Below are 115,343 nucleotides of genomic sequence, written 5' to 3'. Positions count from 1 at the left end.
AACAGTACTCATTTAGTTTTGAGGAATTAAAAGTGAAAAGGTACAGCCTTTTTTGGGATTGCATTTTATGTTTATTTTCCAGTGGTGGAGGTCGCATACTTTCTTGGCATAGTACAAACCCAATCCAAAACCGTTGACTTCATTGCTTTTTTGACTCGGAATTCTATAAAATTTATCAAACACAAAGGGAATGTTTTTGGAATCAATTCCAATACCGTTATCGATAAAATCGAATTGTAGATACTTTCCAACTTTTGCAATAGCGATACAAATTTCGGGTTTGTTTTCGCTATATTTTATCGCATTATCGAGCAGGTTGTACACCAAATTGGTAAAGTGAAATTCGTCCGCTTCAATGGTTACGGTTGCTAAATCGGTTTTAATTTCGATTTGGGTTTCAGGATGTTTTAGGGTACTGTTTTCAATTACAGCTTCTAAAATCGGCAAAACATTCAGCGTTTTTTTATTCAATATTAACGGAGCATTATCCGATTTTGCAACGCTTAGAATTTTCTCGATATGCTGATTCAGCTTGTTGCTTTGGTCAATAATAATGTGCGTGTATTTTTCCAGTTTTTCATCTTGCAGAATTGGATTTTGTTTGATGAGGTAATTGGAAGCAATTAATATGGAGGACAAAGGCGTTTTGAATTCGTGGGTCATATTATTGATGAAATCACGTTGCAAGTCGGAGTATTTCTTTTGCTGTAAAAGCGTGAAAATGGAATAGACATAAACCAGTAAAATGACAATTAAAGCAATCGAAAGCACAAACCAAAACCGTAAGGAACTGAACAAATAACTCGTTTCATTTGGAAACCGAATAGCAAAATAATAGACCAAATTTTTGTGTTTGGGGAAATGTACAGAATGTTTGGTTTGTTTCTTTTCGGATAGCGAAATGTAGTTGCCATAGACCATTTCATCGCTTTGGCAATTGTACATGGCATACTCAAAATCGGTGGTGATGTTCATTTTCTTGAACTCGGATACGAGATAAAACTCTAAAATTTCGGGTTCAAAATCGTTATCGATATTGACAATATAATAATCATTGGAGATTTTCCGCACTGGATTTTTCCCAGGAAGTTCTTGATTGGTTCCTTGATACAATTTTTTGGCAACTTCCAGTAAGGCGACATGTGCTCTTTGACTGAATTTTTTTTCTTCAATACTAAAAGCTTCTTTCGTCCAAAGCAATTGCGCTACTAGGATTCCTATAATGGCGATTAACCCGATTAGGATGCTGCTATTGAGTTTGGTCAGTTTCATTATGTAATATTAATCAAAATTTGCTTGACTTTTCTGCATTAACAACTCGTTAACAAAGATTGAATACCGCTTAACAAAGGGGTTTGATTTTCTACTCTACTTTTGGATTATTAAAAAATGTAACCCATAAAACAAAATAATATGAAAATGATTAAAATTTCAATGTTGGCATTAACTCTAGGATTAATGTCATTTTCGGCCATCGAACCTGTAAAAGCAATAGTTTCAAAAGTAGCTATTGCAGCTTCTTCAATTGTATGGAAAAGTGAAAGCATAGATGTGGGTTCCATTCCTCAAAACACTCCAAAACCAATTGTTTTTGAATTCAAAAACACTGGAAAAACAGCTGTAATCGTTACCAATGTTCAAGGTTCTTGCGGATGTACAGCAACAGATTATACCAAAACGCCAATTGCTCCAGGAAAATCAGGAACCGTTACAGCTACCTACAATGCGGCTAATCCAGGTGGATTTACAAAAACAGTATCGGTAACTACAAATGCTGAAACAACTGTAAAAGTTTTGACTATAAAAGGAACTGTTGTTGCAGCGGCTACTGGAGTGAAAAGTTAATTTTTAAGATTAATTTTTGGAGCAGAACCATTAGGCATTTTCAGGAAGCATTAGTTCCCGCCATCATTCCAATCTTATGAGCTGAACCCCAGCTCACAAGGATTTTCCCTTCTGTCGGGGCTAAAAGAGAATATTTTGCTTTTTTGCCATTATTCAAAAAAACAGTAATTCAAGATTTAATACCATTAGTGGATATAAAATAGTCCAAAGATGCGAAGTTGTTTTTTTTCAAGACAATGATAAAAATCATTGCATAGCCTTCGCTACGGAATTATTTTTTGAGGAAGTATTGGAGAAAAAGAACAAGTAGATTGGTCTATTTTATATTTGCCAATGGTATAATTATCGTCAGCGGTTTCAATCGTTGGCATTTCAATAATCGAGTTCCCGATTTAAATAAGAAAGTATATGAAACCACCTCTTCAGGTGGTTTTTTTGTTTGCAAACAAGACTGTTGAAAATTTTTGATTATAGTTTGAAGAAATAGTATCGAATAGTAATTCACAATCAATTTATATTTGTTGTCTATACTATTACAAAAGTCCCAAAAGATTATGAATTGCCTAAAAAAATACCTTTTATTTTTATTCATTACCATTTCGTTCGTTTCTACTGCCCAAAAAAAGGTCGTAACCCAATCGCTTTTTGAATATAAGGGGAGAGTTGAAAAAATCCAAGATAATAAAGTGATGCTTATTGGTTCTGCTTCGTCTGTGTCATTTGATTTTAAAGGAAATTCCTGTACTATTTCCTTGCAAAGCATCGATTCTTGGGAACATCAAAACTATGTTTCCCTAGAACTCGACGGAAAATACATCGGACGAATACGAATCGAAAAAGGAACTGTACAATCTTTCCCAATTACAATTTCAAAAAGCAAAAAAGCACATCATCTTTCGATTTATAAAGCCACAGAAGCTACTACCGGCAGTGTTTTGTTTGCAGGAACGACGGCGAAATTGATAGCAAGTTCTGCTCCTCAAAAAAAGAAAAAAATTGAACTCATCGGTGATTCTATAACGTGTGGTTTTGGAAATGATGCTTCTGAAATTCCGTGTGGGAAGGGAGATTGGTTTGACCAGCACAATGCGTATTGGGCTTATGGGCCAGTGCTTGCAAGAGATTTAAATGCTGATTTTGTATTGAGTTCCGTTTCGGGATACGGAATGTACCGCAATTGGAATGATGAACATCTGGACGAAGCTATTATTCCCGATGTCTATGAAAATTTATACCTGAATAAAGATAAAACGAAACCGTATGATTTTGCTTTTCAACCCGATTTAGTAAGCATTTGTTTGGGAACCAATGATCTTTCTGACGGTGATGGCAAAAAAGCAAGATTGCCGTTTAATGAAGAGAAATACGTTTCGAATTATATTGATTTTATCAAAACGGTATACAAACACGCACCCAATACCCGAATTGTTTTGTTGAACAGTCCGATGGTTTCGGGAGAGCGAAATGTAACTTTGGTGAAATGCTTGAAAAAAGTGATTCAGGCTTTTGAAAACGACACCATTCATAAACCCATTGCCTTGTTTGAATTTCAACCAATGAGTCCAAAAGGCTGTGGCTATCATCCCGATATTGCAGATGATAAAGTAATGGCTGACCAATTAATTCCTTTCTTTAAAAAATTACTCGATGCAAAATAACATCTTTAGATTTGTTTTCTTACTGATAGTATCAAATACCGCTTTCGCAAATATTACGCTTCCGAATATCTTTTCGGATAGTATGGTTTTGCAACGAAATGCCGAAGTTGCCATTTGGGGCTGGGCAAATCCGCAGGAGGAAGTGGTGATTACGCCAAGTTGGAACAATGAAACTTATAAAATCAAAGCCAGTAATCAGGCTAAATGGGAGATTAATATTCCCACTCCAAAAGAGGGAGGACCTTACACGATTACGATAAAAGGATATAACGAAATTGTGTTGAAAAACATTTTGATTGGCGAAGTTTGGATTTGTTCCGGACAATCCAATATGGAAATGAACGCTAGTTGGGGAATTGAGAATGGCGATGAGGAAGTAAAAAATGCTACGAACCCAAATATTCGTTTGTTTTTGGTACCGAAATTAACGGCTACAACTCCCCAAAATAATATAGCAGGAACTTGGACAGCATGCACACCCGAAACAATGAAATATTTCAGTGCAGTGGGTTATTTTTTTGGAAAGCGTTTGCAGGAAGAATTGAAAAACGTGCCTATCGGTTTGATTTCGTCCAATTGGGGCGGAACACCAGCGGAGATTTGGATGCCAGAAGAAGTGATTCAAAACGATTCAGTTTTATTAGAATCGGCGAAAACTAGGAAAGAAGAAAGCTATGGTCCGAATCAGCCAGGACGTGCTTTTAATGCTATGATTTATCCGCTGACTCAATTTAAAATAGCTGGGGCGTTGTGGTACCAAGGCGAAAGTAACGTGGGGTCAGCGGTTTATGACAAAACACTGACGGCTTTAATTACTTCGTGGAGACAAGTATGGAAATATGATTTTCCGTTTTACTATGTTCAGATTGCGCCTTATAAATATGGAGAAGATCATTTTGGAGGTTCAATCATTCGCGATGCACAGCGAAAAGTTTTGCAGGAAGTTCCGAATACCGGAATGGTATTGACAAGCGACATTTCTACCCCTGAGGAGATTCATCCAAAAGACAAAAAATCGGTTGGGACTCGTTTGGCGAATTTGGCTTTGGTGAATACGTATAAAACCAATTCGGCATTGGTGAATGGCCCGCTTTATAAAGGAATTAAAGTTGAAAAAAGTAAAATAACAGTCATTTTTGATTATTCAGAAGGTTTGTATTTTAAAGACAAGAAAGCCGATTTGTTTGAAGTTGCAGGAACTGACAATGTATTCTATAAAGCGACTGCTGTAATCAAGAACAATACTGTCGTAGTACAATCGGATAAAGTAAAAATACCTGTGAAAGTGCGTTACGCTTGGAAGAATACGGATCAGTCGACTCTTTTCAATAAAGCAAATTTGCCTGCTTCGTCTTTTATGAGTAAATAGAGGAAGTCTCAGTTTTCATTCTCAGTTTTCAACCGATAATCATTGGGATATTTTTTGTCTATATTGTTTATAATGTAAATTATAATGTTTGCAGTCAATTCTGAAAAGTGTGACTGCGACTGAAAACTTGATAGATAAGGAGAAAAGATGTTGTAAGTGCGCGTAAGGGATAGCAGTGAAAATCCTCCCGATTTTTCTCGGGAGATTGTAACGGATAGCCCGACCCGACTTTTTCTGGAGGGATACGCCCAAAAAATAAATTACGAATTATGAAGAACAATACATTAATTATTGCAGGGATTTTTACCCTGATTACCACAGGAACTATGATTGCACAGAAAATACCACATTTAGACAAAACAAAACCCATTGAAGAACGTATCGATTTGTTGATGAAACAAATGACGCTGGAAGAGAAAGTCGGGCAAATGAACCAATACAACGGTTTTTGGGAAGTAACCGGCCCGGCTCCAAAAGGAGGAAATGCCGAACTGAAATACAAACATTTACGTGACGGTTGGGTAGGTTCGATGCTGTCGGTTCGTGGAGTGAAAGAAGTAAAAGCAGTTCAGAAAATTGCCGTTGAGGAAACCCGATTGGGAATTCCCTTAATTATTGGTTTTGACGTAATTCATGGATACAAAACTTTGAGTCCGATTCCGCTGGCTGAAGCGGCAAGTTGGGATATGGAAGCGATTAAGAAATCGGCTCAGGTGGCGGCAGACGAAGCTTCGGCATCTGGAATCAATTGGACTTTTGGTCCTAATGTCGACATTTCTCAGGATGCGCGTTGGGGACGCGTGATGGAAGGAGCGGGAGAAGACCCATATTTGGGAAGTAAAATTGCCATTGCCCGAATCACTGGTTTTCAAGGTGACACAAGAGCTGATTTGCAAAAAGTAAATACGATAGCAGCTTGTGCCAAACATTTTGCGGCGTACGGTTTTGCCGAATCGGGCAGGGACTATAATACAGTGGATATAAGCAATTCTAAATTGTACAATACGGTTTTGCCACCATTTAAAGCGGCGACGGATGCGGGTGTTCGTACGATGATGAATTCGTTTAATATTTTGAATGGAGTTCCTGCAACCGGAAATAGTTTTTTGCAAAGAGATATTCTAAAAGGCAAATGGAAATTTGACGGTTTTGTGGTTTCAGATTGGGCTTCGGTTCGGGAAATGATTGCTCACGGATTTGCCAAAGACGGTGCTGATGCTACTGCAAAAGCTGTAAACGCTGGTTCGGATATGGATATGGAGTCGCATTTGTATGTAGAAGAATTGGTAAAACTGGTCAAAGAAGGTAAAGTAAAAGAAGCCTTGGTTGACGATGCAGTTCGCAGAATTTTGCGAGTGAAATTTGAATTGGGATTGTTTGATGATCCGTACAAATATTGTGATGAAAAAAGAGAAAAAGCAACGATAGGCAACAAAGCGAATAACGATGCGGTTTTGGATATGGCCAAAAAATCGATTGTGTTGTTGAAAAACGAAAAGGGATTGCTTCCGCTAAAAAAATCCGGACAGAAAATTGCATTGATCGGAGCTTTGGCCAATGATAAAAACAGTCCTTTGGGAAGCTGGAGAATTGCTTCGGATGACAATACTGCAGTTTCGGTTCTCGAAGGCATGCAACAGTACAAAGACAATCAATTGACGTTTGAAAAAGGAGCTGACTTGATTTTAGGCAAAGCGGCTTTTGTGGATGAATTGGTTTTCAATACCACAGACAAAACCGGATTTGATGCGGCCAAAAAAGCAGCGGCAAATGCGGATGTAGTCGTGATGGTCATGGGAGAACACGGCTTCCAGTCGGGAGAGGGACGCAGTAGAACGAACCTGGATTTACCAAGCGTTCAACAGGAATTGTTGGAAGAAATATACAAAGTAAACCCAAATATTGTTTTGGTTTTAAACAACGGGAGACCATTAGCCTTGCCTTGGGCAGCAGAACATATTCCAACTATTATTGAGGCTTGGCATTTGGGAACACAAACGGGAAATGCCGTGGCTCAAGTGTTGTATGGAGATTACAATCCAAGTGGAAAATTGCCAATGTCTTTCCCTAGAAATGTAGGTCAAGTACCAATTTATTATAACAATTACAATACTGGAAGACCTGTAAACAGTGATAAAAATGTGTTTTGGTCGCATTATACCGATGTGGAGAAAACACCTTTGTACCCTTTCGGATTTGGGTTGAGCTACACTACTTTCGATTATAAAAATTTGCAAATAAACAGAACTGCTTTCGCAAAAGGGGAGCCAGTTGTAGTTTCGGTGGATATTACTAATACGGGTAATTATGATGGTAAAGAGGTCGCTCAATTGTACATCCAAGACGTTGCTGCGAGTTTGGCAAGACCCATAAAAGAATTAAAAGGTTTTGAATTGGTAACTCTCAAAAAGGGCGAAACCAAAACCGTAACGTTTACTTTGACTGACAAGGAATTAGGTTTCTTTGATAATGAAGGCAATTATTTGGTAGAATCAGGAGCTTTCAAAATTAGGATTGGAGGAAGCTCAGACACAGGTTTGGAAAGTGGTTTTGAATTGCAATAAGACCTCGTCTCAAATCGCTCCAAAAAAGAGGGAGAAGTAATTTTTCATTCTATTAATTCTATTCCACTTAATAGAATGGACTAATTTTAAACCCGATTTGTACTCAAAAACAAGTCGGGTTTATTTGTATTATAAATTTACGAATGCGAACTTTACCAATTATAAAATTAAATCAAACCTTAAAATTGATATAATGAAATACAATAGATGTGGAAAAAGCGGCTTACTATTGCCACAAATTTCGTTAGGATTATGGCATAATTTTGGTTCAGTTGATTCTTTTGAAAATGCCGAAAGTATTGCCAAAGCTGCTTTTGATAAAGGAATAACTCATTTTGATTTGGCCAACAATTACGGTCCGGTTCCGGGTTCGGCAGAGACTAATTTTGGGACTATTCTTAAAAATAATTTTAAGGGAAACCTTCGCGACGAAATCGTAATCACGACCAAAGCAGGTTACACGATGTGGGATGGACCTTATGGCGATTGGGGTTCCCGCAAGTATTTGTTGTCGAGTTTAGACCAAAGTTTGAAACGAATGAATTTGGAATATGTTGATATTTTCTATTCGCATCGTTTTGATCCTGAAACTCCTTTGGAAGAAACCATGATGGCGTTGGATCATGCTGTTCGTAGCGGAAAAGCATTATATGCCGGAATTTCAAATTACAATCCTGAGCAAACAAGGCAGGCTACTGAAATTCTGAAACGATTGGGGACGCCTTGTTTGATTCACCAAGTGAAATATTCGATGTTTGTAAGAACTCCTGAAGAAGGATTGCTTGATGTTCTAGAAGAAAAAGGGGTGGGCTGTATTGCTTTTTCACCTTTGGCACAAGGGCTTTTGACTGATAAATACCTAAAAGGAATTCCCGAAAATTCTCGTGCTCACAATCCAAACGGACATTTAAAAGAAGATGAGGTTTCGGCAGAAAGAATCCAGAAAATCATTCAATTGAATGAAATAGCGAAAGAAAGAAATCAGTCTCTGGCACAAATGGCGTTGGCTTGGTTACTGAAAGACAACAGAGTTACTTCGGTTTTGATTGGAGCCAGTTCTGTGGGACAATTAAACAATAATATTGATTCGTTGCAGAATTTAGCTTTCTCCAAAGAAGAATTAGTTGCAATACAAAACATTTTGGGATAATAATAAAGGGAGCAAATATAAATTTGCTCCCTTTATTATCTCAACATTAAATTATACTTTTTTACAATCTCTAAAGTCGATTTGTCCGCAGAAAAAACAGAGTTCAAACCCTGTGGTTCCTGTGGTGGGTCTGTGGTCAATGGATCACCGGGATTCCATTTTCCGTCTTTGTTAACCGCTTTTCCTTCACCGCCAAAACCCCAGAAATTGGCCGCTTGTAAGGCATCATTTCTTTTATGACTTTCCGCAACTCTTTGGAATATATAATTGTAAAAAATATCTCTGTTGATTACCGAAGCTGTTGCTGTTAGACCTTCATTTTCTCTTGGCAAACCAAATTCTTCAATGATGATGGGTTTTTTTAAATGATTGGCGACTTCAACGTGTAAGTCAATATATTTCCCAGCATTTTCTAGCGTTGCTGGTAATGTTTTTTCAGCATCGTCCGCTTTGTACCAATTCCAGTTTTTGGGCCAAATGTGCATGGTTAAATAATCAATATTCGGATTTGTATGTGTTCTTTCAAAAGTTTCCATGCTATCGTTCGAACTGTTTCTTCCTTCAGAACCAGTTGAAATCAAATGATTTTTGTCTAAACTATCCATCAAGTTGACAATATTGTTGAGCCAAACGGTAAATTTAGCCTCGTTTTCGGGAGTAAACGTGCGCGGTTCATTTCCCACTTGCCAAGCCATAATGGTATTGTCCTCGGTATATTTTCTTTTGGTATACTTATTTGTTCTTCCCAAAATAAATTTCACATGATTGTTCAACGCTTCCATGCAAGGCTCGCAACTGTGGAATTTCTCGGTATAACTCATAAACTGAGGCCAAGTGTTGGGTGGAATTGCTGGAACCGGAATTGCACCTTTTCCATTCCATTCCAAGTATTGCGACATCCCGCCAGACCATTCCCAGTTATTGGTCAAGTACAACACGGCGTACATCTTGCGTTTGCCCATTTCGGCAATTAAGAAATCCAAACCATCGAGTAAGTCTTGATCGTATTTTCCTTGTTCGTACTGCAAAGCTGGACGAACGGTATAATCGTATGTTCCGCCATCGCCCCCCACCAAAATTCGCAAGTTGTCAATACCGTATTTTTGCATTAAATCCAGTTCCCGAATCAATCTTTTTCGGTCGCCAATTTTCTTCGAAGCCAACAAACTTCCATACCAATAATTGGTTCCAATATAAGAATACGGTTTGTTCCCTTTGTAAAACTGAGTTCCTTTTACAGTGATTCTGGCTTGTTGTTTTTGGGCTTCACAAGTGATGCTTGCCAAACATAAAAGAGCCAAAACTATTTTTAAAACGGATTTCTTCATCGTTAATTAATTTCTTTAAGAGCTTTATTCTGTTATCCGCTGCAATCTTTTTTTGGTTAAAAAAACCTCAAAAAAGGATTTCCACTGCACACGAGCGAAGTGAACTGGCGAAGCAATCAGGGCTAGGGCATTTCGTTTACAATTTTATTTATTCAAATTTTAAAATCTTTACTTATATGCCTTATTTTTTTTAAAAACTTAATTCGGTAAAACATACATGCTAGGTAAGGTATTTACCAAAGCCGATTTGGATTTAGTTGAAAAAGTCTTAAAATCACCCGCATTTGAAGCCGTTGGTGTTGGAACATAATAGCCATCTTGACTGTTGTTCCAAAACATAACATAACTTATCTGAATGCTATTTGCTGTCAGTGCGCTATACAAATAAGTAGAAAACCAATTAGCAACTGGAGCAACAGTTGCCGTAACTCGATAACCGGTTTCGGTCATAGCGGCAATTTTAACTTTGCTTATTGCTAAGCCAGATAGCATTTTAAGTTTGGCATTGGCTTTGTCTGCTCCTGTTTGTCCAAGATTATTCAAGTCGCCATAATTGTCCATTCCTAAAACATCTACATAAGCATCACCAGGATACCTGCTCAAATAATTGGTTGAAGTAGCGTAGGAGTTATCGGGAGAAAAGGCATACAAAATGTTATGAACTCCTTTTGTATCTCTTAAATATTCTACGGTAAATTGATATGCAGCTATGTACTCTTCTGGTGAACAAAAATCGGCTCCCCACCAAAACCAGCTTCCGTCAAATTCATGAAACGGCCTAAAAATAATTGGAATCAATTCCCCTTTGGAGCCTTTTAAATTCGAAATGACACTAGCTATTTTATCCAGTTTTGTTTTGTACCAGGCATTATTTACACCACCGGGTAAAATACTCTTGAAAGCAGTTGTTTTTTGTTCCGTGGTCATATCAGCGGCATAAAAGCTGTCTTCTTTATTGGGTTCTCTGATGTGCCAAGAGAAAGTGTTGATCATGCCTTTGGCATACGCTTCTTTGGCATCATCGGTTATGATAATTTCCTGTTGGTAAAACCAATTGTTGGATTGACCATTATTGTTTTTGTCGGTAATAAACATAAAATCGGAACCCAAAAGCGCAGGTTCATACCCAGTTGTTTTTTTAATATCCGATTGTGCTGAAGAACCATTATTATAAAATCCATTAAAAGCATCTTGTTGACCAATTGCAAATTTGGTTTTAGCCAATTTCTTTAAGTTGAAAAATAAAGCAACCGTTTCGGCAGTGGCATTTTTGTCGACCATGTAGGTTTTTACGTTTTGTGTTGTTAACACATCAGTAACCACAACTGGTGGAATTACTACAACTGGATCGGGTGCTGGATCGTCTTTCGAACAACTGTTTAATGCAATTATTGAGCTGAAAACTATGGATTTAAGAAGGTTTTTCATCTTGTGTTTTTAAATTCGGTGAATTAATTCGATGCAAGCTCTGCTATTGTGATACGGACATTTCCAGAAACCAGCTTTGTCTTTTTTTATTTTGGAATAATCACCGTTGATACCCCAAAACCATTCTCCATTTTCCTTGTCAATGATGTGTTTTTGAGTGAAATCCCAATTTTTAAAAACGATATCTAAGTATTCTTGTTTCCCTGAAAGTTGCCAAGCCGTAAAGTAGCCAATCATTAGTTCAGCCTGAGGCCACCAATGTTTTTCGGCCATTAATTCTTTGGTTTCGGGATCGTATTCATACCATAATCCGCCGTCAGAGTCTATACCTTCTTTGGTGACATCCGCAATTTGAATAGCATGTTTCTTATAATTGGCGATTAATGTCGAATCTCCCGAAATTTCGGCACATTGTAACAAAAGCCAAGCTGCTTCAATATCGTGTCCATACGAAATAACATCTTTCTTTTCTACCCAATTTTCATCAAAAAACAATCGTAAATGACCTGTTTCGGTATTGATGAAGTATTTTTCGATGGTTTCTAATAATTCAATAATGACTTTTCGTAACGATTCGTCTTTCCAAACGGTATATAAATTGGCATATCCTTCAACGATATGCAAATGGGTATTCATTGTTTTCTTTTCGTTGGCATCTTTTTCGCTCAAGCGTAAATCTTCAATGGGTTGCCAGTCGCGGGTAAATGCTTCCAGATACCCACCATTTGAGGCATCATAACTGTATGTTTGAATTTTTTGATACAAAGCAATGGCTATTTTCAAAGCTTTTTCATCTTTGGCAACCGAATAATATTCGCTCAATCCATAAATAGCAAAGGACAATGCATAAATTTGGTTTTTGGTGTCTTTTGGTGTTCCATCATAATGGATACTCCAAAAAATGCCTCCAAATTCTTTGTCGTAAAAGTGTTCTGAAAGGTATTCAAAAGCTCGTTTTGCAGTGTCTAAATGTTCTTTGTTATTTGAAATTTTATAAGCTGCAGAAAAGGTCCATAGTAATCTTGCATTTAATACAGACCCTTTTTCTGCTTCATTATTTGTATTGTTATTGTAATCTATCTGACCAACGAAACCTCCATTTTTTCTATCAATAGTGTTTTCCATCCAATAGGAAAGAATACTTTGAAGCTCAAGCTTTAATTCTGTTTTTAGATTTTTTAAATCGGCTTGCACAATTATGAGATTTCTTTGTTTTTATTCACTTGTTTGATAATTGTATTAACTGAACCCGCAGAAGTCAAGGTATCTTCCGGAGAATTGATAACGTAATCCACAAGTTTATCTACAGATGAAACTGCCACATGCATTCTGGTATCTGAAGAAGCATAATAGATATAAACAGTTCCGTCTTTATCTTCAATCCATCCATTAGAAAATAAAACATTGGAAACATCTCCAACTCTTTCAATACCTTCTGGTGCCATAAAATGTCCGGCTGGTGCATGTGTCACTTTTGCAATATCATTCAGATCTGTCATGAACATGTACAGTGTATAGCGCAAACCGGCCGCAGTATTACGAACTCCATGTGCTAAATGCAGCCAACCTTTTTCAGTTTTTATAGGTGCTGGTCCAAGACCATTTTTCAATTCATATACGGTGTGATATTGTTTTCCGTAAATGATTTTTTCATCTTTTACGACTGGATTGGTCATGTCTTCCACAAACCCAAGTCCAATTCCACCACCGTTTCCAACATCAATAAAACCATCTTGCGGACGAGTGTATAAAGCATATTTTCCGTTTACAAATTCTGGATGCAAAACCACATTACGTTGTTGTCCTGTGTTCGAAATCAAATCAGGTAGTCTTTCCCAGTTGATTAAATCTTTGGTACGTACAATTCCGGCATTGGCAATAGCGGTGCTAGTGTCACCTTTTGGTGCTGATGGATCTTTTCTTTCGGTGCAGAAAATACCGTAAATCCATCCGTCTTCATGCTTTATTAAACGCATGTCATAGACATTGGTGTCTGGTTCTTCTGTTTGTGGAATCACGCAAGGTTTGTCCCAAAATTTGAAATTGTCGATACCATTTGGACTTTCGGCAATGGCAAAGAACGATTTTCTGTCTGCTCCTTCGACACGGGCAACAAGGACGTATTTGTCATTCCATTTTATGGCTCCAGCATTGAATGTGGCGTTTATGGCAATTCTCTCCAAAAACAATGGATTTGTATTCGGATTAAAGTCAAATCTCCATTCCAGCGGTGTGTGAGCAGCTGTTAAAATTGGGTTTTTATAGCGAATGTATATTCCGTTTCCAATACCGTCTTGTGGTTCATTTTTTGTTTGAATTAAAGTATTGAATTGTTTGTCGAGCTCGATTTTTATTTGTTTTAAATCTGCTTTTATTTCAGTTGTGTTCATAATTGAATGTTCTAAATCAAGTATTATTTGTTTAAATTTCTTTTGGCATTAAGTTCGTCTTCAATGGTCTGTAGCTTTTCTTCAGATAGTGGGTAGAATAATATGAAAAGTACAGATAGTGCGGCGGCGATTGCCGGAAGTATGCTTAGCATCAATAATATTCCGTTTTGTGCGGTCAGTGATTGTACTACATTGGCCTGAAATCCAAAGTATCCTAAAAGCCATCCAGTAGCGGCACCACCGATTGTCCATCCAAATTTTTGTGACATCGAGGAAGCCGAAAAGATAAGACCTGTGGCTCTTCTGCCTTGTTTCCACTCGGAATAATCAGCACTATCAGCATACATAGACCAGATTAATGGGAAGATGCAACCGGCGCAAATGCTAATCAATACTTGGAAAACCATAATCAGTACAATATTTTCTTTGCCTAAATAATAGAAAAGAACGCTCAATACTGATGCAAGTGCCATTGCGCCGAAAAAGGTTTTCTTTTTTCCTATTTTGTTGGCAATTGGAGTAGCTATAATTACACCAATAATGTTTGCTGCTTGTCCTAATACCAAGTAAAGAGTGGTTGGAGTCATTGCGAAATTTTCTCCCAAAATATTGAAACTATAACTCACAGTGCTGCTAACATAATACTTGAAATAGTAAACTGCAGCTCCATCACGGATAGAATTGAATACCAAAGCGCCAATTCCCGCACCTAGTAAAATCCACCAAGGTCTGTTTTTAAGAAGGTCGTTTAAATCTTCTTTTAAATTTGGTTTTTCATCATTTATAGGTAGTACTCTTTCTTTTGTTAGAAAAAAACAAGTCCAAAAGAATATCGTTGTGATGATTCCAAACACGATTATGGTGTATAACCAACCTGTTTTAGAATTTAAACTTCCACCAAAATGAGTTACCAAAGGTTCAATTAACCACAGAGCCAACAAGCTTCCGCCAAAGGCGAAAACCATACGATAGGAGGAAAGGGTTGTGCGCTCTTTTCTATCACCAGACATTACTCCCAGCAATGAAGCGTATGGCACATTAATGATAGAATAAATCATCATCATTAAGGAATAAGTAACGTAGGCGTATATTATTTTTCCTTTTGCATCAAAGTCTGGAGTATAAAAAGTCAGTACTCCAATTATGGCAAATGGAATAGCTGTCCACAGTAAATAAGGCCTGAATTTTCCCCAACGACTTTTGGTACGATCCGCAATAATTCCCACCAAGGGGTCGAAGCAAGAATCCCAAATACGGGTAATCAAAAACATAGTTCCAACCACCGCGGGCGCTATCCCAAAGACATCGGTGTAAAAAAACATGAGATACATGCTGAAAATTTTCCAAAACATGGAAGAAGCAGCATCACCTAATCCGTAACCAACTTTTTCTTTTAAACTGATTTTATAATCCATGGTTTTTTTAGGGTTTGTAGTCATTGGGCTTTATTTTTTATATAGGTTTATTTTTGCTGCATCTTTTTCAAAAAGGATATTATCTAGATTGTAAAATTGGATAAAATCTTTTTCACTTAGTTGCCCTTTGAACGGAGCATAATAATGGAATTTTTTTTCTTTTTCCTGCCAACCGTGGTTTCTCCAAACCAACACATAGGATATTTTGTATGATCCCATGGCTTTCATCAAAGTGTCTGTCCACCATTTGTCATATGGGATGGCCTCGTAACCCGTTTCTGCAAAAGCAATAATCTTATGTTGCTCTTTGGCAATTTGATCTATTATTCCAAATTGTCTTTGGCAATTTTCTACAAACGAATTGTCTTTCAAAGGATCATTGTAAATGTATTTGTCAAAACTTAAAACATCAACATATTCAGAGCCTGGATAGTATTCCAAGAAATCTTCTCTAGAGTTGAAATCGGCAGTGTTGTACACATAGATTAAATTGTGAACTTCTTTCTTTTGAAAATAATCAATAGTAAATTTCCAAAGGTTTTTAAACTCTTCAGGGCTTCCATTGTTTTTGCACCACCAAAACCAAGTTCCGGTAAGTTCATGAAACGGACGATACAACAACGGGATTAAATTCCCTTTTTTATCCTTTAAAGTTAAGATGTATTTTGCAGCTTCATCCAACCAAGCCTTATATTTTTCATGACTTTCGCCTCCCGGTAAAGCCGAAGCCAATGATTTTGGAGTAGTGTCCCAAGCATTTCCATCTGTTAAAGGATTGTTGGAATGCCAACTAATAGTGATAATACCTCCTCTATTGTATCCGTCAATGATGTATTGTCTCATTTTATCAAAAGGAATGCCGTCTATATTTTTATCTGATTTGGTTTCAAGACCTCCCAGATCCCATCCGTAAACTGCTGGATAATCTCCAACGACATCTTTTACATCACTTCTTCCTTCTTCATATTTCCAGTTTACACCGTATGCCAAATCATCTTGATGACCAAATAATATCCCTTTATTGGCTGTTTTGTATAAATTTTGATATAACTGTGTGGTGTTTTTGGTAGCTTTTTTATCAGATAATGATAATTTAGTATCACTGCTCTGTGAATAAGAGGAGCAAAATGTACTAAAAGTTAAAAAAAGTGAGTATATATAGTTCGTTTTTGTCATATCTATTGTAATGAATTTTTATTAGCTTAAAATAAAATCAAAATCAATTCGGATTGAATATCAAATGATTAAAATTTTAAAGCTGTGATTTTATATTTTTATTAATTTTTTGTCAAAATGTTAAAAAAATAACGGCTTTAAAATGTTTTATATTTTTTGTGGTTATTTTTTCTTTTAAAAGAATAAATCCATTTTTCAAAGATATAGCAATAAGATCTTTTGGATTAATATTATTTTGTCAATTTTATATCTTATTATTGCAAATAAAAAAATGAATTATGAGCGCTTTTAAAAATTTTCACAGAGAAATAGTTCCACTTGCAGCACAAGATAGTTTTTTGGTTTTTGATAGAGTTAAAGATGAGTTTGATTATCCAGTGCATTATCATCCCGAATTTGAGATCAATTTTATATTGAACGGAAAAGGGGTGAAGCGTGTTGTAGGTGACAATATAGAAGAGATTGATGATATAGAATTGGTGTTGGTTGGACCTAATTTGTATCATGGTTGGGAACAGCATAAATGTAAAAACAAAGATATTCACGAAATAACAATTCAATTTCATAACGATCTTTTTCATGAATTTTTGTTGTCCAGACGAATTATGACGCCTATAAAGGAGATGTTTAATCGTTCCGTACATGGTATTTTATTTTCAAATCAAGTAGCCGAAATGCTCACTCCGCGGTTAATAAAGATATCTAAGTTGGATGGTATGGACTATTTTTTGGAGATTATTTCAATATTATATGACCTTGCAAACTCCCGTAATCAAAGGCTTTTGTCAACTTTTACCGTTGAAAATGATACTTTTGAAGAGTATGATAAAATGAAATTGATTTATGATTATATTCAAAAGAATTTTGCTGAAAAATTATCATTGGAAGAAGTGGCGGGTGTGGCTAATATGACAACGATTTCTTTTAATAGGTTTATAAAAAAACGCACAGGAAAAACATTTGTCAACTATATTAATGATATCCGAATTGGCTATGCGGCCAGGTGGTTAGTCGAGAAAGACCTAAGTATTTCGGAGGTTGCCTTCAAATCAGGGTTTAATAACATAGCCAATTTTAATAGAAGTTTTAAGGCTTTTAAAAAATGTACACCTAGTCAATACCGTGATGATTTTTCAGGATTAAAGAGAATTTTGTAATTACTTTAATTTTTTTGTTAAAATGCTTCCTGAAAGAGTCTTTCGGGAAGCATTTTTTATTTTGAAATTAATTATATGGCATATATTATAGGTAATAAATGGTAATAATTTAAAAAATTCAGATTATAATTTTGTTATGTGTAATTAAATTTTTCATTTTGAAAATATATTATCATGAAATGATATAATAATATTAATTTGATGTTAACTACTGTTATAAATTTGTTAATTATAAATCATTATTTATTAATGCCAATAATAATAGCCGAATTACCCTTTCGGAAATTATTAAACTTAACTAACAAATTTTTATTATGAAAAAATTATTGTCCAACTTGATTCATTGGAAAGTAAACCACAGAAAGGTTCCATTGATGTTCTTACTATTTACCTGTGGTATCATGAATGCACAGCTTAAGGTGCAGGGTGTTGTTACAGATGCTAATAATCTGCCGCTATCTGGAGTTAATATTAAACCTGAAGGAGCTGCACAAGGCGTTTCTTCTGATTTTGACGGAAAGTACGCAATCGATGTACCTGCAAATGCTGTATTGACTTTTACATTTATTGGTTTTGATAACAAAAAAGTAGCGGTAAAAGGAAGTTCTAAGCTTAATGTTACTATGACATCTGCTTCTGAAAACTTGAAAGAAATCGTTGTAATTGGTTATGGAACGCAAAAAAGAGGTAATCTCAATGGATCTGTTTCTACTGTAAAAGCCAAAGATATTGAGAACCTAAAAGTAGTAAGTGTAGACCAAATGCTTCAAGGTAAGGCTGCAGGGGTAAGTGTTACCAATAACTCAGGTGCTCCTGGAAGTGCCGCTTCGGTTAGGATTCGTGGGACTACTTCTATCTCAGGGACTAATGAACCTTTATACGTAATTGATGGAGTCCCTGTTTCTGGAGATGCCACAGGAAAATCTACAAGTGGACGTCCTTTGGCTGGTAGAGATGGATTTTCTTCATCAGGAGGAAGCGGAAACAATGCTGTTAGCCCGTTGTCAATGATAAATCCTAGTGATATTGAATCTATGGACATTTTGAAAGATGCTTCTGCAACTGCAATTTACGGTTCAAGAGGTGCTAATGGGGTTATTATTATTACTACCAAATCAGGTAAAAAAGGAACTGGTAGAGTTGCTTATGAAAATTTTACTTCAATTAGTAATGTTACCAATAAATTGGATGTTTTAACTTTGCCGGAGTATGCCACTCTAAAAACAAATTTGGCTAAATTATGGGGATTTCAAACACGTCAGGAATTTTCGCATCCTGAATTATTAGGACCAGGAACAGATTGGCAAGACGAAGTATATAGAACGGCTATTTCACAAAGTCACCAATTATCTTTTTCAGGTGCAAAAGATGGTACTAGTTACTATTTATCAGGAAGTTATTTGGATAACGAAGGAACTATTATTAATTCTGGATTAAAGAGATATACTGTAAGATTAAATCTGGACTCTAAAATTAAGAGTTGGCTTAGAGTTGGTGGAAATCTTTCAGGAGGTATTACCAATGAGAATATTACAGTAAATCAAAGTTTTTCTGGATTAATCTCAAATACTTTATTGCAATCACCAGATATACCAGTTAGAAATGCTGATGGAACATTTGCAGGACCACCGTCATCAGAACAAAGTGTAACTTATTATAATCCAGTTGCAGAAGCTTTGACTAGAGAAAATACTTTGGTTCGTAAAAATTTCTTAGGAAATATGTATGCCGAAGCCGATCTTTTTAAAGGATTGAAATATCGTATCGAGATTGCTGCAAATACTGAATTTTCTGAAAACGATGATTTTAGACCTTCTTATAAATGGGGTAGTCAAGAAAATTTATTAGCAGATTTAGATGTAAGAAGGCAAAATTGGTATTCTACAAATATTAAAAACTTACTGACTTATGATAAAACTTTCGATAAACATCATTTTACAATTTTATTAGGTCAAGAAGCGAATGATTCTCATTGGGAAGGGTTAATTGCGTCTGCACAAGGTTTTAAAACAAATTCTATCCATACCTTAAATTTGGCTGATGTTGATAACAATACAGTAACGCAATATAAAGGAAGTGCTTCTCTTTCTTCTCTTTTTGCTCGTGTAATTTATGATTTTAATGATAAGTACAGTATCACGGCTTCGACAAGACAAGACGTTTCGTCAAAGTTTGACCCTACAACTGACAATCAAAAAGGGGTGTTTAACGCAATTTCTGGTTCATGGAAACTTTCTAATGAGCCTTTTATGGAAGGAACACGTAAATATGTTGACAACATTAAATTCAGATTGGGTTATGGAGAAACTGGTAACCAACAGATTCCAAACAATAGCTATTCTGCGATGTTGAATGTGCAAAACTCAGGATTAGGAAGCGGGTTTTTACCGGCAAATTATCCAAATCCAAATTTAGTTTGGGAATCATTGAATCAAACTAACTTTGGTATTGATTTTACAATGTTGGAATCGAAATTGTTTGCGAGCGTTGATTTTTATGATAAAAAATCGGAAGGGTTTTTGTTCCAAGTACCATTGCCACTATACTTAACAGGAGGTGGATCACAATACGGAGGGGTTTCTGCTCCATACTCTAATTTGGGTACAATGAGTAATAAAGGATATGATATTACATTAGGATACAACCTTAAATCTTCAGGTAATTTTAATTGGGATACTTCTTTGGTTGTGTCGCATTATAAAAATAATTTAGATGAAATTGCCAACGGAATTATTTTAACGCAAGAAGTTAATACTAACGGATACCAACCAGTAGTAGTTACCAATACAACGATTAATAATCCTATCGGAATGTTTTACGGTTATGTTACCGAAGGAATATTTAAAGATCAGGCAACTTTAAACAATGCTCCAATTCAGTTTGGTCAGCCAGTTGGAACAGGGGCAGGAGAGACTTCTTTAGGTGATGTAAAATACAAAGATGTTAATGGAGATGGTAAAATAGATGCAAATGATAAAACATTTATAGGAAACCCGCACCCAGATTTGACTTTTGGATTTACAAATAATTTCAAATACAAAAACTTTGATTGTTCTATATTCTTACAAGGGTCATACGGTAATGATGTTATGAATTTAACCAAAAGAGCTGGAACAACAAATGCATCTTTATATGACAATCAACTTGTAGATGCAATGGATTATTATTCTGATACTAATACAGAAAGTAATAACCCAAGACCAATTGCGGATTCAGCAAATAATAACCTATTGATTTCGGATCGTTATGTTGAAGATGGTTCTTACATCAGAATTCAAAATGTTACACTAGGATATTCTTTGCCTTCTGATGTTATTTCTAAATTTAAAGTAACAAGATTAAGATTATACGGTACAGCTCAAAACTTGCTTACGTTTACTGATTATTCAGGTTATGATCCAGAAATAGGTTCATTTAATCAGAATGTGCTTTTGTCAGGAATTGATAATGGAAGATACCCAGTAGCCAGAACATTTACAATTGGACTTAACGTAGAATTTTAAAAAAAGATAAAATGAAAAAGAAATTGTTTTTAAATAGATATAGTTTACTGCTCGTAGCGGTAACGTTCCTCGTGTTTGGGTCGTGCCAGGAAGATTTTACAAATAGACCTTCAGAAGATGGGATAAGTTTAGACTCTTATTACAGTACAAATGATCAGGTCAGTTCTGCAACCAATGGGATGTACAGTAGAACTTGGTTTCAGATGTATAACAAATTTTGGTGGGCTATTGAAGTGGGGTCAGGAAACATGTACTCGGGATCACCTGATGTTAGTGGATTAAAGACTTTTGCTTTGAATGGGAGTGATCCAGAATTGGTAAACGGTTGGTCAGCATTATGGGCCAATGTGCAACAATCGAATATGATTATTAACTTTTTGGCTAGTAGAGTTGGTCCAGATGTTGATAAAAATGTATTAGACAACGCTATTGGTGAAGCTTATTTTATGAGAGCTACTGCTTATTTTGACTTAGTGAGACTTTGGGGACCAGTGCCAATTATTGAAAATCCTTTGGATTTTACCAGTAATCCTTATGTAAATACGAACACAGTTGATGACGTATATAAATTGATCACAAATGATTATTTAAAAGCCATTAACTTATTGGTTGAAAAAAGCAGAGGTGCCAATTACGCCAGTAACGGACACGTATCTAAAGGTTCTGCAAAAGCAATGTTAGCCAAAGTATATTTGTATAAAAAAGATTATGCTAATGCTAAAGCTATGGCACAAGACGTTATTAATAGTGGTGAATTTAAATTGTTAGGTGGTGATGAATTACCTGCGAAAAGTTTTGCTGACTTGTTTACGTATGGGAACAACAATAACGAAGAATCTATTTTTGCTATTCAATGGAAAGGGGATGGAGCTTATGGTTCTGCCAATAACTGTAATACGCAATTTGGATTTAAAGATGGAGATTTATCAACTTCAAATGCATCGTATGCAGGAGTTTTTGGACCAGCTCAGGAGATTTTTAGCTTGTATAGTATTGAAGATAAAAGAAAACACGAAACTATTATGGTTGCAGGAGATACTTATCCAAACATGAAAACAACCGAAGGAATTGGTTTTACAGTTCCTGCTGGGAAAGATTTAGCACAAGGATCTGGTGGTGCGATTAAAAAATATTGTGTTGGTGTAGTAAACGGAGCTGCTACAGGTCCAGCGGATGCTTGGGCAATGATGGATAACAATACGTATATAATGCGTTATGCCGAGTTATTGTTAATTCATGCCGAAGCGGTTTTGGCAGGTGGAGGGAGCACTTCTGATGCAGGAGCTTTGAAATCTATCAATGCAGTAAGAAGAAGAGCTGGATTAAGTAATTTGACTTCTGTAACTTTTGATGATATTTTTCTTGAAAGAAGAAAAGAATTGTGTTTTGAAGGAGATTATTGGTTTGATTTAGGACGTATCGATAAAGCAAAAGCAATCGCAATTATGTCAGCACAAAATAGAGGAGACAGATATGGTGCACGTTACTATACGCCGGTATATAGTGAGGACCATGCTACTAATGATTTTTATATGGACTATCCAGATAATGAGGTTGCAAAAAATCCAAAATTATTGGATGCGCCAGTACCATATACTTTTAAATAATTTTTAAAATTGATAATATGAAATCGCCATTAACAGCAAGTTTGCGTATGCAAACACCAATAAATAAAAAAGGCGATAATATATGACTGCTAACAAACAAATTTTACATATATGAAAAATATAAAAATAAAATACCTATTGTCCATTATTTCGATGGCACTTTTGGTACTGGGTGTTTTTTCTTCCTGTAGTGAGGATAGTGCCGATTCAGGTTCAGGAACATTAACCATCACGAGTGTAGCGAAAGCCGAAGAAGGAGATTTGGTTCCAGTAACACAAGGAGATCCAAAAAATTACTATATCATTAGAGGTTCAGGATTTACTACTGTTGAAAAAATTTATTTTAATGATTTCGACACTTATTTTAATCCGGTATTAGTGACGGATACGGAGATATTTGTATTAATTGACGAGAAAACACCTTATGCAGATGCAAGTAGTAAATTAAAAGTTGTTACAAAATTAGGAACAATAGTTTACGATTTTGTGATATCTCCCCCATCACCGACTTTTGGAAGTTTTAATCCAATCAATGCGGTAGAAGGTGATGTAATCACAATTTATGGAAATTATTTCTTAAATCCGATTGTTAAAGTTGGAGCAGAAAGTGTACCAGTAATTTCGTCAACTTTGACAGAAATTAAAATTAAATTGCCTGCAGGTGCAGATAAAAAGTACATTTCAGTGAGTAATATTTCAGGTACAGCAACATCTACAGATGCAATAGGTTGTGCTATATATGATGATGTTTTCTGGGGTATTGATGGTGTTGGTGGTTGGGGAGTTTCAAATACTAATATTGAAAATACTACTCGCGAAGAAGTGGCTCAAGGTGATAAAGCGATTAAAGTTGATATTACACCTTGGTCTGGTTTTCAAATTGATATGTGGGCCAATGGAGGACATCCGGTTCCAGCAAATGCAATAGGAATTAAATTTCAAATGAAATTAAAAGCTGCGGCAAAAATGAGAGTTGTGGTAGGGGGAGATTGGGGGCATGAAGTTTGGTTTAATCTCACAAGTGAATATGCAACTTATGTTGTAAAATGGTCTGATTTAGGGATGGCAGTTGCACCGGCTACTATCGGACAAATTGTATTTGGGAGTGATGGTACGGCCACTACTTTTTATATAGATAATTTAGGTTTTGCTTTAAAATGATTTGGTTTAAGTTTATTTGAGTTAGTTTAAGATATTCCCTAATTGAAAAATTAGGGAATATTTTTTTTAGAACAGTTTGCATTTTTCCTTTTTGCTGTTTTTTAGGTACATTTTGAAAAAAAAGTATCACTATATCTAGTAACTATTTACTAAACTTGTAAGTTAAAATCTTCTTTAGTTTGTGAAAATTGTAAAATGAAAAATCTCAGTCGAATACCATTTCTGTTACTTTTATCTTTAAGTTTTTGTCTTTCTGTTTTCTCGCAATCGACTTCAAAGAGCTGGAACCGGGAGCATATTTCTATTGATCAAAATTGGCTATTTGCCTTTGGTCATCCTTTTGATGTGGCCAAAGATTTTAATACAGGAACCGGTTATTTTTCCTATTTAGCCAAAACCACTTATGGCGATGGAGCTGCTGCAACAGATTTTGATGATCGCTCTTGGCGAAAATTGGATTTGCCGCACGATTGGGCAGTACAACAAGGTTTCAGCGAAAAAGCGAGTTACAGCCATGGATTCAAAAACATAGGAAGTCCGTTTCCCGAAACAAGCATTGGTTGGTATCGCAAAAAAATAACGATTCCCGAAGCCGATTTAGGACGCAGGATCCACATAGCCTTTGACGGTGTTTTTCGAAATGCAACAGTTTGGTTCAACGGACATTATCTGGGGAACAATCCTTCTGGTTATTTGGGTTTTGAATACGATGTTACCGATTATGTTAATTATGGAGGAGAAAATACCATTGCCGTCCGAGTGGATGCAATGATGGAAGAAGGTTGGTTTTACGAAGGAGCCGGAATATACCGTCACGTTTGGTTGAACAAAACCAGTTCGTTGCACGTACCCGCAGACGGAACTTTTGTGAGTACAACCAAATTGAATTCAAATTCTGCCGAACTGACTTCTAAAGTTTCTGTAATCAATGAAGGAAGTAAGTTTCAAAGCTTCAAAATCATTCAAACCGTTTATGATAATGCCGGAAAATCAATCGCTACGACAACAATGGCCAATCTGAATTTAAGACCAATGGAAACCAAAGAATTTGGAAACGAATTGACTATCACAAATCCTAAGCTTTGGTCAGTAGACAATCCGTATTTGCATAAAATGATAACCACGATTTATACAGGAACCGAATTGGTAGATATCCAAACCACCACTTTCGGAATAAGGACTTTGCGTTTTGATGCCAACGAAGGATTCTTTTTAAACGGAAAACACCTAAAAATAAAAGGAACTAACAACCATCAAGACCACGCAGGAGTAGGAGTGGCAATGCCCGATGGTTTGCAGGATTTTCGAATTACGACTTTAAAATCATTTGGCTCCAATGCCTATCGTTGTTCACACAATCCACCAACACCAGAGTTATTGGATGCTTGCGATCGCCTTGGAATGGTTGTCATTGACGAAACTAGATTAATGGGAATTACCAATGTTCAGTTGGGCGAATTAAAGCGGATGATACTCCGAGACCGAAACCATCCGTCTATCATCAGTTGGTCCATCGCCAACGAAGAATGGGGCGTAGAAGGAAATAGCATCGGAGCCCGAATGGCAAGAACGATGCAGGATTTTGCTAAAACAATAGACACTACCAGAGGAATAACGGCAGGAATTAGCGGTAATTGGGATAACGGAATTGCCACAGCTGTGGATGTAGTTGGTTACAATTACATCAAACACGGAGGTAAAGAAACCACAGATAAACACCATCGTGAATTTCCTAATCTGGCCAGTTGGGGAACCGAAGAAGGTTCTACTTTTGCCACAAGAGGAATCTATTTCGAAGACAACGAAAAACAATATAAACCGGCCTACGATTTTCCGCAATCAGCGAATGCACACAGTATCGAACAGGGTTGGAAACACTATGATTCCAGAGCGTATCTGGGCGGAATGTTTATTTGGACGGGCTTTGATTACCGTGGTGAACCCACTCCGTATGTGTGGCCGGCAACAGGTTCTTATTTTGGAATGGTCGATCAATGTGGTTTTTACAAAGACGATGCTTGGTACCTAAAAGCGTGGTGGGGGACTGAACCTGTTTTGCACCTTTTACCGCATTGGAACTGGAAAGGCAAAGAAGGACAACCCATTGACGTTTGGGCGTACAGTAATTGCAATGAAGTGGAGCTTTTTCTAAACAAAAAAAGTCTTGGTAAAAAAGCGATGGAAAAAAACGGGCATTTGGAATGGAAAGTAAACTATGCACCCGGAACTTTGGAAGCGATTGGCTATAAAAACGGCAAGAAAATCCTAACCGAAACCGTGAAAACCACTTCCGATGCTATTGCTATTGGTTTGCAATCAAACGTAAAAAGCCTTAAAGCAAATAACGTGGATATCGTCATGATTACTGTCGATACCAAGGACAAATCAGGCTTGCATGTTCCTACTTCCGAAAATGAAATTGCGTTTTCCATTTCAGATCCTGGAAAAATAATCGGCGTTGGAAACGGAAAACCCACTTCGGTAGAACCCGATCAATTTTTGGAGACCAACACGGTTATCAACATTTCGAACCTTAAGGAAAAAATCGTCAATTCTATTTCCGAAACCGCCGATAATTTGGATATTTCCAATTGGGACAGCGCTTTCAAAGACAGCCGTGACACCATTTTTGGCAAGAAAGCCAAAGCCGTGGTGTATCGAACCGATTTTGATTTGCCCGAAAATTTCGAGGAAACCAAAATCAATCTGTTTTACAACAGCATCGGTCAATCGCAATCCATTTACATCAACGGAAAATTAATCGCAAATGCTATTCCTGAAAACAAAAAAGGAGACACTTTCGTACTCGACAAATCCAATCTCCGTGCAGGGAAAAACACAATTACGATTGTTGCCGTACCTTTAATTTACAAATACAAATGGGGAACCGTGAACACCAATCCAGGAACAATTCAAATCCTCACGCCAGCCCCAACTTGGAAACGAACATTGTTTAGCGGTTTGGCACAAGTGATAATACAATCAACTGGAGAAACGGGTGAAATTACGGTGACCGCGACCAGCAGCGGATTCAAAAAAGCCGAAATAAAAATAAATGCAATGAACAATTAATATAGTTTGGGCGTGACCACAATCCCGATAGCTATCGGGAGGGCTGTACGTTCCCGCTTCCCGATGAAAAATCGGGAGAGCTCCACTGCCATCCCTCACGCAAATTCTGCAAAACAGGATAATTAGCGGTAAAAACAAAAAAATAAAATGAAAATTTTGAATCATTTGTACCTAACAGGTTAAAAGAAGCTTGTTAAGAAACGTACAATCCTAACAGGTCTCCAAAACCTGTTTGATAGTATTGAAAACAACTTTAAAAACATAAAAAATATAAAAATGAAAAAAATACTTCTCAGCTTTCTTTTAGGAAGCATCGCAATTCAAGGTTTCTCACAAGGAAATGTCTATAAACAAGGCACTGGAAAATTCGAAGGCCTTGCCATGACACCACCAATGGGTTGGAATTCTTGGAACACCTTCGAAACCAACATCGATGAAAAGCTCGTAAAAGAAACAGCCGATATTATGGTTTCAACCGGAATGGCGGCTGCGGGTTACACGTATATTGTCCTTGATGATGGTTGGATGACAAAAGAGCGCGATGCCAATGGAAATCTAATCCCAGACCCAATCAAATTTCCAAGCGGAATGAAATCCTTAATCGATTATGTACATTCCAAAGGACTAAAGTTTGGTTTGTACAATTGTGCCGGAACCCATACCTGCGCTGGCTATCCAGGCACGCGAGGATATGAGTACCAAGACGCACGCTTTTATGCCAATTTGGGTATTGATTTCTTAAAATACGATTGGTGTAATACTGCAGGAATCAACGCTCCCGAAGCTTATGCCACGATGAGTAACGCCTTAAAAACTGCCGGAAGACCTATCGTTTTCAGTCTTTGCGAGTGGGGTGACAACAAACCTTGGGATTGGGGAAAACCAATAGGAAACCTTTGGAGAATATCGGGTGATATTTACCCATGTTTTGATTGCGAGTTCCATCACGAAGAAGGGAATTGGTCGTCTTGGGGATTCATGAAAATTGCCGAAATGCGCAAAGATATCCGTAAATTTTCAGGACCAGATCATTGGAACGATTTTGATATGATGGAAGTCGGTGACGGAATGACCAATACCGAGGACAAAACTCATTTTGCGATGTGGTGCATGATGGCTTCGCCATTAATCGCAGGAAATGATTTCCGAAAAATGTCCAAAGAGACCTTGGCTATTTTGACCAATAAAGAATTGATTGCCGTAAATCAGGATAAATTGGGAATTCAAGGATTCAAACTTTCTGCCGAAGACGGCTTGGAAGTTTGGGTAAAACCTTTATCCGATGGAGCTTGGGCAATCACTTTCTTGAACAGAACCGACGCTCCTAAAAAAATCAATTACGATTGGAAAAAGAATCCAATCAAAGATGCTGATTTTGGCTTTGAAGTCGATTTTAATAAATCAATCTTCAAAATCAAAGACCTTTGGAAAAACAAAGAAGCGGGTACAACCAAAAAGAATTTCACTGGTGATATAGCCTCTCATGATGTTATTACATTAAAATTAATTCCTTAATTGTAAAGGTCTGAAATATTTTATCCTAACAGTTTTCTTTTAGTCTGTTAGGTATTTTTTTAATCTAAATTATCATCCATCGTGAAACTAATAAATAGTTAAAAATGAACTTCAAATCAAAAATAATTCTGTTTTTTCTTGCATTGAGTTGCAGTATGGCAAACGCACAATTCGTAAAAAAACACGGACAGCTTAGCGTAAAAGGAACACAGCTGGTAGATAAAGATCAAAACCCAATTGTTTTGAGAGGGGTAAGTTTGGGCTGGCATAGTATCTGGCCAAGATTTTATAATGAAAAAACGGTAGCTTGGTTAAAAAAAGATTTCGATTGCACGATTGTTCGCGCCGCAATGGGAATCGAAATAGGAGAGCATCCTTATATGAAGGAACCCGATTTTTCTAAAGATAAAATCGAAGCTGCTATAAAAGGAGCCATCAAATCCGATATTTATGTAATCATCGATTGGCACAGCCATAATATTAACTTGAAAGAAGCCAAAGAATATTTTGATGGAATCTCCAAGAAATATGGAAAGTACCCAAATGTAATCTATGAGGTTTTTAATGAACCGGACTACGAAACGTGGCCTGAAGTGAAAGCCTATTCCGAAGAAGTAATCAAAGTGATTCGAGCCAATGATCCAGATAATATTATTTTGGTGGGTTGTCCAAAATGGGATCAGGATATAAATTTACCTGCAGCAGATCCTATAAAAGGGTATGATAATTTAATGTACACCATGCATTTTTATGCGGCAACCCACGAAAAATGGTTGCGTGACAACACAGATGAAGCAATAAAAAGTGGCTTGCCGATTTTTGTCTCTGAATCGGCTGGAATGGAAGCTTCGGGAGATGGGCCAATGAATTATGTTGCTTGGCAAGAATACATCGATTGGATGGAAATAAGAAAATTGAGCTGGATTACTTGGTCAATTTCCGATAAAGACGAAACCTGTTCAATGCTAAAAAAATCAGCAAATTCAGAAGGAAATTGGAAGAATGAAAATCTTAAAGAATCGGGTCTGAAGACAAGGGAGTTTTTGAAAAAATACAACAACACGAATTAGTTTGTTAAAAATTAAAATCCAGTCTCTAACGAGCTGGATTTTTTTGTATTATAAAAAAAACATTATATTGCAACACTATTTTCGACGTAATTCATATAACTGAATGAAATTAACTTTAAAATTAACGACTTATTCAAAAATGGTTTTGTTAATCGTAGGAATTTGTACGCTTTTTTTATTATTATTTCTGTCTCTTTATTTATATACTGTTCAGCAAGAGGAGGATGTTTTTAAATCTAATTCTAATCAGTATTCAACCGAAGTAAATAGGTTGTTTGACTTCAATTCCAAAACACAAATTGTCACCATAAACGATCTTACTTATTGGGATGCTTTAGTTGATTTTACAAAATCAAAAGATACGAGTTGGTTTAAAAGATATATTGTAAATGAATTTCCTACTTATGAAGTGGACTATATCGGAGTTTATGATTTAAAGAAAAAATTCATTGTTAATACATCTACGACTAATTTTAAAAGCAAAGATTTCATCCCTGTTCAAGCCATGATGCATTTATATAAATCCCGGTTTTCCAGGTTTTATTTGCGAGTTCCCGAAGGAGTAATAGAAGTTTTTGGTGGAACGATTCATTCTTCAAATGATCCAAAAAAAGTAAAAACGAAGCCATCAGGCTACATGTTTATGGCTCGTGTATTGGATAAAAAATATTTTAAAAATTTAGAAGAAATCTGTAGTTCTAAAATTCAACTTTTAGACAAAGTTAATATGGATACTATTGGAAACAAAAAGGTAACTTCTGTTATAAAGTTAAGAAATGCTGATAATAGGGTAGTGGCTAAATTATTGTTTGAGAGACCTTCGCACCTTAATTTTGAAAAGACCAAAGAATTACTGTTAATTATAGTGATTGCTACCTTGTTTAGTCTTATTGCCGCCATTCATTATTCGAGAAAATGGGTGTATAGGCCTTTACGATTGGTTACTACAATTTTAGAAAACGATCGTGAAATTTCAATTAGCCTTTTGAAAATGGAACCTGGAGAATTTGGCTATATCGGTAATTTATTTGAGGATCATAGAAAAAATCGTTTCCAATTGGAAAAATCAAAAGAAAAAGCGGAAGAAAGCGATAAACTCAAATCGACTTTTTTGGCTAATTTATCACATGAAATCAGGACACCTATGAATGCTATCATAGGTTTTTCGGATTTGCTTATGGACGAAAAATTAAGCGAAGATTACAAAAAAAAATATCTAAAAATAATAAATCGAAGTGGTAAAAGCCTAGTGTCAATTATCGAGGATTTAATTGAAATGTCTAAAATTGATGCCAAACAAATTGGGCCGAAGTTTAAAGGATTGAATATAGATAAATGTTTGAAAGAGTTGTACAGCACACTGAAAGTAACAATACCCGAAGACAAAAATATTCAGTTTTATTTGCTGGAAAATAATTTTAAATTGGCGAATGATATTTTGACTGATGAGGTTAAATTGAAGCAGGTCATTGTTAATTTATTGACAAACGCGATAAAATTTACAGATAATGGTCATGTAGCATTTGGATACACCATTTGTTCTGATAAAAATTTTTTGGAATTTAGGGTTGAAGATACTGGAATTGGAATTAGCAAAAATGATTTGAAAGTTATTTTTGATCGGTTCAGGAGAGTCGAAGATGATTATTCTATCTCGCTTAGTGGATTAGGACTGGGTTTGTCAATTTCAAAAGCTTATGTAGAAATGTTGGGAGGCAATCTCACGGTTGAATCGGTTTATGGCAAAGGCTCTGTTTTTAAGTTTAAGATTCCTTTGATTTATGATGAAAAAGCGATAGCAGTCAGTGCAATTGAAGAACATACTTTGCGTAAAGATGCAGAGGCCAAAACCATTTTAGTTGCTGAAGATGATAATATTAATTTTCTATTATTAAAAACAATATTGGAAAATAAAAAACACCATGTTATAAGAGCTAAAAACGGTCAGGAAGTTGTTGATATTAGTGCCACAAATCCTAATGTTGATTTGATTTTTATGGATATAAAAATGCCAATATTAGATGGTTATGAGGCTTTTGAAAAAATAAAAATAGACAATCCGAATTGTATTGTAATTGCTCAAACAGCACATTCTTCTTCAGAAGTAAAAGAAAAAATAATGAAAGCAGGGTTTTCAGGTTATATCACAAAACCTTTGGATAAAGAAAAAATATATGAAATAATCAACAAAGTATTTCAGAACAATGCTATTTGTTAGTTTTACTTTTGACTGTAAAAAAAAGAGGATTTCGCATTTGAAATCCTCTTTTTTTTGATTTTATATTTTAAACCAAATGTTCATCAGCAATTGATAAAGCTTGAGAAATAATAGCCAGTCCTTCATCTATTTCAGCTTCAGTGATGCATAATGGTGGTGCTATAAAAATGTAGCCCCAACGCACAAAAGTATACAATCCCAATGCTCTAACTTTGGCAGCAATAAGATTGGTTACTTTTAAATCTTCGGCGGCAGCATTATAAGGGGCGATTAGTTCACCCGTTTTTTTATTTTTCAGCACATCCAAACATCCTAAAAGACCTGTGTTTCTAAAAGAGCCCATGCTTGGATGTTTAGCTCGCATTTCCTCTATTTTGGATTCGAGATAAACTCCCATTTTTTTGGTGTTGGCAATCAAATTATCACTTTCGTAAATGTTTATCACAGCCAGTGCCGCCGCTAGAGCTACAGGGTGCGCATTGTAAGTAAGCCCAATCATCATTGGAGTGTTGTCGAATTTTGCTGCAATTTTGTCTGAAACCATTAAGCATCCCAACGGAATATAAGAGGAAGTTAATCCTTTGGCCATACAAATCATGTCAGGGATAATGTCATGATTTTCAAATCCAAACCATTTTCCGGTTCTTCCAAAGCCAGCCATAACTTCATCAGCAATAAAAAGGATATCATATTTCTCGCAAAGAGCTTTAACTCCTTTCAAATATCCTTTTGGATAATGCAAACAACCGGAAGAACCGCTTTCACCTTCAAAAATAAAGGCCGCTATATTGGTTTTTCCCTCAAAATGAATAATTCTTTCTACATATTCCAAACTTAAACTCAATTTTGTAGCCTCATCCAGATCTTTCATTCCAAAGAAAGAATAAGGATCGTCCAGTAATACTGCATTGGGCATTTGTTGGGAATCGTTGGCCAGTTTTCTAGGATCGCCCCCAACGGACATTCCGCCTATAGAACCGCCATGAAAGGCTCTGTATCTACCAATTATTTTATGTCTTCCCGTATATAATCTTGCTAGTTTGATAGCGTTGTCTACGGAAGAAGTACCGCATAATGTGAAGAAAGCTTTGTTTAGGTCACCGGGACATATTTCGGATAGTTTTCTAGCTAATTTGGCTCTTATTTCGGTGGTGCAAGTTGGTGTTACGAAACTTACTTTTTGCATTTGTTCTACTACAGCTGCCGTAACTCTTTGATCACCATGACCAATATTTACCGACATTAATCCAGATGAAAAATCGATTATTTTGTTGCCATCACAGTCATATAAATAGACACCTTCGGCTCTTTCTATCGCAATTGGGTTTACATTGGCTTGTGCTGACCATGAAAACAAGCTAAATTCTTTACTGTCACTTATGATTTGTTCTTTACTTAACATTTTGGGGTTAATTTATTTGTGTTTGTAATTAGTTGACGGCGAGGTCATAGCTGTATAAAAAGTCTTCTCTTACAAAGCCCATTTTATGGTACAACCCTTGGGCAACCGTGTTGTTTTTTGCTGTTCTTAATCGAATGTCATTAGCGCCTAATTCTTTGGCTAATTCAACAGTTTGTAAAATCAATTTTTCTCCTATTCCTTTTTTGCGAGCTGAAGAATCCACGAAAAGATCATTTAGAATTAAAATTTTATTGAGTGCCAATGAAGAGAAAGTAACATAGATTAGTGCAAAACCAGTAAGCTTATCTGGATTTTCATCTTCAGAAGCTACAAAAATAGTTGCTTCATTATTTTCTAGACGTTCCTTTAGATAGGCATAGTGCTTTTCATAATTGGACGGGTTTTTATAAAAAACAACATATTGATCAAATAGATTTGTCAATTGATCTAAGTCTTGAGAGGTAGCTTTACGTATCATAATGGGTTGGTTTTAAGTGGTTGGAAAACTAAATTTACAAAAAAAATGTTTACTTTTTGAATAAAGGTTTTAGATTCCAATCTCGATTTGTGATCAATCCTTTTTGTTTTTGGCTCTTTTCTCAAAATATAAAAACTAAAATCCAATTCTAAATTCTATCCTCTATATTCTAAAATTCTCAACTCATCCAATTGACTCCAGCTTCTGGATTCCATTTGGTCGTTGTTTTCTTTTCTTTGGTAAAAAAGCCAATAGAACTTTTCCCTGTGATGTCGCCAGATCCAAAACGGGATTCATTCCATCCTCCGAAACCAAAAGGCTCTCTAGGAACGGGAACTCCAATATTAATACCACACATTCCAGCTGAAGCATTTTCGGTAACATAGTTGGCTAAGCCTCCACTTTGTGTAAATACCGAACACGCATTTCCATACGGATTTGCATTTTCTATTGCCAATGCTTCATCTATTGTATTTACACGAATAATGGCAAGAACTGGACCAAAAACTTCTTCTCTGGCAATTTTCATATCGGCAGTGGCATAATCAATAAGCGTTGTACCTACGTAAAATCCGTTTTCTTTTCCGGGAACAATTGTGTTGCGGCCATCCAAAATGATTTTTGCTCCTTGTTGTTCAGCTTCGTTTATATACCCTTCAATTCTGTCTTTGGCCGCTTTGGAAATTACAGCACCTAAAGTTGTGCCACATTGAATTTTTTTGGCATCATCAATTAATTTATCAAGGATGGCATCACAATTTCCAACGGCAATTAAGGTAGCTGCCGCCATGCAACGTTGACCGGCACAACCGCTCATGGAAGCAATAATATTAGACGAAGCCATTTCTGGATGTGCATCGGGTAATAGTAGGATATGGTTTTTGGCTCCTCCAAGTGCTAAGACTTGTTTTAGGTTGTTGCTTGCTCTTTGGTATACAATTTTGGCTACTTTGGTTGAACCTACAAAAGTGACAGCCTGAATACCTGGATGATCACAAATGTTTTCTACTGTCGTTTGCGTTCCATTTATAATGTTAAACAATCCATCAGGAAGTCCTGCTTCTTTTAGAAGTTTGGCAGTGTATTGACTGCTGATGGGAACAGCTTCAGAAGGTTTTAGAATAAATGCATTTCCCAGGGCAATTGCATTTACGATAGTCCAATGCGGAACCATAGTGGGGAAATTAAATGGAACAATTGAAGCTACTATTCCCAGTGGAATTTTGGTGGAGGAGCAATAAACACCTTTACTTACTTCCATATTCTCCCCATTCACAAATTGTGGTAGGGAACAAGCAAATTCGGTTAGTTCGATGGCTTTGTCAATTTCGGCTTTGGCTTCACCGTGAATTTTTCCGTTTTCCCTGTGAATGATTTCAGTTAGCTCTTCGCTGTTCTTTTCTAATAATTGTTTGTATTTATAAAATACTTGCACGCGCTCTTTTAAGGTGACTTTTTGCCATTTTTTTTGAGCGATCTGTGCTGCAGTAATAATTTCATTCAAATCTTCCATGGTGGATTCTTTGAAAGTAGTTAATTCCTTACCATCTAAAGGCGAGATTACTGTATGGGTTGTTGATGAGCTTCCTGCTTTAAACTCCCCGTTTATAAAGTTTTTTACTTCGTTAAATGACATGATTTATGTTTTTAATTTTTTCAAATATACAAAAAAATGTAAAAAAATAATAAATTTTTTTGTTAGTAATAAAAATGTTGTTAGATTTACAAAATAAATACATATATGTTGATTTATTTACAATATGAAATATTGGGTTAGATCTTTACATATAGATTATTAATTTAAAGCTTGACCACTTTAGATCGTTGAATTAACCTAAACCAAAACCACAAAATTTATGAAATCAGTATCTACTATTATCGGTGTTGCCCTGTTATTCTTGGCTACATTTTGTTTTTTTATCCATTGGCATGCGCTTGTTCCCGCTTTTACAGTATTAGGGATTGCAATGATTACGCGAAAAGCCTTGGAGCCTTTGATTATAGGTTGTGCCATTGGATTTGCTTTGTTGGCACAACATGGTGGATCTGAAGAATATTTTCCAGAAGGAAAAGGAATGATTTTTCCATTGAATATGTTCGATGGTATGTTTACTTCTATTGCCAGAGATGCACATGATCAAGGATTAATCTGGGTAATCTTAGTTTGTATATTATATGGAGCATTTGTTCAATTATTGAATGTTTCAGGAGGAATCAAGGCAGTGGCAAGATATTCTGAGAATCATGTAAAAAATAAAAAGCAATCTTTGATAATGACTTATTTCTTAAGCTTTTTCTTTTTCTTGGACGATTATTTGAGTGCTTTGTCAGTAGGGAATACCATGAGACCCATAACGGATAAATTTGGTGTTTCCAGAGAGAAATTAGCATTAGTGTTGACAACGGTTTGTGTGCCCTTTACTATTATTTTTCCTATTTCGACTTGGACCATATTTTATGGAACACAGATTGTAGCAATTGATGGAGGTGTTTTAGATGCTGCGGGTGTGGCTATTACGAATCCAATTCAGGCTTTCCTGGGGACTATCCCTTATAATTTCTCGGCTTGGATTTCATTAATCATGGGTGGTTTAATTGTGTTTCAATTAATTCCGGACTCTAAAGCCATTAAAGAAGCAGAAGCTAATGTAAAACCAATCGAAGAAGCGGTAATTAAAGTAGCTAAACCCAATGCAAAACAAGGTAAATTAATCTATTTCATACTTCCTATTTTGGTTTTAATATGGTGTACTGTTTTTCCTTACCCGTTTGATATGGATTATTGGGGAAGTTTCGCTTTTTCATCCGAATATATATTTGGTAGTATCGATGCATTGCGTGGTATTGTTACAGCGGTAGTGTTTACATACCTATATTTTTTACTTTTTAAAGTGATAAAATTCAATAAAATATCAAAACATTTTGTGTTGGGATTGGAAACGATAACATTCGTATTAACCGTTTTGGGATTTACTTATTTGTTAAAAGATGTTCAAAATGCATTAGGATTTAATGAGTTTGTGGTCGAAAAACTACAAGGTATTAGTTGGTTGAATAGTGTGACCTTTCCTTTTATTGTTTTTGCTTTGGTAGCATGGATTTGCTGGGCAACAGGTTCAAACTGGGGAATCTATGCGATTCTGGTTCCTACAACAGCATTGATGTCACATACATTGGGAGCCAATTTTTGGTTGAGCCAAGGAGCATTGGCTTCAGGAACAGTTTGGGGAGCGGCTGCCTGTTTCTTCTCAGACAATCGAGTACTAACCGCACAATCTTGTAAAGTAGATATGATGCAACATGGTATTTCGCAATTTCCATATCAATTGGCAATATTTGTGGCTTCTTCAGTGTTGTATTTGATTGCAGGTTTTGTTATGTAAATGAAAGTGATATGATTCATAAAGATGTATTGTTTAATGAATTTCTAATTCGAAATGCAACTCCAGAAGATGCAGTTCAGATGGAGTATGTTCAAAAACAATGTTATCCTACTTTGGATCCAACCGAGTTATTAAACAGGAATCATTTTGTAAATCATATTAAAGTTTTTCCAGAAGGTCAAATTGTGTTGGAAAGAGATGGCGTTATTGTTGGTTCTGCCAGTACATTTCGGTCTCATTTTCCAACACAAGAAGCCACATTTCTTGAGTCATCGGATAATTTATGGATTACCAATGCCCATATTCCAGATGGAGAGTGGATGTATGGAATAGATATGGGGATTTTGCCTGAATATCGAGGTTTAGGACTGTCGACAGAAATGTATTTGGTTCGGCAAGAAATTTGCAAAAAATTAGGGTTAAAAGGACAACTCATTGCAGGAATGACTATTGGCTACGGAAAAGTGAAGTATAAAATGACTATAGAAGAATATTGTTATGCCTTAGAAATAAAAAAATTCACGGATCCTACAGTAACTCCGCAAAAAAAAGCAGGCTTTCGATGGATAAAACCATTATACAATCATATCAATGATCCCGAAGCTGGTTTTGCTTGTATATTAATGTATTATCCAGTTGATGAAAATTATAAATTGAATAGATTCTAAGTTGCTAAGAATTTAAATATCCTATAATCTAAAAAATATGATTGCTAAAAAGATTTTGAATGACACTTTTTTGATACGAAATGCAAAAGTTGAGGATGCCATTCAAATGGAATACGTGCAATCGAGATGTTATCCAACATTGCACGAGTCTGAAATATTAGATAGAAATCATTTTGCCAATCATATAAAGGTTTTTCCCGAGGGGCAAATTGTTGTAGAAAAGGATGGAATTATTGTGGCTTCGGCAAGTTCTTTTAGATGTGATTTTCCAGAACATGATAGTACTTTTCTGGAAGAGACCGATAATTTATGGATTACCAATGTACAAATTCCAAATGGTGATTGGATGTACGGAATAGATATGGGGGTTTTACCAGAATACAGAGGTTTAGGACTCTCAAAAGAAATGTACAAAGCCCGAAATGAAGTGTGCGCAGCATTAGGGTTGAAAGGACAAATAATTGCAGGAATGACAATTGGTTACGGAAAAGTAAAAGATCAAATGACAATCGAAGAATATTGCAAAAAGGTTATGAACAACGAAATAATAGATCCTACCATTACGCCACAACGAAGCGCAGGTTTTCGGTGGATTCGGCCTTTATACAATTACATAAATGATCCTGAATCGGGATTTGGAAGTATATTAATGTATAAGCCAGTTGACGAAAATTATTATTTATAGCAATTAAAAGAATAAAGAGTAAAAAGCAAAAAAAAAAAAAAATAAAATGGGAACTCAAATTAAAAAAGTATCAGAAATTCCTGGTCCAAAAAGCAAAGTAATATTAGCAAGAAGAGCTGCAGCATTACCAGCAGGTCTAGGTAAATCTACCGAAGTGGTGGTTGAAAAGGCTGAAGGTGCCTTAGTGTGGGATGTAGATGGGAATCAATTGATTGATTTTGCAGGTGGAATCGGAATGGTAAATTTAGGTCATAGACCACAAGTGGTGATTGATGCTGTAAAAGATCAGTTGGACAAATACATTCATCCAGGTGCTCTTGTTACAACATTTGAACCGTATTTGGAATTTGCAGAATTGCTAAACGAAATTACGCCAGGTGATTTCCCCAAAAAGACTTTGTTGGCAAATTCAGGTTCTGAGGCTGTAGAAAATGCAGTAGCTATTGCAAGATATTATACAAAAAGACCGGCAGTAATTTGTTTTGAAGGAGCCTATCACGGTCGTACCATGCTTACCTTAAGTTTGACTAGTAAATATGGTTTATTCAAAAAAGGTTTTGGAAGCTATGCTCAAGATATTTATCGTTTTCACTCTCCAAATGTGTATAGAAGACCAAATTCTATGACAGAAGAAGAATATATTGATTTTTGCATCGAACGTTTTGATCAAAATTTAATTTCTCATGTTGATCCATCTGCAGTTGCGGCAATTATCATTGAGCCTGTTCAAGGGGAAGGTGGTTTTATTCCGGTGCCAAAACGTTTCTTAGAAAAAATCAGAAAAGTGTGTGATGAACATGGTATCGTTTTTATTGCCGATGAGGTTCAAGCAGGAGCGGGTAGAACAGGAAAATTCCTTTCTATTGAGCATTCTGGTGTAGTTCCGGATATTGTTACGATGGCAAAATCAATTGGGTCTGGATTGCCAATATCTGCCATTACTGGAAAAGCAGAAATCATGGATGCACCGCATTTGGGTGGAATTGGAGGAACATACAGTGGAAGTCCAATTGCAGTTGTAGGTGCTTTGGCAACGGTAAAAGAAATTATCAAACCAGAATTTTTGGATCGTGCAACGCATGTTGGTAAAGTAATTACGGACAGAATCAATGCCATGAAAGAGAAATTTTCGATAATTGGCGAAGTTCGTGGACTTGGAGCTATGCTTGTGGTAGAGTTTGTAAAAGACAGAACAACCAAAGAACCGGATATGGATTTTGCAATGGCTGTAATCAAAAAGTCGGTTGCCAACGGTTTGATTTTAATTAGAGCTGGATTGTATACCAACTGTATTCGTTTCTTGCCTCCAATTGTAATTACAGATGAACAATTGAATGAAGGTCTTGATGTAATTGAAGCCGCTATTCAAGACGTATTGAACGAAAGAGGATAGGTTATAGATAGCAGAATTTAGATTGCAGAAGACAGTCTCAGTCTGCCTTCTGTTATCTGAAATCTGTTACCTTAAATTTTAAAATTAAACAATGAATTTCCAATTAATACATAATGCCAACATCATTACTATGGATCCCGCTTTCGCAAAAGCAGATTCCATAGTAATTAATGATTTGGGAAAAATTGAAGCCATTGGTACAGCAGCCAAACTTCGAAATCAATTTGGTTCTTTTGAGAAAGAAATTGATTTTCAAGGGAAAACTATAGTTCCAGGACTCAACGACGCGCATATTCATGTTTGGAAAATTGGACATCTTCGCACCTATATGCTGGATGTTCGAGGCGTAAAATCGATAGTCGAATTCAAACAAAAGCTTAAAGATTTTGCTGCCAAAAATCCAAACTCGGAGTGGATTATGGCTCGCGGAATCAATGAAATGGTACTCGAAGAAAAGCGTTTACCTACCAAAGAAGATTTGGATGAAATCATTTTGGACCGACCTGTTTTTGTCATAAGAACTTGTGCCCATATTGGTATTGCCAATTCCAAAGCGATGGAGATTTCGGGAGTGAGTGAAGCTACCGAAGTGCCTTTTGGAGGTGAAATTCGCAAAAATCAAGACGGCAGTTTGCAGGGAATTTTTACCGAAAGAGCTTTGGGTTTAATTATGAATAATATTCCGCCTTTTACTTTCGAGGAATATAAAAATATGATTCTGGAAGCGCATGACTATTTGTTAAGTCTCGGAATCACGAGCGCTACAGATCCTGCGGCCAACGAAGAATTGCTTGCGGCCTATATTCAATTGGATCAAGAAGGTTTACTCAAAGTGAGAATGAATGTTTTTCCGCTTCGAATTCCAGACGGAAGCGATGAAATTCAAGTTTTGCCGGAACAATATGAATCGGAGTTTTTACAGATAAAAACCGTGAAATTCTTTTCGGATGGCGGATTGAGTTCGGCTACGGCGGCCTTGAATGTTCCTTATAAAAACACCAATGGCTACAAAGGCGTGTTGCGATTGGATTATGATAAATTTTATACCACGGCCAAAGAAGCGGTTGACAAAGGTTTCTCTGTAGCAACGCATGCCATAGGTCATCAAGCAGTCGATTTGACTTTGAAAGTGTATAGTGATTTGTTCAAAATCGATCCTACTTTAAGACACAGAATCGAACATGTTGGGTTTTTATCCCAAGAAAATATAAATGATTTCAAACGAATGAATATGACTGCTGCCATGCAACCCATATTTATTTATGAATTGGCTAATAATTTCAAAAGCACATTAACCGATGAATTATTAGATGTGGTTTATCCCTGCAAAACGGTTTTGGACAATGGGATCAATTTAGCTTTATCGACAGATGGACCAGTTGTAAAAGAAATAAACCCTTGGGTAAACATTGAAACGGCGATTACTCGAAAAGCGGCTGATGGTTCTGTCATCGGCGAAAGCCAAAAGATTACATTGCAACAAGCATTATACGCCTATACTCAAGGTAGCGCGGTTGCCGATAATTTGGAAAACGTAAAAGGAAGCTTATCTGTTGGCAAATTTGCCGATTTTATTGTTTTAAATAAAAATCCTTTCGAGATAGAAGATGTTTCTAATGTTGAAACACTGGAGACATGGGTTTCTGGGAAATTAACACACAAAAAATAACTTTATTTTTGAAAATAAAACAAAAAAATTGATTTTTATTGTAAATAAATTAATTACATTTGACTTGTTATTAAAATTTTACAAAAATTAGCTAAAGATGAGTGTATTAGATGATGAATTGGATTTTCAAATATTGACATTATTGCAAAAAGATGGTAGAATGTCATTTACCGAAATTTCAAAGGAAATTAATGTTGCTGTAAGTACAATAAGGCACCGTTATATCAACTTGGTTGAAGATGGAACGTTGAAAATTATAGGCAGAATTGATCCTAATAAAATTGGATTTAATGCTTACGCGAGTATTTTGATTTCGGTCAAGCCAAAAACGTTTATGAATTCTATTTTCGAACAATTGGCAAAATTACCTGAGATTAGTTTTTTAGCATCTGTTTCGGGTGATTTTGATATAGAAGCGAATGTAATGTGCCGAGATATGGAACATTTGAATGAATTAATTGGAGACAAAATACATGTTTTGGAAGGGGTTTTTGACACCAAAACCAACATGTATATGAAAATATACAAATTTGCCCAGCCCGATTTAGAATTAGCAAAATTATCAAGCAAACAAAATGAATAATACAGACAAATTATACGAAAGAAGAAAGAAAAGTGTTCCAAACGCTTTGGGTATTTTTAATCCATCCAGTATTCAATCAGCCAAAGGAGCCATAATAATTGATGCAGACGGTAGAGAACTGATAGATTTTGCGGGTGGAATTGGTGTAAATAATGTTGGACATGGCGTTCCTGAAATTATTGAAGCTATTCAAAAACAAGCCGAAAAATTTATTCATGCTTCCTTTAATGTTTCTGTTTACGAACAATATTTGGATTTGACTGAAAAATTATGTGAAATACTACCTCACGGAGAATCAACAAAAGCAATGCTTACTTTGTCTGGTGCAGAATCAGTAGAGAATGCTATCAAAATTGCTCGTGCGGTTACCGGAAAATCGGGTGTAATCTGTTATGATGGGTCTTTTCATGGTCGTACCATGATGGCGATGACTTTGACATCCAACGTGAAATACAAAGAAGGAGCTGGACCTTATGCTCCCGAAGTATATCGTTTGGAATATCCATATTACAAGCCGAGCATGATCGGCAGAATGACTCAAGATGAGTTTGATGATTTGATGATTATGAAGTTGCATAAAACTTTTTCGTCAACCGTTTCCATCAGTCAGACTGCTGCAATTATTCTTGAATTAGTTCAAGGTGAAGGCGGTTTTACAGTGGCTTCCAAAAAATATGTTCAATATTTACGTAAATTCTGTACCGAAAATAATATCTGTCTGATTTTTGATGAGGTGCAATCCGGTTTTGGGCGTACCGGAAAATGGGCGGCTTATGAACATTATGATGTAACACCGGATTTGTCTACTTGGGCAAAATCGATGGGTGGTGGAATGCCGATTGGTGCTGTAATTGGTAAACAAGAAATTATGGATGCCATAAAACCAGGACTTATTGGCGGTACCTATTTAGGAGGCCCGTTGAGTTGTGTGGCGTCATTGGCAAGTATCAATTACATGCAAAAAAATGACATCAATGCTGCCGGTAAAAAAGTCGGTAAAATTGTTCATGATAAATTCAAACACATACAAGCCTTATATCCGGAAACCATTACTGATGTTCGCGGACTAGGTGCGATGTTAGCTATAGAATTCACCAATCCAAAAACTGGAATTCCAGATGGTGTGGCCACAAAAGCAATTGTGGATAAATGTTTGGCCAATGGATTGATTGTGATTACTTCTGGAACCTACGGAAATTGTATTAGAATTTTAAGCCCGTTGTTTATCGAAGACGAAGTGTTGCACAGAGGTTTAATGATTTTGGAAGAAGCGATAGAAGAGGTTCTGAAGTAAAATAATCTTTGTCAAAGTTCTAAACTTTGACGAAGATATCTTAAAAGAAAAAAAATGAGAAAGCAATATATAAATGGAGAATGGTGCGACGCAATAGACGGCGCAAAATGGGATTTGCAAAGTCCATCGACGGAAGAAATAGTGGATGAAGTTCCTTTCGGTAATGCTGCCGATTGTAGTTTGGCCATTGATGCTGCCGATACCGCTTTCAAAGGATGGAAAAACACTACTCCTTATTTTAGAGCAGAGTTTCTAAAAAAAGCGGCCAACTATATGAGGGAAAATGCGGAGGCTTTCGCCAAAGAAACTGCTTTAGAAACTGGGAAACCAATGCTGGAAGCAAGGGGCGAATGGCAAGTTTCTGCCAACCTTTTCGAATGGTATGCCGAAGAAGGAAAACGCAGCTACGGAAGGGTAATTCCTTCGAGCAGAATTGACAAACGTTCGATGGTCATTTATCAGCCATTGGGTGTTGTTGGAGTGATTACGGCATGGAATTTCCCAGCTTATAATCCAGCAAGAGCTGTAGCTGCTGCATTGGCGGCGGGTTGTACGGTTGTAATGCGCGGTTCAGAATTTACGCCATTATCGAGTTTTAATATGGCAAAAGCCTTGCACGAAGCGGGAATACCAAAAGGAGTTTTTAATTTAATCAATACCGAACCGGTTTCCACAGGAACGGAAATGATTGAAAACCCTTTGTTGAAAAAAATAAGCTTTACAGGAAGTACCCGTGTTGGGAAAATATTAATGGATGGTGCTTCAAAAACATCTACCAAATTGTCATTGGAATTGGGAGGAAACGCCCCTGTGATTATTGATAAAGATGTTGATGTAGAATCGATTGCGCATCAGGCTTTGGTTGCCAAATTAAGAAATTGTGGCCAAGTTTGTGTTTCGCCACAACGTTTTTATGTGCACTCCAGTATTTTCAATCAGTTTGTTGCTGTTGTAAAAGAGGATATTTCGAAACTAAAAACTGGAATCAATGGTGGAGATATTGATTTTGTGGGACCACTGATTAATAAAATACAGCAAAACCATTCTTTGGCTATGCTCGAAAAAGCAAAAAGTGAAGGAGCAATTGTTCATATTGGTGGTGAAAAATCAGAGAAAGGATTTTTCGTACATCCAGCTTTAATTGAAGCAAGACAAACTCAAGCATTTATCAAAACGGAAGTATTTGGACCATTGATGATTGTAATTCCTTTTGATACCCAAGAAGAAGTTATTGAATGGGCAAATGATACGGAATATGGTTTGGCTTCATACGTTTTTACCAATCACATTAAAAATGCAAATGTGTATGCCGAAAACCTTGAATTCGGGATGGTAGGTATCAACGAATGGGCGGCACACGGAACCGAATTGCCTTTTGTTGGAATAAAAAGCAGTGGAATTGGTCACGAATCAGGATCCGAAGGATTGAAAGAATATTTGGAAATGAAATTGATTAGTTACGGTAATATGTGCTAATACATTTCAAATTCCAATTTTAAACTTAATACTTTATCAAATGAAAAAAGAAATTTTAGGCAAATACATTTTACAGACTGCTACACCAGAATATGCAAAGCAAGAAGCAGAACTTCAAAAAATTGTTTTTCCAACTTTGTCAGCTGAAGAATTGATGACAGAAGAGCAATATTTGAGACATATGGAAATTTTTCCTGAAGGTCAAATGATTGTTTTAGATGGAGATAGAGTAATTGCTGCTACTACAACTTTACAGCAAAATTATCACAAAGGACACCATACTTTTCTCGAAATATCGGATAATTTATGGTTAGGAACACATGACCCAAAAGCAGAATGGCTGTACGGACTTGACGTTTCGGTGCATCCTGATTATCAGGGAAAAGGAATTGGAAGACAAATTTATAATGCGCGTCAAGATGTAGCAAAAGAATTGGGATGTTTGGGGCAAATGACTGCTGGAATGCCAATTGGATATGATAAAGTAAAATACCAAATGACTATTGCAGAATATTGTGACAAATTAATAAAAGGAGAAATAATAGATCCAACCGTTACGGCTCAAACCAAATGCGGATTCATTCTAGTCGAGCCTTTATTTGATTATTTAGACGATCCAAGAAGCGGGAATTGTTCGGTTTTGATGTATTGGCCTATTGATCCAGCTACTAAATTAAGCGAACATCATTAATAAGAAAGTGTTCAGTTTTTAGTATGCAGAAAAAAGAGAATTTAATGTTTTAAACTACTTCTAAACATATAGACCTTCTAAACTATTATAACCAACCAAAAAACCAAACCAAATGAAAAAAATCGCATTATCATTACTAGTAATTATAAGCTTATTCTCAAGCTGTGGCAAAAAAGCTGAAGAAACTAAGACGGGAACAGTTGATTTAGAAGCATTAAAAGGTTCTACTTTAAATATCCTGGCTTGGGAAGGATATGCTGATGCTTCTTTTACCAAAGAGTTTGAAGATAAATATGGAGTAACCATAAAAGGAACTTATTTTGGATCTTCAGATGAATTGGTTTCAAAATTACAAAGTGGCGGTGGCGCTAGTTATGATGTAATCACTCCTTCATCCGATGTGGCGGGTTATATCGTTTCTTCAGATTTGGCAGAACCTTTAGATTTAGAACAATTAACGGCTTGGAAATCGCTTTCTCCAGTTTTATCTGGAATGAAAGACGTTCAAAAAGACGGAAAAACATACGGTATGCCATTTACTTGGGGACCAGATTATTTAGTTTATAATGCCGATATTATCAAAGAAACTCCAACTTCATGGAATCTTTTCTTTGATCCAAAATACAAAGGAAAAATCGCAATGTATGATGATATTTCTTCTATTTATTTAGCAGCACAATTGCTAGGATATGACAAAAAAGATCAGTCGGTTTTATATAATTTAAGTGAAGAACAATTGCTTGCTTGTAAAGCAAAATTGGTAGAATTGAAACCTCAGGTTCGTAAAAACTGGGCTTCAGCAGGGGAATTGGATAATTTATTCAAAAACAAAGAAGTAGTTGCTGCTGTGGGATGGCCATTGACTCCAGCTAATTTGAACAAGCAAGGAATGAACATTAAAGCTGTTATTCCTACTGAAGGAGCAACAGGTTGGATTGACCGTTTGATGATTGTAAAAGGAGCCAAAAATAAACAATTGGCGCAATTATGGTTGGATTATGTTTCCCAACCAAAAGTGATGGCTCAAGTTGCTGAATTCACACAATATTATGTGTCAAATCCAGAAGCAAATGCATTATTATCTCCTGAAACTCAAAAATTAATGGATGTGGCAAGCATGGATAAAATGTTTAAAACCTTGAATTTTTGGCAACCTGTAAAAAACAGAAAAAGATACAACGAAATCTGGAGTGAAGTGAAAAACCAATAATTCCTTCTTCAAAAATATTTTAGGAATGAAAAAACAAGAACTATTTGCAGGATTAAAAATCGTCGAATTAGCGGGGGTTTTGGCTGGTCCTGCAGTAGGAATGTTTTTTGCCGAATTGGGTGCGACGGTTATAAAAGTCGAAAATCCTTCCAATAATGGAGATGTAACTCGAAGTTGGCTTTTAGAATCAGAGTCCAAGGAAAATCAATCCGGGTATTACAGTTCAGTGAACTATAATAAAACAGTTCTGTGGGCAGATTTAACTGTTGAAAAAGATCTTGAATTGGTCTTGAATGAGATTGCAGATGCGGATATTGTTATAGCCAATTTCAAACCTACCTCTTCAAAAAAATTGGGACTGGATTCGAAAACTTTAAGAGGTAAATTCCCTAAACTCATTTATGCACAAATAAGTGGTTATGGAGCCAATGACGAAACTCCCGCTTTTGATGTTGTATTGCAAGCAGAAGCTGGATTTATGTATATAAATGGCGAAAAAGAAGGTACAGCTGTCAAAATACCAATCGCCATTATCGATATTCTCGCCGCTCACCAACTTAAAGAAGCCATACTGATCGCATTGCTGAAAAGAAGCATTTCAAATCAAGGGGCTACTGTTCATGTATCATTATATAATGCCGCTTTAGCTACATTGGCCAATCAGGCAACAAATTATTTAATGGGTGGAATTGTTCCAGAAAGAATGGGGAGTTTACATCCAAATATTGCTCCTTATGGTGAAACGTTTTACACAAAAGATCATAAAGCAATTGTTCTTGCGGTTGGAAATGACAAACAGTTTGCATCGCTTTGTTCGTGTTTGAATATAAATGATTTACTGTCAGATGTTCGTTTTAGTTCAAATAGTTTGAGAGTCAAAAACAGAGCGCTTTTAAGTATTTTTTTGTCTAAAGCATTTTGTGAATTTCATAGTACGTTTTTACTTAAAGAATTAAAAAACAACAATGTTCCCTGTGGTGAAATTAGAAATATGGATGAAGTACTGAATTGTGAAAGTGCTCGAAAATTAATTTTAACAGAGGCACTTCCTAACGGGCAAATCACAAAAAGAATGGCAACTGCCATTTTTGATTTTGATTAAAAAAGTATAATTTTTTACAATGAAGAACTACGATAAATATGTATTAATTTTCCCACTATTGCTGTGGTTATTCCTGTTTTTAGTATTGCCTTATCTGTTCATTTTGACACAAAGTGTATTGGCAACAGATGATTTTGGAAAAGTAGTATATGATCTCAATTTTGATTCCTATATCAAGATTTTTACCAATCCATTGTATTACGAAACCTTGATTCGAACTTTTATTTATGCTATAATTGTTGCATTAGCTTGCATCTTATTGAGTTTGCCGCTGGCCTATTTTATTGCTTTTAAAGTAACCAAAAACAAATCGTTCTATTATACTTTAATCGTTCTGCCTTTTTGGATGTCCTATATTGTAAGGGCTTATGCATGGAAAGTAATTCTTGGCGAAAACGGAATTTTTAATTCCTCTTTAATCAACATGGGCATTATAGACAAACCATTGCGTTTTGTGTTGTATTCTGATTTCTCGGTAATTCTCTGTTTGATTTACATCTTTTTGCCTTTCGTTTGCATACCAATTTATACTTCGTTCGAACAAATTTCAAAATCCTTGGTGGAAGCTAGTAAAGATTTAGGTGCTAATTCTTGGGTAACTTTTAGAAAAGTAATTTTCCCTTTAATCTTACCTGGAGTTATTTCGGGTGGGACATTAGCATTGGTGCTTACGCTTGGAGATTTCTTGGCAGCGTCGCTTTTAGGAGGTCCCAATACATTGTTTATTTCGAGTATTGTTCAAAATTTATTTGGAACATCCAATGACAAACCTCTTGGATCAGCAGTTGGAGTAGTTTTACTCATTTTGGTTTTTATAGTACTGGAACTTTCCTCTCGATATGAGAAAAAACACGAAACACAATAATCATGAAAAAAATAAGAGCATTTATAATTTCCTTTTCAGCCTTTTCGGTGCTGTGGTTTTTGTATTTCCCGATATTCATTATTATATGGTTTTCATTCAATAAAGAATCGGTAAGTTCATTTCCAATTGAACATTATTCGTTGGATTGGTACATAAAATTATTTCACAATCAATCAATGATTAATGCTGTCGAGGTCAGTTTTATAATAGCAATATCAAGTACGCTCGCCGCTTTAATAATTGGAATACCGTCTGCTTATGCGCTACACAAATACAATTATTTTGGTAAAAACTTTTTGCTAAAATTAATTTTACTTCCCATTACACTTCCTGGAATTGTGACGGGAGTTGCCATGTTGAGTCTTTTTCCTTTAATGGGAATTCCATTGTCATTGAAAGCCGTTTTTATTGGACATACCACTTTTTTAATTGCCATTATGATTACACAGATTTTGGCTCGATTCAAAAAATTAGACCCGTATTTGGAAATGGCAGCTTTTGATTTGGGAGCCAGTCCATTACAAGCGTTTTTTAAAGTGATTTTGCCCAATATAAAAACAGCCATTATTGGCGCCGTTTTATTGTCATTGGTATTATCAATGGATGAAATACCCGTTACTTTTTTCTTGATTTCAAGAGAAAATACATTACCAATAGAAATTTATGGAATGATGCGTCGGGGGATTACACCCGAAGTAAATGCTGTGGCGACTTTGGTATTTTTAATATCGTCTGCAGCCATTTTTATTTCGTTAAAATTTAATAAAGAGAATTAAAAATGAAGGAAATCTCAAATTTAACCTCGGATTCAACTATTGAAGTTAATATTAGAACATTGCAAAAAGAAGAAATCGAAGTTTTTAAAAAAATGAATCTTCAATTTTATAAAGAAATAGATTTTGACTACAATGTAGATGAATATGATGAGATAGTATCTGACTTTTTGACTAAAGGAGAAATAATTGTCGCTGTTGTTTCCAATAAAATTATTGGATTTGTTACGTATGTTGTAACTAATGCAATTTATGCAAAAGGTAATTTTGGTGTTGTCAATGAATTGTATATCGTGCCTGATTTTCGTTCAAAAAAACTAGGACAGAAATTGATTGATTATGTTCTTACTATAGCTAAAAAAGAGGGTTGGAAAAGAATAGAACTCGATACGCCAAGACCTGACGTTGCTGAAAAAGCGTTGAATTTTTATCTAAATGAAGGTTTTGTAACTTCTGGTTTTAGAATGAAAAAAGTTATTAATAAGTAGGTTGTATTTAGATTTATACAAGGATTTAGGGTCCTTAAATTACATTAAAATGAGTAAATTAGAATTAAAAGGAATCAGTAAATCATACGGAAGTTCGCTTATCGTAAACAATTTGGATTTAGAAATCCAAGATGGAGAATTTTTGACCATTTTGGGACCAAGTGGTTGCGGAAAAACAACAACGTTGCGCATGATTGCAGGTTTCGAAACTCCCGACAATGGACAAGTTTTACTCAATAAACAAGACATTTCACAATTACCTCCATATAAAAGGAACGTAAATACGGTTTTTCAAAATTATGCTTTGTTTCCACATCTTAATGTGGCCGAGAATATTGCTTTTGGTTTGCACCAAAAAAAATTAAGCAAAACCGAAACTAATAAACGGGTGGATGAAATGCTAGAATTGGTTCAAATGACGGCTTTCAAAACCAGAAAACCTTTTGAAATGTCAGGTGGACAACAGCAACGAGTTGCCATTGCCAGAGCGATTGCACCTGATCCCGAAATTTTATTATTGGATGAACCGCTAGGCGCATTGGATTTGAAATTAAGAAAACAAATGCAGTTCGAATTGAAACAGTTGCACAAGGATTTGAACAAGACTTTTGTATATGTAACGCACGATCAGGAAGAAGCCTTGACTATGTCGGATCGAATTGCAGTAATGAATCACGGAGTTATAGAGCAATTGTCAGACAGTCAAACTTTATATAACCATCCAAAAACCAAATTTGTTGCTGGATTTATTGGTGAGGCCAATTTGATTCCAGTGAATATTGCTAATAAAGAGACATTTACATTAGAGGATAAAACCTTTAATTTCAATCATGAAATAAGTGATAGTAAAGGGATATTATTCATTAGACCAGAGAATGTTTCGTTTGATACAATACATGATATTTCGCTTCAGGTTACTATCGAAGATGTCATTTTTGTGGGGAATCATAGAAAATACAAATTGGTAACTGCATCAGGTCAAAAAATAATTAAAACCGAAGATTCGTCAGTGGCGTTGACAAAAATTATAGGACAATCGGTCACTATTTATTTAGTGCCGAGTTTAATTCAGATTTATAATTAAGATAAAAGTTTGGTTGAAGTTTAAAACTTCTAACCTCTAACTTCTAACTTCTAACTTTAAAAATTATGTATAAAATGTATATCAACGGTGCTTTTGTGGATACGGCATCAGGCAAAACAAGAGCGATATTGAATCCTGCGACCAAGGCTATAATTGCTACAGTTCCAGAAGCGCAAATTGAAGATGTAAATGCTGCTGTAAATGCTGCAAGAGCTGCTTTTGATGGCGAGGAATGGAAAAGCAAGACGGCACAAGACCGTCAAAAAATATTGTTTGCAATTGCGGGAAAAATTAGAGACAATTTTGAAGCATTTGTAAAATTAGAAGTTGAAAATAATGGCAAACCCATTCGTGAAGCCGAATTTGATATTGATGATGCAGCATCTTGTTTTGAGTTTTATGCAGGATTAGCCACAAAAATTCACGGAGAAACGATGAGTGTTCCAGGAAATTCATTTAGTTATGTAACTCGCGAGGCCATTGGGGTTTGTGCTCAAATTATACCTTGGAATTTTCCGTTCCTGATGTGTGCCTGGAAACTAGGGCCAGCGATTGCAGCAGGAAATACAGTTGTTTTAAAACCATCCGAAGTGACACCTTTGACGGCTTTGTTTTTGGCTCAATTAATAGCCGAATTGGATATTCCAAAAGGAGTAATCAATATTGTAACAGGCGATGGACCCATTGCTGGAAACGCACTAATAAGCAATACCAAAATTGATAAAATTGCTTTTACAGGAGGAACTTCAACGGGAAAATACATTGGCAAAATCGCTGCCGAAAATCTCAAAAAAGTTACTTTAGAATTGGGCGGGAAAAATCCAGTAGTCATTTTTGACGATTGCAAAATGGACTTGGCTATTGATTGGGGATTGTTTGCGGCTTTCGCCAATAGCGGACAGGTGTGTACAGCAGGTTCTCGAATTTTGATTCAAGACACCATTTACGACGAATTTGTAAAACAGTTTGTAGCCAGAGCCAAAAATATAAAAGTGGGTGATGGAAGTGATGCCGAAAATACGATGGGACCAATTGTATCTCAAGCCCATTTTGATAAAATCAAAGGGTATATCGAAGTAGGAAAAGGGGAAGCAAAATTAGCTTTTGGAGGCAATACAGATGACAGTAAAGGGTTTTTTATAGAGCCAACTATTTTTACAGATGTCACTCCAAATATGCGAATCGCTAGAGAAGAAATTTTTGGTCCCGTAGTAGCATTATTAAAGTTTTCCACCGAAGAAGAAGCTATTGCAATGGCCAATGATACAGAATATGGCTTGGGCTACGGCTTGTTCACGCAAGATGTAACGCGTGTACATCGGGTAATGCCAAAGATTAGAGCAGGAATCGGATGGGTCAATTTTTATCATCCTACTTTCAATGAAATGCCTTGGGGTGGTTACAAACAATCGGGAACTGGCAGAGAATTGGGATTGTATGGTATCGAAAATTACCTCGAAGTAAAACAAGTCAACATCAATCTGGATACAGATCCTGTGGGATGGTATTAGAAAGTAAGCAGTAACCTGTTTTTAGTATTCAGCTGAACAACTTTAAACTTTAAAAAAAACACACAATGATATTCAAATCTATAAATCCGTTTACACAAGCAGTTATCGCGGAGCATGAAGTATTAACCAATGCGCAATTGACTCAAAAACTGCAATTATCGGAATCGGCTTTCAAGAATTGGCGCACTACCACTTTTCAAGAAAGAGCCGATAAAATGAAAAAACTAGCCGATATATTAAGAGCCAACAAAGACGAATTGGGATTGCTGATTACCAATGAAATGGGCAAAACATTGTCAGAAGGTATTGCCGAAGTCGATAAATCAGCAGGGAATTGTGATTTCTATGCGGAGAATGCGGAAAGAATGCTGAAAGATGAATATTACGATACACCGTTCAAAAGTATGTCGGTTTATGATCCATCGGGTGCTGTTTTTGCGATTATGCCTTGGAATTATCCTTTTTGGCAAGTGTTGCGTTATGCTGCACCGGCAATTATGGGTGGAAATGTGACACTTTTAAAACACGCACCAAATGTTATTGGTTGTGCCAAAGCCATAGAAAATGCTTTCTTGGAAGCGGGTTTTCCAGAAGGTGTTTTTCAACAAATAAACATTGATATTCCACAAGTAGAAAGTGTTATTGCTTCAGATATTGTGTCTGGAATTACCTTGACAGGCAGTGAAATGGCAGGTTCTTCTGTAGCGGCATTAGCTGGAAAGCATATCAAAAAATCGGTAATGGAATTGGGAGGTTCGGATGCTTTTATTGTATTGAATGACGCCGATTTGGAAAAGGCTGCAACTGTGGCTACTCAATCCAGAATGTTAAACGCTGGTCAGGCGTGTATTTGCGCCAAACGTTTTATTGTTACCGAAAAAGTTGCGGATGAATTTGCTGCTTTGTTTGCTCAAAAAGTAAGTGCGCTGCAACAAGGAAATCCTTTGCAAAGCGGAATCAATATGGGGCCTTTGGCAAGAATTGATTTGGCCGAAAAATTAAGTTACCAATTGGAGCATTCTCTAAAACAAGGTGCGAAAATTTTGGTTGGAGGAGAGCGGGAGCATTGCAATTTTCAACCCACATTAATTGATTTTGTGGATGCTAATAATATCGCTTTTCAGGAAGAAACTTTTGGGCCATTGGCTACAATTATTAGAGCTAAAGATGAAAATGATGCGATTGCGATTGCCAATAATCATCGATATGGTTTGGCTTCGGCAATTTGGACAGAAGACAGGGAGAATGCCTATAAATTGGCCAGAAAAATAGAAGCAGGTAATGTTTTTGTTAATTCTTTAGTGCGCTCTGATTCTAGAATCCCTTTTGGAGGCATCAAAAAATCAGGTTACGGAAGAGAATTATCCGAAATAGGAATCAAAGAATTTATGAATATGAAATCAGTGATTATTGAATAGTTATTTCGGAAAGAAGGATGAAAATTCAATTGATTTAACGCTCTAAAATAAAAGTATTTAATTTTAAAAAAAAACTTTGTGTATCTCTGTTTTACTTCGTGAATCTTTGTGTAATAAAGTGCTAACCAAACCAATTAACCAATGAGAAATCCAAAATCAACCGTACTCAAGAATATTCTTTTGAATTTGAAACTTGCTCAATTTTCAAATGAAAATCCAGAAATTGAAGTCGATACAATTATTGCTTTCAAAAATAGTGACCCTGTTACGAGAAGAAAATTTGTTACAGATGTGGCAAAGTTTAGTTTACTTACTGGAATTATTGGAACATCTGTAATAAGCTGTAAAAAAGAAGAAGAAAAAACAAGAAACCCAATATCCGATGAAGGCGAAGGTGTTGGATCTTCAAATGATAAAAAAGTAGTGATAGTTGGTGCTGGAATGGCAGGTTTGAACGCTGCTTATCAATTGAGAAAAGTAGGAATTAGAGCTACCGTTTATGAAGGAAGTTTTAGATTGGGCGGAAGGATTTTGACACATTATGGTGATGCGTTGCAAATGGGTATTCATCCCGAATTTGGAGGCGATTTTATAGATTCGAATCATGAAGATATGCTCGCTTTGGCGAAAGAATTTGATTTGGAATTAATCGATATGTATGCCGAATCCAAAGCTGCAAATTTGATACATGAAACCTTCTTTTTTGATGGAAGGCATATTTCGGAAGAAGAAATTATAAAAGAGTTCAAAAAAATTGCGCCAGCAATTCAAAAAGATGCAACTAGTTTAGGAGAAGATTATGATACCCCTGCGGCTTTGGTTTTTGATAAAATGACTTTGAAGGATTATATAAAGTCTTTGAAATGCAGTCAATGGTTGAAAGATATTTTTACTGCAGCTTATTTGGCGGAATTTGGATTGGACACTTCGGAACAGTCCGCAATCAATTTCTTGGATATGGTTGATACCAATACTTCTGAAGGATTTAAAATTTTTGGCGATAGCGATGAGAAGTATAGAATTAAGGAAGGAAATTCTAAGTTGATTGAACATTTATCTGGAAAAGTGGCCGATTCAATTGTGATGAAATCCATATTGACAGCCATTTCAAACAAAGACGGGAAATATACATTGTCATTTAAGGATAAAGAAGATGTTCAGGCCGATTATGTGATTATTGCTATTCCGTTTACTATGTTACGTGATGTGAAAATGGACTTAAGCGACATGACTCAGGAGAAGATGAATTCGATTCAGGAATTGGGTTACGGACAAAATAATAAATTGTTTTTAGGATATCAAGGTAGACCTTGGTGCGAAGGGAAAAATAATTATTACGGTTATTTATTTCACAAAGACATTCATGACGGCTGGGACTCCAGTAGTATAAAAAGCGTAGTCAGTAACAAAGGGGTCTATTGTTGTTTCTTTGGAGGAGATGAATCTATTGCCTTGTCAAAAGTGGCAGTGCATAATCCGCATGCACCCGCAACGCATATCTGGAAAACAGATTTGCCTCAAAAAGAAATCGATAAATATGTAGGTCAAATGGAGGAAGTTTTTCCAGGGTCTAAAAAAGCGTACGTAAACAAACATGTTTTTGCTTGTTGGTCTTCTTATCCATTTGTAAAAGCCAGTTATACCTGTCCAAAACCAGGACAATGGAATAAAGCTATGTTATATACAAGCGAGCCTGTAGGTAATGTTTATTTTGCGGGAGAACATTGTAGTGTAGATTATCAAGGGTTCATGAATGGAGCCGCAGAAACAGGACGATTGGCTGCAGAACAAATTACATCAAAAATTAAAAAAGCAAATATTTAAAATTAATAACCAAAACCTAACCAAAACCAAAATGAAAAAAGCAGTAGTAGTTTTAGCATTAATGCTAACGAGTAGTTTCGTATTTGCACAAGATACACCAGTAGCGGCACAAGATGCCCCAGAATCTAAATTTGCTGCAGCTGTTGATGTTGTAGCTCCCTATTTGTGGAGAGGGATTAAATACAGTAGTAATAAAGTAGCATTTCAGCCTTATGCTTCCTATGCATTTACAGAGAAATTAACCGTAGGAGTTTGGGGAACTACCAATTTTTCGAGTGCAGCAGACGCTTATAATGAATTTGATTGGTATGTATCGTATCAAGTTACGCCAATTGTAAAAGTGATGCTGAGTGATTATTATTGGCCAGCAACAAAAAATAATACTAGTTGGGAGCGCAGTAAATACTTTGACTATTCAGAAGGCTCAGCTCAAACTTTAGATTTGTCATTACTACTAGATTTCTCGGATAAAGGTGTGCCTTTGGATTTTCAATGGAATACTTTTGTAGGCGGTAATGATTATAAATATGATGCGGATGGAAACGCGACTAGAGCATTCTCTTCTTATGCAGAGGCTGGATATACTTATTCTTGGGAAAAACCAGGTCTTGATTTTAGACCATTTGTAGGAGCAGTGGTAATTAATGGAGGGTATTATGGAACTGACGAAGAAGGAAATGCAGGATTCTTTTTCTCTAATGTAGGTTTGAATGTAGCCAAAGAAATTAAATTCTCCGAAAAATTCAGTTTGCCTGTTTTTATCAGATATACGTATAATGAGTATGGATATGTAAAAGAAGATGATGAATTGAGTCATAATTTCATTTCTGGTGGTATGACTTTTACAATCAAATAATTTATCAAAAAAAAGCAATATTTTATATTCCTAGTTTCAAAACCTTAAACACACATCTAACTTTTAGTTTGTGAGTTTAAGGTTTTTTATTGCCTTTAATTTTTAGATTTATTTTGAATTTAAAACAGCGGCATGTTTTTAGGTTGTAATTTAATATATTTTTTTACCCCTATTTTTTAAGGGGGTTATTTTTTTTAGTCATGTTTTTTTTATTTGTAAATTAACTATTTTAAGTATTTTATTTTTAAAAGTATAAAAATTATAGGGTATTTTAATAAAATATGATTATTGAATTTTTAAAATTCAAGGATTAAAATAGGAAATACATATTATTTTTCGATGATTTTTGGATATCAATAATTCTTTTCGGAAAGTCTTTAAAAAGTTTTTCTGTTAACTAAAAGTTAATAATTTCGCTTCAAGAAAAAGAAAAAATAACCAAATTTAATTCAATTGTCTTAATTGAATTATTAACTAAAAACAGATTAAATATGAAAAAAGTAATTACTATTTTAGTTTTAGCATTGACAACAAGTATTGGATTCGCACAAGACGCTGCAGAATCTACGCCATTGCAAATTTCAGGTTCTGGAGATTTGTATTACAAGTATGATTTTTCAAAAACAGCAAACATTCCAACAAGTTTTGGAACAGATCAAAATTCGGTGTCTTTAGGAATGCTTGATATTGCATTCAAGAAGTCCATTAAAAAAGTGTCTTTTGTAGGAGAAGTATCTTTTGGTCCAAGAGGACAGTATCAATCCATTCCAAATGCAGATGGAACTTATGATGATGAAAATTCTAATTCATTCCACATTCAAAATTTATATGCTACTTATGCAGTTTCAGATAAATTTAGTTTTACGGCAGGTTACATGGGAACTTTCATAGGGTATGAGGTAATTTCTCCTCTGGGTAATTTTAGTTACTCAACCTCTTATTTGTTTACGAATGGACCATTCCAAAATGCAGGTATAAAAGCCAACTATAAAATAACCGATAAATTTGGTGCAATGATTGGTTTATTTAATGACCAATGGAATAAGTATCAAGCTGATCCAATAAAAGGATTAAATGCTGTTGGTGGTCAATTGTCTTATGCTTCGGGTGCAAGCAGTGCTTACCTAAACTTTATGGACGGTTCTGTAAGTGGTACTATTGTTGATTTGACAGCTACTTTACAACTTACTGATAAATTCAAATTTGGTTTGAATGTGGCCGATTTTTCAAATGAGGGAAAAGTAGGTTATACAGGTGCAGCAATATACCCATCGTATGCTATTACTGATGCTTTTGCTTTAGGATTGCGAGGTGAATATTTTAAATACAAAGAAGGTTCAGGAGATACAGATGTAACTGCTTTGACTTTATCAGGTAACTATAAAGTAAGTGGATTAACTATTATTCCTGAGTTTAGAATGGATAATAATTCTGATGAAGTTATTTTTGTTGATTCTGATTTGGCTCCTGCTAAATCTGCTTCTCAATTTCTTATTGCCGTAGTTTACGGATTCTAATAATATGTTTATTTATTTGAGTTTATAATTTACTAAATATTAAAAAATATTTTTTTTTTGCTGTCAAGATCCTATTATTGGGTTTTGGCAGCTTTTTTTGTTTTAATGCATCTGTTTTTGAAGTAGTGTTATTTGTTTAATTTTCGTTTACTTTGTAACTTATTTTAAATAATCGCACTTGTTTTTCTTTACCAAAAATAGACCTGTATTAAAGGATTTAATTCCTAATAATCATGTTGATATCCATTCGCATTTATTGCCCGGAATTGATGATGGCGCACCAACTTTTGAGCATACTTTGGGGTTGGTAAAGGCTCTTCAAGGATTTGGATTTTCTCAGTTTGTGACTACTCCACATACTATGAGGTATGTATGGGATAATACAAAAGAAAGAATTCTAGAAGTTAAGAATGAAACTGTTTTAGAATTGCAAAAGCAAACGATATCATTCCCTTTTCGTGCGGCATCAGAATATATGATGGACGATCATTTTGTAAAACTTTTTCAGAAGGGAGAGCTATTGACATTGAAAGACAATTATGTATTGGTAGAAATGTCTTATATCAATGCGCCTATGCAGTTGTATACTATACTTTTTGATTTGCAGGTGGCAGGCTATATTCCCGTTTTGGCACATCCAGAACGATATACATTTTACCACAATAATTTTGAAGAATATCTGAAATTAAAAAGGGTAGGTTGTCTTTTTCAGCTTAATTTGTTGGCGGTTGTTGGGTATTATGGGGAGTCAATTGCTAAAATTGCCGAACAATTATTACAAAAAGGAATGTACGATTTTGTGGGATCAGATGTGCATCATAACAATCATATTGCAGCTTTTGAGGAGAAAGTAAAGATCAAAGAAATAACTGCAATAAAAGAAGTGATTAAGAATAATCAGTTTTTTCGAGTAGAGTAGGTTTTGTTTTGGTAAGTAAAATATCTATCTGAACTTTAAATCTGAGGATTTGTTATGCAAATTAATTTTGTTGGAATGTTTTAATTCGATTAGCATAACAATTTTAATAAAGCAGTGCGTATACGGTCTCTGTCCGAATCTGTTAAGTTTGATCCTGAGGGCAAACTTAGTCCGTTTTCAAATAACGTTTCTGCAATTTTATTTCCATAAAAAGGATAGTTTTCATAGAGCGGTTGTAAATGCATTGGTTTCCATAAAGGTCTGCATTCTATATTAGAATCCAATAATGCCAACCGAATGTTTTCTCGATTGATTCCGTTTTTGGTTTCGGCAGAATTTACAAGTATAGAGGTCAACCAATAATTAGCAAAATAATCTGGATTTATAGTCGAAAAAACAGTGATTCCGGAAATATTTTCGAAAAGAGACACATAAAAATCATGCATAGTTCTTCTCAGGGCAATATGTTTTTCCAGTACTTTCATCTGACCGCGTCCAATACCAGCACAAATATTGCTCATTTGGTAATTATAACCTAGTTCACTGTGTTGATAGTGAGGGGCTTCGTCCTTGGCTTGTGAGGCTAAAAATTGAGCTTTTTTCTTTGTGTGTTTGCTTGAAGTTATCAGTATTCCGCCTCCTGAAGTGGTTATGATTTTGTTTCCATTGAATGAAAATACACTAATGTCACCAAATGTGCCGCATTTTTTTCCTTTATAACTGCTTCCTAGAGCCTCGGCGCTGTCTTCCAAAATTGGTATATTATATTTGTTGGCAATGGCTCTTATTTCGTCTATTTTATAGGGGACGCCATATAAATGTACAGTGATTATTGCCTTTGGGATTTGCCCTTTGTGAACAGTGTCTACAATGGCTTCTTCTAAAGCGATGGGACACAGATTCCAGGTTTCGATTTCGCTATCAACAAAAACAGGAGTGGCTCCTTGATATAAAATAGGATTAGCCGATGCCGAAAAGGTCATGGATTGGCAAATAACAACATCGCCTGCTTTTACGCCCAAGAGAATTAAACCCAAATGTATGGCTGCCGTTGCTGAGCTTAGTGCTGTTGCAAAGACATTTTGAGATAAATAGTTTTCTAGATCATGTTCAAATTCCGTAATATTTAGCCCCAATGGAGAAATCCAATTCGTATCGAAAGCTTCGTGTATGTAGTTGAGTTCGCTACCACCCATGTGAGGTGTGGATAGCCATATTTTTGGATTATTCATTGTCTTTAATATTGAATATCAGAGGAATTCAGTATATTTATTTTATTGGTTAATTATTTTAAATCCTTATTGTACAATAATAGGCCACTGATTAGATTGATCAAACGGATTTGCCCAGTTTTTGCCAATCAAAACGGCTGTCTAAAAATAAATTTCAGCGAGAATCTTTAGAATCTGTGACATCTGTGGGTAATTTATGATTCAAGAGTAAACTGCTATAATTTTGATTCTGGGTTAAAAGTAAGTAAAAATAATCTTTTTTGATAAAGTATGAATTTAGAATAAAGTAAAAACAAAAAACGCATTTTGAATCAATCAAAATGCGTTTTTACATGTTTTATTTTTTATAAATCGAGTAGATAGTGCTAACCGTTTTTTCGTCCAAAACATCATTGACTTCATTTTGAATGTAATGAAGTTTGAAAGCTATAATGGCCGCCGAAAGATTTGTAGTGTTGTATCCTATTATTTGTAATCCTTGCTCGGCATTGAAATCACTAGGTGGACAAAGAAGTGTTTCGTCTGGCCAGACCCCAAACCCATTTAAAGCCAAAAGTTTCCAAGGAAATAAAGCACTTGGATCTTTTTTTCTTGTAGGGGCAATATCAGCATGACCAATAATGTTTTGTGTTGGAATGTTGTAGTCTTTTTTCAATTTGGTCAAAAGTGCCAATAAAGTATTGATTTGTAAATCCGAAAACGGTTCAGAGCCATTATTGTCCAATTCAATTCCGATAGAACTGGAGTTAATGTCAGTATCCTTTCCCCAAGAACTATTCCCAGCGTGCCATGCTCTCAAATAATCATTAAGCATGTGAATTACTTTACCATCTCTGGCAATCACATAATGAGCACTTACTTTGGTCTCTTTTAAGGTAAAAGTTTTTAAAGTTTGTTGCACCGAATCCTGTGCGGTATGATGAATAATGATAAAATTAGGCTTTCTTAAATTAAAATTAACCGTTCCTACCCATTCCGAGACGATGCCGTTTTGTAAAATCTTAGTGTCGGTTTTAGAAAGGGTATCTTTGTAATTTAACAACTGATTTTTGTATCGATAAGCAATGCTGTCAACCACAACGAAGGATTCGCTTTTTAAAGGAACAGCTTCTTTTGTAGAAATAGTTTCTTTTAGGGTGTTTATTTGTGCATTGTATTCCTTTTCGGTTGCTTTATGTGGGTTTTTTGTGGCACACGATGCAATAAAAAGGATTAGAATGAGATAGTAAAAGTTCTTTTTCATAACGGGCAGTTCAATTTTTTTTGTAACAAATTCTAGTGTTTTCGAGATTCAATTTTGTTTTTTCTGTCTTCACTCAAAATTTGATATTTAGCTTTTTGGTCTTTATTTAATATTTCCATTACTTCCAAATCGGTCATTTCACCTAGAACTTTAAGTTCGTTAGCTTTATCCTCGTCACTACTCTCTTTTTTAAGTAAGGCGTCTTGTTTTTTAAGTGATTTAGTATAGATATTATTGAGGACCACTTCTTGAAGTGCATCTAAATTAAGTTCTTTTTTATAGTATTCAACAATTTTGGCAGCCGTTACTTCTGCAGGAATAGGCTTTGGAGCACTTGGTTGACTGGATGGCATTTGCGACATTTGGTTGGATCTACCGTAACCATTTCCTCCATATCCACCTCCACCATATCCACTACCACCGTAACCATTGCCATATTGTGCCGAAATATTATTGGCAGATAAAAATAAGAATGCCACAAAAAGTACTGTTTTAAATGCTCTCATATAAATATAATCTTGAAAAATTAAAAATCTAGACCGGTTCTCCGTATAAGTCAAATTCTGTCGCTTCAATAATTTTGATCATAGCAAATTCACCTGTTTTTACATAGTGTTTTGTAGCATCAATCAATACTTCGTTATCTACATCGGGACTGTCAAATTCGGTTCTACCCACAAAATGACCTCCTTCTTTTCTGTCAATAATACATCTAAATGTTTTGCCAACTTTCTCTTGATTCAAATCCCAAGAGATCTGAGATTGCAACTCCATAATTTCATTGGCGCGATCTTGTTTTACATTGTCTGGAACATCGTCTTCCAGTAAGTAAGCATGTGTATTTTCTTCATGTGAATAAGCAAAACAGCCCATTCGGTCAAACTTCATTTCTTGAACAAAATCTTTCAAAATATTGAAATCTTCCTGAGTTTCTCCTGGATATCCAACGATTAAAGTCGTACGGATAGCCATTCCAGGAACTGCTGCTCTAAAGTCTTTTAATAATTGGGTTGTTTTTTCTTGTGTTGTCCCGCGTCGCATCGATTTCAAAATAGAATCCGATATGTGTTGCAACGGAATATCAATATAATTACAAATTTTAGGTTCGCGTTTCATGATTTCAAGAACATCCATCGGAAAACCGGTAGGGAAGGCGTAGTGCAAACGAATCCATTCAATGCCTTCTACTTTTACCAAAGCTTCCAGTAATTCACCCAATGCTCTTTTTTTATACAAATCAAGACCATAATAGGTCAAATCTTGCGCAATCAAAATCAATTCTTTTACCCCGTTTTTTGCAAGTCCTTCCGATTCTTTAACCAGTTTTTCAATGGTTTGAGATACGTTTTTCCCTCTCATTAACGGAATAGCACAAAAACTACAAGGTCTGTCACAACCTTCCGAAATTTTTAGATAAGCATAATTTTTAGGAGTCGTAGTTAAACGTTCTCCCAATAATTCATGCTTATAATCCGCACCCAATGCCTTCAGTAAAGCAGGTAATTCGGTAGTTCCAAAATACTGATCCACATTTGGAATCTCTTTTTCTAAATCCGGTCGGTATCTTTCAGATAAACAACCGGTTACAAAAACTTTATCTACAAGACCTTTTTCTTTCTTATCGGCATATTCCAAAATCATATTTACTGATTCTGCTTTGGCATTATCAATAAATCCGCAAGTGTTAATCACTATTATATTTCCTTCATCTTCTGCTTTGGCTTCATGAGTCACTTCTTTCCCGCTCGCACGGAGTTGCCCCATTAGCACTTCACTGTCATACACATTTTTGGAACACCCTAGAGTGATCACATTTATTTTGTTCTTTTTTAAAGACTTCGTTCTCATAGTATTACATTCCCGATAATTTAGGAATTTTGCAAAATTACAATTTTTTACCCAAACCTTGCTTGTTTCCTTTTCAAAAAGCCTCGTTTTGTTTTCATAAAAATGAATTGGAGCACAATATTTAATGTAGTCAATACCATTAGTCCCGCTGTCCTTCCAATCTTTTGTTCCGATAAAAATCGGAACAAAAGGATTTTCCCTCCCATCGGGGCTAGGCGAGATGTTTAGTTTTTTTTACAAATAAGCAAAGCAATAAAATGGTTGACATTTTTGGAAAATATTTCAATTAATGCGTTTTTTTTTGCCAGTAGATTTCTAATGCAGGTTCTGGGTTTAAGAAACCAAAAGCTGTGGATTTGCAATCAATGTTATGTATAGCCCAAGAAGGATGGCAACTAGTTACCGAAGTAACGTGTACAGCCCGACCGCATTTGTAAATGTGGCCGAATAAGCAGTTTGAGAAAGTGGCCACTTTTGCAAATGTGGTCTTGCCTAAATTATTCTTTTTAGAAAAACAAAAACCACTTCCGAAAGATTTCAAAAGTGGTTTTTATTATAATATAGGATTGGGTATTCCTACATTTCAAAAGATAAAGTCATAGTAAAAATGTTTTTATGCGTATCGATTTGGGCTTTTTCGGTAAATCCTTGTCTAAAGAATTGTTCTTGAGCAGTGTTGTTGGAATATATATAGGATAAATCAAGTTTTATAGCTCCAAAACTATAGCCTAAACCTCCAGAAAAGCTGTTCAAGTCACCCATAGTTGTCGAATTGTTGTAAGGGCTTCCTTCAAAACGATATCCTCCTCTTATCTTAAATTTGTCAATTTTGTATTCGGCGCCCAAACGTATTTCGTTTGAAGAACCTAGAGAGTTTTGAATATCAGCATTTAAGCCTCTAAAATAACTGTCGTTTTCAGGGGAATATTCCGTACAACTATAATCTTTGTATTTGTAATCGAGACTTATTAAACCCGATTTTCCAAAAACATAAGCGATACTTCCTGTTATACTTCCAGGAGTACGTAAATCATAAGGAGCATAATAATTGATTACATGAGGATCAACTACATCTGGTGGCCTTGTGTTTACTGTGTTACTTCTAATAGAGGTTAGTTTTTGAGAAAGTTCTTCTTGTAAATTGTACCATGTTGGAGATTCATAGGTAAAACCCATGCGTAGTTCATTGGTAATTTTAGCAATTGCTCCTATTTGAAAAGAAAACCCAGCTCCGTAGGTATGTATGTTATTTGAAAAATTTAAGCTTTTAACCTCGTAGTCTATATCTAAAGGGTTGTTGTTGGATTCATAAAAATTGGAGTTTTGTACATAATCTGTAAAATGAGAGTTTAAGTTAAACCCAAAATATATTTTGTCTTTATACTGTACGGCACTGTTGAAAATCAATTTTCCGTTATAGCCATTGGAGTAAACACTGTTTTCTTGGTAATATTTACCTCCTGAGCGTACATTTGAGGTGTACGAAGTATTTGTGTCAACGTCAGCAACCGGGTTTATGATGAATCCATAGTATCCGAGATAAGCCTGTTGTGCTCCATTATTTAAAAAGGCATAATTGTTGTTTGTTATTGTTTTAAGAGGAACGCCATCTGCATAGCTTAAAAAATAATTAGCTAAAGAATTAATAGGACTTGTCCCTGCAGAAAATAGTGAATTGTCGTAGTTGTTGGTGTTTTCATAATTAATTGACATAGTGAATTTTTGCCAATCATTGTTTGGGTTTCTGTTTTTGAAAACGAAAACCCCACCTGCTTGATTGATTTCAAAATTGTTTTCGCTTGCCGATGCGGAAGTGCCAAAATAATTAGAATTATTTTTGATGTTATAATTACCCATTGTAAAGGCAAATTGATTGTTTGCAAATACTGCCGATCCTGCAGGGTTTATATTTATAGATGATAAATCGCCTCCTAGTGCTCCAAATGCACCACTCATAGCTGTAAAACGAGCCGTTCCGTGCAATTCGGTTTGAGAATACCGCATAGCATCTTTAATTTCTTGAGCTTGTACTATCGAACAGAATAGTGCAGCTAAGAGTAATAATAGTTTTTTTTTCATTGGGTTGAGCTTATGGTTAGTTAATTTCTAGATGAGATAGATACTAGTTATCTTCTGCCGCCGCCGCCAGACATTCTTCCGCCACCACCGCCACTAGACATTCTTCCTCCGCTACCGCCAGACATACTGCTACCACTGCTTCTGTAAGAACTGTTACTAGGTGTGTAGCTTGAATTAGAGCGTTGATAATTTTGACCGGAAGAGTTGTATCTGTTTTGTGTAGACGCACTTCTAGATTGATTTTGGCTGTAATTTCTAGTAGAGGTATAACTATTTCTATTAGTAAAAGTTGGAGCTTGTCTGCTTATACTGTTGTCATTTCTGCTATAATTACTGTTCCTATTGTATGTACTGTTTCTATTGTATGTATTGCTATTTCGGGTGGTATAATTTCTGTTGTAAACAGAGTTGTTGTATGTTCCTGCATATGATGATCCTCTTCTGCTATAATTATAAGCGTAGGGAGAAGTATATCCGTATCCATAACCTGGGTAGGCGCATCCGTATCCTGGATATCCCCAGCCGTAACCTGGGTAGCCCCATCCATAATAGGGATAGCCCCATCCATAATAAGGGTATCCATAACCATAATAAGGATATCCCCACCCAAAACCAATAGACCAATAGCTGTCTGGATAAACTGTAACTGTTGTTTCCTGCGGAGAACTACCCCAAGAAGCATAACCTGTAGATGGTGCTTGTATAGAGTCGTTTTGTGTATCGTAGTTAATGCCGTAGCTATTTACATCGGTAAATATTTCACCAGAAACTCCAGTGTTTTGTAATGAACTAAAGTATTGTTTATATTGTACTGAAGCTGAATTTTGTTGGTTGTCCTTTATAACAATTTTCTCTCCATTTGTGCCATAAATACCGTCGTTATCATAATAAGAACTGTTCTGGTAAGAACCACAAGAGGTTACTAGCAAACTCAAAAATCCTATTAAGAAATAAAGAGGTGTTTTCCGAGTAATATTTGTGTTTGTTTTCATTTTGGTAGATTATTTTATTGTTGGACTATACAAATTTAGTTAGTTTTGCGTAATTATTTAGTTAAATTATATATAAACAAATATTATGCCAAATTATTCAAAATGAGCAAGAACCTTACAACAAGAGCAGAAGATTATTCAAAATGGTACAATGAGTTGGTTGTTAAGGCCGATTTAGCTGAGAATTCAGGAGTTAGAGGCTGTATGGTGATCAAGCCGTATGGATATGCTATATGGGAAAAAATGCAAGCTGAACTCGATAGAATGTTTAAAGAAACGGGGCATCAAAATGCTTATTTTCCTCTGTTTGTTCCTAAAAGCATGTTTGAAGCCGAGGAAAAAAATGCAGAAGGATTTGCGAAGGAGTGTGCTATTGTGACGCATTATAGATTGAAAAACGATCCTGACAAACCAGGAAAACTAATGGTGGATCCTAATGCAAAATTAGAAGAGGAGTTAATTGTTCGTCCTACTAGTGAAGCTATTATATGGTCTACCTATAAAGGATGGGTACAATCGTATAGAGATTTACCTTTATTGATTAATCAATGGGCTAATGTGGTGCGTTGGGAGATGAGAACAAGATTGTTTTTAAGAACCGCTGAGTTTTTATGGCAAGAGGGGCATACCGCACACGCTACAAAAGCCGAAGCTGTGGAAGAATCGGAAAAAATGATGCATGTGTATGCTGAATTTGCTGAGAATTTTATGGCGATTCCAGTTATAAAAGGTTTGAAAACTGAAACAGAGCGTTTTGCCGGTGCCGAGGAGACTTATTGCATTGAGGCCTTGATGCAGGATGGAAAAGCCTTGCAAGCAGGAACTTCACACTTTTTGGGACAAAACTTTGCTAAAGCTTTTGATGTGAAATTTGCTAATGCCGAGGGTAAACAGGAACATGTTTGGGGGACTTCATGGGGAGTTTCAACCCGATTGATGGGAGCGCTGGTGATGACGCACTCTGATGATCAAGGATTGGTATTGCCGCCTAATTTGGCGCCAATACAAGTTGTTATTGTTCCTATATATAAGAGTGATGAACAATTGGAAGCTATTTCAAACGAAGTGGATGTTTTGGTGAAAGCTTTTATGGAATTAAATATATCTGTAAAATTCGACAATAGAACTACTCAGAAACCAGGATTCAAATTTGCCGAGTGGGAACTAAAAGGAGTGCCTGTTCGAATTGCAGTGGGACCAAAAGATCTAGAAAACGGAACTTTTGAAGTGGCAAGAAGAGATACTTTGACTAAAGAAGTAGTTTCGAAGGACGGAATTGCGACTTACATCAGTCGTTTGTTGGAGCAAATACAAAAAGATTTGTTCGAAAAAGCATTAAATTATAGAAATACCCATATTACCGAAGTAAATAGTTTTGATGAGTTTAAAGCTATTTTGGATGGTGAAGGAGGCTTTGTTTCAGCACATTGGGATGGTACTGCGGCTACCGAAGAGAAGATCAAAGAATTGACTAAAGCGACGATAAGATGTATACCTTTAGATAGGGTTGAACAAGCGGGAAGCTGTGTGTTTACAGGGAATGCTTCAGTTGGTAGAGTGCTTTTTGCTAAGGCATATTAAAAAAAAATAATTTTTTTTGCCTCTACTATTGTACTTCTCAAAAATAGTTGTATTTTTGCATCCGCATTAGAGAAGTATGGCCCGTTCGTCTATCGGTTAGGACGCATGGTTTTCATCCATGTAAGAGCGGTTCGATTCCGCTACGGGCTACTAATTTTCTTTTTGCTGTCAAAGTTATCCCGAACTTAGAGGGAAAAATGGCCCGTTCGTCTATCGGTTAGGACGCATGGTTTTCATCCATGTAAGAGCGGTTCGATTCCGCTACGGGCTACTAATTTAGTTGTGAATTTGTTTTATAAAATAAAATTTTGTGTCTCAATTTTTTATTTTATTAGTTAAAACTGAAGTGATTTAATTTTAAATTGTGGGAGGTTTTTCTTTTTTTACTAATTAGTAAATCAATAAATTTAAAAAAAAAACAAGAAAATGGCAAATCATAAGTCAGCTCTAAAGAGAATTAGAAGTAACGAAAAGAGAAGAGTATTAAATAGATACCAACACAAAACAACTCGTAATGCTATTAAGGCATTAAGAATTGCAACTGATAAAACTGATGCAACTTCTAAATTGTCAAGTGTAATCTCTATGATTGATAAGTTAGCTAAGAAAAACATCATTCATGATAACAAAGCTTCAAACTTGAAGTCTAAGTTAACTAAGCATGTTGCTAAATTGTAAGTAATATAATTTATATAAAAAAAGCTCCTTTTTAAGGGGCTTTTTTTATGGATTTAACTTTTTTTATTAAGTTGTGGGATGCCTAGAAAAAGATCATGTTTTGATTATATTTTAGATTTTAAATAATCGAGCATTTCGATGGTAATGGGTTTGGATAGAAACTCAATAACATTAGAATATGATTTTGATTTTTTGATATCCTCAGGATCTATAGTTGAAGTTAAAATGATAACTTTAGTATTATTTAAATTAAAAAAATTAGAGGCGTTAAATAAGTCAAGAAACTCCCAGCCGCTCATTAGAGGCATGTTTAAATCTAAAAAGATTAATTGTGGTTTTTTTAGGTTTGTAGTGTTGTTGATTGTATTGAATAGGATAATTGCTTCTTCTCCATTTGTAGCATTTATTATTTCGTTTGCGAATAGGGCTTTGTTGACTACTTTTTTGAAAAGCATCAATGAAATGGGGTCGTCATCTACACACATAATGAGCTCTAACATTTTTAATGGGATTTAAATGTCAGTGTGAATTCGGTTCCTTTTTCGACTTCGCTTTGAATACTTATCGTGCCACCCATAGTTTCTATTTGTGATTTAACCAAAAACAGGCCCAGTCCTTTGCTGTTTGGATAATTATGAAACCTTTGATAAAGGCCGAATACTTTATTGTTGTGTCTTTCCAATGCAATCCCTATGCCATTGTCTTTAAAATGGATTGTAATTGTGTTATTTTTCTCTAAGATAGTAATATCTATTGTTAAGTCTCTGTTTTTTGATCTGTATTTTAAAGAATTATTGAGTAAATTGATAAAAATACTTTCGAAATAAGCTTTATTGGTATTTATTTTGGTGACATTTCCGTAATCGATATTCAATTTAGGCTTTATTTTTTCCAGTTGAATATGGAGTTGATTCAGAATATTCTTAAAGATAGTTTGTATTTGTAATTCTTCGTTTTGTATCGATGGACTGTCTTTTATAGTGATTACTCTGGCAAGATCATTAATGGTTTCGTTTAATAAATGGGTAGATAATTTAAAGCCAGTTAGAATTTCTTTTAGTTCTTCATCTTCAATTGTAAAATCATCAATAAGGTTTAATAAGCCCGTTAAGTTTGATAAAGGAGCTCTTAAATTATGGGAAGTGATGTAAGAGAATTGTTTTAAATCTTTGTTGTTTTGGGTTAGTTCCCTGATAAGTATTTCTTTTTCTTTTTCTAATTTTTTCTCTTCTGTAATATCTCTTTGTATGGAAATCCAATGTGAAATATTTTGGTCAAGATTATAAACGGGGATGAATGAAAGTCTGACCCAGTATTCAGACTGGTCTTTTTTGTAAAGGATGATTTCCAGGAAGCATTCTTTTTTGTTTTTTATGCAGTCAGTTAGTTTTTCGATTTCTTGTAAATCTGAATTTTCACCCATAAAGAAATTTGGTGATTTGCCTATAATTTCAGAATGTTCGTAACCTGACATTTTGGAAAAGGCAGGATTAGCAAAAACTATTGTTGGGATTTGATTATCACTTGAAACAGCTTGGGTGATTATAATGGAGTCTTTAGCTTCTGTAAAGACGGTTTCTAGTAATTTTAAACGATTTTCTTCTTCTTTTTGTTTAGTTATGTCTTGAATAGCACCAATCATTCGTATGGCTTTGCCGTTTTCATCTTTTAGAATAAAACCTCTGTCCAATACATATTTATAGCTGTTATCTGCGCATTTAAAACGGTACTGATCTTGCCATTTTTCTGTTTTTTGTTCTAAAAAGGAATAGAGTTTGATAGACATTTTTATACTGTCTTCAGGGTGGATGTTATCAAACCACCATTTAGAATTTTTTCCCACTTGATCTTGACTGTAGCCGAATATTCCTTTGATTCCTTTGTTCCAAGTGATGTGGTCTTCTGGGATTTTCCAGTCCCAAATAGTGTCGCTGGTAGCTTTGGCAACGATATCGTATTTTTCGTTAGACTCTTTTAATTTGTCATTAGTTTGCCTGAGATTTTTGTTGATTTCAGTATTTCTTTTATCGTTTTTGGATAAAATGTATCTAAAGAGTATTCCTGTGACAGTGATGAAAAAAATGTCTTTGATGAAGCTGAAATTATAGCAATCCAAATAGGTTGAATATTGTTTGGCTAATTTAAAGCTTATGATAGCTAAAAATAATGCGAAAAGGGTGTATATTAAGGTTATTTGGTTGGCTTTGTTTTTCATTAATCAAATATAATTAATAAATGTTAAAATTTAAAACATCAATTTAAATAAATTCCGACAGCATAATTTTAAGTTTACAATAAGTGCTTATGTGTTAACAAAATAGCAAACTATTGTGTAAAGGTTTTTTATATCAAAATAAAGTGTACCTTTGCACCCATTAAAAATCACAGATGGAAGCTATTAGAAACATTGCAATTATTGCCCACGTCGATCACGGTAAAACAACTTTGGTTGATAAAATTATGTATCACTGTCAATTATTTCGTGACAACGAAAATACAGGTGACTTAATTCTTGATAACAACGACTTAGAGCGTGAAAGAGGTATTACTATTACTTCTAAAAATGTTTCTGTAGTATACAAAGGAACAAAAATCAATATCATCGATACTCCTGGTCACGCCGATTTTGGTGGTGAGGTAGAGCGTGTATTGAACATGGCTGATGGTGTTTGCCTTTTGGTTGATGCTTTTGAAGGGCCAATGCCACAAACTCGTTTTGTGTTACAAAAAGCAATTGATTTAGGATTAAAACCATGTGTTGTAATCAATAAAGTAGATAAAGAAAACTGTACTCCTGAAGAAGTTCATGAAAAAGTTTTTGACTTAATGTTTGAATTAGGTGCTCAAGAATGGCAGTTGGATTTCCCAACCGTTTATGGTTCAGCTAAAAACAACTGGATGTCTGACCATTGGGAAAACGTAACTGATAATGTTGAAGCATTGTTGGATATGGTTATTGAAAATGTACCAGCTCCTAAAGTTTCTGAAGGAACTCCACAAATGTTGATCACTTCATTAGACTTTTCTGCATTTACGGGTCGTATCGCTATTGGTCGTCTTGAAAGAGGAGTTCTTAACGAAGGTATGCCAATCTCATTAGTAAAAAGAGATGGTACTGTCACTAAATCACGTATTAAGGAATTACACACTTTTGAAGGACTTGGTCGTAAAAAAGTGCAACAAGTAATTGCTGGAGATATTTGCGCAATTATTGGTGTTGAAGGGTTTGAAATTGGAGATACTATCGCTGATTTTGAAAATCCGGAAGCATTAAAAACAATTGATATTGACGAACCTACAATGAGTATGTTGTTTACAATTAACGATTCTCCTTTCTTTGGAAAAGAGGGTAAATTTGTAACTTCTCGTCACATTAGAGAGCGTTTGACAAAAGAATTAGAAAAAAACTTAGCAATGAAATTGGGTGAAACTGATTCAGCTGATAAGTTCATGGTTTTTGGTCGTGGAGTACTTCACTTATCTGTTCTTATTGAAACAATGAGAAGAGAAGGTTATGAGTTACAAATCGGTCAACCACAAGTTATCATCAAAGAAATTGATGGTAAAAAATGTGAGCCAATTGAGGAATTGACAATTGATTTACCAGAAACTCTTTCAGGTAGAGCGGTTGAGTTCGTTACTATGCGTAAAGGTGAAATGTTGAGTATGGAAACTAAAGGGGAACGTATGATTGTAAAATTTAATATTCCATCACGTGGAATTATTGGATTACGTAATCAATTGCTAACTGCTACTGCTGGTGAGGCTATTATGGCACACCGTTTTATAGGATATGAGCCTTATAAAGGAGAAATTGCTGGACGTAACAAAGGTTCATTGATTTCTATGGAAAAAGGAAAAGCTATTCCTTATTCTATCGATAAATTGCAAGATCGTGGTAAGTTTTTTGTTGAACCAAATGCTGAAATCTACGAAGGTCAAGTAATTGGAGAAAACTCTCGTGGTGATGATATGTGTGTAAACGTAACAAAAGAGAAAAAACAATCTAACGTTCGTTCTTCTGGTAATGATGAAAAAGCTAGAATTATCCCTCCAATCATTTTCTCATTAGAGGAAGCTTTAGAATACATTCAAAAAGATGAATATGTTGAGGTAACTCCAAAATCTATTCGTTTGAGAAAAATATATTTGACAGAAACAGACAGAAAAAGATTTAAAATCTAAAAGATTTAAATTTAATATTTAAAAACCCAAATTCCTCTACTTAGGAATTTGGGTTTTTTTTGATTAGAGTGCAGCATTCATTTTGATGCTGATTTTAGAATCAGTAGCTATTGTGAATTTTGCGTCATCGTATTTAGGAGGTCCCATAAATCCTTTTGCATTATTGGAACAGGCAACAGCTTCTTTAGGCATTCCTATGAAATTTTTGTCGAGTTTACCGTTGTTATTTTCGTCGTGATACACCATAACAGTATATTCTCCTCTGGGAATTGCTATAAAATTTAGTGTGGCTGTGTTTGATTTTATATCTGACGAGGCTGTTTTGAAAGCTATTTTTAGAAATTTTCCTTTTGAATTGTAGAGTTCAGCTGTTAGTTTTCCAGCATTGTTCTCTAACCCAATAACGGTGATAGAAAGGGTTGAATTTTGTGCGATTATAAAACTAGAAAAAAATAGTAGGATTGAGATGAAAAATTTTGACATTGTTGTTGAATTAAGTTGGTAGTATTGTTTTTTAATATGAACACCTATAAATATATGAAATTTCTAGGTTAGCAGAAAATTTTCTTGTTTAACTTGAGCGTGAGGGAAAGAAGTAAGCTTCCAAAGTTGAACCTTCCGATAACAATCATAAAGATAGGTGTTATAAATAGAAAGAGCCAACTTATCGTTATAGATAAGTCGTCTCTGTTTATTTATAATGACGCGCCCTAGCAGGGTTTTATGTTGTTTTTATTTCAGGAGAGTGGTGAATTTCATTATTAAATGATTATTGAAAGTAGTGCCATAAATATATTTTGAATAGACTCATTTAGACTATGTTTTTTAACAAAAAGGGTAATGGAATATCCAATTGCTTTGATCAAGCTTCCACCGAATGATTTTCACCCGGGAAGAAGTTTTGCTGGAAATACCTTTGGCTATCATTACGACATCTATTTTTTTCCTGTAACGGTTTGTATAGGTCATCAAGTGTTCGATCTCCATAGTCAAAATAGATTTTATGATCTTTTGCATTGGGAATGTTTTTTTTAATAATTGACAAAGCTTTCAGGGAAGGGATTATTGATAGAAGAAAAGTTTCTGGCCAATGAGTAGACCGGCAAGCTTCACCTCCAAAAAATTTCGGATCTTCGCAAATTTTGTATATAGAAATCAATCCCCCAATACTTGAACCGCCAACGAAAGTGTTTTTTATGGGGTTTTGGGAAGAATTTTTTATCGATAAATGGCTTTAATTCGGTAACCAAAAATTTAAGATATAAATCGGAATTAAGGTTTAAATATTTCGGTTGTTCTGTCAGCTTTTTGTAATTGTGCAGTGACCGATCTTTTTTTTGTGTTAGACTTTTGTAGGGTTTTTGTCTAAAGTATTCTGGATGACATTTGGCACCATTGTTCCAAATACTCACTACAACAAATTTTTCGTTTTACCTTCAGCAATTAGTTTACCAGCTAATTGATCCACTTCCCATGCTTGTTTGTTCCAAGTGCTTTCGGCATCATACAAGGCTTGATCATTATATATATACAGATCGACATATTTTATTTTTGTTGGAAGATCTATAGGGTAAGCAGATGTCGATGTTTTGATCATCAATAAGTTTAGATTGGAAATTTGCAAAATGTTGTGCTTTTCCAGATGTGACTTTGACTTCCTGAGCTTTTGTGCTAAAGATTAAAAAAGAATAAGATGGTAAAATGGAATTTGTTCATGTTTTTATTGATTTCGTATTTAATTTAAACGTTATACTGTGCTTTATTTAACTTTGATTTTTTGTGAAGATTGTTTGATTTTTTGTAAAGATTGTGGCTGATTTACCTTTTTAATGAAAAATGTCCTTTGGCTTCGCGACCATCTTCCAGTTTTATAGTGTACCAATAATCATCGGCTGGCATTGGGTTTCCAATGAAAGTTCCATCCCAGCCGTCACTTGAGGCAAGAACTTGTTTTATTAGTTTTCCATAACGATCATATATGATTATTTTTGCTTTTGTGTTTAATGTTTCATTGGCTCCTTTGATGTTCCAATAATCATTGTGACCATCATTGTTTGGAGTGAAAAACTTTGGAATTCCTAAAACTGCGATGGTTTTTTGAAGGGTACCACATCCATTTTTGTCATGAACATAAAGTTCATGTATTCCAGGGGGCACATTTTCCAAAATATTGGATTCTTGGAAGGGACCATTAGGTAAATCTATGCTGTATCCGTAATTTCCTTGACCAGAAATGTTTGCAGTGACGGTATTGGAGTCTGATAAATCTGAGATCGCAACCGAGTTAAGATGTGCAATATTTGAAGCAGTTACTGTGATGCTTCGGGTTCTTTCACAGCCTTTTGCTTTAGCAACGGTTACTGTATAAATACCTTCTTCGTTGACATCTAAAGTATAGTTGTTTTCGTTTGGAATAATGCTTCCGTCTTTTGACCAAACAAAAGTATAATTGCTTGCTGGAATATTGCCTATAATTCCTGCGTTTAGTGTGACAAAAAAGCTTGGTAAATTGGAGCAAACCAATTCATCATCATTTTTACTGTCATTAATGTCAATATTTGGTTTTGGGTTTACTTGAAGCTTTATGTAAGCTCCGAGCCCAAAGCAGGCATTATCAAAATTACTCTCCACTCTTACCCAAATATTTTGTTGGTTGGGAATGGTGTTTCTATAATTGGCAGGGTTTAGAATTGCATTGATTTCTGCCAAAGCATCGGCTTCTGTGGTATAGTATTTTATGATGTAATTTGTAGTAGGAGCTGGGAGTAAAGCTTGAATGTCAGTAGTGACACTGCTAAAATCGAAAGCAGTAATACCGTCTTTGTCGTCATTTATTAGGTCTGTAAAATCATCGCAAATTTCAAAATCTCTTTTGAAATTTGGATTGATTTGGGTTGTGGAAACGATTAAATTCAGTTGAGCTACACTAAAACAGCCATTTGTATTTTCTACCCTAGACCAAACATTGGTATTGCCAGTTGTAAAAGCAATAGGATTTGGAATAAGTGTTGCAGTATCTTTACTGTTTGCTCCCGCCAATGTAGTGTAGTAAGTAAACTTATCGTTAGCTGAATTTGCCGAAATAAAACTATTTTTCTCGGTTACATTAAAGTTTGTAATTCCATCAGTGTCATCATCACATTGTACAATTGTGATAGGAGAATTTAAAATTGGCAAATTTAAAATTGTCAATGTAGCAGTTTCAGATGTTAATCCACAGGCATTATTGTTTTTGTCTAATAGAACACGATATTGATATCTATTCATTGTTGAGTTTACTTTGGTAATGGCTAATGATGCTGTTTTGGCTCCAGAGTAAACAGTATTATTGACAAGCGTATTCCAGGAGATACCACTATCTGTAGATAATTGCCATTGAAAAGTATCGGCATTGGATTCAATAGTAATAGTACCATGTTGTAATTCACAAATGGATTGATTTGTGGGTTGTCTGGTCACAAGTATTGGATTGGCGAGAATATAATTTCCGTTTGGAGAGGTATAGCCGTCGGTTGTACTTGTTACTATTCCATTTGTGTTTACTATAATAGGATTTACTCCGAGCAGCCCGTCAAAATTAATGTCAATAAATCCTGCTTCAATGACATCGTTACATAAATCATTGTCACTGTCTATTTCGGTATAATTTTTTATTCCATCTGCATCTGTGTCCGAAACGGTGTAGTTTAGTATTCCGCTGTCTGCTGTTGTTTCTAAAGAATCTGCTAGGCCATTCGTTCCAAAAACTGTGGTATCAAGGATACCGTTTATATTACTGTCCGATGCATTGCTTCCGGACTCAATCAAATCGTATATACCATCGTTATCACTGTCTAAATCAAGATAATTTGGAATACCATCATTGTCGGTGTCTATTGGGTTTGTTATAGATTCAAAAACTTCATCCAGTCCATCCAGATTACTATCAACATTAGATAATTCTTTGGGAATTAATTGAATTTCAATTATGTCGGGTATACCGTCATTATCGGAGTCTTGATCCAATTGATCTGGAATTCCATCTCCATCAGTGTCTTTTGGAACGCAAGTCGCAATAAGTTTGAAAGTCGCTTTGTTTCCATCGCTATCCAAAAGATTTTTGTGGGTAATATGAAATGATTTGGTTTGATAGGATTGGAATTTAAAAGTACCGCTTCCGGCTGGGAGCGGAGTATTTCCGTTTAGTCTAAAACGTATTTCGAATGATGAAAATTGAGTAACGCCGCTTTCGTAAACGCCATCATAGTTGGTGTCTATTAATAATTGATCGGTGGGATTCAAAACGGTAACGGTTTTGTCAATGTCAGCATTGATGATGTATTCGGAGTCGGTATTTAATAAATCAGTTACATTTGCAGTTGAAACATATTCTAAACTGAGATTTATGGGTTTGGCAAAATTCAAATTATAGGAAACCGAAAATCCTTTTCCTGCCATAACTTGGGTTACAAAGCTACCATCGCTATTTCCTGCAAAAGGAATAGGGGCAGCTGGTGTAGTATTAGTAATTAAACCTGAAAAGGAATTTGAATAGGTTTCTATAGTTACAACTCCCGAATTTGGATTGGAAATATTCAGATCCAAATTCCCAAAAGATTCTGTACAATTTAATATTCCATCATTGTCATAATCAATATCAATATTATCATTTACTAAATCACTGTCACTGTTGATGGGACATTCGCTTACTGGAATTTTATCAGATAAGACATCACTGACACATCCTGAAATACTACCTTTTACCTGATAAAAGCCAGGCTGTATTGGGGTGTAATTATTGCTTGTGGCCGAAGAAATTGCAATATCGTTTTTGTACCATTGAAAAGCATCGTATGACGATAAGGAATTGATTTTTAAAGATACATTCGGGATACAAGAGGAATTAGTTAAAGACAATTTTCCAGTTACAATTTCGGGTTTCAAATCAAAACCAGAATAATAACCACCATAAGTTGCCGCTCCGTTTGTTCCAAAATAAGAAACATACACTTGTTTACTAGATTTCACTGTTATATTTCCAGATAAATTGGAGACAGTGTAGCGCACAAATTTTGAGTTTCCCGCAATTGCTGTTGGCGGAGTGATAATGGGGTTGTTGTTTAATAATACAGTAGCTCCTGTTTCGGTTACAATGTTTAAGAATCCATTAAAAGTAGTATTTCCTATGGATTGTATTTCGGGGATATTATCAACGGTATTTGGAGTTGAACAATTTATGGGAGGTACAAAGAATAAGTTTTGATTGGCGGCGGAATCAGATCCTCCAATACTTTGATAAGCAAATATATTTTCGGTTGCAACCACATACATGGTTCCGTTTATGAATTGACTTCCATCAAGAGCGATGTATTCTCCTTTGTTGAGTGTTTTGAATGGTGTTGTATTGCCATTGAGGAAAATCTGGGTTTGATCAGAATGTGCCACTACTAAAACACGTTCCAAATCATCGGTCCCAATTCCTTTAACAAAAACATATTCTTTTCCTGTTTTTTCTAAAGAGACAATTTGGTCAAAACCAATGTCTCTTCCCATAGGAACCAAACCACCACCATTTGGATTCATTCCCATCTCTGTACTGTTACTTCCTCCAAAGGAACCGGAATTGACTACAACTGGTTTGTCCGAGGTTACCAATGCCCCGATTATTTTTGAACTGTTAGAAACCGAACTGCCATCATTATAGTTTTGTAAAGCGAGAACATAGCTTTCGTTTTTATTCAAAGTAATCGTAATTGGTCCGGAAACATTTGCTCCATTCAAAAGCTTGGTTCCATTTTGAATGTTTGATATTACGATTTTTGTTCCGTTTTCCGTGGCTAGGATCGAGGCAAAGTTCAACAGCGTTATGTCAAAAAGTGGATTCAGCATCGCTCCTAGTCTAAATGTGGTTCCAAGTGCACTATTTCCTTTGGACACCAAGCCGCCCGCATGATTATACCCACCAGTATTATTGAGCCCAGCATTGACTCTGGCACTTACATAGATTAAATCTTCGGCTTCTATTATGTATCCTTTGTTAACAACAATTCCCGTTTTTGTTACTGGTGTGAATAATTGAGTATTATCTCCCGTTCCGATAGATAAACGATAAGGATTGTTGTTCTTTACACTTCCACTAATAACACTTCCACCATTGGCAATTATTTTGAAATTTACATTGGTAAGGCTTGGAGTAGAGATGTATAAATATTGATCTTCAGCAAATCCTGCAATTGAAATTAATGGTGGGATATAATGGGTTTTACTAAATTGTGCAAAACAATTTACTGTAAAAAGGATAAAAATGACAAAGCGAAAAGATCTTTTCATAGTGATGGTTAATGGCTATTGTCTGAATTAGATAGCGCAATCAAAAATAAGTTTAATTTGATAATTTAAATTGTTTTATTCTGTAAAAATCAATTTTATTTTTCGGGAAACGAATGACATCGTGCTATATAGAAATAAAGCAATCTCACTTGCGATATTCATTCCTACAAAGTTTTCACCCAAGATTGTCATGCCGAAGTAAGGACAACTCCGCAAGTAGCTCGACGATCTAACTGAAAATCGAAAATCACATTTCATGTTTTTACCTTAATATTTTACGCAATTAATATTCATAACCCAAGCTCCCAAAAAAATAAAATCTAAATAAGTTGAAAACTAACAATTTTGGTACACTTACTGAAAATAGTAAACACTTATACAGAATAGATATAAAATGTATTTAATCGGTATTATATGCATTTAAACAACAAAAATGTTTTAATTTGCATTGTACATAAAAGAGTATAAACCTTTAAATAAATCAAAATGATATTAATGATCATATATTTTTCGTTGATTTACATGTATTCATTTGGGATTGCTAACAAAAAAGCAAATGAAGACTATGGCTGGAATATAGAACTGCTTATCACGGCATTGATTATGCCTTTAATTATCCCAGTTGCAGTATTGATGGGTATTCATTCTTTCCTTGATGAAAAATTAAAATTTTAGTCATGAGATAATGTCAAACATTATGGAATTGCACTAACTCTAGGTTGTGTTTTTTTGTGTTTGCAAAATGAGTGTTAATTTTACTCCCGATATCAATCATGAGAATTCACCATAAAGTTTTAGATTCAATATTGTGGTATGATAATAGTGGGGAAATTTGAACCAACCATTACCTTTTCAAAGAAAAATGTCCTTTTATTATTGTTCCGTCTTCAATTGTTATGGCAAACCAATAATCGTCTGCGGGTAATTGATTTCCATTAAAAGTACCATTCCATCCACTGCTAGAATCATTTAGTTGTTTTAATAATTTTCCATAGCGATCAAAGAGAGTTATAGAAGATTTAGGCAAAACGTCCAGATTTTTTACTTTCCAAGTATCATTATACCCATCATTATTGGGAGTAAAGAAACGCGGATAATCTAGTACATATACTTTATAAGGTATTGAGATCCCACAACCATTTTTGTCCTTGGCAGTTGCCCAGAAGACACCTGCATTGACATTGTTGAATATCGGGCTATCTTGATAAAAATTGCCATCTAATGAAAATTCATAATTGCCTGTACCAGTATAGAATAATTTCACCGTATTATCAGTTGCAGTAAAACCATTAGCTGCTGCACTGGTAATTGTTGCAATTCCAGAAGGTTTAACAATGTATTTTTTTGTTTTTTTGCAACCGCTCGTATTACTAACGGTCACGATATATTCTCCAGGAGTTGAAACATTTGTTGTATTGGTTGTATCTCCGTTACTCCATAAATAATCTGAAAAACCGCTATCTACGGTTAAAATTTTATTAGTTCCATCACATAAAAAAAATGTTTCTTCTTGAAAATTTGGCGGATCAAAAGTGTTTATGACTAGAGTTTCTGGAGTGATATTATAGCAATCAGGGCCGTTTACAATTCTAGCATAGATTGTTTGTTGATTTGGAATCGTATTGGAGAAGAGATTAGGTATTTGGTTTTTTTGGGCAATGGCATCGGTTTCAGTCAGGTAATATTCAACAGTAAAACCAGCTGTCAGTCCATTTATTACCTGTGGGGTTACTTCTAAATTTAAATCAAATTGAGTTATTCCATCATCCACGCCATCTGTATCGCAACTCTCAATTGGATTTTGAATTGCAATTGAATTGTTCGAAATCTTCAAATTCAATTGGGCATAATTAACACAGTCAAATTCATTGGTTACTCTGGCGTAAAGAGTTTGATTGATTGTTGTATTTTTAAAAGTGGTTGTATCTAAAATAGGATTAATTTCTCCTTGAGCATTTGCGAATGAGGTATAATAGACAACTTTTGATAATTTTGGATTGTTGTTTTTAATGAGGTTATCCACTTTGGTTAAATCATAAACAGAAAAGCCATCATTATCATCATCACATTGGGATAAGGTTGTATCGTTTAAAACAATTTGAGGAGCATATTCTATTTTTATTTCATCTTCTGCAGTACAAGTGGTTGGGAATAGAGTGACTTTTACTTTATAAGTGCCAGGAGTAGTTATATTTAAAGTTGGCATTGTTTCACCAATCATTGCAATTGTAGAACCATCTTTATACCATTCGTAAGTATAGTTCGCCGGAAGTTTGGTATCGATAGTATAGATTTCGCCGAAACAAAGAGGATTACTGGTTGCAGAAGTGCGATCTGGACCCAAATCTAATTTTGCGGAGAAACTTCCTGCTTCTAGAAATATAGCCGAATCATAATATACTGCTTTATCATCGGCAATTACTAATTTGATATGATATGTTTTTCCGATAATTACATCAGCTTGAGCACGTAAAGGTACCGTTTGACCACTATAATTAACAGGACTTGTATCAGTATTGAATCCATTAAAATAAGAATCATTTATGGCCGGGCAACCTGGGTGTAAATTGTTTTGAGGATCAATAACGTCTTTTATAGTGGGGTGTACATTTTTGGAAGATACCGGAATTGTAGTACCCGGTAATACCGCAATGTTTGTGTAACCGTCAGTACTCCCTTGTTCTTTAATCAAAAAAGCAAAACCATCTGAATAATTGCAAGGAAAAAAAGATTGATATTCATTCGAAGCAAAAATATAATTGAAGCTTATGAAATTGGTTAATGGCACAAAATCAAATTCCAGTACTGTTGCATTGATACTATTGATGCCTAATGTCTGATCTAAATCGATATCACCAACCCAAGAATCACTTCCATTACCCAAATCACTTATATAGGGACCTCTGGCCTTTTTACTGCTAGATGTAGCTATTAGTACGCCTTCTTTAATGGGAAAATTACTGATTCCAGAATTGAAATATCCATAACTGTTTTGCCCGGTAGTAAACGTATCGCCTGTAGCGCTAAAGTTGGAAACATTGGCACAAGAACTATTTACCAAAACATTTTCAATCAGTTGTTGAGCTGTTTGGGTGTCATCTACTGTAATGTACTGAGCAGAAGCGACAGTACATAGGAAGTAGAGTACTAAAAATAAAATATTTTTGATACCATTCATAGCATACAAATATACTACAAATCCCTGTTTTTTAATATTCTATAGGATAGGAATAAAAAGATAATTGTCCAACATAAAACAATCACAATTGACGAAAAGTGTACACTGTAATCCTTGAGGTTTTCTACCCCCATTTGGTTACCAATTGATTTAATAAGTGATAATCTTGAAAAGGGTTCCAGTATTAAGTTAGACATTGATTCCAAAGGAAAAAATTGGGTGATGTAACCTGCAGTTTTCCCTTCCGGAAAAATACGAAAGTTCAAAATGCCTTTTGCTATGGCTTCGATAATATTCCAAACCAATAGAAATCCCAACGCAAATGCTGATCGTTTTACCAATATTCCCAAGAATAAGCAGAAAGAGAAAAATCCAACCAGTTTTACAAAAAAGGCTAAAATATAGCCCAAATCAGAAAAAACAATGCTTAGTTCCGTATAAGATGAAAAACTATAACCAAGAATTAAGGTCATTATAAAAACAAAAACGGTAGAGCATAATGAAAACAATACTATAGTTACGAATTTAGAAAGTATAAATTCTTTCTTGCTCAATCCGTCAATTAGGTTTTGTTTTAAAGTGCCGTAACTGTATTCATTTGCCATCATCGAAACGATAACAATAGCTAAAAAGAGTTTCAAAATGGCCGCGATGTATGTATTGAAGTGCCAGATATAAGGAAAATTAAAAATTCCCATTTCGGCGACCTGAAAATGAATGTTACCAATGTTAAACTTGATTGAGGCTATCAAAGCAATAAAAGAGAGTAATATAAAATAGGTTAAAGTCAGTACGCGACTGGCTTTGTTTAACCATATTTTTTGTAATTCTATAGAGAGTAATCGTTTCATTTTCTAGATTGTTTAGACTATTAGATTTTTAGTGTTTTGATTGCCATTGAAATTGCTATTGATTCTTGGTTAATTCTAAAAATTGCTCCTCCAAGCTGTTTTTGCGTTTTACCAAATGACTCAAACAAATGTTATTCGAAAACAGAAACTGATTCAGTTCTTTTGACTCTAAATTTGCCTTTAAATACACCAAAACTTTTCCTTCTGTTGCATTAATTTTTTCAATTGCGGGATGGGTATGCAATACTCGGACTAAATTTTCTATATCATCCGCTTGCAATTCGAAGAAACCTTCATTGGAAGAAATACCGTCTACAGAACCAGAATACAGAACCTGTCCTTTTCTTAAAACCAAAACATGGGAACATACTTTTTCGACTTCATCCAATAAATGGGATGCTAGTAAAATGGTAGTTCCTTTTGAAGCAATTTGTTTGATTATATCTCGTATTTGATGAATCCCCTGTGGATCTAAACCATTGGTGGGTTCATCTAGAATCAAAATCTCAGGATCATTCAATAGGGCAGAAGCAATGGCTAAACGTTGTTTCATTCCAAGAGAAAACGTGCTAAATTTACTGTGTTTTCTATCGGTTAGACCAACAAGCTCTAACTTCTCAGAGATTTTTGAATAATCGATGTTTTTTATTTTGCAAACTAGTTTTAGGTTTTCCTCAGCGCTCATGTAGGGATAAAAGTTGGGTCTTTCTATGATGGCACCTACTTTTTTTAAGGCTTCATGTGTTTGAAGATTTCCTTCAAACCAGCTATAATCGCCAGAAGTTTTATTCACTACATTGAGGACAATACCCAGAGTAGTTGATTTTCCGCTACCGTTTGGTCCCAGAATCCCGTAAACATTGCCTTTCTTTATTTCTAATGAAACATTTTTTAAAGCTTGAAGACTGCCATAACGTTTGTTGAGGTTATGTATTGAAAGAATTGTTTCCAAATTATTTAGTGTTTTTGTATAGGACGAGTTTGTGTTGTTTTTGTTACTCAAGGAGAAAATAATTTTCGGTATTCTCTAATTTACAGAAAGGAAAGAAACTGTTTAATTACTTGAAATCAAATGTTTTTATTGATTTAAAAAGGGCAACACCTTGAATAAATAACTGTATTAATGTAAATTTGTAACAAATCTACCTGAAATGAGTGAGGCACCTTTAATGTTTTTTAAAAAACCATGTTATCCCATCAATAATTCATTAATGAATTATCTGGAACGATTTGATCTTGTATCAAAAGAACCTATTATTTATGATGATCTTTTGCGATTTTCGGGCGCTATTAGTGTTTTTGATAAAAATGATCAGGACACTTTATGGATACGAGTGTATTATAATGAATTTGAAAGAACAGAAATTGATTTGAATCTTAAAAAAGTGTATTCATTATTGTATTCTGATGGGAATACCGAAATTCTTAAATATTTGAATATTGATGCAATTGATTATTGCACTTTTGGAAACTCAAAGCCATTTCGAATAAAAGTTAGAAATATTTTGAATGACAACTATACTTATTTTTATATAAAAAAAGCAGATGCATCCAGAGTGTATGGTTTGGAATTGGAACATCTTCTTTCTCCCTACAAAATAAATTTTTTAGTATTTAACGATACTTTGATAGAAGAGCATATCACGGGGATTCCTGGAGATGTTTTTATGCAAACCTTATTAAATAAATGTACAGAAACCGAAAAAGCGCAAATAGCCAAAGAATTTGTGAAGTTCAATGAGCGTTGTATGATCCGTTTATTGGGAGATATGAGATCGTATAATTATGTAGTTATTCCTATTCATGATTTTGATCAAGTTGTCTATAAAATTAGACCAATTGATTTTGATCAACAATGTTATGAAGGAAATTTTAAAGTGTATCGTCCTCAGTTTTTCAAGGAAAATTATCCTATGGTTAAAATAGTAAAAGACAAGCTTCAAGATCGATCAATTGAACAATATAAAAATGAAGAGCGATCAGCTTTGGCCAAAAGAATAAATTCAGCCGAAAACAGAATTAAGATTCTGATGAAAATTATGGGTAACGATAATATTTCAACAGATGGTAATTTGGGCCAACTGAAATTAGAATTGTATCGTTACACGAATGATATAAATTTTAAAAACGCAAAATCTATGGGGAACGTATTGAGTTCTGCGTTTGAATTTGTCACCAGAAATTTCAATAGTGTCAACGTATTCAAGCCGGGGTTTTAGTGCGGGTATTCCAGAAAATTACATAGAGGAAAGTCTCTTTCTTGTGTAATGATTCAATAAAGTTTCATTTATTTTTTTTAACTCAGGAGTTAGAAATGTTTTTCTGTCCTGTAAATCATTGGTTAATTCAACCTGACAAACAGTACACTTATATTCTTTAAAATGACCAGTTACATTTCTGACAGTCACTATTTTATGACCAAAAATTGAACAAGCAGTTTTTTTGTCTACGAATTTAGACATGAAATTTAAGAAGCTCATAATGTGGGGGTTATAAATTTTGTCAAACGTATGATAAAATGATGTTATATTCAAAAAAAACCGACGAAATACATGTATTTTTTTTAAAAGAAGTTTAAATCTTACAGTTATGTTGTTTTTTAATTGGCTCCAAGATATTTTGTTAAAAAAAAATCCTCAACTGCTTAAGCGGTTGAGGATTATAAAGTATTTTTGAATAATGTGCTTTTTACTATTCCGGAATAATATTAAGATTTCTCTTCTTTATTGAAATAAACCAAGTAATAATACATTTGCTTTTCTTCGTCCCAGCCTTTTTCCACAAATTTTTCTGCACTTTCAGGATTAATAAAATCCATTTTGATTTGAATATGTGTATCAAGATTGATTACGTTTTTTATTGATTTTCTAGCGTCGCTTACCGCCGCATTGGCAATAGGGAATGAAGTCACATCTTCGATGCTGTATTTTTCGCCTTTGTCAACTTTGTAGTTTTTAAATTCTGGAATCAAATCCGGGTTATCCAGTACTTCATTCAAGAAATTGCTTTCTTCAAATTGATCATTTTTTGCAAAATAATTCACAGAACGGTTCATAAACATTACCTCTTCTTTTTTGTCTTCGGCAGGAAAAACAACATCTTTTGCAAATCCTTGACAGAATTTCAAATATTTTTTGGTGATGAAATTTTCATCCTCAAATGCATCTACCGATAAAAAATATTCTAACCAGTATCTGGCATCATAACGATTGCTGTCAACTGATAAGATTTTGTATCCTTCTTCTTTTTTGTAATTAAAAATCAAACAGCCTTTGTCCAATTTGTTTAGACTTACACCGTGTTGAAGTATCATTTCCAATTGCGTTCCTTTTTCCTCAAACTGTAAAAAGTCGGATTGGATCTCGCTTTTGAAAATTCCGATAGCATCGACTACATTATTATCAATACTTAAATTGGTTAAATAAGTTACATATACCTCACCATTTTTAATATGTGGATGGTTGGATTGCTCAAAAAGATGGTTGGTTATCTTTTTAGATACATCATGCAAACTATTTGGATTGCTGAAAATTTCAGTTGCATATTTAAACATGTCATTGTAGTCTAAATCCACTTCGTGAGCAAACTGAAAATAGTTTTCTTCTTTTTCCTTAAACGGTTTGAAGAAAAACTCTTTCATCAAAGGCACAATTTCATCATTTAATTTAAATGGTTCTTCCGATAAAAATAGAGGTTCGTTACGACTCATGTTGCCCACACGATGTATGGATAGCGTTTCAATGTGCGTGTTGTACAGGTTGATCATTTATTTATTTTTAAGTTTTAGAGCCAAGAGCCAAGAAAAAAGACAGGTTGAAGTCTTTACTCTTGGCTCTTGATTCTTATTGTCATTTTCTTTTAATTCCAATTCTCTTCAAAGCCATAGTCTTCAAAACTATCGTCTCCTTCGAACATGTCTAAATCGTCTTCGTCTAAATCGTCTTCAAATTCGCCATAGATGTCATCGTGCATATCGGCTTCAAAGTTTTTCTCAATAGCCTCGTCTGGCATTTCTCCATGAGAAAATATTGTTTCTGGATACGTATTACCTACAATCTGTTCTTCAACAGCGGCCAATTCGACTAAAAAAGTCCACATATTGATAAAGTCATAAACATAAATAATCTTGGTGTTTTGCTCGTCTAATATATCGGATAATTGATAGTCACTCATGATTTTTTGCTCACCTGGAACATCTCCTGTATCAAACATAGAAATCTCGTCTTCTTGATTCCAAGTTTCGTCACAAGTATAGAAAGAAGCTACTTCCATTCCGTCAAAGCCAAATGAATTAAAAATAGCATTGTGTAAATCTTCTAAAGTATCCTCTGCAAGTATTGCTATGTCTCTAAAAATGTCTTCCTCGGCATCTAGAATGACTCTGAATTTATAAACCATAATCGTTGTTTTTATTGAAAGAGCAAATGTAAAGTTTAATTTTAGATTTTAAATTTATGAATTGGGATTTGTTGAAAAGATTTTTGCTTATATAGTTACTTTCCTGTTTCAATAAATTGCAAAGCCCTGTCAAGCACTTCGTCTCTTCCTTCTTGAATGCCTTTGATAGTTTGTTTCACTTCAATATCTGGAACAATTCCGATTCTTTGTGTTTCTTTTTTGTTGGGATAAAAAACGCCATAACAGGTAAACCATGTTTGAAATCCTTTACTTTGAAAACATGCATTTGCACCATCAGCTCCTGCAGTTTGACTACCAATTATTGTTGCATTAGGAGCTACTTTTAAACACATTGCTGTATATTCAGAATGGCTAATGGATTTTTCATTTACTAAAAGAATTACTTTCCCTTTGTAATAATCCGGGTTAATTCTTCCACACGTTTCAATACCATTTCTCCAAATATACCTGCCTGGAAAGCTTAAATCGGGATCAATAAATTTAACAAATTCCTTAGGTTCTGGATTTAAGTATTCAGCTATTGAATAATTAGTGTCTTTTGGATGATTTCTGATATCAAAAATAATGGCTTTGGTTGATTGTAAGGTTTCTATCATGTCAGGAACATTTATAACTTGTAAAATTTCCATATCAACATAACCTATATTATTGTCTAAAACTTTAAACTTTTCTTTTTTGATTTTGGCACCTTTTTTATATTCATTTCTGTGAGAATCGTGTTCATTATACCAATTTATAGTTTTTGTTATATACTTTCCGTCTTGAAAAAATTCTAACTTAACATTATCTGAATATCCAGATAATGCTGATTCCGTTAGTCTGTCTAGATAAACAGCTTCATTTGATGCAGCAATTAAATCTCTATTTTCTGCAATAATTTCTTTTATCGTTTTGTTATTTACCTTAGTAATGACAGTACCTATTTTTATATTTTGAGCTTCTGCCAGACTATCTGCCCGAATTTCTGTAACAACTATTTTTTCATCAATGATTTTACATTTGGCTGGAAAATAATTTAGGATTTTGTTTGAATCTGGGCCTGAATATCTATAAAACACAACATGAGAGTCGTTAAGTTTAACGGTTAGTCTTTGCATTGCGTCGTAAAAAGCGTCTTCATTTTTGTCTTCCATAAAAAGAGGAATCATTTTTTCTAAAGTGATATCCCATTTTTGATCCATTTGATATTTATATGGGAAAAAGTATTCTACGTAATTCCAATATCTAAAAAACGTTAAAATGCGTAAATTTTTATCGGGCCATTTAAAATTTGGATATTTAACTTCATTATTAAATTGTAAAATGTTACCAGTATCAAGATCATATTGCACATAATAATGTTTTCCTTGATATCTATTATCTTCAACAAACTTAAGTTTTTTGGACAGGTTTTTGGAAAATACACTAGAATCGTCAATCCATTTTAAATTTAAGTTTTTTGTAAAATACTCCACTTTTGAGTCTGGTTTTGTGGCCTCATATTTTTTTACTTCTCCTTGAGAAGCAATCCAGTTTTCTAAAACTAATGAAAATTCCTCTTTGGTTTGGGCTTTTTCAACTAGAGGCAAAATTATAAAAAGCTGTTCGTCCCAATTTTTACTTCCACCTGCGACATTGGGATGATAATATTTTAAAAATCCCCAAACCTTACAGGTCGTGGCAAGTTTTTGATTTTCGGTAAAATTATTACTGCCGAATGCAGTTTGTGCAACCACCAATAATAGTAGGAGAATTTTGTTTTTCATTTAAAGTGCTTTTGGTTAAAGTGAGATTAATTTTACCAAAAATAGTATTTTAAATATCAAACAATAATAATGTCAGAAAATTTTTTAAGAATAGAGATTCTAATTAATATGTGATTCAGTCAGCAGTTCGAATTTAATTTTGTCTTTTGCTTAAGCGTTTTTTTAATTTATGGTAGTGTTTGTGGTAGGTGCTGTTGCTCGGGTACGTTCGGCTTGGAGTCATGTTGTTAAAAATCAAAGCCGTGATAAGCAAAACCAATGTGCCTATTAAAACGGGCGAAAGCACATACATATATCCTAAGGCTTTTATTTTGTCGGAGCCGATGATGGCGATTAATGCGGTTGCTCCTCCCGGTGGATGCAGGGTTTTGGTGATTTGCATCATAATTATGGCAGATGAAACGGCTAGAGGAGCGGCAATCCAAATGATGTCGGGTGCAAATTTATGAACGGTAACACCTATTAAGGCCGAAATTAAGTGTCCTCCAACGAGATTTCGAGGCTGTGAAAATGGACTTTGAATAATGCCATAAACCAATACACTCGATGCTCCAAAAGAACCAATTAAGTACACGGCATCATTTCCCTTAAAATGTATGGATTGAATATATGCCAAGATTCCGATGCCGACAAATGAGCCTAAAAATGACCAAAATTGCTCTTTATAATCAACTAAAGTTTCTTTGTAAAGGATGTATTTCGTTTTGCGATAGGTTCGCTTTATTTTTTGAACAGGCATAGGAAAAATATTATTTTGCTAAACTAGGTGAGTACGTATAAACTGTAAAAGGATAAATCATTTTTGCAGTGTATTTTGAAATCAGGCAAACTACCAAAATGGGGAAGAATAGGGTGTAATCATTCGTTAATCCACAAACCAGAAAAATGGAAGTAAAAGGAGCGTGAATACTAGCACTCAATACTGCTGCCATTCCTATAATTATGAAATTTACAGGAATGACATTGACCGAAAAATAAGTATTTAATACCAAGGCAACCAATAATCCCAGAAAAGCGCCAATAAAAAGACTTGGTGCAAAAACACCTCCATCGCCTCCAGAAACTAGGGTTGCTGAAGTTACGATTGGTTTCAAAATTAAAATTCCAATAAATGTCAAAATTACTGACAATGTTAATTGGGTTTCGTTTGGATTTACAATTAGTTCTTTGATAGCGTGATATCCTTCACCATAAAGTTGTGGGAATAAAAGCAATGAAATGCTTAAAATACTCGAACCTATAACGATTTTAAAATAGTGTGTTTTTATTTTCGAAAACTGATCTTTGAAAAACAATACACATCGAGTTAAATAGACAGAAGCGAATCCCGCTAAAACACCTAAAAGGATAAAATATGGAATTGCTTTGAGATGCCAAGTTGTAATAACTACCGAGAACAATGGCTTTTCTTGTAAAACAAAAATAAGTCCAAATGCAGTAAAGACGGCGATCAAATTAGTAACTAAGAATGCTCGGGTCACTTTTCTGGAGATGACTTCTAATGTAAAAAGAATCCCCGCAATTGGGCTACTGAATAAAGCTGTAATTCCTGCAGCAACTCCAGCACAGATTAATTCTGTTTTATACTCTTTGAAAATGTTTTGTTTTCGCTGTGCTACAGAACCAATCGTGGCAGAAGCAACAACAGTCGAAACTTCAATGCCTGTGGAACCTCCAAAAATCACGGTCAATAATCCGTTGATAAAATGGGACGAAATTTTGTAGTTGGGTAAATTTTGTGATTTGGAATTGGTGCTTTCAAAGATTTCCTTGATGCCTTTGTTTTCTTTTTTCTTGAAAATAAATTCTCTTAGAAAATAAATAACTGACAATCCAAAAATTGGAAATAAAATATAATAAATAGGGTTTACTGCGGCTTGGTGGGAAAAGATTTCTTCGTAATATTCAGTTAGTTTTTTTAAAGCAACTCCTAAAAATGCTGAAAGAAAACCGATCAAGATTGAAACGATAACTAGCTTTTGGAATTTTAGGAATTGAAAATCTCGTGTTTTTTGAATCATTTTCTTTGTTTAAACCGTTCAGGTAGAAAAACGAACTCTTTATAATATATAAAAAAGCAATTCGTTTTTTAAGGAATACAAAGCTAAAGAAACAAAATTGGAATTGTAATAGAACCTTAGTTTAATAACATTGTTTTGTGATTTCTTTAAGAAAATGTAGTGCTTAAATGTTATTTCTCGTAAAATTCGACTGGAGTGTTGTCTGGGTCGGCAGTGAAGAAAAATCTCTTTTGAGTAAATTCATCAATTCGTATTTCCTCAGTTTCATAACCTTGTTCCAGAATATGGTTTCTGGTTTCCTGAATATCATTTACTTCAAATGCCAAATGCCGTAATCCTGCGGCTTCTGGCCTGGAAATTCGTTTTGGAGGATTCGGAAAGGAGAATAACTCTATGATAAAGTTTCCGTTGAGTGCCAAATCCAGTTTGTAGGAATCTCGGTTCTTGCGATAGATTTCTTGGATGATGGTCAATCCTAAAGTATCAATATAAAAATGTTTTGATTTTGAATAATCTGCGCAAATAATGGCAATATGGTGTACTTTGTTTAATGTAATCATGACAAGTATAGTGTTGTTGACAAATTGGTATTTAGAATCACGGTATAAGAATTTGCTTTTTTATATTTGAAAAAGCATCAACTCTAAAAAAAATGAGTTTTTTTATTTAAAAGTCAAAGGTAAATTAATATTCAAATTTTCAGTTTTTTAAATTATAATGTAAATCCAATTCTAAAACCGCCCCAACTATGTGTTCTTCCTGTCTCAAATTCTTTTGAAAGCCAGGATCGATAATATTCCAGATAAAATGTTTTGGAACGCAAAACGATTCCGAAATTTTTTTGAAAAGTAACTCTTTCGATATTCGAATCAGTAATTACATAAAGGCTATTTGGGTTAAATAGGCCTCCCTGTAAACTGGCATCATATCCGATAGCGGTAATTAGACCTTGCCAATAGCCATATATTTGGAAATTGTTTTTGTTTTCTATTGAAATAAAAGGAGAGTTTGTTTTTCCAAAAGTTGTTGTCACTCCGCCAGACATATTTGTGTTCATTGTTCCCAATCGAAGTTTTGCATTGGCATGTAACGCAAATAAATTGTTTAGCCGATATAATTGTTTTTCATATGAAATTTCGTAATTAAGGATCGCGTCATTCTCGATTTGATATTGCCATCCTAACGGGATTTCTGCGCCAATATATTTGTGAATCATAGTTTGAATTTCTTTACCAGAAGTAAAAGGACCGATAATTCCGAAACTTAGAGTAGAAGAAAATATAGATTTATGAATGGTATCAGTCGAAATTAAAAATGATTTAAGCATCGCCGCCGCCGCAAAAGGTCGGTCATCATAAAGAATTTCATCGGATTTTAGACTTGTTGGTGTAAAGCCTATTTGTTCAAATAGGAGGCCGTATTTTTGTTTGCTGTTTTTTAATTTTACAAATATTTTATTTATTGGATTTTTAAACAGTCTTGGACTTACCAATTCAAAATTATGTCCTTGAGTATAGTAATAATCGGTATTTGCGAAAAAGTCGTTGTCGTAATTATAACGAAAATAATGATTGTTATTCATGTCCCTGAAAGATGCTGTATTGTCAATTCTTTGAGAAAATGACAATAAAGAAAAAAAGAGCAAGTAAATCGTATAATATTTTTTGTTTTCTTTTATCCAAAAAAGCATAGCATTTTTCGGAATTTTTATCCATTTGAAAACAACAATATTAATTAAATGAATCATTGCAAGTAGATCATCGTTGGTAAATTTGCACTCGGGTCTTGTTCCAATGCTTTGCTATGTAACTTCTCAATTAGTTTTTTTGTTTTTTCTATTGTATTTATTCTAAAGAAACAGCACTTCATTTTCATCATCTACATTTTGCCAAATATGCTCTAGATACATTTCTTCGGAAGCATGAAAGGCTCTGTCATTTTCTAAAACTCCTTTTATGGTTTCAAAAGGAACATTTCGAAGTGTGGCTAAAAGATGTGGCATTTTTTTAGTTTTTTAGAATTATTGAAGACTTTTATAGGTGAGTTCGATTATTTATTTTTTGAGTAAAGGTACTTCTTGAAATCGTTATTTTTCACAAAGTTCTTTCAACTTATCGAGTGCTTTTGGGTAGGTCTGGTTCATATAATCTAAAAAATCTTCAGAAGTATCTAAGTCAACAGTAACGGTTATAGTTCCATTGTTTTCTTCGAAGGTATAGTTTTCAAATCCGTTTGCCCATTTTTCCACTTCTGGTCCTTCTGTAATTTCCTGGTCAGCTTTAAAAAGGCCATAATGTTGAATCGAAACAAATCGGTTGGGAATGTTTTCAGCTATCTTGGAAACCATACCTCCCTTTTCTCCTTTCTCATCTACTCCAATAAATAGAATTTTATTTCCCTTGTCCCAACCTCCTTCATAGGTCGATGTCGGGTTAAACAAAGAAGTCCATTGCTCATAAGTTGATTTACTGTTGATGCCAAGCATAAAATCATAAATCGTGGTCACAGATGCACTGATGCTTACTTTGAATTGTAACTTTTTCATGATATAAATATTTGTTTAAATTAATTTTTCTAGTTGTTATTTTTCGTCATACTTAGCAGTCGTTTAACATAGCCTATAACTCATTTACTAGGTCTGATAAAATTACTTCAATCTACCCGAATTTGGTTAGCTTGGTCTGAAAAATTTATAGTTGTACCTTTTTTAAATATAGAAAGTAATAGTTACAAACTTACAAATCGTGAATTTTGTTTATTTCAACCACTTTTGTTCTCCGCTCAGTAAAATAGCAAATTTGAAGAAAAAAAGACCCTGATACGGGCTTCTGAATGTCTTACGCAAGCTTCGGACTCCCAATTACAGTCTTCTGACGAGTAATTGTCTGTTTCGGAGGGGTTTTTCCAGTCTTCGGATGGCTTGTCTTGTAATTTATTTTTGGATATCCCTAAAAGTTTTTGTTTGGTATTAATCGAACTCCTTTTTGAATAAAAAACGGGAACTATTTTTTTGTTATTTTTTCGTGAATCTTCAAAGTTTCCTGCAATGCCGCAGTACCATACCAAGGAGTCAATTCGACTTCAAAAATATTGGCTTTTACGGCAGGATCAGTGACAACAAGTGCTTTTGCTTCTTCGACTGTGTTTACATTAAAGATATAAATTCCTCTATAGTTTCTGTCATTTTTCATGAAAGGTCCGGCCAAAACTAGTTTACCTTCTTTAGCGAGTTTGGTGATGTTAGCCATGTGTCCTTTGAACAGTTCGTTTTTTTCTTCGTCTGTTGCGGTGGTGTTGCTTCCTGTTTTCAAAATGCAAAACACGTACTGCTTCATACCACGTTCGTCTGCATTTAGGGATTTGGCGAGTTTTTCGTCATAAGAGGAATTTGTTTCTTGAGAGAAAAGTAGATTAAAATTAACTAAAAGCAATAATGTAAGAATAGCTTTTTTCATGGTGGTAAGTTTTAGATACTAAAATTACGAATTCTATTGAACACTTTTTAATTAACCGCAAAGAGCACAATGAACATAATATCTATTGCTTATAAAAAATTATAACTAAATAAAATGCCAAATGAACTGTAACTAGATTTAAGTTTTCTATCTGACTTAAAAAGTTCACGATCGGAATTGAATCTTAATTCTACATTATATTTGTGATAATTATAGCCAAGTCCAATGTAAGCGTATGCATTACCTTCAATTTCTTTCTTAATTTCAATTGTTCCAGTGCCCTCTTCCCATGAATATTTTTGGCGCTCTCTTTTCGAATAAGAATTAAATGGACTTCCATAGATCATTCCCCCATTGATAAAAATTGCAGATTGATTATTTAGAAAGAAATAGTGCCGTACTCCAAATAGTATGTCAATAGTTTTATAATCAATGCTAATTGGGGCATTATTGGAAGCCATAGTTTCTGATTTATAGTGTTGAAAACTAGTGCTAAATAATAAAGACCATTTTTTTTGATTAATAGGTAATATATATTCTATTTCGAAACCAATAATTGCTACAGGTTTTTTTGGAAAAGTTGCTGAATAAATTCCTCCCGTTTCAAACTCTGAAGTGCTAATAATTTCAATATCAGAATAGTTGACTCCAAGTTGAAGTTTAAAGTTTGTTTTAGCTTGGTTTTGTTTGGGAGCAAAATTTGAAATTTGATTGTTTTTGGTGGTGTTGTATTTTATAATTAGATCAATGATTTTTTGCTTTTCATAAGGCAAGTCTTTAAAATCATCTGCTGTGAATTTGTCAGATTTAAGCGTCGTAAAAAGCTGTTGTTTAAAGGCATTGTTTTCTGTAACAACATTATTTTGAGCATAGTATTCTTTGTATATAAGCTGTTCTGCTTTTTCATGATTACCAGTGCTTATAAAATACCGTTGATAACCATTACCAATATATTGGTATAAATTAACTTCTCCTTCAACCAATACTTTTAATAATAAGGTTTCGTCTTTCCAAATAGGATTTTTTTCACTACTTAAAGTAGCTATTTCACTGTTTGATTTGTCTATTTTAGTGTTAAAACGCTTGTATTTATAACTATTCCCGATACTAAATTCTTTAATATCTGCAATATTTGCTATTTTGGTTTTCTTATCATCTTCATTTAATCGAAATTCTATTTCTGTAGGATTGTTTTGCCAAGCCACATTACGGATAAGGCATTCTGCTTTAATTCCATTATTATTGATAATGTATCCTGCATCGTAATTGATTTGTCCAAATGAAGGAATTGTAAATAAGATAAAAAATAAGTATTGAAGTTTTTTCATGTTAAAAATTATGTTAATGTGACAAACATAAGTTTTTAGTTTGAAACATACAACTCATCCCTAATTTTCCGCAATTCGGTCAGAACAATTTCAATTCCTTTTTTTTCTGAATGACATTTGTCTCATCAAAATCATCAAAACCGTCATCATGAAAACCATTATTTTATTATTCGCCTCTTTATTTAGTTTAACACTCTTTTCTCAAACCACTATTTCAGGTAAAATTGTTAATGAAAAAGGAGTTCCAATCGCAGGTGCCAATGTTTACATTGAAGGCAGTTATGATGGTGCTTCCACTTCTGAAAATGGTGATTTTGCATTTGCCACCACCGCTACCGGAAATCAAAATTTGGTTGCAAGTTCCTTGGTTTATGAAACTTCGAATATAGTCATTGATGTAGCGCATTTTAAAAATCAAACTATTAAACTTAGGGATAATGTCAATACACTGGATGCTGTTATAATCACTGCGGGTTCTTTGGATTCAGGGAGTAAAGCTAGAGTATCGGTATTAAAACCTTTGGACATCGTAACTACAGCGGGTTCGGCAGGAAATATTGTGGCTGCTTTGCAAACATTACCAGGAACACAAACAGTAGGCGAGGACGGAAGGTTGTTTGTTCGCGGAGGCGAAGCTAATGAAACCCAAACATATGTAGACGGGATGCGAGTGCCTCAGCCGTATGGTTCGTCTCCTAATAATTTGCCAACCCGCAGCCGATTTTCTCCATTCCTTTTCAGCGGTATTTCCTTTTCTACTGGTGGATATTCTGCGGAATATGGCGATGCTTTGTCGAGTGTTTTGCTTTTGAATACAATAGACGAACCGGATCAAAGCAAAACGGAAATCTCAGTAATGACCGTAGGTGTAGGTCTGGGAAATACTCAAAAATGGAAAAAGAGTTCTTTTAGCATCAATACTTCTTACATTAATTTAACGCCTTATCAGGCACTTGTTCCCCAAGATGTAGAGTGGAAAAGCGCTCCGCAGGCTTTGTCTGGTGAAATGGTGTATCGATACAATTTTGAAAGAGGAATTTTTAAGATGTACGCCGCTTTTGATGCTTCTCAATTTATAATTAAACAGGAGAATATCAACTCGATTGACAAAATCACAGTCAATTCTAAAAACGATAATTTATACTTTAATTCTTCATACAATGGTTTTTTTGGAGCCAATTGGAATATTACCGCAGGTTTGAGTTATGGCTATAATCAACTGAAATCAGATATTGATTTGGATAATCTGGGAAATGCGGAAAATGCCGTAAATATGAAGTTGAAATTGAAAAAAAACTTCTCCAATCGGTTTAAATTGTCTTTTGGTGCCGATTATTTTATAACCAAGTATGATGAAAACTTCACTCGCAATGCAGGAAATACGTTTGATTATGGTTATCAAAATACCATTGGAGCTTTATACACAGAAGCTGATATTTTCTTTTCTAAAAAGCTTGCCGCCAAAGTTGGAGTTCGCGCTTCCGCAAATGATTTGACAAATGATAATTTTATATCTCCTAGAATTTCATTTGCCTATAAAATGGCAAAATTCAGTCAATTGTCTTTTGCGTATGGTGATTTCTCTCAAACGCCGAGTGTAGAATATATCAAGTTTTCTAAAAACAATCAATTTGAAAGTGAAAAGGCCTCTCATTTTATTTTGAATTATCAATACAGCAAAGAAGGGCGCACACTTAGAGCCGAAGCCTATTACAAAGATTATAGCAATTTGGTTCGATTTGACAGCCCAACAGTTGCTTATAATTCAATTTTTACCAATGATGGAAAGGGATATGCAAAAGGATTGGATTTGTTTTGGAGAGATGGAAAAACCATCAAGAATCTCGAATATTGGATTTCGTATTCTTATATTGATACGGAGCGTTTGTATAAAAATTATCCAACCCAGGTCACTCCCAATTTTGTTCCTGACAACAGTTTGTCGATAGTAACTAAATATTGGATAACGGACTGGAAATCTCAAATAGGGTTTACTAATTCATTCAGCACAGGAAGGCCGTATAACAATCCGAATGAAACCAAGTTCATGAACGGCAAGACAAAATCATACAACGATTTGAGTTTCAACTGGGCGTATTTGCTAACTACCCAAAAGATTTTGTATTTCTCGGTTTCCAATGTTTTAGGCGCAAATAATGTATACGGATACAATTATGCAGTTAAACCCGATGCAAATGGTGAATACCGAAGAAGTGCCATCAAACCGGCAGCGGATCGATTTTTCTTTATTGGTTTCTTTTGGACCATCAGCAAGAACAAAAACGACAATCAGTTGAAGAATTTGTAAAAAAGTTTCTAAGGCTCTGAGTGTCTTAGAATCTCAGAAACTTAGAAACTTCAAAAAGAACACTTCATCCATCAAAATCAACAGTTCGGTATCATTAAATTTTAAAAGCGTTACAACCAATATAAATTTGTTCAAGAATTAAATCAATAACAATAAGAGTTTCAATCACAATTTAATCACAACTAAAAATCAAAAACCATGTTAAAAATTATCACTGCAATCGCATTTTTTATCTGTAGTCTAATGTCTGCCCAAAATGCTAACCTTACTGTTTCTGTTTCGGGTTTAAAAAACAATATCGGAATGGTAAAAGTAGGTTTGTACAATTCAGAAGGAACGTTTCTTAAATCAACTTACAAAAGCATTACTTCCGAAATTAAAAACAATAGTGCCACCGTTACTTTTGTTGGTATCCCAAAAGGAGAATATGGTATTTCTACTTATCAAGATGAAAACAGTAATGGGAAATTGGATAAAAATATGATGGGAATTCCTTCTGAAGATTTTGCTTGTTCCAACAATGCCAAAGGATTTATGGGGCCTCCTGCCTATGAAGATGCCAAGTTTAACATAAACAAAGATTCAAAAATAGATATCAAATTCAATAACTAATCATTAAAACTATAATCAAAATGAAAAAAATCATCACTACAATCGCATTATTTGTTGCTGTAATAAGTTCTGCTCAAGGACAATTTGAACAAGGGATGGGAAAGGCATTTCAACTTTGGAAAGAGGGAAAGAACACAGAAGCTTCGGATATGTTTGAGCGCATTTCAGCAGCAGACAAAAGTAGTTGGCTGCCCAATTATTATGTGGCATTGGTTAATACTACGGCTTCATTTGGAATTCAAGATAAAACCCAGGTGAATGCTTTGCTAAATAAAGCGCAAAATGCCTTGGATGCCGAAATGATAAAAGATCAAAACAACGCCGAGCTATATGTGATGCAGGCCATGATTTACACTGCTTGGATTGTTGTCGATCCTATGACAAACGGCATGAAATATTCAGGTAAAACCATAGAAATGTACACTAAAGCCGAAGCATTGTCTCCACAAAACCCAAGAGCAGTTTTTGGGAAAGCTGATTTTCAAATTCAGGGAGCCAAATGGACAGGTGTAGACACGAAACCTTTATGTCAGGAAGTTGATAAAGCTATTGGACTTTTTGCTACTTTTAAACCGCAAACCCCTTTCTCTCCAAAATGGGGATTGGATAGAGCACTGGAAGCTCAAAAAAACTGTAAATAGTTCAATTAATTTAAGCTGATTATAATGAAAGATTATAGAAGTACATTTTCTGATTTAAAAAGTGGAACAATCGTTTGTTTCAAGATTTCTATGGTTTTCACTATTATTTTTTCAGCTTTGTTAGGAGATGATTTTAGTATAAAAAATGTCTTAATAACGTTCTCTTTGAGTTGTTTGTATTCTTTTGGATTAGGTTTTGGGAATGGTTATTTAAATAATTTATTGGACAGAAAATGGGATTGGCTCGAGCAAACTAATTTGAGAGTTTACTATGGGATTTTGGTTACTGTTTTATATACGGTTCCAGTTGTTTTGGGTATAGATTATATCATTTTTGTGGTTTTGCAAAAAATGGCCTTAGATCAGTTTTTTAATGAAAGAATGATTTGGGTGCATCTTTTTTACATCATTTTGTCATTGGGAGTCTCCGTTTTTATGCAAGCCAGAAGCTTTATGGTAAAATGGAAACAAGCTTCAAAAACCGAAGTAATACAACAACGAATCATTGCCGGAACTGCCAATGCCAAGTTCGAAACCTTAAAAAATCAAATTGATCCACATTTTTTGTTCAATAGTTTGAATGTGTTGAGTTCATTGATTGAAGAAAATCCTGAAAATGCACAACGATTTACCACTTCTTTGTCTAAAATATACCGTTATGTATTGGAACAAAAAGACAAAGAATTGGTTTCGGTTGAAGAAGAATTATCTTTTGCTAAAACGTATATGAATCTGTTGAAAATGCGTTTTGAGAATAGTTTGTTTTATGAATTGCCAGAAACAGTAGTAAACCCGGATGCCAAAGTGGTCCCGCTTTCGTTGCAATTGTTGTTGGAAAATACGGTAAAGCACAATGTGGTTAGCGAGCAAAGACCACTGCACATTCGAATCTTTATTGAAGGTGATTATTTGGCAATTCAAAATGATCTACAAAAGAAGGAGGTTATTCAAAGTCGTCAGGGTGTAGGATTACAAAATATTGTGGATCGCTACGGAATTATTACCAACAGAAAGGTATTGATCGAACAAGATGAAAAGAGATTTACGGTTAAGATCCCGATTTTAACCAAACAAATTAGTGTTATGGAAACAACTTCAAAATATAATGAAAATAGTGCTTATTACAGAGCAAAAAAGAGAGTAGAACAGCTTAAGGGATTCTATGGAAACTTGATTTCTTATTGTTGTGTGATTCCAATTTTAATATTTATTAATCTCACCTATATGCCACAATTTCATTGGTTTTGGTTTTCTGTAGCGGGTTGGGGATTTGGGCTAACGATGCATGCTTTTAAGGTATTTGGCTACGGAACCGATTGGGAAGAAAGAAAAATAAAAGAAATATTGGATAAAGATAACAGTAAACAGAGTTGGAAATAGGATGTAATTTAAATATAAAATTTAAAAGTCATGGAAAATCAAAATACAGATGAAGAACGCTATTATAAAGCGAGAAAAAGAGTGGAAGAGATAAAAGGTTTTTATGGAAACTTGATTTCATATATTGTGGTAAATTGTTTTTTAATAGCCATAAATATCATTACTTCGCCACAGTATTTATGGTTTTTTTGGCCGCTGGGATGGTGGGGGCTAGGAGTGCTTTTTCACGGATTAAAAGTTTTTAATTATTCACCGTTTTTCAATAAAGATTGGGAGGAAAGAAAAATTAAAGAGTTCATGGAAAAAGAAGAGCAAACAAAAAAATCGTGGGAATAATAATTTAAGAGCTGTTAAGAGTTTAAGATTCTAAGTTTAAAGGAAAGTAACTCGATTTCGAGTTTATTAATTTGGTTTTTTAAATCTTAGCGTCTTTGCAACTTAGAATCTAATAACACACATAAAATGGGAAGATATAGAAAACAGTTATTTGAAAATTTTCAGGATGAAAATTTCAATCCAGACTCTAGATATGAAATGGCTTATAAACGTGTAAAGAGAATCAAGGGGTTTTATGTGCATGCATTGGTTTATGTCTTCGTAAATGCATTTATAATTATATTCACATTCAACAAAAGTGAAATAGGCATCGAAGTTTTCTTTAAATGGGAGACTTTTTTCACAGCCATATTTTGGGGAATAGGATTGCTAGCACATTGGATATCGGTTTTTGGTAGAGACCTGTTTTTTGGTGCTGACTGGGAAGAAAGAAAAATCAATGAGTTTATGGATGATGACAAAAAACAAAAGTGGGAGTGAACAGCAGTATTCAGTTGGCAGGAAAAATGTAAAACGATAATCTGCAATTTGTATGCTACCAATCTAAATTCTGCAATCTGTAATCTAAAATTTAAATATGACCACAATAATAATAGAAGACGAAAAGCCAGCGGCAAGATTATTACAACGCAAACTCGAAAAAATAAATATTCCAGTAGGAGTTATGCTTCATTCTGTGGAAGAAGCTTTGAATTGGTTTTCGAAAAATGAGCATCCCGATTTAATTTTTTTAGACATACAATTGTCGGATGGTTTGTCCTTTGAAATCTTCGAAAAAATAGACATCAAAAGTGCTGTTATTTTTACCACAGCTTACGATGAATATGCACTAAAAGCATTCAAATTAAATAGTATCGATTACCTTTTGAAACCCATTGATGAAGATGATCTGGAAGTGGCCGTTTTGAAATTTAAAGATCATTTTCAATTTCCAAAAACAACAGGGCATGAATCAATGCAATTGGATTTTGAACAGATTCGAAAAATGCTTTCAAACCCTTTTGAGAAACCATTCAAAAAAAGATTTACAGTAAAAATTGGGCAACATCTTAAAGTGATTTCGACTGATGAAATTGAATGTTTTTTTAGTGAAAATAAAGGTACTTATATTCACACTTTTGATAATAGAAATTATTTAATAGATAGTACTTTGGAAGTTTTGGAGCAGGAAATTGATACTGTAGCTTTTTATCGAATCAGCAGGAAATTCATTATTTCAATCAAAGCAATAAAGGAAATTGTAGTGTACAGCAACTCCAGATTGAAGATTAATTTGCCTAGTTACAAGGAAGATGAGGTAATTGTGAGCAGAGAAAAAGTGACTGATTTTAAAAATTGGATAGGTTAAAATTTACTTGTTATTATTATTGAGGTTTGTTGTTTTAAAATACTGAATAACTGGGTTTTAAGTTGTAGGTATGGATTTTGGCTATGGTGGTTTTAAGCCTTGATAAATGCTTTTCTGATGCCTATTAGTATAAAAACAAGAGAAGTGTAGATGATAAAAAAAGGCACAATATATTCTATCCAGTTTAAAGGCAACATAATGGCAATTATCAACAATTGAAAACCCAATCCGTAAATAGACAATAATGTCATAAACCAATTTGGAAACGAATTTACTTTATAGGCATCTTTGTCTAAAGTATGAATGATTTTGTCAAAAGCACCATAGACTATAGTGTAAATTTGGAACAAAATATCTACCCATTTTTGACTCTCTCCTGGTAATGCTCTGGGAGATTTGTCTTCAAAAATTTGACTTGTTCGATCTCCACCAGCCGATTTGTTTCTCAAAATTACATAGTAATAATTGTATAAAGTGCCTTGTAATTGTATGCCAATAAAAGCCAAAAAAGTAAATACAAGACTCGTTTTGGAGACGTAACAAATAGTCATCAAAAATAAAAAATTAAGGATTATATCGAACACACTATCAAGGTATCTTCCTGTGTATGATGGTGTATTTTTAATTCGTGATAATTCACCATCAGCGGCATCAATTATCGATTTTAAAATAATGAAAAAGGAAGCCAAAAAGTAGTGGTTTTGTAAAATACAAAAGATAGCAATCAGACCAGAAATACCAAAAAGGAGGGTTACGTGGATGGGAGTAAAACGAGTGTTTTTTAATTGATTGGCAAATATTTTGGCAAGTGGTCTACCGTAATCGGATAAATCAATAAATTGATTTTGAGCAGCAAGTTTAGACATTTTAATAGATGAAAGAACAAGATGTGACAATATAGTCGGACTACAAAAGTAAGTCTAATTTAAGCATTTGAATCGTAAACAGTAGTTAAAAATAACAAAAACGCTTTTAGAAACAGTTTCTTCAAAGAAGTCATTCTGTTTCTAAAAGCATTTTTCAGCTTTAAAATAGTGTTATTTGCTCAATCGATGCAAAGAGTATGTCATTGCCGTCAATAGAAAGAACGCTACAATTTGATGGGTTAAACCAAGCCAAAGCGGTACACTGTACAGTAATGTAAAAACACCCAAAGTAAACTGAAGAAAAACGATTACTACCAATGCGTTTAATCCATTTTGTTGTTGTAATGTCAATTGGTATTTTTTACTTTTAAAATAAAGGAATAAAATGAATCCAACCACAAAGTACGCTAACATGCGGTGAACCAATTGAACGCCACTTTTTCCTTCGGTAAGATTCAAGAGTAGTGTTTTTTGTTCGATGAATACACTGTCGTGAATGAATTGTCCATCACTCATCATTGGCCAATGGTTGTGAATTAAACCTGCATTTAGTCCCGCAACAAAACCTCCGTATATAATTTGTAACAGCAAGAAGATTAAAGCTAATCGGGCTATTTTTTGCAAAGGAATAATTGCTGCTTTTTTATCAGGATAGATTAAATCTAGTGCTACCCAAAGGGTATAGGCAAAAGTGATAAAGGCAAATGTAAGGTGCAAGGATAGTCTAAAATGACTTACGTCAGGATTGTCAATCAATCCACTTTTTACCATAAACCAACCAAAAAAACCTTGCAAAGCACCCATTCCAAGTAGAACAAAGCATTTGTTTAATGTGGCCTTGTCAATTTTCTTTTTTACTAAGAAATAAAAGAAGGGGATGATAAAAACTAGTCCTATTATTCTTCCTATGAAACGGTGAAACCATTCCCAGAAATAGATAAATTTATAATCGGAGAGTGTGAAATCATTATGAATATTGATTTTTTGGTATTCTGGAAACTGTTTGTATTGGTCGAATGCTTCTTGCCATTTGGCTTCGGTGAGTGGAGGCAGAGTGTCAGTAACCAAATGCCAATCAGTCATGGATAAACCGGAATTGGTTAATCGGGTAATACCTCCCACTACAACCATTATGAACACTAAAAAGCAACCTGATAGGAGCCAGATAATTACGGATTTGTTGTTTTTCATTATGATTTAAATCAATTTTTTGTAAATTTATTTTATAAATAATTAGCAGAAGCTGAACATTAGTTAAACTTTCTTTAAACCTAATTTTTCTGCTCTTTTCATCATAAATCCATAAGCAGCATCATAATCATTTGAAATTTCTCCTTCTAGTATGGCTTCTTTAATCGCTTCTTTTAGCATTCCAATTTCACGGGAAGGTTTTAAATTGAAAATTTGCATAATCTCTTCTCCAGAAATAGGTGGTTGAAAATTGCGAACATGATCGCGTTCTTCGACTTCTACAATTTTATTGCGGACAATTTCAAAATTACTGTGGTATTTCTTGAATTTATTGGGGTTTTTGGTTGTGATATCGGCTTCGCAGAGGGTCATTAAATTTTCTACATCTTCGCCTGCATCAAAAACCAAACGACGTACTGCTGAGTCGGTAACAATATCTTGTGCTAAAACGATAGGTCGGGAGCTCATAATAACCATTTTTTGCACAAATTTCATTTTGTGGTTCAATGGCATGTGTAAGCGTTCGAATATTTTTTTAGCCATTTTTCCGCCAAGGAATTCATGTCCGTGAAATGTCCAGCCTTGTTTTTTGTTGAAGCGTTTGGTTGGTGCTTTTCCAATATCATGTAACAAAGCCGACCAACGTAGCCAAACATCATCGGTGTTGGGGCAAATGTTATCTACCACTTCCAGAGTATGGTAAAAATTATTTTTGTGTGTATGACCTTCTATCTCTTCTACTTGATTTAAGGCTGTTAATTCAGGAAGGATAATATCCAAAAGACCAGTTTTGAACAATAATAAAAATCCAATGGAAGGTTTGTCGGTAGAAAGGATTTTATTTAATTCTTCTACGATTCGCTCTCCAGAAATGATTTTGATTCGTTCGGCATTTTTGGCGATGGAATCTAATGAGTCTTTGTCTATCTCAAAACCCAATTGGGTTGCAAATCGAATTCCTCTAAGCATGCGCAAAGGATCATCCGAAAAGGTAATGTCTGGATCAAGAGGCGTTTTTATGATTTTGTTTTCTAAGTCTGAAATACCACTGAATGGATCGGAAAGTGCGCCAAAATTATTGGAGTTCAACGACAAAGCTAATGCGTTGATCGTAAAATCTCTGCGGTTTTGATCGTCTTCAAGGGTTCCGTCTTCTACAACAGGATTTCGGCTGTCAAGATTGTAGGATTCTTTTCGAGCGCCAACAAATTCAATTTCGGTATCTTCAAAACGCAACATAGCGGTTCCGTAGGTTTTAAAAACTTGAACTTTTGGTTTTTTGGGTAATAACTGAGAAACTTTTAATGCCAATTCAATACCACTACCAACGGCAACAATATCAATGTCTTTTTTAAAATCTCTTTTTAAAAGTAAGTCACGAACAAAACCACCAATCACATAACTTTCTATGTTCAGTTCATGGGAAGCTTGAGAGATTACTTCAAATATTTTATTGTTTAAGGCTTCTTTGTATGAAGTTTTAATGCTCATTTTAATTGGTTTAAAGTTTGTAGTTTAAAGTAGCTAAACTGAAAACTGAAAACTGCCCCGATAGCTATCGGGAATTGCAAACTATTTACGAATCACTTTCACCTGAGAATCATTAGTCAATTTAATGATTGTTGATGGTTTTCCAGCGATTTTATCGTGCTGCAAATTTACAACATAGTCTACGCCTTTTATAATTTCAGGACTAATTTCTTTAAAACTTTTTGGGGTAGGTTGCCCGGAGATATTTGCCGAAGTAGAGACCAATGGTTTTTTCATGCGTTCCATCAATTTAAAACAAAAAGGCTCTTTGACTAGTCGAATACCCATGGTGTTATCAGGTGCGATTAAATTAGGAGCCACATTTCTAGGTTTGTCTAAAACTAATGTAGTTGGATTTTCGGAAAAATCCATGATTTGCCATGCCACTTCTGGAATTTCTTTGAACACATTGTAGATCATTTTCTCACCATTCATCAGGCAAATCATGCTTTGTGTTTCGGCTCTTTGTTTGAGTTTGTATATTTTGGCCACCGCTTCCGGATTGGTCGCATCACAGCCTATTCCCCAAACGGTATCAGTAGGGTAGAGTATGATTCCACCTTCTTTTATGACTTCGAATGCTTTGAGTACTTCTTGATTAATGTCCATTTTATTTTAATTTAATTGTCTTTTTCCTCTTATTTTGTCGGTTAAATTTCTAAAAAAATAGAAAATAGGATTGACTTTTTTTAATGAATTATTGCATTTTTTGAATAAGTCTAAATAGGTTTCTGCAATTTCATTAAAATTTATAGGAAATCCATCGATGACTTCTTTCGAGGCTATTTGAAACTTTATATAATTGCGATAATAGACTTTGGCTAATTGATTGTATTCTTGAAATGATTTTGGCGTGTCATGGCCTAATATGTGATTGTTTTTTAATTGATACTTCTTTGATTTACCCACGCTAAGATTACTATTAATGCCACTTTGTTGGCTATTATGAATTCTGTAGTAAATCAATCTGTCGGTTAAATATTCTAAATTGCCTCTTGCAGCTATCAGAATAGCAATCCATTCATCATGATAAAATTTTTTAATATTTGGAATTGGCAAAATTAGATCTTTTATTTCCTTTTTGATACAAAGTGTTGCACCAGTTACCATATTTGATTTAAATAAGATGTGATCATATAGGTTAATTGGCTTGGATAGCTGTCCTTCTGCGAAAAAAGTGGAGTCCCACAGACTATTTTTAGTAAAATTTTCACTTTTGTCATTAATTAAGTCTCCATTAGTAAAAACAGCTTCTGTAGATGGATGTTTGAAAAAATGTTGAATGACTTTCTCCGCTTTATTTGTTTTCCAAATATCATCCTGATCACTTAAAAAAATATAATCCCCAGAACATATAGTTATAGCTTTTTCGAAATTTTTGGTACTTCCTATATTTATTTGGTTTTTATATACTATTATTTTATTTGGGTTCTCTAATTGAATTTGAGTTATAATTTCAATAGTTTTGTCCTTAGATCCATCATCACAAATAACTATTTCATCAATAGCTATAGTTTGTTTTAAAATACTTTCTAGTTGTTCTTTGATGTATTTTTCGCCATTATAAGTACACATGGCAACAGAAATTTTCATAATATGTTTTTTTTACAATTGATATTGCAAAGAAAGTTGAAACTGCAGGTTAAATTTATTAATTTCAAACTGATATTGAAAATTTCTCATTTGAGCCATGTTGAGTTTTGCTTGAATACCTAAATTTCCGTATTTTTTATAAGCATATGTGTTAATAGCTAAATCTACCCATTTTCTATCATACTCAGGAATGGCATCGTAGTAAAAATCCATGTTATGAGCATATCTTTCTACTTGTATTCCCCATACTTTATCTTTTTCCCATACACTAAAATCTAAAGTTTGTAAATTACTTCCAGGCCCTATTCCTGCTCCAATAACTTCTCCTTGATTGGTATAACCATGTTGTATAGTTCCATGAAGATACCATGCGCCAGCGGGTCTTACAATACGGTCGGCGCTTTGCTCTAAATGGGTAGTTTCAAAATTTACTTTTAAATATTTGTTTTTATTTTTGTTGAGCATAAAAATTTTGTTGAAGCCAAAAAGATAAGCTCTGGAATGTTCAGGTGAATCGAATAATTGCCAAATGGTAGAGGAATGATCATTCCAACCGCTTTCACCATAAAATTCAAATTTTGATTCTTTCATAACCCATCTAAAAAAGAGCGAAGCCAATTGATCTCTGTTTTTTGAATCTTCACTATTTAGGTTTTTTTTCTGAAAAGGATCAAATATTGGCATATAGTCTGAAAAACTACTACCCATCTCCTCACGATAAACTTGTATAGTACGATTTAAGCCTAAAAATAAGCCAGGAACCCATTTAGGGTGGTAGTTTATGGAAAGTCCGTTGATATAGCGCCAATCTTGAGATTTAGGCAATTCATAATCGATGCCGTTAATTATGAATTGTGATTTTGGACTGCTTAAGCCGGATCCTTCTAATTTACCGCATATGATTTGCCCTTCAAAACTACCTATGAAAGTTTCTATTGGCTGTCTAGTATTAAATGTAAAGTGCAAGAATCCTGGAGCTGTATTACTCATGAGGAGTGAATTTCTGGTTCCAGGTCCCCACCACATGTTTTCGGTAGATAAGCCAATGGAAAATTTATTGATGGCAACACTGATATTACTTTGACCCCAGTATAATTTACTATAGGATTTATTTCCAAATGGTGCCGGTAAATCGGTATGGTTTAAATAGAAAACATTGACTTTTCTAGTTCCATTGCTTTCTGTTAAAGGGAAAATTTCAAAATCAGGATTGGTAGCAAATACATATTCGGGTTTTAATTGCACACTTAAAATCCCATACTTTGCAAAAAAACCAGCACTTAAAAGGGTTTGGTAGCCTTTGGCGGGAATCATGGCACCATCATTCCAACCATATGGTCCAAAAGTATTGTATTGTTGGGTTAATGTAATTGGAAGCGCTTTTATGTTTACTTTTTCAGAATTAATTGTATTAGATTCTGTCTGTGTAGAGTCAATTAAATCTAATGCTAAAGGTCTTAAAGTATATGAAATTTGTGGGTTCCCATTCCCAAGAAGTTGTTCATTTCTACCTCTTTGTTCTATCAAATCTATAGACCCTATTGGGATGTTTTGTGCTTTTGATGATAGACCCACTAATACAGTAATTGCTAATAAGAAACGTACTTTCATGAATTTGATTTTTTGCTGAAATGGTATTACAATTAAATGTTATTAATTATAAAAAAGGCAAATATACTTCATTAAAGTGAGGTTTTATTTAAAGTATTTTGAACTAATTAATTGATTTAATTCAAAACGTTGTTGATCCAGCCTTCTAAAGTATATTTTTTTAATATTTCTTCTGGAACTTTTTTGTATTCATTATTAAAAAAAGCTAATGGAATTTCTGTTTTTTTCTCATCTATAATCAAGATGTTATTAGGGTTATAGAAGTCATAATTTTTAATATCATAATTTGTAGTGATTAATTTTTTTTCTAAACCAATACTTTCCAGTACTCTAAAGGTAAGTCCTTTTTGTCCGGTTCTATTAATGTCCAATAAAACTTGTGCCTTATTTAGATTATTATTGACTTCTACTAATGGAATTTGTTCAGTTATGTATTCAAGATTAGGATCTTGGTTTTTGCTTTTTTTATCAAAAATGATAATTTTATAATTAATTTTATTTTCTTTTAAAATAGCAGCTATTTTTGATAAAAACGCAGATCGTTTATCCTTGGAACTAATGTTAAAAACTTGATATTCTTCAGTTTTTTTATGATCTGTTTCTGATGTGTAAATCCAATTGGTGATGAAGTTTAATTTATATTTTTTACAATCTTCTTTTTCAAAAGAATATACTTCATCAAAAGAAGGGATAACCCGTTTTATTTTGGGGCATCGAGTGGTACTGTCATTAAAATAGGCTATCGATTTTTTTGTATATTTTTTAAATTCTGAAATGCTTTTTGGATCAATGAAATCTCCTTTTATAGTCAATATTATGTCTTGAACTTCATTTTTCTCTGCCAATTTTTTAAGTATTTCTTTGCCGTAATAGGTATTTTTAATGTTAGTATTGAAAACCGTTTTTAAAATGAAATTAAAAAGTTTCGTTTGGATATTGGGATAGTTGTATTTGAAAGTATGAAAATTGATGTGATTTACAGCATGGCCCTTTTGTGCTAAAATTGCTGTTATGTGGTCGTTAAAACCCCAATTATCATAGCTTATTATTGTTATTTTCATATAAAATAAATTAATTTAGCACAAAATATACAAATTAATGTAGATTGTAATTTAATATTTTTTTAATTTTTTTAAATCTAATAGATTTGCTTTTTACTTTTGTATTTGTCTTTTAAGGGCTTCTAGAAATTTTGTTCCCCATCGTAAGTCAGGTTCCATATAATTACCTTCAGCCCATTCATTCCAAGATTTAATAAAAATAATTTTATGTTCGTCACTTTTGTTTTTAACAATTTCTACTGCCTCTTTAACATGCTTTTCAAATAATTCAGGATTAGAGTCCGTCAAGATTAGACCTTCTTGTCCACTGCGAGGACTATGATCCCAACCTGGAATAATACTTGGGTAAATATTTTCTTTTTTATCTATCAGAGGACAAATAAATTTTTTTGAAGCAGTCGCATAGGGGTATGCTTTAACATTATTTCTAAAAAATTTATTATATCTTTTATAAAACTTTCTGGAAAAAGATTTTTTTTCTGATAAAAAATCATTCAATCGTACTGTATTTATTGCGTCTATTCCCGTTTTTTGCAGTACATGATCACTAATCGTAAAATCCATATTATGACCTATAAAATAAATCCCTTCTAATCCGTTTTCTATTGCTAGTTTGCGCCAAGTCTCTATGAATATTAGAATTTCAGCATTTGCTAATGGTTTGTATATCATGAAAACTGGCTTGTTTTCAATTGTAATATATCTTTTGTCTTTAAAAGCAGGTAATACTTCATAAAAATGGGCCGTATAATCTTCTATACCTGGATATAATTGTTCAATTAAAACATTTCTGTTCTGAAGTCCATGATTAAAACCTTTCCATGTTTCATTTGCCCAAGCCAAACAAAAAGGAAAATCGGGTTCACCTGAACCAACAACTTCGTTAAATGGTCTTTCTATTAATCTTTTTCCATTACCAAACCAGTAATGCCAATAGCAAAATCCTTCAATACCATATTCACGGGCCATATCTGCTTGTGCTTTGCGAGTTTCGGGTATGCGTAAATCATAATAACCTAAATCTGCTGGAACTCGGGGTTGATAATGTTTTTTAAATAAAGCTTTTGCTTTGCCTACATTTGTCCACTCTGTAAAGCCCTTACCCCACCAAGTATCGTTTTCAGGAATTGGGTGGTATTGAGGTAAGTAAAATGCTATGATTCGAGCTTTTGTGTTCATTATTGTGAATTGTTGATTGGAATTTAATGAATTGGGTTCTTGGTTTAATAGATGTTTGAAAATTAAATTTCTTTTGGTAATAAAAATTAGATGTCAATTTGTCTTTTTCCTTTCTTTTTATCTTTTCTTCTTCTAAAAAAATAGCGAATAGGATGTTTCTTTTTCATTTCAAGGTCGAATTTGGTATAGTATTCAATAACCCTATTCATTAATTCGAGAATGATAGGGGTGTCTGTGTTTTGATCGTTTAAACTTTTATATCTTTCATATCTTGAGAAATATCGATTTGTCAAAAATTTATAATCCTTAAATGATTTTGGTTTTTTTATTTTAAGTACAAGTTCTTGTTCCCTTATAAGCTTTATGTTACCATCGGATAAGTTTTTTATATCTCCAATCCCTAATTGTTGAGCATCATGTAAACGGTAAAAATGTAATTTTTCTGTAGTATAATGTAATGTCTTGTTTTTTGATAAAATTGAGGCAAGCCATTCGTCATGTAAGAAGCTTTTAGAAGTTTGGAATGGAAAACAAAAACCTTTCACTTCTTTTTTGATACACAATGTGGCACCAGTCAAAAAATTACCATTTGAAATAAGGAAATCAAATAGATCTATTGGTTTGTTCATTTTAGATTCATAAAAGGAAAAAGAATCCCATAATGAGATGTCTTCATAAATAAGGTTTCCTTCTTCATTTATCAATACTGCGTTTGAAAAAACGCCTTCAGCTTTTGGATTTTGATTAAAAACAGCTAGTGTTTTTTCAACTTTGTCATTTTTCCAGATGTCATCCTGATCGGATAAAAAAATATAATCACCACTACAAAGAGCAATTGCCTTTTCAAAATTTTTATTACTTTTTAGATTAATTTCATTTTGATAGATTTGAAATACATCTGGATTGTTTTTTTTATAATCTTCTAATATGGTCAAAGTGCTGTCAGAAGAGCAGTCATCACAAACTACTATTTCATCAACTTTCAACGTTTGATCTAGTATAGAATCAAGTTGTTTGCGAAGAAATTTTTCACCATTAAAGGTACAGAGGGCAACTGATATTTTCATTTTGTCTATTAAATATTGATGTCAAAGTTACATAAAGTCACTTTAAACTAAAGGACTTTTGCTTCAAGGAATTTTTATAGGGGTATTTTGATCAATTTCTAAAATGTATTTAATCCAATTGGTGAAACTGTATTTATTTTTAATAATTGAGTCGATTTCTTTATAATCTGATTTTATAAAATCATCAATTCCACTAAAATCAGCATTCTCGTCAATGTGAAAAATATTTTGAGAATTATAAAAATCATAATCCTTAATTATTTGGTTTGTGGTGATTAATTTTTTGTTAAAACCAAGAGCTTCAAATGTTCTGAAAGACAATCCTGTGTGCAACGAATCATGATGTAGATCTATAATGCATTTTGAGTCTGCTGCCATTTGTAAGTTTTCATAATAACTGAAAGGTGTACTATAGTATTTTATGAAAGGATATTTATTAAGTTCTTCTTTTGAATGGCAAATTAAAACAATATTTAATTTATACCCTTTATTATGTAATAACTCACAGATTGGGATTAATTTTTTTATTCTACTGTCGTAAGAACCTAAAAAATACAGATCGTATTTAGGTTCTTTTTTAAGCAAGTGTTCGTAGCAATCAAAATAAAAATTTGTAGTGGGATAAGTTATGTTTTTTTGTGATAAATCGTTTTTATCAAAAATATAAAACTTCGTAAAAAGGGGAATCAACATCATTATTCTTTCATATCTTGATAATCCATCCCATTGATAAGCATAATTTTTAGTAGAACATTTAATTAGTTTGTCAATAAAATCATTTTCAAATAAATCGGCACGAATTGTAAGAGTATAATCGACTGTATTTAGTTTTTTTAAAAGTGCTTCTTTGTTAAAGTTTTGGCGTAATGTTTTTTTATAATCTAGGTCATTGTAAATATTTTTTTTGATAAAATTTACAAATCGCTCTTTAAGATTTTTATATTTAAATTTTTCATTTGTTATTGGAGTGATTGTAATAACATCAAATCCAATTTGTTTTAAGTTGTCTTCTATGCAGGATTTAATTTTAAAATCATCAGTGATTGCTAAAATTATTTTTTTATTTTTTACTATTTTCATGAAAATCATCAAATTTAAATTTCAGCTATCTTTAACTTTGTTTTTTAAGAAACATTTCAAATTCAATTTATGGTAAACTCTTATGATTTGAAGTAAGTTGTTTAGCTTAAATAAGCTTATTTATTTTTACCAGTTTTTGTAGTGAATTAAATATATGGTTTTATCTTTACAGTACTGCAAAAATAACTTTTTTGCTGTTAATTTTTTTAAGTTTTTAATTTAATAAAACAATAAATCAAATTATCGGGTTTAATTATTTGTAGCCCAATGTGTTTGTTTTTTTTTACTTGTTGTAGAATAGTAAAAGTTTATTTTGTCACTTTTTTTTGATGTTTTATCAATTAATAAATTTACTTTTACTTAAATATTTTTTTAATGCGAATACTTTATTTCTATCCTGAAAATCCTCTATTATTGAATCAAGGAAATAATTCAAGAGCTAATGCTCTTTTGCATTATTTCAAGAGTCGTTCTATTGAAGTGGATCTTGTGGGAGTTGAGTCCAAGGATTTTTCTCTTGATTCAATTAACGAATTGACTTCAAATGGCTTAATTAATAAAGGCTATTTATTAAAAGAATTTAAAAGAAAGAGTAACAAAATCATTTATTTTTTTTGTTATTCGCTTCCAAATTTAATTTTCGGAAGAATCAAGCATTTTAATAGGATAAGAATCTATCACCAATCTTATTTTAACTCTATTTTGAAGTCTAATGAATACGACTATATTATAATTTCGTATGCCTACTGGGCTGAATTAGTGATTGATAATCCATATATAAAAGAAGCAAAACTTTGTATTGATACACACGATTTTTTGACATCCCAATTTCAATATTTGCGAAGTTTCAGCCTTGGAAAATACTTTCAAAAAGAAATTGAATTACTAAGAAAATTTGATAAAATATTTGTTATTTCAGTTGAGGAAAATTATTTGTTTTCTCAATTCATGCGGAAGGAAGTTATTACGCTCTCGCATATAATTGAGAATAATTTGACCGAAAAGGGAGTTGAAAAAAAATACGATTTGATTTATGTAGCTAGTAGTAACTCTCATAATGTGTCAGCGGCAAATTGGTTTTTTAAAGAGGTATTTCCATTATTGAGTAAAGAAATCAATATTGTTGTAATTGGCAAGGTTTGTGATTATATTCAAGATGATGAGAATATTGTCAAGATACGTTTTGCAGAGAATCTGAATGACTATTATTTACAATCCAAAGTGGCTATTTGTCCAATGCTTTCTGGAACAGGCTTAAAAATTAAGGTAATTGAAGCTTTATCTTTCGGTTTGCCAATTGTGTGTAATACACGAGGAGTGGATGGCATGAGCAGTAAGTTTAATAATGGATGTCTGGTAACAGATAATCCTCAAGAATTTGCAAGAAGTATAGAATTATTGCTTAGTGATAAAAAATATTATTTTGAAATATCTAATTTTGGAAGAGAGTATTTCATTATTAATAATGATAAAGAAACTTG

The 115,343-nt window shown here is 34.4% G+C and carries 94 protein-coding genes and 2 tRNA genes (2 of these 96 cut by a window edge); 49 read left to right on the top strand and 47 right to left on the bottom strand.

What is annotated here, in order from left to right:
- Nucleotides 1-12 carry the beginning of a response regulator transcription factor gene (locus tag KZH69_RS10330; protein ID WP_219317360.1) on the bottom strand. 675 nt of this gene lie to the left of the window's left edge, so 12 of the gene's 687 nt are visible here — the first part of the coding sequence; its start codon is at nt 10-12; its stop codon lies off the left edge, out of view.
- Complete coding sequence (locus KZH69_RS10325; protein ID WP_219317359.1) at nt 13-1,272, bottom strand: sensor histidine kinase; 1,260 nt, start codon at nt 1,270-1,272, stop codon at nt 13-15.
- 147 nt (nt 1,273-1,419) lie between these two features.
- Between KZH69_RS10325 and KZH69_RS10320 the strand changes: the two genes are divergently transcribed.
- The 5 genes from KZH69_RS10320 (at nt 1,420) to KZH69_RS10300 (ending at nt 8,586) form a co-directional block, all read left to right on the top strand.
- Nucleotides 1,420-1,845 carry a DUF1573 domain-containing protein gene (locus KZH69_RS10320; protein WP_439649439.1) on the top strand — a complete coding sequence of 142 codons (426 nt, stop codon included), beginning with the start codon at nt 1,420-1,422 and terminating at the stop codon, nt 1,843-1,845.
- Between the two features lie 554 nt (nt 1,846-2,399).
- On the top strand, nt 2,400-3,503 hold the full coding sequence (locus KZH69_RS10315; protein WP_219317357.1) for an SGNH/GDSL hydrolase family protein: 1,104 nt from the start codon (nt 2,400-2,402) through the stop codon (nt 3,501-3,503).
- Nucleotides 3,493-4,872 (top strand): sialate O-acetylesterase, encoded by a 1,380-nt coding sequence (locus KZH69_RS10310; protein WP_219317356.1) that lies wholly within the window; start codon nt 3,493-3,495, stop codon nt 4,870-4,872. Before KZH69_RS10315 ends, KZH69_RS10310 begins: the two co-directional genes overlap by 11 nt.
- Nucleotides 4,873-5,141: 269 nt before the next feature.
- On the top strand, nt 5,142-7,436 hold the full coding sequence (bglX, locus tag KZH69_RS10305) for a beta-glucosidase BglX (protein WP_219317355.1): 2,295 nt from the start codon (nt 5,142-5,144) through the stop codon (nt 7,434-7,436).
- Between the two features lie 193 nt (nt 7,437-7,629).
- The gene (locus tag KZH69_RS10300) at nt 7,630-8,586 is read left to right on the top strand and encodes an aldo/keto reductase (RefSeq protein ID WP_219317354.1); all 957 of its coding nucleotides are present in this window, start codon (nt 7,630-7,632) and stop codon (nt 8,584-8,586) included.
- A 35-nt stretch (nt 8,587-8,621) separates the two neighbouring features.
- Here the strand turns inward: KZH69_RS10300 and KZH69_RS10295 are convergent, their stop codons facing one another.
- The 6 genes from KZH69_RS10295 to KZH69_RS10270 all read right to left on the bottom strand — a co-directional run bounded on the left by KZH69_RS10295 (nt 8,622) and on the right by KZH69_RS10270 (nt 16,323).
- Nucleotides 8,622-9,914, bottom strand: a complete 1,293-nt coding sequence (locus KZH69_RS10295; RefSeq protein ID WP_219317353.1) for a glycoside hydrolase 5 family protein — start codon at nt 9,912-9,914, stop codon at nt 8,622-8,624.
- Between the two features lie 198 nt (nt 9,915-10,112).
- Nucleotides 10,113-11,342 carry a glycoside hydrolase family 26 protein gene (locus KZH69_RS10290; RefSeq protein WP_219317352.1) on the bottom strand — a complete coding sequence of 410 codons (1,230 nt, stop codon included), beginning with the start codon at nt 11,340-11,342 and terminating at the stop codon, nt 10,113-10,115.
- Between the two features lie 9 nt (nt 11,343-11,351).
- Nucleotides 11,352-12,536 (bottom strand): AGE family epimerase/isomerase, encoded by a 1,185-nt coding sequence (locus KZH69_RS10285; RefSeq protein WP_219317351.1) that lies wholly within the window; start codon nt 12,534-12,536, stop codon nt 11,352-11,354.
- Nucleotides 12,537-12,538: 2 nt separating this feature from the next.
- On the bottom strand, nt 12,539-13,732 hold the full coding sequence (locus KZH69_RS10280) for a glycoside hydrolase family 130 protein (protein ID WP_219317350.1): 1,194 nt from the start codon (nt 13,730-13,732) through the stop codon (nt 12,539-12,541).
- Between the two features lie 23 nt (nt 13,733-13,755).
- A complete protein-coding gene (locus KZH69_RS10275; protein WP_255557804.1) occupies nt 13,756-15,171 on the bottom strand; it encodes an MFS transporter in 1,416 nt (471 codons plus the stop codon).
- Between the two features lie 6 nt (nt 15,172-15,177).
- Nucleotides 15,178-16,323 (bottom strand): glycoside hydrolase family 26 protein, encoded by a 1,146-nt coding sequence (locus KZH69_RS10270; protein WP_219317349.1) that lies wholly within the window; start codon nt 16,321-16,323, stop codon nt 15,178-15,180.
- 278 nt (nt 16,324-16,601) lie between these two features.
- On the opposite strand from KZH69_RS10270, the gene KZH69_RS10265 reads away from it, so the two are divergent.
- The 8 genes from KZH69_RS10265 to KZH69_RS10230 all read left to right on the top strand — a co-directional run bounded on the left by KZH69_RS10265 (nt 16,602) and on the right by KZH69_RS10230 (nt 31,626).
- Nucleotides 16,602-17,480 carry a helix-turn-helix domain-containing protein gene (locus tag KZH69_RS10265; RefSeq protein WP_111408987.1) on the top strand — a complete coding sequence of 293 codons (879 nt, stop codon included), beginning with the start codon at nt 16,602-16,604 and terminating at the stop codon, nt 17,478-17,480.
- Nucleotides 17,481-17,794: 314 nt separating this feature from the next.
- Complete coding sequence (locus KZH69_RS10260; RefSeq protein WP_219317348.1) at nt 17,795-20,983, top strand: SusC/RagA family TonB-linked outer membrane protein; 3,189 nt, start codon at nt 17,795-17,797, stop codon at nt 20,981-20,983.
- A gap of 11 nt (nt 20,984-20,994) precedes the next feature.
- Nucleotides 20,995-22,590, top strand: coding sequence for a RagB/SusD family nutrient uptake outer membrane protein (locus tag KZH69_RS10255; protein WP_219317347.1), 1,596 nt, complete (start codon nt 20,995-20,997; stop codon nt 22,588-22,590).
- Nucleotides 22,591-22,701: 111 nt separating this feature from the next.
- The gene (locus KZH69_RS10250; protein WP_219317346.1) at nt 22,702-23,751 is read left to right on the top strand and encodes an IPT/TIG domain-containing protein; all 1,050 of its coding nucleotides are present in this window, start codon (nt 22,702-22,704) and stop codon (nt 23,749-23,751) included.
- Between the two features lie 195 nt (nt 23,752-23,946).
- Entirely contained in the window at nt 23,947-26,823 is a 2,877-nt protein-coding gene (gene galA / locus KZH69_RS10245) for a beta-galactosidase GalA (protein ID WP_219317345.1), read from the top strand.
- A gap of 276 nt (nt 26,824-27,099) precedes the next feature.
- Nucleotides 27,100-28,338 carry a glycoside hydrolase family 27 protein gene (locus KZH69_RS10240; RefSeq protein WP_219317344.1) on the top strand — a complete coding sequence of 413 codons (1,239 nt, stop codon included), beginning with the start codon at nt 27,100-27,102 and terminating at the stop codon, nt 28,336-28,338.
- A gap of 104 nt (nt 28,339-28,442) precedes the next feature.
- Nucleotides 28,443-29,408, top strand: a complete 966-nt coding sequence (locus KZH69_RS10235) for a glycoside hydrolase family 5 protein (protein WP_219317343.1) — start codon at nt 28,443-28,445, stop codon at nt 29,406-29,408.
- Nucleotides 29,409-29,511: 103 nt separating this feature from the next.
- A complete protein-coding gene (locus KZH69_RS10230; protein ID WP_219317342.1) occupies nt 29,512-31,626 on the top strand; it encodes an ATP-binding protein in 2,115 nt (704 codons plus the stop codon).
- A gap of 67 nt (nt 31,627-31,693) precedes the next feature.
- Here KZH69_RS10230 and KZH69_RS10225 read toward each other — a convergent pair whose 3' ends face one another.
- The 3 genes from KZH69_RS10225 to KZH69_RS10215 all read right to left on the bottom strand — a co-directional run bounded on the left by KZH69_RS10225 (nt 31,694) and on the right by KZH69_RS10215 (nt 35,142).
- Entirely contained in the window at nt 31,694-33,028 is a 1,335-nt protein-coding gene (locus KZH69_RS10225) for an aminotransferase class III-fold pyridoxal phosphate-dependent enzyme (protein WP_219317341.1), read from the bottom strand.
- Nucleotides 33,029-33,056: 28 nt separating this feature from the next.
- Nucleotides 33,057-33,506, bottom strand: coding sequence for a GNAT family N-acetyltransferase (locus KZH69_RS10220; protein WP_219317340.1), 450 nt, complete (start codon nt 33,504-33,506; stop codon nt 33,057-33,059).
- A gap of 178 nt (nt 33,507-33,684) precedes the next feature.
- Nucleotides 33,685-35,142, bottom strand: coding sequence for a CoA-acylating methylmalonate-semialdehyde dehydrogenase (locus KZH69_RS10215; RefSeq protein ID WP_219317339.1), 1,458 nt, complete (start codon nt 35,140-35,142; stop codon nt 33,685-33,687).
- A 220-nt stretch (nt 35,143-35,362) separates the two neighbouring features.
- Between KZH69_RS10215 and KZH69_RS10210 the strand changes: the two genes are divergently transcribed.
- From KZH69_RS10210 to KZH69_RS10110, 21 genes are all read left to right on the top strand, one after another.
- Complete coding sequence (locus tag KZH69_RS10210) at nt 35,363-36,889, top strand: Na+/H+ antiporter NhaC family protein (RefSeq protein WP_219317338.1); 1,527 nt, start codon at nt 35,363-35,365, stop codon at nt 36,887-36,889.
- An 11-nt stretch (nt 36,890-36,900) separates the two neighbouring features.
- Nucleotides 36,901-37,557: a GNAT family N-acetyltransferase gene (locus tag KZH69_RS10205; RefSeq protein WP_219317337.1), complete on the top strand. Its 657-nt coding sequence runs from the start codon at nt 36,901-36,903 to the stop codon at nt 37,555-37,557.
- 37 nt (nt 37,558-37,594) lie between these two features.
- Nucleotides 37,595-38,242, top strand: a complete 648-nt coding sequence (locus tag KZH69_RS10200; RefSeq protein ID WP_219317336.1) for a GNAT family N-acetyltransferase — start codon at nt 37,595-37,597, stop codon at nt 38,240-38,242.
- 46 nt (nt 38,243-38,288) lie between these two features.
- Entirely contained in the window at nt 38,289-39,635 is a 1,347-nt protein-coding gene (gene gabT, locus KZH69_RS10195; RefSeq protein WP_219317335.1) for a 4-aminobutyrate--2-oxoglutarate transaminase, read from the top strand.
- A 91-nt stretch (nt 39,636-39,726) separates the two neighbouring features.
- Nucleotides 39,727-41,304, top strand: coding sequence for an amidohydrolase (locus KZH69_RS10190; RefSeq protein ID WP_219317334.1), 1,578 nt, complete (start codon nt 39,727-39,729; stop codon nt 41,302-41,304).
- A gap of 97 nt (nt 41,305-41,401) precedes the next feature.
- Nucleotides 41,402-41,887 (top strand): Lrp/AsnC family transcriptional regulator, encoded by a 486-nt coding sequence (locus KZH69_RS10185; RefSeq protein WP_219317333.1) that lies wholly within the window; start codon nt 41,402-41,404, stop codon nt 41,885-41,887.
- Nucleotides 41,880-43,181 carry an aspartate aminotransferase family protein gene (locus KZH69_RS10180; protein WP_219317332.1) on the top strand — a complete coding sequence of 434 codons (1,302 nt, stop codon included), beginning with the start codon at nt 41,880-41,882 and terminating at the stop codon, nt 43,179-43,181. Before KZH69_RS10185 ends, KZH69_RS10180 begins: the two co-directional genes overlap by 8 nt.
- Before the next feature lie 54 nt (nt 43,182-43,235).
- Nucleotides 43,236-44,657: an NAD-dependent succinate-semialdehyde dehydrogenase gene (locus KZH69_RS10175; protein WP_219317331.1), complete on the top strand. Its 1,422-nt coding sequence runs from the start codon at nt 43,236-43,238 to the stop codon at nt 44,655-44,657.
- Between the two features lie 40 nt (nt 44,658-44,697).
- Nucleotides 44,698-45,348, top strand: coding sequence for a GNAT family N-acetyltransferase (locus tag KZH69_RS10170; RefSeq protein WP_219317330.1), 651 nt, complete (start codon nt 44,698-44,700; stop codon nt 45,346-45,348).
- A gap of 112 nt (nt 45,349-45,460) precedes the next feature.
- A complete protein-coding gene (locus KZH69_RS10165) occupies nt 45,461-46,558 on the top strand; it encodes an ABC transporter substrate-binding protein (RefSeq protein ID WP_219317329.1) in 1,098 nt (365 codons plus the stop codon).
- Between the two features lie 25 nt (nt 46,559-46,583).
- Nucleotides 46,584-47,660, top strand: coding sequence for a CaiB/BaiF CoA transferase family protein (locus KZH69_RS10160; protein ID WP_219317328.1), 1,077 nt, complete (start codon nt 46,584-46,586; stop codon nt 47,658-47,660).
- 19 nt (nt 47,661-47,679) lie between these two features.
- The gene (locus KZH69_RS10155; protein ID WP_219317327.1) at nt 47,680-48,525 is read left to right on the top strand and encodes an ABC transporter permease; all 846 of its coding nucleotides are present in this window, start codon (nt 47,680-47,682) and stop codon (nt 48,523-48,525) included.
- Nucleotides 48,526-48,527: 2 nt separating this feature from the next.
- On the top strand, nt 48,528-49,301 hold the full coding sequence (locus tag KZH69_RS10150) for an ABC transporter permease (protein WP_219317326.1): 774 nt from the start codon (nt 48,528-48,530) through the stop codon (nt 49,299-49,301).
- A gap of 2 nt (nt 49,302-49,303) precedes the next feature.
- Nucleotides 49,304-49,786, top strand: a complete 483-nt coding sequence (locus tag KZH69_RS10145) for a GNAT family N-acetyltransferase (protein ID WP_219317325.1) — start codon at nt 49,304-49,306, stop codon at nt 49,784-49,786.
- 49 nt (nt 49,787-49,835) lie between these two features.
- The gene (locus KZH69_RS10140; RefSeq protein ID WP_219317324.1) at nt 49,836-50,870 is read left to right on the top strand and encodes an ABC transporter ATP-binding protein; all 1,035 of its coding nucleotides are present in this window, start codon (nt 49,836-49,838) and stop codon (nt 50,868-50,870) included.
- Between the two features lie 65 nt (nt 50,871-50,935).
- Nucleotides 50,936-52,381 (top strand): aldehyde dehydrogenase family protein, encoded by a 1,446-nt coding sequence (locus KZH69_RS10135; RefSeq protein ID WP_219317323.1) that lies wholly within the window; start codon nt 50,936-50,938, stop codon nt 52,379-52,381.
- A gap of 65 nt (nt 52,382-52,446) precedes the next feature.
- On the top strand, nt 52,447-53,799 hold the full coding sequence (locus KZH69_RS10130; protein ID WP_219317322.1) for an NAD-dependent succinate-semialdehyde dehydrogenase: 1,353 nt from the start codon (nt 52,447-52,449) through the stop codon (nt 53,797-53,799).
- Nucleotides 53,800-53,940: 141 nt separating this feature from the next.
- Nucleotides 53,941-55,623, top strand: a complete 1,683-nt coding sequence (locus KZH69_RS10125; RefSeq protein WP_219317321.1) for a flavin monoamine oxidase family protein — start codon at nt 53,941-53,943, stop codon at nt 55,621-55,623.
- Nucleotides 55,624-55,654: 31 nt separating this feature from the next.
- Nucleotides 55,655-56,479, top strand: coding sequence for a TorF family putative porin (locus KZH69_RS10120; RefSeq protein ID WP_219317320.1), 825 nt, complete (start codon nt 55,655-55,657; stop codon nt 56,477-56,479).
- A 491-nt stretch (nt 56,480-56,970) separates the two neighbouring features.
- A complete protein-coding gene (locus KZH69_RS10115; RefSeq protein ID WP_219317319.1) occupies nt 56,971-57,996 on the top strand; it encodes an outer membrane beta-barrel protein in 1,026 nt (341 codons plus the stop codon).
- A 178-nt stretch (nt 57,997-58,174) separates the two neighbouring features.
- Entirely contained in the window at nt 58,175-58,915 is a 741-nt protein-coding gene (locus tag KZH69_RS10110; protein ID WP_219317318.1) for a tyrosine-protein phosphatase, read from the top strand.
- An 89-nt stretch (nt 58,916-59,004) separates the two neighbouring features.
- Here KZH69_RS10110 and KZH69_RS10105 read toward each other — a convergent pair whose 3' ends face one another.
- The 6 genes from KZH69_RS10105 to KZH69_RS10080 all read right to left on the bottom strand — a co-directional run bounded on the left by KZH69_RS10105 (nt 59,005) and on the right by KZH69_RS10080 (nt 66,309).
- Complete coding sequence (locus KZH69_RS10105) at nt 59,005-60,147, bottom strand: DegT/DnrJ/EryC1/StrS family aminotransferase (protein ID WP_219317317.1); 1,143 nt, start codon at nt 60,145-60,147, stop codon at nt 59,005-59,007.
- Between the two features lie 337 nt (nt 60,148-60,484).
- Nucleotides 60,485-61,390: an N-acetylmuramoyl-L-alanine amidase gene (locus KZH69_RS10100; RefSeq protein WP_219317316.1), complete on the bottom strand. Its 906-nt coding sequence runs from the start codon at nt 61,388-61,390 to the stop codon at nt 60,485-60,487.
- A gap of 32 nt (nt 61,391-61,422) precedes the next feature.
- Nucleotides 61,423-61,896, bottom strand: coding sequence for a hypothetical protein (locus KZH69_RS10095; RefSeq protein WP_219317315.1), 474 nt, complete (start codon nt 61,894-61,896; stop codon nt 61,423-61,425).
- 28 nt (nt 61,897-61,924) lie between these two features.
- Entirely contained in the window at nt 61,925-63,238 is a 1,314-nt protein-coding gene (gene rimO / locus KZH69_RS10090) for a 30S ribosomal protein S12 methylthiotransferase RimO (protein ID WP_219317314.1), read from the bottom strand.
- Between the two features lie 576 nt (nt 63,239-63,814).
- Entirely contained in the window at nt 63,815-65,317 is a 1,503-nt protein-coding gene (locus KZH69_RS10085) for an OmpP1/FadL family transporter (protein ID WP_219317313.1), read from the bottom strand.
- A 47-nt stretch (nt 65,318-65,364) separates the two neighbouring features.
- Nucleotides 65,365-66,309: a hypothetical protein gene (locus tag KZH69_RS10080; protein WP_219317312.1), complete on the bottom strand. Its 945-nt coding sequence runs from the start codon at nt 66,307-66,309 to the stop codon at nt 65,365-65,367.
- Nucleotides 66,310-66,411: 102 nt separating this feature from the next.
- Between KZH69_RS10080 and proS the strand changes: the two genes are divergently transcribed.
- The 4 genes from proS (at nt 66,412) to rpsT (ending at nt 68,568) form a co-directional block, all read left to right on the top strand.
- Entirely contained in the window at nt 66,412-67,890 is a 1,479-nt protein-coding gene (proS, locus tag KZH69_RS10075) for a proline--tRNA ligase (protein ID WP_219317311.1), read from the top strand.
- A gap of 78 nt (nt 67,891-67,968) precedes the next feature.
- A tRNA-Glu gene (locus KZH69_RS10070) sits at nt 67,969-68,040 on the top strand.
- A gap of 49 nt (nt 68,041-68,089) precedes the next feature.
- Nucleotides 68,090-68,161 (top strand) — tRNA-Glu (locus KZH69_RS10065).
- 155 nt (nt 68,162-68,316) lie between these two features.
- Nucleotides 68,317-68,568, top strand: coding sequence for a 30S ribosomal protein S20 (gene rpsT / locus KZH69_RS10060; protein ID WP_035673520.1), 252 nt, complete (start codon nt 68,317-68,319; stop codon nt 68,566-68,568).
- Nucleotides 68,569-68,672: 104 nt separating this feature from the next.
- Here rpsT and KZH69_RS10055 read toward each other — a convergent pair whose 3' ends face one another.
- Together KZH69_RS10055 and KZH69_RS10050 are read right to left on the bottom strand one after the other, a co-directional pair.
- On the bottom strand, nt 68,673-69,068 hold the full coding sequence (locus tag KZH69_RS10055) for a response regulator (protein WP_219317310.1): 396 nt from the start codon (nt 69,066-69,068) through the stop codon (nt 68,673-68,675).
- A gap of 2 nt (nt 69,069-69,070) precedes the next feature.
- Complete coding sequence (locus KZH69_RS10050) at nt 69,071-70,783, bottom strand: PAS domain-containing sensor histidine kinase (protein WP_219317309.1); 1,713 nt, start codon at nt 70,781-70,783, stop codon at nt 69,071-69,073.
- A gap of 173 nt (nt 70,784-70,956) precedes the next feature.
- Here KZH69_RS10050 and typA point away from each other — a divergent pair, with 173 nt between their 5' ends.
- Nucleotides 70,957-72,753: a translational GTPase TypA gene (gene typA, locus KZH69_RS10045; protein WP_219317308.1), complete on the top strand. Its 1,797-nt coding sequence runs from the start codon at nt 70,957-70,959 to the stop codon at nt 72,751-72,753.
- 63 nt (nt 72,754-72,816) lie between these two features.
- Here the strand turns inward: typA and KZH69_RS10040 are convergent, their stop codons facing one another.
- The 3 genes from KZH69_RS10040 to KZH69_RS10030 all read right to left on the bottom strand — a co-directional run bounded on the left by KZH69_RS10040 (nt 72,817) and on the right by KZH69_RS10030 (nt 79,062).
- Nucleotides 72,817-73,236 carry a DUF2141 domain-containing protein gene (locus KZH69_RS10040; RefSeq protein WP_219317307.1) on the bottom strand — a complete coding sequence of 140 codons (420 nt, stop codon included), beginning with the start codon at nt 73,234-73,236 and terminating at the stop codon, nt 72,817-72,819.
- 928 nt (nt 73,237-74,164) lie between these two features.
- A complete protein-coding gene (locus KZH69_RS10035) occupies nt 74,165-74,350 on the bottom strand; it encodes a hypothetical protein (protein ID WP_219317306.1) in 186 nt (61 codons plus the stop codon).
- A gap of 221 nt (nt 74,351-74,571) precedes the next feature.
- A complete protein-coding gene (locus KZH69_RS10030; protein ID WP_219317305.1) occupies nt 74,572-79,062 on the bottom strand; it encodes an FIDD domain-containing protein in 4,491 nt (1,496 codons plus the stop codon).
- A gap of 495 nt (nt 79,063-79,557) precedes the next feature.
- On the opposite strand from KZH69_RS10030, the gene KZH69_RS10025 reads away from it, so the two are divergent.
- Nucleotides 79,558-79,737 (top strand): hypothetical protein, encoded by a 180-nt coding sequence (locus tag KZH69_RS10025; protein WP_219317304.1) that lies wholly within the window; start codon nt 79,558-79,560, stop codon nt 79,735-79,737.
- A 169-nt stretch (nt 79,738-79,906) separates the two neighbouring features.
- Here the strand turns inward: KZH69_RS10025 and KZH69_RS10020 are convergent, their stop codons facing one another.
- The 3 genes from KZH69_RS10020 to KZH69_RS10010 are packed head-to-tail and all read right to left on the bottom strand — an operon-like array spanning nt 79,907 to nt 84,043.
- On the bottom strand, nt 79,907-82,240 hold the full coding sequence (locus KZH69_RS10020; protein ID WP_219317303.1) for a T9SS type B sorting domain-containing protein: 2,334 nt from the start codon (nt 82,238-82,240) through the stop codon (nt 79,907-79,909).
- 14 nt (nt 82,241-82,254) lie between these two features.
- Nucleotides 82,255-83,091, bottom strand: coding sequence for an ABC transporter permease (locus KZH69_RS10015; protein WP_219317302.1), 837 nt, complete (start codon nt 83,089-83,091; stop codon nt 82,255-82,257).
- Between the two features lie 55 nt (nt 83,092-83,146).
- Nucleotides 83,147-84,043 carry an ABC transporter ATP-binding protein gene (locus tag KZH69_RS10010; RefSeq protein WP_219317301.1) on the bottom strand — a complete coding sequence of 299 codons (897 nt, stop codon included), beginning with the start codon at nt 84,041-84,043 and terminating at the stop codon, nt 83,147-83,149.
- Between the two features lie 199 nt (nt 84,044-84,242).
- Between KZH69_RS10010 and KZH69_RS10005 the strand changes: the two genes are divergently transcribed.
- Nucleotides 84,243-85,310, top strand: a complete 1,068-nt coding sequence (locus KZH69_RS10005; RefSeq protein ID WP_219317300.1) for a hypothetical protein — start codon at nt 84,243-84,245, stop codon at nt 85,308-85,310.
- A gap of 18 nt (nt 85,311-85,328) precedes the next feature.
- Here the strand turns inward: KZH69_RS10005 and KZH69_RS10000 are convergent, their stop codons facing one another.
- The 12 genes from KZH69_RS10000 to KZH69_RS09945 all read right to left on the bottom strand — a co-directional run bounded on the left by KZH69_RS10000 (nt 85,329) and on the right by KZH69_RS09945 (nt 96,059).
- Nucleotides 85,329-85,571 (bottom strand): DUF1660 family phage protein, encoded by a 243-nt coding sequence (locus KZH69_RS10000; RefSeq protein ID WP_219317299.1) that lies wholly within the window; start codon nt 85,569-85,571, stop codon nt 85,329-85,331.
- Between the two features lie 227 nt (nt 85,572-85,798).
- Nucleotides 85,799-86,857 (bottom strand): nucleoid-associated protein, encoded by a 1,059-nt coding sequence (locus tag KZH69_RS09995; RefSeq protein ID WP_219317298.1) that lies wholly within the window; start codon nt 86,855-86,857, stop codon nt 85,799-85,801.
- Between the two features lie 92 nt (nt 86,858-86,949).
- Entirely contained in the window at nt 86,950-87,489 is a 540-nt protein-coding gene (locus KZH69_RS09990) for an IS1096 element passenger TnpR family protein (RefSeq protein ID WP_111408949.1), read from the bottom strand.
- 95 nt (nt 87,490-87,584) lie between these two features.
- Nucleotides 87,585-89,255 carry a S41 family peptidase gene (locus tag KZH69_RS09985; RefSeq protein WP_219317297.1) on the bottom strand — a complete coding sequence of 557 codons (1,671 nt, stop codon included), beginning with the start codon at nt 89,253-89,255 and terminating at the stop codon, nt 87,585-87,587.
- A gap of 133 nt (nt 89,256-89,388) precedes the next feature.
- Nucleotides 89,389-89,994, bottom strand: a complete 606-nt coding sequence (locus KZH69_RS09980; RefSeq protein ID WP_219317296.1) for an HPP family protein — start codon at nt 89,992-89,994, stop codon at nt 89,389-89,391.
- A gap of 10 nt (nt 89,995-90,004) precedes the next feature.
- Nucleotides 90,005-91,276 (bottom strand): chloride channel protein, encoded by a 1,272-nt coding sequence (locus KZH69_RS09975; protein ID WP_219317295.1) that lies wholly within the window; start codon nt 91,274-91,276, stop codon nt 90,005-90,007.
- Between the two features lie 170 nt (nt 91,277-91,446).
- Nucleotides 91,447-91,836: an SMU1112c/YaeR family gloxylase I-like metalloprotein gene (gene gloA2 / locus KZH69_RS09970; RefSeq protein ID WP_219317294.1), complete on the bottom strand. Its 390-nt coding sequence runs from the start codon at nt 91,834-91,836 to the stop codon at nt 91,447-91,449.
- Nucleotides 91,837-91,988: 152 nt separating this feature from the next.
- Nucleotides 91,989-93,023 (bottom strand): lipid A deacylase LpxR family protein, encoded by a 1,035-nt coding sequence (locus KZH69_RS09965; RefSeq protein WP_255557803.1) that lies wholly within the window; start codon nt 93,021-93,023, stop codon nt 91,989-91,991.
- Nucleotides 93,024-93,125: 102 nt separating this feature from the next.
- A complete protein-coding gene (locus KZH69_RS09960) occupies nt 93,126-93,278 on the bottom strand; it encodes a hypothetical protein (protein ID WP_219317293.1) in 153 nt (50 codons plus the stop codon).
- A gap of 84 nt (nt 93,279-93,362) precedes the next feature.
- Nucleotides 93,363-93,821 (bottom strand): SRPBCC domain-containing protein, encoded by a 459-nt coding sequence (locus KZH69_RS09955; protein WP_219317292.1) that lies wholly within the window; start codon nt 93,819-93,821, stop codon nt 93,363-93,365.
- Between the two features lie 457 nt (nt 93,822-94,278).
- Nucleotides 94,279-94,731: a YciI family protein gene (locus tag KZH69_RS09950; protein WP_219317291.1), complete on the bottom strand. Its 453-nt coding sequence runs from the start codon at nt 94,729-94,731 to the stop codon at nt 94,279-94,281.
- 89 nt (nt 94,732-94,820) lie between these two features.
- Complete coding sequence (locus KZH69_RS09945; RefSeq protein WP_219317290.1) at nt 94,821-96,059, bottom strand: hypothetical protein; 1,239 nt, start codon at nt 96,057-96,059, stop codon at nt 94,821-94,823.
- Nucleotides 96,060-96,207: 148 nt separating this feature from the next.
- On the opposite strand from KZH69_RS09945, the gene KZH69_RS09940 reads away from it, so the two are divergent.
- The 7 genes from KZH69_RS09940 to KZH69_RS09910 all read left to right on the top strand — a co-directional run bounded on the left by KZH69_RS09940 (nt 96,208) and on the right by KZH69_RS09910 (nt 102,684).
- Entirely contained in the window at nt 96,208-98,367 is a 2,160-nt protein-coding gene (locus tag KZH69_RS09940; RefSeq protein ID WP_219317289.1) for a TonB-dependent receptor, read from the top strand.
- Nucleotides 98,368-98,565: 198 nt separating this feature from the next.
- Complete coding sequence (locus KZH69_RS09935) at nt 98,566-98,979, top strand: DUF2141 domain-containing protein (protein ID WP_219317288.1); 414 nt, start codon at nt 98,566-98,568, stop codon at nt 98,977-98,979.
- A gap of 20 nt (nt 98,980-98,999) precedes the next feature.
- On the top strand, nt 99,000-99,620 hold the full coding sequence (locus KZH69_RS09930; protein WP_219317287.1) for a hypothetical protein: 621 nt from the start codon (nt 99,000-99,002) through the stop codon (nt 99,618-99,620).
- A gap of 24 nt (nt 99,621-99,644) precedes the next feature.
- Nucleotides 99,645-101,000 carry a 2TM domain-containing protein gene (locus tag KZH69_RS09925; protein WP_219317286.1) on the top strand — a complete coding sequence of 452 codons (1,356 nt, stop codon included), beginning with the start codon at nt 99,645-99,647 and terminating at the stop codon, nt 100,998-101,000.
- A 30-nt stretch (nt 101,001-101,030) separates the two neighbouring features.
- A complete protein-coding gene (locus tag KZH69_RS09920; RefSeq protein ID WP_219317285.1) occupies nt 101,031-101,336 on the top strand; it encodes a 2TM domain-containing protein in 306 nt (101 codons plus the stop codon).
- A 126-nt stretch (nt 101,337-101,462) separates the two neighbouring features.
- Complete coding sequence (locus tag KZH69_RS09915; protein WP_219317284.1) at nt 101,463-101,816, top strand: 2TM domain-containing protein; 354 nt, start codon at nt 101,463-101,465, stop codon at nt 101,814-101,816.
- Between the two features lie 97 nt (nt 101,817-101,913).
- Nucleotides 101,914-102,684, top strand: a complete 771-nt coding sequence (locus KZH69_RS09910; RefSeq protein ID WP_219317283.1) for a LytR/AlgR family response regulator transcription factor — start codon at nt 101,914-101,916, stop codon at nt 102,682-102,684.
- Between the two features lie 92 nt (nt 102,685-102,776).
- Here KZH69_RS09910 and KZH69_RS09905 read toward each other — a convergent pair whose 3' ends face one another.
- From KZH69_RS09905 to KZH69_RS09860, 10 genes are all read right to left on the bottom strand, one after another.
- Nucleotides 102,777-103,550, bottom strand: a complete 774-nt coding sequence (locus tag KZH69_RS09905; RefSeq protein ID WP_219317282.1) for a CDP-alcohol phosphatidyltransferase family protein — start codon at nt 103,548-103,550, stop codon at nt 102,777-102,779.
- Between the two features lie 171 nt (nt 103,551-103,721).
- Entirely contained in the window at nt 103,722-104,744 is a 1,023-nt protein-coding gene (locus tag KZH69_RS09900) for a COX15/CtaA family protein (RefSeq protein ID WP_219317378.1), read from the bottom strand.
- 60 nt (nt 104,745-104,804) lie between these two features.
- Nucleotides 104,805-106,232: a CCA tRNA nucleotidyltransferase gene (locus KZH69_RS09895; protein WP_219317281.1), complete on the bottom strand. Its 1,428-nt coding sequence runs from the start codon at nt 106,230-106,232 to the stop codon at nt 104,805-104,807.
- 81 nt (nt 106,233-106,313) lie between these two features.
- Complete coding sequence (locus KZH69_RS09890; protein WP_219317280.1) at nt 106,314-106,880, bottom strand: L-threonylcarbamoyladenylate synthase; 567 nt, start codon at nt 106,878-106,880, stop codon at nt 106,314-106,316.
- A 6-nt stretch (nt 106,881-106,886) separates the two neighbouring features.
- A complete protein-coding gene (locus KZH69_RS09885; protein WP_219317279.1) occupies nt 106,887-107,864 on the bottom strand; it encodes a glycosyltransferase family 2 protein in 978 nt (325 codons plus the stop codon).
- A gap of 12 nt (nt 107,865-107,876) precedes the next feature.
- Entirely contained in the window at nt 107,877-109,475 is a 1,599-nt protein-coding gene (locus tag KZH69_RS09880) for a capsule assembly Wzi family protein (RefSeq protein WP_219317278.1), read from the bottom strand.
- A 116-nt stretch (nt 109,476-109,591) separates the two neighbouring features.
- Entirely contained in the window at nt 109,592-110,536 is a 945-nt protein-coding gene (locus KZH69_RS09875; RefSeq protein WP_219317277.1) for a WaaS/CpsH family glycosyltransferase, read from the bottom strand.
- A 93-nt stretch (nt 110,537-110,629) separates the two neighbouring features.
- A complete protein-coding gene (locus KZH69_RS09870) occupies nt 110,630-111,715 on the bottom strand; it encodes a glycosyltransferase WbsX family protein (protein WP_219317276.1) in 1,086 nt (361 codons plus the stop codon).
- A gap of 86 nt (nt 111,716-111,801) precedes the next feature.
- A complete protein-coding gene (locus tag KZH69_RS09865) occupies nt 111,802-112,782 on the bottom strand; it encodes a glycosyltransferase family 2 protein (protein ID WP_219317275.1) in 981 nt (326 codons plus the stop codon).
- A 63-nt stretch (nt 112,783-112,845) separates the two neighbouring features.
- Nucleotides 112,846-113,862 (bottom strand): WaaS/CpsH family glycosyltransferase, encoded by a 1,017-nt coding sequence (locus KZH69_RS09860; RefSeq protein WP_219317274.1) that lies wholly within the window; start codon nt 113,860-113,862, stop codon nt 112,846-112,848.
- Nucleotides 113,863-114,237: 375 nt separating this feature from the next.
- Here KZH69_RS09860 and KZH69_RS09855 point away from each other — a divergent pair, with 375 nt between their 5' ends.
- Nucleotides 114,238-115,343 carry the 5' portion of a glycosyltransferase gene (locus KZH69_RS09855; RefSeq protein ID WP_219317273.1) on the top strand. Its footprint extends 31 nt past the window's final position, so only the first 1,106 of its 1,137 coding nucleotides appear in the window; it begins with the start codon at nt 114,238-114,240; the stop codon falls past the right edge of the window.

The organism is Flavobacterium taihuense, assembly GCF_019351435.1.
In the GTDB taxonomy this organism is placed as follows: domain Bacteria; phylum Bacteroidota; class Bacteroidia; order Flavobacteriales; family Flavobacteriaceae; genus Flavobacterium; species Flavobacterium taihuense.
The sequence above is the reverse complement of the archived record's forward strand: the minus strand, read 5'-3'. Positions and strand labels throughout refer to the sequence as shown.

Excerpts from the sequence above, each read along its gene's own strand:
- KZH69_RS09875 (WP_219317277.1), bottom strand. The coding sequence starts at position 110,536 with ATGAAAATAACAATAATAAGCTATGATAATTGGGGTTTTAACGACCAC.
- KZH69_RS10080 (WP_219317312.1), bottom strand. The coding sequence starts at position 66,309 with ATGAAAACAAACACAAATATTACTCGGAAAACACCTCTTTATTTCTTA.
- KZH69_RS10165 (WP_219317329.1), top strand. The coding sequence starts at position 45,461 with ATGAAAAAAATCGCATTATCATTACTAGTAATTATAAGCTTATTCTCA.
- KZH69_RS09865 (WP_219317275.1), bottom strand. The coding sequence starts at position 112,782 with ATGAAAATATCAGTTGCCCTCTGTACCTTTAATGGTGAAAAATTTCTT.
- KZH69_RS10180 (WP_219317332.1), top strand. The coding sequence starts at position 41,880 with ATGAATAATACAGACAAATTATACGAAAGAAGAAAGAAAAGTGTTCCA.
- KZH69_RS09975 (WP_219317295.1), bottom strand. The coding sequence starts at position 91,276 with ATGATTCAAAAAACACGAGATTTTCAATTCCTAAAATTCCAAAAGCTA.
- KZH69_RS09995 (WP_219317298.1), bottom strand. The coding sequence starts at position 86,857 with ATGATCAACCTGTACAACACGCACATTGAAACGCTATCCATACATCGT.
- KZH69_RS09965 (WP_255557803.1), bottom strand. The coding sequence starts at position 93,023 with ATGATTCATTTAATTAATATTGTTGTTTTCAAATGGATAAAAATTCCG.
- KZH69_RS10150 (WP_219317326.1), top strand. The coding sequence starts at position 48,528 with ATGAAAAAAATAAGAGCATTTATAATTTCCTTTTCAGCCTTTTCGGTG.
- KZH69_RS10140 (WP_219317324.1), top strand. The coding sequence starts at position 49,836 with ATGAGTAAATTAGAATTAAAAGGAATCAGTAAATCATACGGAAGTTCG.
- KZH69_RS10030 (WP_219317305.1), bottom strand. The coding sequence starts at position 79,062 with ATGAAAAGATCTTTTCGCTTTGTCATTTTTATCCTTTTTACAGTAAAT.
- galA (WP_219317345.1), top strand. The coding sequence starts at position 23,947 with ATGAAAAATCTCAGTCGAATACCATTTCTGTTACTTTTATCTTTAAGT.
- KZH69_RS10235 (WP_219317343.1), top strand. The coding sequence starts at position 28,443 with ATGAACTTCAAATCAAAAATAATTCTGTTTTTTCTTGCATTGAGTTGC.
- KZH69_RS10020 (WP_219317303.1), bottom strand. The coding sequence starts at position 82,240 with ATGAATGGTATCAAAAATATTTTATTTTTAGTACTCTACTTCCTATGT.
- KZH69_RS09870 (WP_219317276.1), bottom strand. The coding sequence starts at position 111,715 with ATGAACACAAAAGCTCGAATCATAGCATTTTACTTACCTCAATACCAC.
- KZH69_RS10205 (WP_219317337.1), top strand. The coding sequence starts at position 36,901 with ATGATTCATAAAGATGTATTGTTTAATGAATTTCTAATTCGAAATGCA.
- KZH69_RS10120 (WP_219317320.1), top strand. The coding sequence starts at position 55,655 with ATGAAAAAAGCAGTAGTAGTTTTAGCATTAATGCTAACGAGTAGTTTC.
- KZH69_RS10265 (WP_111408987.1), top strand. The coding sequence starts at position 16,602 with ATGAGCGCTTTTAAAAATTTTCACAGAGAAATAGTTCCACTTGCAGCA.
- KZH69_RS10215 (WP_219317339.1), bottom strand. The coding sequence starts at position 35,142 with ATGTCATTTAACGAAGTAAAAAACTTTATAAACGGGGAGTTTAAAGCA.
- KZH69_RS10260 (WP_219317348.1), top strand. The coding sequence starts at position 17,795 with ATGAAAAAATTATTGTCCAACTTGATTCATTGGAAAGTAAACCACAGA.
- KZH69_RS09915 (WP_219317284.1), top strand. The coding sequence starts at position 101,463 with ATGGGAAGATATAGAAAACAGTTATTTGAAAATTTTCAGGATGAAAAT.
- KZH69_RS09880 (WP_219317278.1), bottom strand. The coding sequence starts at position 109,475 with ATGAAAGTACGTTTCTTATTAGCAATTACTGTATTAGTGGGTCTATCA.
- KZH69_RS09895 (WP_219317281.1), bottom strand. The coding sequence starts at position 106,232 with ATGAGCATTAAAACTTCATACAAAGAAGCCTTAAACAATAAAATATTT.
- KZH69_RS09930 (WP_219317287.1), top strand. The coding sequence starts at position 99,000 with ATGAAAAAAATCATCACTACAATCGCATTATTTGTTGCTGTAATAAGT.
- KZH69_RS10050 (WP_219317309.1), bottom strand. The coding sequence starts at position 70,783 with ATGAAAAACAAAGCCAACCAAATAACCTTAATATACACCCTTTTCGCA.
- KZH69_RS10270 (WP_219317349.1), bottom strand. The coding sequence starts at position 16,323 with ATGACAAAAACGAACTATATATACTCACTTTTTTTAACTTTTAGTACA.
- KZH69_RS10325 (WP_219317359.1), bottom strand. The coding sequence starts at position 1,272 with ATGAAACTGACCAAACTCAATAGCAGCATCCTAATCGGGTTAATCGCC.
- KZH69_RS10025 (WP_219317304.1), top strand. The coding sequence starts at position 79,558 with ATGATCATATATTTTTCGTTGATTTACATGTATTCATTTGGGATTGCT.
- KZH69_RS10125 (WP_219317321.1), top strand. The coding sequence starts at position 53,941 with ATGAGAAATCCAAAATCAACCGTACTCAAGAATATTCTTTTGAATTTG.
- KZH69_RS10015 (WP_219317302.1), bottom strand. The coding sequence starts at position 83,091 with ATGAAACGATTACTCTCTATAGAATTACAAAAAATATGGTTAAACAAA.
- KZH69_RS10160 (WP_219317328.1), top strand. The coding sequence starts at position 46,584 with ATGAAAAAACAAGAACTATTTGCAGGATTAAAAATCGTCGAATTAGCG.
- KZH69_RS10225 (WP_219317341.1), bottom strand. The coding sequence starts at position 33,028 with ATGTTAAGTAAAGAACAAATCATAAGTGACAGTAAAGAATTTAGCTTG.
- KZH69_RS10200 (WP_219317336.1), top strand. The coding sequence starts at position 37,595 with ATGATTGCTAAAAAGATTTTGAATGACACTTTTTTGATACGAAATGCA.
- KZH69_RS09940 (WP_219317289.1), top strand. The coding sequence starts at position 96,208 with ATGAAAACCATTATTTTATTATTCGCCTCTTTATTTAGTTTAACACTC.
- KZH69_RS10145 (WP_219317325.1), top strand. The coding sequence starts at position 49,304 with ATGAAGGAAATCTCAAATTTAACCTCGGATTCAACTATTGAAGTTAAT.
- KZH69_RS10155 (WP_219317327.1), top strand. The coding sequence starts at position 47,680 with ATGAAGAACTACGATAAATATGTATTAATTTTCCCACTATTGCTGTGG.
- KZH69_RS10135 (WP_219317323.1), top strand. The coding sequence starts at position 50,936 with ATGTATAAAATGTATATCAACGGTGCTTTTGTGGATACGGCATCAGGC.
- KZH69_RS10035 (WP_219317306.1), bottom strand. The coding sequence starts at position 74,350 with ATGATCAAAACATCGACATCTGCTTACCCTATAGATCTTCCAACAAAA.
- KZH69_RS10210 (WP_219317338.1), top strand. The coding sequence starts at position 35,363 with ATGAAATCAGTATCTACTATTATCGGTGTTGCCCTGTTATTCTTGGCT.
- rpsT (WP_035673520.1), top strand. The coding sequence starts at position 68,317 with ATGGCAAATCATAAGTCAGCTCTAAAGAGAATTAGAAGTAACGAAAAG.
- KZH69_RS10250 (WP_219317346.1), top strand. The coding sequence starts at position 22,702 with ATGAAAAATATAAAAATAAAATACCTATTGTCCATTATTTCGATGGCA.
- KZH69_RS09950 (WP_219317291.1), bottom strand. The coding sequence starts at position 94,731 with ATGAAAAAAGCTATTCTTACATTATTGCTTTTAGTTAATTTTAATCTA.
- KZH69_RS10055 (WP_219317310.1), bottom strand. The coding sequence starts at position 69,068 with ATGTTAGAGCTCATTATGTGTGTAGATGACGACCCCATTTCATTGATG.
- KZH69_RS09885 (WP_219317279.1), bottom strand. The coding sequence starts at position 107,864 with ATGAAAATTTCTGTTGCCATGTGTACTTATAATGGCGAAAAATACATC.
- KZH69_RS09980 (WP_219317296.1), bottom strand. The coding sequence starts at position 89,994 with ATGCCTGTTCAAAAAATAAAGCGAACCTATCGCAAAACGAAATACATC.
- KZH69_RS10280 (WP_219317350.1), bottom strand. The coding sequence starts at position 13,732 with ATGAACACAACTGAAATAAAAGCAGATTTAAAACAAATAAAAATCGAG.
- KZH69_RS10310 (WP_219317356.1), top strand. The coding sequence starts at position 3,493 with ATGCAAAATAACATCTTTAGATTTGTTTTCTTACTGATAGTATCAAAT.
- KZH69_RS09860 (WP_219317274.1), bottom strand. The coding sequence starts at position 113,862 with ATGAAAATAGTAAAAAATAAAAAAATAATTTTAGCAATCACTGATGAT.
- KZH69_RS10115 (WP_219317319.1), top strand. The coding sequence starts at position 56,971 with ATGAAAAAAGTAATTACTATTTTAGTTTTAGCATTGACAACAAGTATT.
- proS (WP_219317311.1), top strand. The coding sequence starts at position 66,412 with ATGAGCAAGAACCTTACAACAAGAGCAGAAGATTATTCAAAATGGTAC.
- KZH69_RS09955 (WP_219317292.1), bottom strand. The coding sequence starts at position 93,821 with ATGAAAAAGTTACAATTCAAAGTAAGCATCAGTGCATCTGTGACCACG.
- gloA2 (WP_219317294.1), bottom strand. The coding sequence starts at position 91,836 with ATGATTACATTAAACAAAGTACACCATATTGCCATTATTTGCGCAGAT.
- KZH69_RS10230 (WP_219317342.1), top strand. The coding sequence starts at position 29,512 with ATGAAATTAACTTTAAAATTAACGACTTATTCAAAAATGGTTTTGTTA.
- KZH69_RS09905 (WP_219317282.1), bottom strand. The coding sequence starts at position 103,550 with ATGTCTAAACTTGCTGCTCAAAATCAATTTATTGATTTATCCGATTAC.
- KZH69_RS10300 (WP_219317354.1), top strand. The coding sequence starts at position 7,630 with ATGAAATACAATAGATGTGGAAAAAGCGGCTTACTATTGCCACAAATT.
- KZH69_RS10320 (WP_439649439.1), top strand. The coding sequence starts at position 1,420 with ATGATTAAAATTTCAATGTTGGCATTAACTCTAGGATTAATGTCATTT.
- KZH69_RS09935 (WP_219317288.1), top strand. The coding sequence starts at position 98,566 with ATGTTAAAAATTATCACTGCAATCGCATTTTTTATCTGTAGTCTAATG.
- KZH69_RS10095 (WP_219317315.1), bottom strand. The coding sequence starts at position 61,896 with ATGAGAGCATTTAAAACAGTACTTTTTGTGGCATTCTTATTTTTATCT.
- gabT (WP_219317335.1), top strand. The coding sequence starts at position 38,289 with ATGGGAACTCAAATTAAAAAAGTATCAGAAATTCCTGGTCCAAAAAGC.
- KZH69_RS10100 (WP_219317316.1), bottom strand. The coding sequence starts at position 61,390 with ATGAAAAAGAACTTTTACTATCTCATTCTAATCCTTTTTATTGCATCG.
- KZH69_RS10290 (WP_219317352.1), bottom strand. The coding sequence starts at position 11,342 with ATGAAAAACCTTCTTAAATCCATAGTTTTCAGCTCAATAATTGCATTA.
- KZH69_RS09985 (WP_219317297.1), bottom strand. The coding sequence starts at position 89,255 with ATGAAAAACAAAATTCTCCTACTATTATTGGTGGTTGCACAAACTGCA.
- KZH69_RS09910 (WP_219317283.1), top strand. The coding sequence starts at position 101,914 with ATGACCACAATAATAATAGAAGACGAAAAGCCAGCGGCAAGATTATTA.
- KZH69_RS10185 (WP_219317333.1), top strand. The coding sequence starts at position 41,402 with ATGAGTGTATTAGATGATGAATTGGATTTTCAAATATTGACATTATTG.
- KZH69_RS10130 (WP_219317322.1), top strand. The coding sequence starts at position 52,447 with ATGATATTCAAATCTATAAATCCGTTTACACAAGCAGTTATCGCGGAG.
- KZH69_RS10295 (WP_219317353.1), bottom strand. The coding sequence starts at position 9,914 with ATGAAGAAATCCGTTTTAAAAATAGTTTTGGCTCTTTTATGTTTGGCA.
- KZH69_RS10240 (WP_219317344.1), top strand. The coding sequence starts at position 27,100 with ATGAAAAAAATACTTCTCAGCTTTCTTTTAGGAAGCATCGCAATTCAA.
- KZH69_RS09945 (WP_219317290.1), bottom strand. The coding sequence starts at position 96,059 with ATGAAAAAACTTCAATACTTATTTTTTATCTTATTTACAATTCCTTCA.
- KZH69_RS10315 (WP_219317357.1), top strand. The coding sequence starts at position 2,400 with ATGAATTGCCTAAAAAAATACCTTTTATTTTTATTCATTACCATTTCG.
- KZH69_RS10085 (WP_219317313.1), bottom strand. The coding sequence starts at position 65,317 with ATGAAAAAAAAACTATTATTACTCTTAGCTGCACTATTCTGTTCGATA.
- KZH69_RS10255 (WP_219317347.1), top strand. The coding sequence starts at position 20,995 with ATGAAAAAGAAATTGTTTTTAAATAGATATAGTTTACTGCTCGTAGCG.
- bglX (WP_219317355.1), top strand. The coding sequence starts at position 5,142 with ATGAAGAACAATACATTAATTATTGCAGGGATTTTTACCCTGATTACC.
- KZH69_RS09990 (WP_111408949.1), bottom strand. The coding sequence starts at position 87,489 with ATGGTTTATAAATTCAGAGTCATTCTAGATGCCGAGGAAGACATTTTT.
- KZH69_RS10275 (WP_255557804.1), bottom strand. The coding sequence starts at position 15,171 with ATGACTACAAACCCTAAAAAAACCATGGATTATAAAATCAGTTTAAAA.
- KZH69_RS10175 (WP_219317331.1), top strand. The coding sequence starts at position 43,236 with ATGAGAAAGCAATATATAAATGGAGAATGGTGCGACGCAATAGACGGC.
- KZH69_RS10040 (WP_219317307.1), bottom strand. The coding sequence starts at position 73,236 with ATGTCAAAATTTTTCATCTCAATCCTACTATTTTTTTCTAGTTTTATA.
- KZH69_RS09920 (WP_219317285.1), top strand. The coding sequence starts at position 101,031 with ATGGAAAATCAAAATACAGATGAAGAACGCTATTATAAAGCGAGAAAA.
- KZH69_RS10220 (WP_219317340.1), bottom strand. The coding sequence starts at position 33,506 with ATGATACGTAAAGCTACCTCTCAAGACTTAGATCAATTGACAAATCTA.
- rimO (WP_219317314.1), bottom strand. The coding sequence starts at position 63,238 with ATGAGAACGAAGTCTTTAAAAAAGAACAAAATAAATGTGATCACTCTA.
- typA (WP_219317308.1), top strand. The coding sequence starts at position 70,957 with ATGGAAGCTATTAGAAACATTGCAATTATTGCCCACGTCGATCACGGT.
- KZH69_RS10000 (WP_219317299.1), bottom strand. The coding sequence starts at position 85,571 with ATGAGCTTCTTAAATTTCATGTCTAAATTCGTAGACAAAAAAACTGCT.
- KZH69_RS10105 (WP_219317317.1), bottom strand. The coding sequence starts at position 60,147 with ATGAATAATCCAAAAATATGGCTATCCACACCTCACATGGGTGGTAGC.
- KZH69_RS09890 (WP_219317280.1), bottom strand. The coding sequence starts at position 106,880 with ATGGACATTAATCAAGAAGTACTCAAAGCATTCGAAGTCATAAAAGAA.
- KZH69_RS09925 (WP_219317286.1), top strand. The coding sequence starts at position 99,645 with ATGAAAGATTATAGAAGTACATTTTCTGATTTAAAAAGTGGAACAATC.
- KZH69_RS10190 (WP_219317334.1), top strand. The coding sequence starts at position 39,727 with ATGAATTTCCAATTAATACATAATGCCAACATCATTACTATGGATCCC.
- KZH69_RS10170 (WP_219317330.1), top strand. The coding sequence starts at position 44,698 with ATGAAAAAAGAAATTTTAGGCAAATACATTTTACAGACTGCTACACCA.
- KZH69_RS09960 (WP_219317293.1), bottom strand. The coding sequence starts at position 93,278 with ATGCCACATCTTTTAGCCACACTTCGAAATGTTCCTTTTGAAACCATA.
- KZH69_RS10005 (WP_219317300.1), top strand. The coding sequence starts at position 84,243 with ATGAGTGAGGCACCTTTAATGTTTTTTAAAAAACCATGTTATCCCATC.